The 108703-nt window shown below is 60.5% G+C and carries 119 protein-coding genes (2 of these 119 only partly in view); 47 read left to right on the top strand and 72 right to left on the bottom strand.

Annotation, left to right across the window (positions count from 1 at the left end):
* On the bottom strand, positions 1–274 hold the start of the coding sequence (locus tag ACFOOP_RS05975; protein ID WP_379879953.1) for a prolyl oligopeptidase family serine peptidase. 1832 nt of this gene lie to the left of the window's left edge; only the first 274 of its 2106 coding nucleotides appear in the window; the start codon lies at positions 272–274; its stop codon lies beyond the left edge, outside the window.
* A 201-nt stretch (positions 275–475) separates the two neighbouring features.
* Here ACFOOP_RS05975 and ACFOOP_RS05970 point away from each other — a divergent pair, with 201 nt between their 5' ends.
* Positions 476–1069, top strand: a complete 594-nt coding sequence (locus tag ACFOOP_RS05970; RefSeq protein WP_379879952.1) for a hypothetical protein — start codon at positions 476–478, stop codon at positions 1067–1069.
* A gap of 103 nt (positions 1070–1172) precedes the next feature.
* Here ACFOOP_RS05970 and ACFOOP_RS05965 read toward each other — a convergent pair whose 3' ends face one another.
* The 3 genes from ACFOOP_RS05965 to rph all read right to left on the bottom strand — a co-directional run bounded on the left by ACFOOP_RS05965 (position 1173) and on the right by rph (position 4058).
* Positions 1173–1712 (bottom strand): CC0125/CC1285 family lipoprotein, encoded by a 540-nt coding sequence (locus ACFOOP_RS05965; RefSeq protein WP_379879951.1) that lies wholly within the window; start codon positions 1710–1712, stop codon positions 1173–1175.
* Positions 1713–1817: 105 nt separating this feature from the next.
* Positions 1818–3263 (bottom strand): mechanosensitive ion channel family protein, encoded by a 1446-nt coding sequence (locus ACFOOP_RS05960; protein ID WP_379879950.1) that lies wholly within the window; start codon positions 3261–3263, stop codon positions 1818–1820.
* A gap of 84 nt (positions 3264–3347) precedes the next feature.
* Positions 3348–4058 (bottom strand): ribonuclease PH, encoded by a 711-nt coding sequence (gene rph, locus ACFOOP_RS05955; protein ID WP_379879949.1) that lies wholly within the window; start codon positions 4056–4058, stop codon positions 3348–3350.
* A gap of 177 nt (positions 4059–4235) precedes the next feature.
* On the opposite strand from rph, the gene hrcA reads away from it, so the two are divergent.
* Entirely contained in the window at positions 4236–5261 is a 1026-nt protein-coding gene (gene hrcA, locus ACFOOP_RS05950) for a heat-inducible transcriptional repressor HrcA (RefSeq protein WP_379879948.1), read from the top strand.
* Between the two features lie 58 nt (positions 5262–5319).
* Positions 5320–5955, top strand: coding sequence for a nucleotide exchange factor GrpE (gene grpE, locus ACFOOP_RS05945; RefSeq protein WP_379879947.1), 636 nt, complete (start codon positions 5320–5322; stop codon positions 5953–5955).
* On the opposite strand, the gene ACFOOP_RS05940 is transcribed toward grpE, so the two are convergent.
* The 3 genes from ACFOOP_RS05940 to ACFOOP_RS05930 form a co-directional block, all read right to left on the bottom strand.
* Positions 5952–7064, bottom strand: coding sequence for a serine hydrolase domain-containing protein (locus ACFOOP_RS05940; protein WP_379879946.1), 1113 nt, complete (start codon positions 7062–7064; stop codon positions 5952–5954). The genes grpE and ACFOOP_RS05940 overlap by 4 nt on opposite strands.
* Positions 7065–7158: 94 nt before the next feature.
* Positions 7159–7833 (bottom strand): helix-turn-helix transcriptional regulator, encoded by a 675-nt coding sequence (locus tag ACFOOP_RS05935; protein WP_379879945.1) that lies wholly within the window; start codon positions 7831–7833, stop codon positions 7159–7161.
* Positions 7834–7892: 59 nt separating this feature from the next.
* Positions 7893–9485 carry a phosphoenolpyruvate carboxykinase gene (locus ACFOOP_RS05930; protein WP_379879944.1) on the bottom strand — a complete coding sequence of 531 codons (1593 nt, stop codon included), beginning with the start codon at positions 9483–9485 and terminating at the stop codon, positions 7893–7895.
* Positions 9486–9736: 251 nt separating this feature from the next.
* Here ACFOOP_RS05930 and ACFOOP_RS05925 point away from each other — a divergent pair, with 251 nt between their 5' ends.
* Positions 9737–9988: an XrtV sorting system accessory protein gene (locus tag ACFOOP_RS05925; protein WP_379879943.1), complete on the top strand. Its 252-nt coding sequence runs from the start codon at positions 9737–9739 to the stop codon at positions 9986–9988.
* Positions 9989–10015: 27 nt separating this feature from the next.
* Here ACFOOP_RS05925 and ACFOOP_RS05920 read toward each other — a convergent pair whose 3' ends face one another.
* Positions 10016–11275 (bottom strand): 2OG-Fe(II) oxygenase, encoded by a 1260-nt coding sequence (locus tag ACFOOP_RS05920; protein ID WP_379879942.1) that lies wholly within the window; start codon positions 11273–11275, stop codon positions 10016–10018.
* Between the two features lie 79 nt (positions 11276–11354).
* Between ACFOOP_RS05920 and ACFOOP_RS05915 the strand changes: the two genes are divergently transcribed.
* A complete protein-coding gene (locus tag ACFOOP_RS05915; protein WP_379879941.1) occupies positions 11355–12236 on the top strand; it encodes a 1-acyl-sn-glycerol-3-phosphate acyltransferase in 882 nt (293 codons plus the stop codon).
* Here the strand turns inward: ACFOOP_RS05915 and ACFOOP_RS05910 are convergent.
* Together ACFOOP_RS05910 and ACFOOP_RS05905 are read right to left on the bottom strand one after the other, a co-directional pair.
* Positions 12226–14481 (bottom strand): VWA domain-containing protein, encoded by a 2256-nt coding sequence (locus tag ACFOOP_RS05910; RefSeq protein ID WP_379879940.1) that lies wholly within the window; start codon positions 14479–14481, stop codon positions 12226–12228. The two genes, ACFOOP_RS05915 and ACFOOP_RS05910, sit on opposite strands and share 11 nt — an antisense overlap.
* A gap of 92 nt (positions 14482–14573) precedes the next feature.
* Positions 14574–15524 (bottom strand): ABC transporter ATP-binding protein, encoded by a 951-nt coding sequence (locus ACFOOP_RS05905; RefSeq protein WP_379879939.1) that lies wholly within the window; start codon positions 15522–15524, stop codon positions 14574–14576.
* Between the two features lie 147 nt (positions 15525–15671).
* Between ACFOOP_RS05905 and ACFOOP_RS05900 the strand changes: the two genes are divergently transcribed.
* Positions 15672–15872 (top strand): zinc-finger domain-containing protein, encoded by a 201-nt coding sequence (locus tag ACFOOP_RS05900; RefSeq protein WP_379879938.1) that lies wholly within the window; start codon positions 15672–15674, stop codon positions 15870–15872.
* 13 nt (positions 15873–15885) lie between these two features.
* Here ACFOOP_RS05900 and ACFOOP_RS05895 read toward each other — a convergent pair whose 3' ends face one another.
* The 6 genes from ACFOOP_RS05895 to ACFOOP_RS05870 all read right to left on the bottom strand — a co-directional run bounded on the left by ACFOOP_RS05895 (position 15886) and on the right by ACFOOP_RS05870 (position 21497).
* Complete coding sequence (locus tag ACFOOP_RS05895; RefSeq protein WP_379879937.1) at positions 15886–17277, bottom strand: dicarboxylate/amino acid:cation symporter; 1392 nt, start codon at positions 17275–17277, stop codon at positions 15886–15888.
* 75 nt (positions 17278–17352) lie between these two features.
* Entirely contained in the window at positions 17353–18888 is a 1536-nt protein-coding gene (locus ACFOOP_RS05890) for an ABC transporter permease (protein ID WP_379879936.1), read from the bottom strand.
* Positions 18885–19844, bottom strand: coding sequence for an ABC transporter ATP-binding protein (locus tag ACFOOP_RS05885; protein ID WP_379879935.1), 960 nt, complete (start codon positions 19842–19844; stop codon positions 18885–18887). Before ACFOOP_RS05885 ends, ACFOOP_RS05890 begins: the two co-directional genes overlap by 4 nt.
* 78 nt (positions 19845–19922) lie before the next feature.
* On the bottom strand, positions 19923–20363 hold the full coding sequence (gene gloA, locus ACFOOP_RS05880) for a lactoylglutathione lyase (RefSeq protein WP_379879934.1): 441 nt from the start codon (positions 20361–20363) through the stop codon (positions 19923–19925).
* A 9-nt stretch (positions 20364–20372) separates the two neighbouring features.
* Complete coding sequence (locus ACFOOP_RS05875) at positions 20373–20915, bottom strand: hypothetical protein (RefSeq protein ID WP_379879933.1); 543 nt, start codon at positions 20913–20915, stop codon at positions 20373–20375.
* A gap of 36 nt (positions 20916–20951) precedes the next feature.
* Positions 20952–21497 (bottom strand): DUF2244 domain-containing protein, encoded by a 546-nt coding sequence (locus ACFOOP_RS05870; RefSeq protein ID WP_379879932.1) that lies wholly within the window; start codon positions 21495–21497, stop codon positions 20952–20954.
* A gap of 105 nt (positions 21498–21602) precedes the next feature.
* Between ACFOOP_RS05870 and nth the strand changes: the two genes are divergently transcribed.
* Together nth and pyrF are read left to right on the top strand one after the other, a co-directional pair.
* The gene (gene nth, locus ACFOOP_RS05865) at positions 21603–22361 is read left to right on the top strand and encodes an endonuclease III (RefSeq protein WP_379879931.1); all 759 of its coding nucleotides are present in this window, start codon (positions 21603–21605) and stop codon (positions 22359–22361) included.
* On the top strand, positions 22358–23053 hold the full coding sequence (gene pyrF / locus ACFOOP_RS05860; RefSeq protein ID WP_379879930.1) for an orotidine-5'-phosphate decarboxylase: 696 nt from the start codon (positions 22358–22360) through the stop codon (positions 23051–23053). The genes nth and pyrF overlap by 4 nt, the downstream gene beginning before the upstream one ends.
* 12 nt (positions 23054–23065) lie before the next feature.
* On the opposite strand, the gene ACFOOP_RS05855 is transcribed toward pyrF, so the two are convergent.
* Positions 23066–23659 carry a helix-turn-helix domain-containing protein gene (locus tag ACFOOP_RS05855; protein WP_379879929.1) on the bottom strand — a complete coding sequence of 198 codons (594 nt, stop codon included), beginning with the start codon at positions 23657–23659 and terminating at the stop codon, positions 23066–23068.
* Positions 23660–23859: 200 nt separating this feature from the next.
* Between ACFOOP_RS05855 and ACFOOP_RS05850 the strand changes: the two genes are divergently transcribed.
* From ACFOOP_RS05850 to ACFOOP_RS05835, 4 genes are all read left to right on the top strand, one after another.
* A complete protein-coding gene (locus tag ACFOOP_RS05850; protein WP_379879928.1) occupies positions 23860–24360 on the top strand; it encodes a fasciclin domain-containing protein in 501 nt (166 codons plus the stop codon).
* A 103-nt stretch (positions 24361–24463) separates the two neighbouring features.
* A complete protein-coding gene (locus ACFOOP_RS05845; protein ID WP_379879927.1) occupies positions 24464–25240 on the top strand; it encodes an outer membrane protein in 777 nt (258 codons plus the stop codon).
* 246 nt (positions 25241–25486) lie between these two features.
* Positions 25487–27256 (top strand): AMP-binding protein, encoded by a 1770-nt coding sequence (locus ACFOOP_RS05840; protein ID WP_379879926.1) that lies wholly within the window; start codon positions 25487–25489, stop codon positions 27254–27256.
* A 54-nt stretch (positions 27257–27310) separates the two neighbouring features.
* Positions 27311–28270 (top strand): hypothetical protein, encoded by a 960-nt coding sequence (locus ACFOOP_RS05835; protein WP_379879925.1) that lies wholly within the window; start codon positions 27311–27313, stop codon positions 28268–28270.
* 24 nt (positions 28271–28294) lie between these two features.
* On the opposite strand, the gene ACFOOP_RS05830 is transcribed toward ACFOOP_RS05835, so the two are convergent.
* The 4 genes from ACFOOP_RS05830 to hemC are packed head-to-tail and all read right to left on the bottom strand — an operon-like array spanning position 28295 to position 33100.
* Positions 28295–29821 carry a heme biosynthesis protein HemY gene (locus ACFOOP_RS05830; RefSeq protein WP_379879924.1) on the bottom strand — a complete coding sequence of 509 codons (1527 nt, stop codon included), beginning with the start codon at positions 29819–29821 and terminating at the stop codon, positions 28295–28297.
* A 9-nt stretch (positions 29822–29830) separates the two neighbouring features.
* Complete coding sequence (locus ACFOOP_RS05825) at positions 29831–31381, bottom strand: COG4223 family protein (protein WP_379879923.1); 1551 nt, start codon at positions 31379–31381, stop codon at positions 29831–29833.
* A 52-nt stretch (positions 31382–31433) separates the two neighbouring features.
* Entirely contained in the window at positions 31434–32153 is a 720-nt protein-coding gene (locus ACFOOP_RS05820) for a uroporphyrinogen-III synthase (RefSeq protein WP_379879922.1), read from the bottom strand.
* Entirely contained in the window at positions 32150–33100 is a 951-nt protein-coding gene (gene hemC, locus ACFOOP_RS05815; protein ID WP_379879921.1) for a hydroxymethylbilane synthase, read from the bottom strand. Before hemC ends, ACFOOP_RS05820 begins: the two co-directional genes overlap by 4 nt.
* Positions 33101–33236: 136 nt before the next feature.
* On the opposite strand from hemC, the gene tsaD reads away from it, so the two are divergent.
* On the top strand, positions 33237–34313 hold the full coding sequence (gene tsaD / locus ACFOOP_RS05810; protein WP_379879920.1) for a tRNA (adenosine(37)-N6)-threonylcarbamoyltransferase complex transferase subunit TsaD: 1077 nt from the start codon (positions 33237–33239) through the stop codon (positions 34311–34313).
* A gap of 54 nt (positions 34314–34367) precedes the next feature.
* Here tsaD and ACFOOP_RS05805 read toward each other — a convergent pair whose 3' ends face one another.
* Together ACFOOP_RS05805 and ACFOOP_RS05800 are read right to left on the bottom strand one after the other, a co-directional pair.
* The gene (locus ACFOOP_RS05805) at positions 34368–34811 is read right to left on the bottom strand and encodes an Rrf2 family transcriptional regulator (protein WP_379879919.1); all 444 of its coding nucleotides are present in this window, start codon (positions 34809–34811) and stop codon (positions 34368–34370) included.
* Positions 34812–35458: 647 nt separating this feature from the next.
* Positions 35459–36103 (bottom strand): TetR/AcrR family transcriptional regulator, encoded by a 645-nt coding sequence (locus ACFOOP_RS05800; protein ID WP_379879918.1) that lies wholly within the window; start codon positions 36101–36103, stop codon positions 35459–35461.
* Between the two features lie 67 nt (positions 36104–36170).
* On the opposite strand from ACFOOP_RS05800, the gene ACFOOP_RS05795 reads away from it, so the two are divergent.
* Together ACFOOP_RS05795 and ACFOOP_RS05790 are read left to right on the top strand one after the other, a co-directional pair.
* Complete coding sequence (locus ACFOOP_RS05795) at positions 36171–37181, top strand: NAD(P)H-dependent glycerol-3-phosphate dehydrogenase (protein ID WP_379879917.1); 1011 nt, start codon at positions 36171–36173, stop codon at positions 37179–37181.
* Between the two features lie 2 nt (positions 37182–37183).
* Entirely contained in the window at positions 37184–37477 is a 294-nt protein-coding gene (locus ACFOOP_RS05790; RefSeq protein WP_379879916.1) for a YciI family protein, read from the top strand.
* A gap of 63 nt (positions 37478–37540) precedes the next feature.
* Here the strand turns inward: ACFOOP_RS05790 and ACFOOP_RS05785 are convergent, their stop codons facing one another.
* The 3 genes from ACFOOP_RS05785 to ACFOOP_RS05775 all read right to left on the bottom strand — a co-directional run bounded on the left by ACFOOP_RS05785 (position 37541) and on the right by ACFOOP_RS05775 (position 39810).
* A complete protein-coding gene (locus tag ACFOOP_RS05785) occupies positions 37541–37927 on the bottom strand; it encodes a hypothetical protein (protein WP_379879915.1) in 387 nt (128 codons plus the stop codon).
* A 107-nt stretch (positions 37928–38034) separates the two neighbouring features.
* On the bottom strand, positions 38035–38577 hold the full coding sequence (ppa, locus tag ACFOOP_RS05780; protein WP_379879914.1) for an inorganic diphosphatase: 543 nt from the start codon (positions 38575–38577) through the stop codon (positions 38035–38037).
* A gap of 9 nt (positions 38578–38586) precedes the next feature.
* Complete coding sequence (locus ACFOOP_RS05775; protein WP_379879913.1) at positions 38587–39810, bottom strand: argininosuccinate synthase; 1224 nt, start codon at positions 39808–39810, stop codon at positions 38587–38589.
* Positions 39811–39960: 150 nt separating this feature from the next.
* On the opposite strand from ACFOOP_RS05775, the gene ACFOOP_RS05770 reads away from it, so the two are divergent.
* The 3 genes from ACFOOP_RS05770 to ACFOOP_RS05760 all read left to right on the top strand — a co-directional run bounded on the left by ACFOOP_RS05770 (position 39961) and on the right by ACFOOP_RS05760 (position 41090).
* Positions 39961–40152, top strand: a complete 192-nt coding sequence (locus tag ACFOOP_RS05770) for a hypothetical protein (RefSeq protein WP_379879912.1) — start codon at positions 39961–39963, stop codon at positions 40150–40152.
* A gap of 2 nt (positions 40153–40154) precedes the next feature.
* The gene (locus ACFOOP_RS05765) at positions 40155–40418 is read left to right on the top strand and encodes a DUF7218 family protein (protein WP_379879911.1); all 264 of its coding nucleotides are present in this window, start codon (positions 40155–40157) and stop codon (positions 40416–40418) included.
* Positions 40419–40508: 90 nt separating this feature from the next.
* A complete protein-coding gene (locus ACFOOP_RS05760) occupies positions 40509–41090 on the top strand; it encodes a hypothetical protein (RefSeq protein WP_379879910.1) in 582 nt (193 codons plus the stop codon).
* 91 nt (positions 41091–41181) lie between these two features.
* Here ACFOOP_RS05760 and ACFOOP_RS05755 read toward each other — a convergent pair whose 3' ends face one another.
* Positions 41182–41586, bottom strand: coding sequence for a hypothetical protein (locus tag ACFOOP_RS05755; protein ID WP_379879909.1), 405 nt, complete (start codon positions 41584–41586; stop codon positions 41182–41184).
* Between the two features lie 212 nt (positions 41587–41798).
* Between ACFOOP_RS05755 and ACFOOP_RS05750 the strand changes: the two genes are divergently transcribed.
* Together ACFOOP_RS05750 and ACFOOP_RS05745 are read left to right on the top strand one after the other, a co-directional pair.
* Positions 41799–42836 (top strand): GIN domain-containing protein, encoded by a 1038-nt coding sequence (locus tag ACFOOP_RS05750; protein WP_379879908.1) that lies wholly within the window; start codon positions 41799–41801, stop codon positions 42834–42836.
* Positions 42837–43132: 296 nt separating this feature from the next.
* Positions 43133–43600, top strand: a complete 468-nt coding sequence (locus tag ACFOOP_RS05745; protein WP_379879907.1) for a response regulator — start codon at positions 43133–43135, stop codon at positions 43598–43600.
* A 79-nt stretch (positions 43601–43679) separates the two neighbouring features.
* On the opposite strand, the gene ACFOOP_RS05740 is transcribed toward ACFOOP_RS05745, so the two are convergent.
* On the bottom strand, positions 43680–44990 hold the full coding sequence (locus ACFOOP_RS05740) for an amidohydrolase (protein ID WP_379879906.1): 1311 nt from the start codon (positions 44988–44990) through the stop codon (positions 43680–43682).
* A gap of 93 nt (positions 44991–45083) precedes the next feature.
* Positions 45084–46235 (bottom strand): fatty acid desaturase, encoded by a 1152-nt coding sequence (locus tag ACFOOP_RS05735; RefSeq protein WP_379879905.1) that lies wholly within the window; start codon positions 46233–46235, stop codon positions 45084–45086.
* Between the two features lie 165 nt (positions 46236–46400).
* On the opposite strand from ACFOOP_RS05735, the gene ACFOOP_RS05730 reads away from it, so the two are divergent.
* The 7 genes from ACFOOP_RS05730 to ACFOOP_RS05700 all read left to right on the top strand — a co-directional run bounded on the left by ACFOOP_RS05730 (position 46401) and on the right by ACFOOP_RS05700 (position 52705).
* Complete coding sequence (locus ACFOOP_RS05730) at positions 46401–46661, top strand: hypothetical protein (RefSeq protein WP_379879904.1); 261 nt, start codon at positions 46401–46403, stop codon at positions 46659–46661.
* Positions 46658–47167 carry a hypothetical protein gene (locus ACFOOP_RS05725; RefSeq protein ID WP_379879903.1) on the top strand — a complete coding sequence of 170 codons (510 nt, stop codon included), beginning with the start codon at positions 46658–46660 and terminating at the stop codon, positions 47165–47167. Before ACFOOP_RS05730 ends, ACFOOP_RS05725 begins: the two co-directional genes overlap by 4 nt.
* A 41-nt stretch (positions 47168–47208) precedes the next feature.
* Complete coding sequence (locus tag ACFOOP_RS05720) at positions 47209–47610, top strand: hypothetical protein (RefSeq protein ID WP_379879902.1); 402 nt, start codon at positions 47209–47211, stop codon at positions 47608–47610.
* A 72-nt stretch (positions 47611–47682) separates the two neighbouring features.
* The gene (locus ACFOOP_RS05715) at positions 47683–48141 is read left to right on the top strand and encodes an ABA4-like family protein (protein WP_379879901.1); all 459 of its coding nucleotides are present in this window, start codon (positions 47683–47685) and stop codon (positions 48139–48141) included.
* A 24-nt stretch (positions 48142–48165) separates the two neighbouring features.
* On the top strand, positions 48166–49176 hold the full coding sequence (locus ACFOOP_RS05710; RefSeq protein WP_379879900.1) for a methyltransferase: 1011 nt from the start codon (positions 48166–48168) through the stop codon (positions 49174–49176).
* Positions 49177–49288: 112 nt separating this feature from the next.
* Positions 49289–50938: a SulP family inorganic anion transporter gene (locus ACFOOP_RS05705; protein ID WP_379879899.1), complete on the top strand. Its 1650-nt coding sequence runs from the start codon at positions 49289–49291 to the stop codon at positions 50936–50938.
* A 186-nt stretch (positions 50939–51124) separates the two neighbouring features.
* A complete protein-coding gene (locus ACFOOP_RS05700) occupies positions 51125–52705 on the top strand; it encodes a phytoene desaturase family protein (protein ID WP_379879898.1) in 1581 nt (526 codons plus the stop codon).
* Positions 52706–52736: 31 nt separating this feature from the next.
* Here the strand turns inward: ACFOOP_RS05700 and ACFOOP_RS05695 are convergent, their stop codons facing one another.
* The 3 genes from ACFOOP_RS05695 to ACFOOP_RS05685 form a co-directional block, all read right to left on the bottom strand.
* Positions 52737–53408: a hypothetical protein gene (locus tag ACFOOP_RS05695; protein ID WP_379879897.1), complete on the bottom strand. Its 672-nt coding sequence runs from the start codon at positions 53406–53408 to the stop codon at positions 52737–52739.
* A 117-nt stretch (positions 53409–53525) separates the two neighbouring features.
* Positions 53526–54095, bottom strand: coding sequence for a sigma-70 family RNA polymerase sigma factor (locus tag ACFOOP_RS05690; protein ID WP_379879896.1), 570 nt, complete (start codon positions 54093–54095; stop codon positions 53526–53528).
* A gap of 20 nt (positions 54096–54115) precedes the next feature.
* Positions 54116–54382 carry a hypothetical protein gene (locus ACFOOP_RS05685; RefSeq protein WP_379879895.1) on the bottom strand — a complete coding sequence of 89 codons (267 nt, stop codon included), beginning with the start codon at positions 54380–54382 and terminating at the stop codon, positions 54116–54118.
* 126 nt (positions 54383–54508) lie between these two features.
* Here ACFOOP_RS05685 and ACFOOP_RS05680 point away from each other — a divergent pair, with 126 nt between their 5' ends.
* Positions 54509–55507 (top strand): methyltransferase, encoded by a 999-nt coding sequence (locus ACFOOP_RS05680; RefSeq protein WP_379879894.1) that lies wholly within the window; start codon positions 54509–54511, stop codon positions 55505–55507.
* A gap of 16 nt (positions 55508–55523) precedes the next feature.
* On the opposite strand, the gene trpB is transcribed toward ACFOOP_RS05680, so the two are convergent.
* The 5 genes from trpB to ACFOOP_RS05655 form a co-directional block, all read right to left on the bottom strand.
* Positions 55524–56777 (bottom strand): tryptophan synthase subunit beta, encoded by a 1254-nt coding sequence (gene trpB, locus ACFOOP_RS05675; protein ID WP_379879893.1) that lies wholly within the window; start codon positions 56775–56777, stop codon positions 55524–55526.
* Positions 56778–56873: 96 nt separating this feature from the next.
* Positions 56874–57500, bottom strand: a complete 627-nt coding sequence (locus tag ACFOOP_RS05670; protein WP_379879892.1) for a histidine phosphatase family protein — start codon at positions 57498–57500, stop codon at positions 56874–56876.
* A gap of 14 nt (positions 57501–57514) precedes the next feature.
* Positions 57515–58183: a phosphoribosylanthranilate isomerase gene (locus tag ACFOOP_RS05665; RefSeq protein WP_379879891.1), complete on the bottom strand. Its 669-nt coding sequence runs from the start codon at positions 58181–58183 to the stop codon at positions 57515–57517.
* Positions 58184–58192: 9 nt separating this feature from the next.
* The gene (locus ACFOOP_RS05660) at positions 58193–58564 is read right to left on the bottom strand and encodes a LapA family protein (protein ID WP_379879890.1); all 372 of its coding nucleotides are present in this window, start codon (positions 58562–58564) and stop codon (positions 58193–58195) included.
* 89 nt (positions 58565–58653) lie between these two features.
* Positions 58654–58827, bottom strand: a complete 174-nt coding sequence (locus ACFOOP_RS05655) for a hypothetical protein (protein WP_379881568.1) — start codon at positions 58825–58827, stop codon at positions 58654–58656.
* On the opposite strand from ACFOOP_RS05655, the gene ACFOOP_RS05650 reads away from it, so the two are divergent.
* The gene (locus ACFOOP_RS05650) at positions 58756–59364 is read left to right on the top strand and encodes a Fe2+-dependent dioxygenase (protein WP_379881518.1); all 609 of its coding nucleotides are present in this window, start codon (positions 58756–58758) and stop codon (positions 59362–59364) included. The genes ACFOOP_RS05655 and ACFOOP_RS05650 overlap by 72 nt on opposite strands.
* Before the next feature lie 11 nt (positions 59365–59375).
* On the opposite strand, the gene ACFOOP_RS05645 is transcribed toward ACFOOP_RS05650, so the two are convergent.
* On the bottom strand, positions 59376–60389 hold the full coding sequence (locus tag ACFOOP_RS05645; protein ID WP_379879889.1) for a hypothetical protein: 1014 nt from the start codon (positions 60387–60389) through the stop codon (positions 59376–59378).
* 61 nt (positions 60390–60450) lie between these two features.
* A complete protein-coding gene (locus ACFOOP_RS05640; protein WP_379879888.1) occupies positions 60451–60768 on the bottom strand; it encodes an integration host factor subunit beta in 318 nt (105 codons plus the stop codon).
* 127 nt (positions 60769–60895) lie between these two features.
* On the opposite strand from ACFOOP_RS05640, the gene ACFOOP_RS05635 reads away from it, so the two are divergent.
* Positions 60896–61675, top strand: a complete 780-nt coding sequence (locus tag ACFOOP_RS05635; protein ID WP_379879887.1) for a class I SAM-dependent methyltransferase — start codon at positions 60896–60898, stop codon at positions 61673–61675.
* On the opposite strand, the gene lepB is transcribed toward ACFOOP_RS05635, so the two are convergent.
* Positions 61672–62619: a signal peptidase I gene (lepB, locus tag ACFOOP_RS05630; protein ID WP_379879886.1), complete on the bottom strand. Its 948-nt coding sequence runs from the start codon at positions 62617–62619 to the stop codon at positions 61672–61674. The genes ACFOOP_RS05635 and lepB overlap by 4 nt on opposite strands.
* Before the next feature lie 89 nt (positions 62620–62708).
* Between lepB and ubiB the strand changes: the two genes are divergently transcribed.
* The 5 genes from ubiB (at position 62709) to ACFOOP_RS05605 (ending at position 67369) form a co-directional block, all read left to right on the top strand.
* Positions 62709–64238 carry a 2-polyprenylphenol 6-hydroxylase gene (gene ubiB, locus ACFOOP_RS05625; protein ID WP_379879885.1) on the top strand — a complete coding sequence of 510 codons (1530 nt, stop codon included), beginning with the start codon at positions 62709–62711 and terminating at the stop codon, positions 64236–64238.
* Positions 64239–64313: 75 nt separating this feature from the next.
* Positions 64314–64919, top strand: a complete 606-nt coding sequence (locus ACFOOP_RS05620) for a hypothetical protein (protein ID WP_379879884.1) — start codon at positions 64314–64316, stop codon at positions 64917–64919.
* Positions 64920–64950: 31 nt separating this feature from the next.
* A complete protein-coding gene (coaBC, locus tag ACFOOP_RS05615) occupies positions 64951–66180 on the top strand; it encodes a bifunctional phosphopantothenoylcysteine decarboxylase/phosphopantothenate--cysteine ligase CoaBC (RefSeq protein WP_379879883.1) in 1230 nt (409 codons plus the stop codon).
* A gap of 17 nt (positions 66181–66197) precedes the next feature.
* A complete protein-coding gene (gene pnuC, locus ACFOOP_RS05610) occupies positions 66198–66809 on the top strand; it encodes a nicotinamide riboside transporter PnuC (protein WP_379879882.1) in 612 nt (203 codons plus the stop codon).
* Complete coding sequence (locus ACFOOP_RS05605) at positions 66806–67369, top strand: AAA family ATPase (protein ID WP_379879881.1); 564 nt, start codon at positions 66806–66808, stop codon at positions 67367–67369. The genes pnuC and ACFOOP_RS05605 overlap by 4 nt, the downstream gene beginning before the upstream one ends.
* A gap of 449 nt (positions 67370–67818) precedes the next feature.
* On the opposite strand, the gene ACFOOP_RS05600 is transcribed toward ACFOOP_RS05605, so the two are convergent.
* The 9 genes from ACFOOP_RS05600 to obgE all read right to left on the bottom strand — a co-directional run bounded on the left by ACFOOP_RS05600 (position 67819) and on the right by obgE (position 77242).
* The gene (locus ACFOOP_RS05600) at positions 67819–68508 is read right to left on the bottom strand and encodes an RluA family pseudouridine synthase (RefSeq protein WP_379879880.1); all 690 of its coding nucleotides are present in this window, start codon (positions 68506–68508) and stop codon (positions 67819–67821) included.
* A 156-nt stretch (positions 68509–68664) separates the two neighbouring features.
* A complete protein-coding gene (locus ACFOOP_RS05595) occupies positions 68665–69174 on the bottom strand; it encodes an RNA pyrophosphohydrolase (RefSeq protein ID WP_379879879.1) in 510 nt (169 codons plus the stop codon).
* A gap of 33 nt (positions 69175–69207) precedes the next feature.
* Positions 69208–70467, bottom strand: a complete 1260-nt coding sequence (locus ACFOOP_RS05590) for a divergent polysaccharide deacetylase family protein (protein WP_379879878.1) — start codon at positions 70465–70467, stop codon at positions 69208–69210.
* A gap of 253 nt (positions 70468–70720) precedes the next feature.
* Entirely contained in the window at positions 70721–72193 is a 1473-nt protein-coding gene (locus ACFOOP_RS05585) for a S41 family peptidase (RefSeq protein WP_379879877.1), read from the bottom strand.
* A 29-nt stretch (positions 72194–72222) separates the two neighbouring features.
* Positions 72223–73443: a murein hydrolase activator EnvC family protein gene (locus tag ACFOOP_RS05580; protein WP_379879876.1), complete on the bottom strand. Its 1221-nt coding sequence runs from the start codon at positions 73441–73443 to the stop codon at positions 72223–72225.
* Entirely contained in the window at positions 73440–73922 is a 483-nt protein-coding gene (gene rlmH / locus ACFOOP_RS05575; protein ID WP_379879875.1) for a 23S rRNA (pseudouridine(1915)-N(3))-methyltransferase RlmH, read from the bottom strand. The genes ACFOOP_RS05580 and rlmH overlap by 4 nt, the downstream gene beginning before the upstream one ends.
* Positions 73923–73965: 43 nt before the next feature.
* Entirely contained in the window at positions 73966–74337 is a 372-nt protein-coding gene (gene rsfS, locus ACFOOP_RS05570) for a ribosome silencing factor (protein ID WP_379879874.1), read from the bottom strand.
* Positions 74338–74515: 178 nt separating this feature from the next.
* Positions 74516–76111 (bottom strand): L-histidine N(alpha)-methyltransferase, encoded by a 1596-nt coding sequence (gene egtD / locus ACFOOP_RS05565; protein ID WP_379879873.1) that lies wholly within the window; start codon positions 76109–76111, stop codon positions 74516–74518.
* Positions 76112–76189: 78 nt separating this feature from the next.
* A complete protein-coding gene (gene obgE / locus ACFOOP_RS05560; protein ID WP_379879872.1) occupies positions 76190–77242 on the bottom strand; it encodes a GTPase ObgE in 1053 nt (350 codons plus the stop codon).
* 133 nt (positions 77243–77375) lie between these two features.
* Between obgE and ACFOOP_RS05555 the strand changes: the two genes are divergently transcribed.
* The 5 genes from ACFOOP_RS05555 (at position 77376) to ACFOOP_RS05535 (ending at position 82108) form a co-directional block, all read left to right on the top strand.
* Positions 77376–78404: a polysaccharide pyruvyl transferase family protein gene (locus ACFOOP_RS05555; RefSeq protein WP_379879871.1), complete on the top strand. Its 1029-nt coding sequence runs from the start codon at positions 77376–77378 to the stop codon at positions 78402–78404.
* Between the two features lie 76 nt (positions 78405–78480).
* A complete protein-coding gene (locus tag ACFOOP_RS05550; protein WP_379879870.1) occupies positions 78481–79584 on the top strand; it encodes an NADH:flavin oxidoreductase in 1104 nt (367 codons plus the stop codon).
* A gap of 11 nt (positions 79585–79595) precedes the next feature.
* The gene (locus ACFOOP_RS05545; protein WP_379879869.1) at positions 79596–80267 is read left to right on the top strand and encodes a glutathione S-transferase family protein; all 672 of its coding nucleotides are present in this window, start codon (positions 79596–79598) and stop codon (positions 80265–80267) included.
* A gap of 112 nt (positions 80268–80379) precedes the next feature.
* Positions 80380–81180, top strand: a complete 801-nt coding sequence (locus tag ACFOOP_RS05540) for a LolA family protein (RefSeq protein WP_379879868.1) — start codon at positions 80380–80382, stop codon at positions 81178–81180.
* 331 nt (positions 81181–81511) lie between these two features.
* Positions 81512–82108, top strand: a complete 597-nt coding sequence (locus ACFOOP_RS05535; protein ID WP_379879867.1) for a hypothetical protein — start codon at positions 81512–81514, stop codon at positions 82106–82108.
* Here ACFOOP_RS05535 and ACFOOP_RS05530 read toward each other — a convergent pair.
* On the bottom strand, positions 82095–82865 hold the full coding sequence (locus tag ACFOOP_RS05530) for a TSUP family transporter (RefSeq protein WP_379879866.1): 771 nt from the start codon (positions 82863–82865) through the stop codon (positions 82095–82097). The genes ACFOOP_RS05535 and ACFOOP_RS05530 overlap by 14 nt on opposite strands.
* Before the next feature lie 138 nt (positions 82866–83003).
* On the opposite strand from ACFOOP_RS05530, the gene ACFOOP_RS05525 reads away from it, so the two are divergent.
* Complete coding sequence (locus ACFOOP_RS05525) at positions 83004–83807, top strand: exodeoxyribonuclease III (RefSeq protein ID WP_379879865.1); 804 nt, start codon at positions 83004–83006, stop codon at positions 83805–83807.
* On the opposite strand, the gene ACFOOP_RS05520 is transcribed toward ACFOOP_RS05525, so the two are convergent.
* The gene (locus ACFOOP_RS05520) at positions 83802–84821 is read right to left on the bottom strand and encodes an aminotransferase class V-fold PLP-dependent enzyme (RefSeq protein WP_379879864.1); all 1020 of its coding nucleotides are present in this window, start codon (positions 84819–84821) and stop codon (positions 83802–83804) included. The two genes, ACFOOP_RS05525 and ACFOOP_RS05520, sit on opposite strands and share 6 nt — an antisense overlap.
* Before the next feature lie 89 nt (positions 84822–84910).
* On the bottom strand, positions 84911–85414 hold the full coding sequence (locus ACFOOP_RS05515; protein WP_379879863.1) for a universal stress protein: 504 nt from the start codon (positions 85412–85414) through the stop codon (positions 84911–84913).
* 126 nt (positions 85415–85540) lie between these two features.
* Here ACFOOP_RS05515 and ACFOOP_RS05510 point away from each other — a divergent pair, with 126 nt between their 5' ends.
* The gene (locus ACFOOP_RS05510) at positions 85541–86065 is read left to right on the top strand and encodes an RNA methyltransferase (RefSeq protein ID WP_379879862.1); all 525 of its coding nucleotides are present in this window, start codon (positions 85541–85543) and stop codon (positions 86063–86065) included.
* An 87-nt stretch (positions 86066–86152) separates the two neighbouring features.
* Here the strand turns inward: ACFOOP_RS05510 and ACFOOP_RS05505 are convergent, their stop codons facing one another.
* Positions 86153–86710 carry a MarR family winged helix-turn-helix transcriptional regulator gene (locus ACFOOP_RS05505; RefSeq protein ID WP_379879861.1) on the bottom strand — a complete coding sequence of 186 codons (558 nt, stop codon included), beginning with the start codon at positions 86708–86710 and terminating at the stop codon, positions 86153–86155.
* A gap of 345 nt (positions 86711–87055) precedes the next feature.
* On the opposite strand from ACFOOP_RS05505, the gene ACFOOP_RS05500 reads away from it, so the two are divergent.
* Positions 87056–87589 (top strand): NUDIX hydrolase, encoded by a 534-nt coding sequence (locus ACFOOP_RS05500; protein WP_379881516.1) that lies wholly within the window; start codon positions 87056–87058, stop codon positions 87587–87589.
* On the opposite strand, the gene ACFOOP_RS05495 is transcribed toward ACFOOP_RS05500, so the two are convergent.
* From ACFOOP_RS05495 to rsmI, 12 genes are all read right to left on the bottom strand, one after another.
* The gene (locus ACFOOP_RS05495) at positions 87586–88356 is read right to left on the bottom strand and encodes an inner membrane-spanning protein YciB (RefSeq protein WP_379879860.1); all 771 of its coding nucleotides are present in this window, start codon (positions 88354–88356) and stop codon (positions 87586–87588) included. The two genes, ACFOOP_RS05500 and ACFOOP_RS05495, sit on opposite strands and share 4 nt — an antisense overlap.
* Before the next feature lie 29 nt (positions 88357–88385).
* On the bottom strand, positions 88386–89540 hold the full coding sequence (gene ftsY / locus ACFOOP_RS05490) for a signal recognition particle-docking protein FtsY (protein ID WP_379879859.1): 1155 nt from the start codon (positions 89538–89540) through the stop codon (positions 88386–88388).
* 31 nt (positions 89541–89571) lie between these two features.
* Positions 89572–90852 (bottom strand): tRNA (N(6)-L-threonylcarbamoyladenosine(37)-C(2))-methylthiotransferase MtaB, encoded by a 1281-nt coding sequence (gene mtaB, locus ACFOOP_RS05485; protein WP_379879858.1) that lies wholly within the window; start codon positions 90850–90852, stop codon positions 89572–89574.
* A 61-nt stretch (positions 90853–90913) separates the two neighbouring features.
* Positions 90914–91339 carry a flagellar biosynthesis repressor FlbT gene (locus ACFOOP_RS05480; protein WP_379879857.1) on the bottom strand — a complete coding sequence of 142 codons (426 nt, stop codon included), beginning with the start codon at positions 91337–91339 and terminating at the stop codon, positions 90914–90916.
* Between the two features lie 119 nt (positions 91340–91458).
* On the bottom strand, positions 91459–92547 hold the full coding sequence (gene lptG, locus ACFOOP_RS05475) for an LPS export ABC transporter permease LptG (protein WP_379879856.1): 1089 nt from the start codon (positions 92545–92547) through the stop codon (positions 91459–91461).
* A complete protein-coding gene (locus ACFOOP_RS05470; RefSeq protein WP_379879855.1) occupies positions 92544–93722 on the bottom strand; it encodes an LptF/LptG family permease in 1179 nt (392 codons plus the stop codon). The genes lptG and ACFOOP_RS05470 overlap by 4 nt, the downstream gene beginning before the upstream one ends.
* A 147-nt stretch (positions 93723–93869) precedes the next feature.
* Complete coding sequence (locus ACFOOP_RS05465) at positions 93870–94862, bottom strand: hypothetical protein (RefSeq protein WP_379879854.1); 993 nt, start codon at positions 94860–94862, stop codon at positions 93870–93872.
* A 26-nt stretch (positions 94863–94888) separates the two neighbouring features.
* A complete protein-coding gene (locus ACFOOP_RS05460) occupies positions 94889–96109 on the bottom strand; it encodes a glycosyltransferase family 4 protein (protein ID WP_379879853.1) in 1221 nt (406 codons plus the stop codon).
* Positions 96110–96258: 149 nt separating this feature from the next.
* Positions 96259–97203 carry a glutathione synthase gene (gshB, locus tag ACFOOP_RS05455; RefSeq protein WP_379879852.1) on the bottom strand — a complete coding sequence of 315 codons (945 nt, stop codon included), beginning with the start codon at positions 97201–97203 and terminating at the stop codon, positions 96259–96261.
* Positions 97204–97246: 43 nt separating this feature from the next.
* Positions 97247–97801, bottom strand: coding sequence for a BON domain-containing protein (locus tag ACFOOP_RS05450; RefSeq protein ID WP_379879851.1), 555 nt, complete (start codon positions 97799–97801; stop codon positions 97247–97249).
* A gap of 90 nt (positions 97802–97891) precedes the next feature.
* Positions 97892–98269 carry a YraN family protein gene (locus tag ACFOOP_RS05445; RefSeq protein WP_379879850.1) on the bottom strand — a complete coding sequence of 126 codons (378 nt, stop codon included), beginning with the start codon at positions 98267–98269 and terminating at the stop codon, positions 97892–97894.
* Positions 98266–99150, bottom strand: a complete 885-nt coding sequence (gene rsmI, locus ACFOOP_RS05440; protein WP_379879849.1) for a 16S rRNA (cytidine(1402)-2'-O)-methyltransferase — start codon at positions 99148–99150, stop codon at positions 98266–98268. Before rsmI ends, ACFOOP_RS05445 begins: the two co-directional genes overlap by 4 nt.
* A gap of 119 nt (positions 99151–99269) precedes the next feature.
* Between rsmI and ACFOOP_RS05435 the strand changes: the two genes are divergently transcribed.
* From ACFOOP_RS05435 to ACFOOP_RS05425, 3 genes are read left to right on the top strand one after another with little or no spacing between them, the layout of a single operon-like run.
* Positions 99270–100643 (top strand): penicillin-binding protein activator, encoded by a 1374-nt coding sequence (locus ACFOOP_RS05435; protein WP_379879848.1) that lies wholly within the window; start codon positions 99270–99272, stop codon positions 100641–100643.
* A 24-nt stretch (positions 100644–100667) separates the two neighbouring features.
* Positions 100668–101399: a hypothetical protein gene (locus ACFOOP_RS05430; protein WP_379879847.1), complete on the top strand. Its 732-nt coding sequence runs from the start codon at positions 100668–100670 to the stop codon at positions 101397–101399.
* 39 nt (positions 101400–101438) lie between these two features.
* Positions 101439–101639 carry a DUF2905 domain-containing protein gene (locus tag ACFOOP_RS05425; RefSeq protein ID WP_379879846.1) on the top strand — a complete coding sequence of 67 codons (201 nt, stop codon included), beginning with the start codon at positions 101439–101441 and terminating at the stop codon, positions 101637–101639.
* 252 nt (positions 101640–101891) lie between these two features.
* Here ACFOOP_RS05425 and dut read toward each other — a convergent pair whose 3' ends face one another.
* From dut to ACFOOP_RS05390, 7 genes are all read right to left on the bottom strand, one after another.
* Positions 101892–102374 (bottom strand): dUTP diphosphatase, encoded by a 483-nt coding sequence (gene dut / locus ACFOOP_RS05420; protein ID WP_379879845.1) that lies wholly within the window; start codon positions 102372–102374, stop codon positions 101892–101894.
* Positions 102375–102472: 98 nt separating this feature from the next.
* On the bottom strand, positions 102473–103156 hold the full coding sequence (locus ACFOOP_RS05415) for a DUF8453 domain-containing protein (RefSeq protein ID WP_379879844.1): 684 nt from the start codon (positions 103154–103156) through the stop codon (positions 102473–102475).
* A gap of 147 nt (positions 103157–103303) precedes the next feature.
* Positions 103304–103702 (bottom strand): F0F1 ATP synthase subunit epsilon, encoded by a 399-nt coding sequence (locus tag ACFOOP_RS05410; RefSeq protein ID WP_379879843.1) that lies wholly within the window; start codon positions 103700–103702, stop codon positions 103304–103306.
* A gap of 6 nt (positions 103703–103708) precedes the next feature.
* On the bottom strand, positions 103709–105142 hold the full coding sequence (atpD, locus tag ACFOOP_RS05405) for a F0F1 ATP synthase subunit beta (RefSeq protein ID WP_379879842.1): 1434 nt from the start codon (positions 105140–105142) through the stop codon (positions 103709–103711).
* Positions 105143–105185: 43 nt separating this feature from the next.
* Positions 105186–106067: a F0F1 ATP synthase subunit gamma gene (locus ACFOOP_RS05400; protein ID WP_379879841.1), complete on the bottom strand. Its 882-nt coding sequence runs from the start codon at positions 106065–106067 to the stop codon at positions 105186–105188.
* 22 nt (positions 106068–106089) lie between these two features.
* A complete protein-coding gene (gene atpA, locus ACFOOP_RS05395) occupies positions 106090–107619 on the bottom strand; it encodes a F0F1 ATP synthase subunit alpha (RefSeq protein WP_379879840.1) in 1530 nt (509 codons plus the stop codon).
* 5 nt (positions 107620–107624) lie between these two features.
* The gene (locus tag ACFOOP_RS05390; RefSeq protein WP_379879839.1) at positions 107625–108221 is read right to left on the bottom strand and encodes a F0F1 ATP synthase subunit delta; all 597 of its coding nucleotides are present in this window, start codon (positions 108219–108221) and stop codon (positions 107625–107627) included.
* Between the two features lie 265 nt (positions 108222–108486).
* Between ACFOOP_RS05390 and ACFOOP_RS05385 the strand changes: the two genes are divergently transcribed.
* A protein-coding gene (locus tag ACFOOP_RS05385; RefSeq protein WP_379879838.1) for an alpha/beta hydrolase family protein crosses the window boundary here: on the top strand, positions 108487–108703 show its 5' end (the start). 1778 nt of this gene lie beyond the right edge of the window; the window shows 217 of its 1995 coding nt (coding positions 1–217); it begins with the start codon at positions 108487–108489; the stop codon falls past the right edge of the window.

Below are 108703 nucleotides of genomic sequence, written 5' to 3'. Positions count from 1 at the left end.
CCTGCCAGAAATTATAGACCTGTCCCGCGTGGACCTGCCCCAGCGCCAGCCGCGCGTCAGAGGTCATCACCGACAAGGCTTCGCTGTACATGGCCTCAAACCGGGGATCGCTTTCCAGATCCTCAAGCGAGCGCTTGTTCTGCCCACGGACCCAGTCCAGGGCCTTTTCCCCCTCAACATTCTCCAGCCAGAGATAAGGGTCCGCCGCTTCGGCGGCGGCGGCCGAGCTCAAGGCAAGCAGCGCTGCGGCGGCGCAGGTGAGTTTGATCATCATGTTATGAAGCTCCACGTCCGGATGGGGAAAATCGGTCGGTTTACCATATAAGCCTCTGGCCAACCTGAAAACCGCAACGCCGACGAAGCGAGGGTTTTGCGGGATGAATAAAATTGCAGCTTACTCATTAGAAAAGGTTTTGGGGCTGGCCGCTAATTTGCAACGCGGCGGAGCAAACAGGCAATTCGGGACAACTCTACGATGTTTAAGAATGACTCACGGCGCTATCAGCGGATCAGCCTCAATCTGCCGGCGCGAATTGTAATTAACGCCACGGACGAATTTGAGGGCCGCCTCCTCAATATGTCCCCCGGCGACATGGCGCTGATTTCGGGCGCCAAAGTGGTCGTGGGCGACGCCGCCGTCATTCATATTGACGGGTTGGACGTTATTGAAAGCACGGTCGCGCGAACCTTTCCCGACGGCTTTGCAACCTCGTTCATTTTGTCCAAGCGCCGCCGCAATCTGTTGATCGAACAGCTTATGCTGAAGGCCAATCCGGAATTCGCGGACGGTCTCGGCGACCGCCGTTCGACGCTGCGCCATCGCGACAACGGCTCACGCGCCTCTTGCCGCCTTGCTGACGGCGCGTCCTTGTTTGTGACCATTGTGGATACGTCAGTGAACGGTGTGTCCGTTGAAGCCCGCCGCCGCCCGCCGATCGGGTCTTCGATTCATATCGGCCGCCGCCGCGGCGTCATTGTGCGCCATACGCCGCGCGGGTTCGTCGTTGTTTATGACGGCGTAGCAGCCGAAACGGCGGAAGAACAAAAACCCGTTCTTCGCGCCGTCTGAACCAAGCCGGCTTAGATCCGGGTATTAAAAGACCGCGCGTTTCATATGAAACGCACGGTTTTCATATTTGTCGGCGGCGGCGCCGGTTTGCCGAAAACCGGCTCTAGTTTGCAGGCCCAAGAACATAGGGGCCGAGATTATTCATGACTTCTCTTGCGCTGAACGCGTTCGGGTTATCGGCGGGTTTCTCGCCGCGATACATCACCACGAAAGCAACCGCGGAATAGCGCGTCACTTCGCGCGTATAGCTGTCATAGGGCGCGCCCCAGCCAAAGCCATAGGCGTAATAGGGAAAGCCGTAATAGGGCCGGTAGAACGGATGGCCGTAACCGTAACGGCCGTAAAACGCCGGCTCCGTTGTGGTGCGATAGCTGGTGCTGGTTTCGGTGTCGTTCTCAACCGCGATGAAATAATCATAGCCGAGATCAACGGTCAGCTCCGCCGCGCGATATAAAAGCGCGTTCTCAACGGTTTCCCGCGCCGTAACCGAATTGCCGCGGAAGGTGATGCGAAAACGATTGTCTTCAATGCGTTGGTCCGAAAATCCATAACCGCCGCCCTGCGAGGCGGGTCCGTATGGCGTTGCGGTCGCACAGGCGACAACGAGTAGCGCAAGCGCGCCCGTAGTGATCATTCGAAACATGGCGTATCTCCCGGCGTGACAGCCCAACTGGCGAGGGTCTCGCCCCCAGGAACTAATATAGTCTTTCAACAGCCATAGCCGCAACGGCGTTCCCCTGCGGCGAAATCAGTCCTCACGAGAGTTTGAGATGGCTTCCGCCTTGGTCTCCGAGGTGATTTTGAGCCCCTGTGGCGCGGATTTGATGTGAATGTCGCGCTGCGGGAAGGGCACTTCAACGCCCATTTCATGAAGCATGTCCCAGATCGCCATCATCACGTCAGAGCGCACATTGGCCGATCCGTTGGCCGGATCATTGATCCAGAAACGCAGATCGAAATTGATCGAATTATCCCCGAACTCCATGAGGTTACAGCGCGGCGAAGGGGTCTTCAGAACCCGGTCGACGGTGAGCGCGCGCTCCTCTGCGGCGCGAGCGAGCCCCCGGACATCGCGGGTGTCATAAGACACGCCGAAAGGCGCATGGAGGCGCACAACGCGGTCATCGTGAGACCAGTTGACGACGCCTTCCTCGATGAATTTGTCGTTTGGAACGAGATGCGATGTCCCGTCCCGCGTCCGCAAGGTCACATAGCGGGCGTTCATGGCCGTCACCCAGCCATAGGAATCGTCAATCTCGATCACATCGCCCGGCTTGATGGACTTGTCAGCGATCAGAGTGAAGCCGGCGAAGAAGTTCGACACCGTGCGCTGCATGCCAAGACCGATGCCGAGACCGACCGCGCCGCCAAAGATGGCGAGCGTTGCAAACGGAAATCCGACAATCTGCAACGCAGCGACCAGCGCCACGATCGGCAGCAGCACATCGAGGATTTTTGACAGAAGCGCCTTGAAGGAGACCGTCAGCTCATCAATCGCGTTGATGCGGCCCTGAATGAGGTGGTTCAAAAACCGCGCGCCCCAGAACAGAACGCCAAAAACCGCCAACGTGCGCAGCAGATCGAGCGCGGAAAAGGCTTGCTCGACGCCGTTTTCATCCGAACCGATGGGAATGGAAAAGGCTTCGAGCTGGCGCACGACATCGTCGAGCACGCCGAACGCATCCAGCGCCATGACCGGCCAGATCACATAAAAAGCGACCCGCGACCAGAAAGGCGAGCGAATGACGAGCGTCACCAGCCGCACCACGATCCACGCGGTGAGGAGGCTGACGGCGGCCGAGATCAGTCCCGTGGAGCTGTTCGCGGTCTGAAGCGCGATCACGGCGATCTGCAAAACCACATAAAGCGCAATCGGCGTCGCAAGATGAGCGAAGGCATTGGCCGCCCGCCGCAAGATGCCGTAAGGCGCGCGCGGCGCGATCTGGGTCTGGATCAGCTTCCTGAGGCGCGGGCCGAAAAACGCCGCGGGCACGACCGCCGCCAACAGGATCGCCGCTTCGATTGCGACGCCTACGGTCAGCATGTTGCTTTGAAGCCCGTCCCAAAAATCCGAGAGCCGCTCACGGATAGTGTCGACGCCGCCTTCGATCACGGACTCATCTGCTGGCGCGTCTTGCGGCGGCTCAGGCGGCGGTTGCGCGGCGGCTTCCTCTACCGGTTGCGGATCTTGCATCGTCTCTTTCGGAAAAAGGAACGGGAGGTCGAAGAGAGTCTATCAGCTTCGAATGGCCGCGCAACTGCGCGGCCAGCCGAGAACCTAAGCGGCGATCTCCGCTTGTTTCGCTGAAAGCTCCGCACAACCGGCCTTCGCAAGCGCGAGCAGCGCCGCAAACTGGTCGTCCGTAAACGGATCGCCTTCCGCAGTCGCCTGCAGTTCAACAAGGCCGCCGGACCCGGTGATCACGAAATTGGCGTCCGCCTGTGCGGTTGAATCTTCGTCATAATCAAGATCAAGCGCGGGCGCCCCGGCGACAAGCCCGCAGGAAATCGCCGCCACGCGGTCGCGGATCGGACTGGATTTGATAATCCCCTGACTGACGGCCCATTCACAGGCCTGATTCATGGCGATCCAGGCGCCGGTGATCGAGGCCGTGCGGGTGCCGCCGTCGGCCTGAATGACGTCGCAGTCAATCAGGATCTGGCGTTCGCCCAGCGCCTTCAGATCGACGACAGCGCGCAAGCTGCGTCCGATGAGGCGCTGAATTTCCTGCGTGCGGCCTGACTGTCCGTTCTTCGCTTCGCGGCGCATGCGCTCACCCGTGGAGCGCGGCAGCATGCCGTATTCCGCCGTCACCCAGCCGCGACCGCCGCCGCGAAGCCAAGGCGGCGTGGTTTCATCCCAGCTTGCGGTGCAAAGCACATGAGTGTCCCCGAATTTGACCAGACAGGAGCCTTCGGCGTGTTTTCCAACACCGGTTTCGAGGGAGACGGCGCGAAGCTCGTTAAAGGCGCGGCCTGAAGGTCTCATGAAAGTCTCCGTTACTGGACTGTTACTCGGGCGAGACTTCCTAGCCCCCGGACCTGACGCTGTCGACCCGCCTGTGCTGGCGCCGGACAGACCGTCAAAAAACGGCGCCCCTTGCCCTTATGGCCGGGCGGCTTATTTTCCCCTGTCCGGTCCCGGGAGAAGCAGAGCCGAGGTCCTATGTCCGTTCTGAACGATATTGATGCGCGCTCACGCGAAATTTTCCGCCGGCTGGTGGAAACCTATCTCGCCACCGGCGAGCCCGTGGGCTCGCGCGTCCTGAGCCATAATAGCGAGATCGCCGTGTCGGCGGCGACGGTGCGTAACGTCATGGCGGACCTGACCGATATGGGCCTCCTCCATGCGCCGCATATTTCCGCCGGACGCCTGCCGACCGACCTTGGCCTGAGGCTGTTTGTCGACGGGCTGATGCAGGTGGGCGACCTGACCCCGGAGGAGCGCCGCGCCATCGAATCCGAAGCTCGCGCCGACACGCCCGAAAGCCCGCTCGAAGCCGCCGCCGCGCGTCTCGCCGGGCTCACCCAGTCGGCGAGCCTGATTGTCACGCAAAAGGCCGACGCGCCCTTGCGTCAGATCGAGTTCGTGCGCACCGGCCCCGGCAAGGCGCTGGTTGTGATGGTGTTTGAGGACGGGCGGGTGGAAAACCGCGTCATCAACGCCCCTGACGATCTGCCGGCGTCGGCGCTGGTCGCAGCGGGCAACTATCTGAATGCGCGCCTTCGCGGCCGCAGCCTGGGCGAGACCCGGTCGAGCATCCTGTCCGAGATCGAATCCAACCGCGCCGAGCTGGACCAGCTCACATCGCGGCTGGTGCGCGACGGCGTCGCCGATATCGCCGGCGAGGACAATTGGCAGCTTATCGTGCGCGGGCGCGGACATCTTCTCGACGAGGCGGCGCAGGACATTGAGCGCGTGCGCATGCTCCTCGACGATCTTGAGAAAAAGCGCGATGTGATCGAGCTCCTCACCGCCGCCCGGGACGGCGAAGGCGTGAAAGTCTTCATCGGCTCGGAAAACCGGCTCTTCTCGCTGTCAGGGTCTTCGGTCATCACCGCCCCCTATCGCGACGAAAACCGCAAAATCGTTGGGATTCTGGGGGTGATCGGCCCTACCCGGCTGAATTACGCCCGGGTCGTCCCGATTGTGGACTATACGGCGGAAGTCCTCTCCCGGATGTTGAAATAACCGCCCCGCGCGCGTACATCCCGCAGCGAATGATTTCCCGCAGCTTTAAAGCAGACCCATGAGTGACGAACACGAAAACCCGCCGCCGCCCTTCCCCCATGACGCGGAAGGCATGCTGGACGACCCGGAAATGCTGGGCGAGGAAGATCTCGCCGATGATGACGTGAGCCTTGACGCCGCCAAAAAAGAAATTGGCGAGTTGAGCGACAAGGTGCTGCGTCTGGCAGCCGAACTTGAAAACACCCGCCGCCGGGCGCAGCGAGAAAAAGCCGACGCCGGGCGTTACGCGATCGCCAATTTCGCCCGCGACCTGATCGGGGTTTCCGACAATTTCGAACGCGCCCTGCGCGTCGCCAGTGAAAACGCGCCGGCGGAAGGCATGAGCGATGTCGCCAAAGGGCTTATCGACGGCCTCAAAATGACCGAGAAGGAATTGCTGTCGGTGCTTGAGCGTCATGGCGTCCGACGCCTCGCCGCGGAGCGCGAAAAGTTTGATCCGAATATGCATCAGGCGGTCGCGCAAGTTCCGCATGCGGAGATTCCGTCAGGCCATGTGGTCGATGTCGCCCAGCAGGGCTTCACCATTGGCGACCGCGTCTTGCGCGCCGCCATGGTGACGGTCTCTTCAGGCCCCAGCGCAGGAAATCCCGGGCAATCGGGTGAGCCTGGCGAACGGCTCGACACCAAAGTCTAGTCGGCGGCGAATAACACCGCCTCAATCGCTTCCGTCAATTCATTGCGGAACATCGGCTCGCCTGTTTCCTCGGCGGGGCCGCGGCTTGTGACGACAGCAACGATCACATTCTTGTCGAGATAGTGGTGCATGGCGGCGTTGTCGCCCCAATCCTCGGAGCCGAGCGCGCGCAAACGCCGTCCGGCCAGGCCCGCATCCGTCAAAAACGCGCCGAAGGTTGCGGGGCCGATACGCGTATCACCGCGCGGGGCAAGCATTTCCTGACGCGAATCCGCATTGATGATGCTCCCGTTCGATAAGGCTTTCTCAAAACGGGCGAGATCAGCCACCGAAATTAGAAGCCCAGCCGAGGCCAGCATCCCATAATTGCGCGGCCGCAATGTTTCGGGAAAAGGCGTTAAAGGTTGAGCGACGATATGCGGGTTTGTGAGATCAACAAGCGACCAGTGGCTCGCATGGGTAAGACAGGCCTTCGCAAAAATCTTCTCTTGCAACAGCGTTTCGTAAGTCTGGCCATAGACGCGCTCCAGCAACACGCCCAAGAGGTCGTAGCCGTCATTTGAATAACGAAAGCCGCCCACTTTCTCTTCATCGATTTCGGTTTTGTCGATAGCGGCAAGCGCTGCATCGCCATCCGTTGTTTCCTCGGCGACATAAGTCGAACCGAGACCTGATTGATGCGACAGAAGATCGAAATAAGTCACGCCGCGCGCCGCCAGTCTTGTGTCAGGCGCCAGCACGGCAATAGAGTCGTTAAGAGAGAACTTTCCTTCCTCAGCCGCCTTCATCACCAGCACCGCGGTAAAATATTTTGTGACCGAGGCGACTTCAAAAAGCGTCTCCTCTGTCACCGGAATATCTTCCGACAGTGATGCGCTGCCAGCGGTGCGGGAATAGACGAGAACGCCGTCGCGCATAACCGCGACGCCGCCTGCGAACCCCCGCGCAACGGCGCTATCCACCAGCGTATCAATGGCGGCGGAAAGCGCCGGGTCGGCCGCTTCCGCGTGGATAGCGCAATCGGTCTGCGCCGCCTTTGGCGTATTGCCCGTACAAGCTGAAACGCACAGCACTAAGCCCGAGGCCAGCGACAGGATGATCTTTTTCATAGTCTAGCTCCGACTCATCAAACCAGCAGGCGGAGCTTGCCGCATTTCGGGGCGCCGCGTCTTGAACTCAGTTGCAGGTTTGAGCCGGACCGGATCAGTCGCAGGCGAAACGTTGAAAAGCCGCGGGCGCCATGCCGGTCGCGCGCTTAACTTCCCGGGAGAGGTGGCTTTGATCAGAGAACCCGCACTCAACTGCGATATCCGCCAGAACGCAGCCCTCCGCGAGCAGCGCCAATGCGCGGCGAAGGCGCCATTCACGCCGCCAGGCGCTGGGCGTAAGGCCATATCGCTGCTGAAAGCGTCTCGTCAGTTGATAGGGCTCGAGACCGTTGGAAGCGGCGAGCGCATGCAGGGAGCTATGCCGGGCGACGCCCGCCTCCTCCCAATTCCCGTCCGGGGAGCCATCATCCTCAACGAGCAGGGAAAGAACGCCATCACCGCCGCTTTTTGCGTGCAATAGCGCACGCTGATCGCGCGACTTGAAATCGAGCCGTCCGCGCATGCCGCGCCAGCCATGACGGCGCACATAGTCGAGCCAGTATTTGCGGGAGACCGACAGCCTTAAAAACGAAGACCGCGCGCCCGACGGCGCATTGGCATGAGCGCAAAAAGGCGGGCGAAACAGGATTTCCCCCTTGCGAAAGACCCTCTTTCCGGAAAGGTCGCTCTCGTGAACTTCTCCTTCGAGAACAACAATGATGCGCGCATCTTCATGACGATGAAGCGGAAGACACGCTTCCGCTTCATTGGTGACGACGTATGCAGTCATTGGCGGCGGCTCTTCCTTCGGACTTCAGGTCCGAGTCTGCCGCAGCCTTTCCCGCCGGGTCAATTCGCTTTGGGGCCCGCCGCCTTCACTTCGTCGCTTACATAAGACTCGAAGATCTTGAAGTTCTCGACGAACATCTTTGCGAGTTTTTGCGCCTGCGCATCGAAGGCTGAAGCGTCATCCCAGGTGCTGCGCGGATTGAGGATCGCCTTATCGACGCCGGGAACCTCGGTCGGAACCTCGAAGCCGAAAATCTCGTCCTTGCGCATGGGGGCGGCGCTCAGAGAGCCGTTAAGGGCGGCGGTGAGCAGCGCGCGGGTTTCCTTGATCGGCATGCGCTTTCCTTGCCCATGCGGGCCGCCGGTCCAGCCGGTGGAGACCAGCCAGCAATCGACATCGTGCTTGTCGATCAGCTTGCCCAGAAGCGCGCCATATTCCGACGGGTGGCGCGGCATGAAGGGCGCGCCGAAACAGGTGGAGAAAGTCGCTTCCGGGTCTTTGCCAAGGCCTTTTTCAGTGCCGGCGACTTTCGCGGTGTAGCCCGACAGAAACATATACATGGCCTGCGCCGGGGAGAGCCGCGCGATTGGCGGCATCACGCCAAAGGCGTCACAAGTCAGCATGATGATGTTTTGGGGATAGGTGGTGACGCCGGTCAGGCTGGCGTTCGGAATAAAGTCGATCGGATAGGCGCCGCGGGAGTTTTCGGCGAGCGTTGCGTCATCAAGATCAAGCTCGCGAGTCCCGGGATCCATCACCACATTTTCGAGGACCGTGCCGAAGCGTTTTGTCGTCGCGTAAATTTCCGGCTCGGCGGAAGGCGACAGGCGGATCATCTTGGCGTAGCAGCCGCCTTCGAAATTGAAGAGACCGTTTGGCCCCCAGCCATGTTCGTCATCGCCGATCAGTGTGCGATTGGGGTCGGCGGAAAGCGTCGTCTTGCCGGTGCCGGAAAGCCCGAAGAAAATCGCCGGGTCTTCACCCTCGCCCACATTGACCGAGCAATGCATCGGCATGATGTCCTGCTCGGGCAGGAGATAATTGAGGATCGTGAAAACCGATTTCTTCATCTCACCGGCGTAAGACGTGCCGCCGATCAGGATGAGGCGGCGCACGAAATCCACCGCGATCACGGTTTTGGAGCCACAGCCATGCACGGCCGGATCGGCGACAAAGCCCGGAAGATCGACAATGGTAAAGTCGGGATCGCCGCCACGCTCATCCATGGGCGGGCGCACGAGGAGATGCTGGATGAAAAGGCTGTGCCAGGCGTATTCGGTGAAAACGCGGACCTTGATGCCATAAGTCTTGTCGGCGCCGCCGGCGAGATCCTGCATAATCAGCTCGCGCGAGGACGCATAATCGAGCATGTCCGCATGCAGGCGGTCGAACTGCTCCGGGCTCATGGGCTTGTTCGCGTCCCACCAGATCTTGTTCTCGATTTCCGGATGGCGGACGATGAATTTATCCTGAGCCGACCGGCCGGTATGCTCGCCGGTCTTGACGACCAGCGGTCCGCCCTTGGCGATTTCGCCTTCGCCGCGGGCCACAGCCAGTTCATAGAGGGCCGCCGCCGTCAAATTCGCCAATTCGCGCGGCGCGCGATCTTCAAAGCTGCGCGCCCCTTGCGTCGCGGTTACGGATAAACTCATCAAATGTCTCCCTGGACCTCAAATAGCCGGGCGATCCAGCCGCGCCCGGCGCATTGAACATGCACCTGTCATGCCGTCAGCAAATTCCGCTCTTAGCGGCAAAATCCGGTCATGGCCACAAGACGAAGGGCGGATTCCGGCCCTAATTCCTGATCTTTTCCCCTGAGAGCCCAACTTCCTTCCCGTTAACCAACCGGACTAACAGGCTGTTAAGGCCGTTGCGGGACATTCTGGGCCGGGAGAATGAGCTTATGGAAAGCATTTTCGACGCATTTTCAATCATGCTTTTTTTGGCGACGACAGGACTTTTCATCCTCCGTCAGCGCCATGAAAGCCCCCCTTTAGCGCCGTATCTCGTCATTGCCCTGGTCTGCGTCGTCGGCAACTGGCTTGGCAATAATGGCGGCGGCGTCGCGGCCGTGGGCCTGTTGGTGGCGGCGGCTTTTCTAACGCTGCACCTCGCGAGCGAGCCTTATCGCGAAGATCCCGAAGAACAGAACTGAAGGCCATCGCGACAGCCTCAATGCGCGCTAGTCCCAGAACCAGAAGCGCCGCTCCCTGCACCAAAGGGACAACAGCCATTTCTCGCCCTTGATCACCGGCGCGCCGGCATGGAGCGTTTCAGGATAGGGGACGCCCGACGCCGTCGTGTTCTCGAAAACAAACGCGTCGCCCGTGCGGCCCTTATGCTCGATCTTCAGCTCCGGAAAAACGGTCGCGCCGCCGGCGTAAGCGTCATTGAGCGCAACCAGCAGGGTCCGGGCGCGCTGCCCCGTCCGACGCACTTCGGAATAGTCATTCTCGTCTTCCGGCAGATAGTCCCGGTGCGGCTTGTATTCCTGACCGGCCCGATAGCGCAGAACGCCGATCAGTTCGCAATTTCCCCAGTCGACCTCGGCGGCGGCGGCAAGGCGGCGATAGATCGCGATCAGCATCAGGTCGAGATCGAGAAGACCGATCAGCGCGCCATCGGAAGTGCGGTACTGCGCATGGTCAGCGGCGCTTTTTTCCGGATCGACAACCAGCGAAGGCGTCAATAGCGGCGCCGACGCGCAGATCACATAATCGCATTCATCGCGAGAAAGGAGCGCCGGAATGCGATAGAGCAAAGGCGCCTCATGCAGGATGTCTTTTTTCGGGGGCTCGGCTGGCGACGCCTTTGCTGCGGAGACGAGATCTTCGATCTCGATATCGGGGCGCGCCGTGCGATCTTCCGTCAGCGGATCAAGCGAGATGAAATCGACGCCGCGTTTTCTGAGACTGGCGCGCGTCATCGCCGCCTCGCTTTCGCTCATCAATCCCGGGCGGCGCGCAGCATAGGCAAGCGCAATCCAGTCGCCCTTGCGCGCAGCGGCCGCAAGCAGTTTGGCGCCCGCCCATCGCCGTCCGGAAATGCTCTCCGCCAGCAGCGCAAGCTCGCGCATGGCGGCTGGGTGGCCGGCCTCGACAGCCTCCCCCAACAACGCGACCGCGCCGGCCCAGTCCTGCTTCACGCCAAGGCCAAGGGCCGTCAGAACAGCGAGAAGACGCATCGCGGCCCCGCCGCCTGACTGGCGCGCGCGGGTGAGAAGGGCGACAGCCTCATCGACCCGCATCTCCTCGGGACGCGCCGCCAAAAGCTCGCAGGCGATGGTGTAAAGCGCGCCGGGATGACCGGCGTCAGCGGCTTTTTGCGTCCATTCGCGGGCCGCATCCCTTTGGCCAGAACGCTCCAGCAGCGCCGCCAGCCGGTATTGGCTCGCCGCATCTCCGCCGCGCGCAAGCGCTTCGATTTCTTCGAGATTTTCCATGCCTGCCCCTATTTGATCTTTGATAGCATGAGCCAAGCAAGGTAAAAACCGGCTCTGATCAAACCGGGTGTGACACTTTATGGACGCGACGCCGTCCTCTTTTGCTGGTGACGATGACGACAATGACGGGCGGCACATTGTCGATGTGCTGATTGAGGAGCGTGCGCACCGCCTGCGCGCCTCGCCCTTATGGCCGGTTTACAAATCGCTTCTCTATCCTCTTTTGCTCTACAAGCCCGCCGTGAAGATGGCCGACGAGATCGCCGCCAAACCGGCGCGCGGCGTCTTCGATTACATCAGCGATCTGTTGTCGCTCGACGTGAAAGTTTCCGGCCTAGAGCACCTGCCGCAGGATGGCCGCGTCCTCATCGCCTCAACCCATCCGACCGGCATTCCCGACGGTGTCGCCATGTTCGACGCCATCAAACAGCGCCGCCCGGACATGACCTTCTTCGCCAACCGCGATGCGCTTCGCGCCGCGCCCGGCCTTGAAGACATGATCATTCCGGTGGAATGGGTGCAGGCCAAACGCACGGCGGCGCGCTCGCGCGAAACACTGGAGAGCGCGATTAAGGCGTTTCAGGACGAAAAATGCGTCGTCCTGTTTCCCTCGGGACGTCTCGCCTTCATGGATGACGGCAAGAAACTCACCGAACAGGAATGGCTGACATCCATCGCGATTTTTGCACGCAAATATGATTGCCCGGTCGTGCCCGCCCATATCGAAATGCGCAATTCTGCGCTCTATTACTGGTTCTGGAAGCTCAACACCGAGCTGCGCGACATCACCTTGTTCCACGAGCTTTTGAACAAGAAAGACAAGACCTATCGCATCACCTTCGGGCCGAAGATTGAACCTGCGGCCCTGAAAGGCGATGCGAAAAACGTCACCGACGCGCTGCGCCGTCACGCCATGGCGTTAGGCGGCGCGCCTCAGGACTGGCGCCCTCTTATGGCGTGACCGTAATCGGACGGCGCGCCAGCACTTTCTTGTTCCCCTGAATATAACGTAGCTCGTACTCGCCCGGCTCTTTCGGCATGCGAAGTTTCGCGGGACTGCCGCCGCGGACATAGACATAGGTCAGATATTTCACGTCCGGCTGATCGAGCTGCGATAGAGCAATGTAATCGCCCTGCCCCACGGGCGGTCCTGTAAAGGTCACATCGGCGACGCTGTCCGCCTTGGCCGAGGCCGGCGCATCAAGCGTCGCTGTCGCCGCCGTCACACTTATCGGCCTGCGCGCGAGCACTTTCTTGTTGGCCTGAACAAAGCGGAGTTCATACTCCCCTGCATCCAGCGGCATGCGGATTTCCGCAGGGCTGCCGGCCCGCGTGTATTCATAGTCCGTATATTTGTTATCCGGCGCGTCAGGCTCAATCACCGTGACCCAATCGCCCTGGCCCGGCGCCGGCCCGGTGAACTCAACGCTCACCGTTTCGCCGGCGATGGCCGTATCTTTTGCAGAAAGGGTCGCCGTAGCCTCGGTAACCGTGATCGGCTGGCGGGCGATGATTTTCGAATTCCCCTGCACGAACCGCAACTCATATTCGCCCGCTTCAAGCGGCATACGGACGGTCCCGGGGCTGCCGTTCCGTGTGTAGTGATAGTCGTTATATTTGTTGGCCGGGGCGTCCGGCGCCGTCACCGTGATCCAGTCGCCCGAGCTTGCTTCCGGTCCTGTAAACTTGATCTCCACTTCTTCGCCCGCAATGGCGGTTTCAGGGCCCTTGATTGTCGCCAGCGCCGCCGTCACCGTGATCGGTTTGCGCGCCAAAACCTTCTTGTTGTTTTGCACGAAACGAAGCTCGTATTCGCCCGCCTCAAGCGGCATGCGGATCGTCGCGGGACTGCCGTTCCGCGTGTAATGGTAATCGTTATATTTGTTGTCATCGGCGTCCGGTTTCACGACCGTCACCCAGTCGCCGGACCCTGCCGGCGGACCGGTGAATTCAACATCGACTTCCTCGCCAGCAATCGCCGTCTCCGGCGCCGTCAATGTCGCCGTCGCCGGCGTCACCTTGATATCGACGCTCGCCAGCACCCGGATCGGCCGACCGAGCATGTAGCGAATTTCATAATCGCCAGGCTCCACAGGCAAGCGCAATTCCGCCGGGTTGCCTTGCGAGGTGTAGCGATAGGAAATGTAACTTCCCTTGTCGGCGCCTTTCTCGGCAATGGCGATATAATCGCCACGGCGGTCAGGCCCGGTCCAGTGAGCTTTGACATTCACGCCCGCCACACCCTCTCCGGCGGGCTCGGCGCGCACCGTCGCCTCGACCGGGAAGGTGAGCGCGATCGTCACCGTCTTCCAGGTGTTCTCAGCGACCTTGAATGCTTTCTGTTCGCCTTTGAGCCCGTCAGAAGGGCGTATAACCGCGATGTCATAGGTTCCTGGCTCGACCTCAATATCGACGCTGCCGGCGCCGTCCTCAGTAAAGACAGCATCGCCGCCGCCCGCAGGCGTCACTGTCCATGTGAGACCTTCCTCAATGACGAGGCCGCCTTCGAGCTCTGTTGCGCGCAGGCGCACTTTCGTCGCCGTCACGGCTTCGGGCTCCGCGACAACGGTTTCTTCAAGCGCTTGCGTCAACTCGCCTGCATTGGACGCCGACACGAACTGGCCGCCCGTATTGTCGGCGATGCAGCGCAATTGCGCCTGTGCGTTTTCCTCGGTGACGTCAAACCCCACCACATGCACCGTGAAGTCGGCGCCCGCAGCCTCCAGCGCGGCGGCGACGCCGCAAGGATCGGGCGCGCAAGTTTCAATGCCGTCGCTGACAAGAATGACCGTCGCCTTGTTCTCGGTGTATTTCAGTTTATCCGCTGCAAGCTTGATCGAATCCGCCATGGGCGTCTTGCCCTTGGGATTGAGCTTTTGCACCGCGCTGGAGATCGCGCCGCGATCAGCGCCAATGGCCGCCAGCTCTTCGATGTCAGTGCAATCGCCGGTGCGCCGGTGCCCGTAAGTGATGAGGCCAAGGCGCCGCTCGACCGGAAGATCGTTCAGAAGATCGCCGAGAACGCGCTTTGCAATCGTGATTTTCGCTTCCCCCTCGATCTGGCCCCACATGGAGCCGGAGGCGTCAAGCACAAGAATCGAATCGCCGCCGCCCTGTGGCGTCGAGGCGTCCTGCGCCGCAGCCGGCAAGGCGGCGACCATAAAAACGATAGCGGAAAAAACAGACAAAATTGCGCGGATAGCCATGGAACTCCCCTTCTCAATGGCGAAGAGGCATGTTTACCGTTCGTCACCCGGAAACGAAAGCTTTACCGGCGCCCTAATCGCGCGCCCGCGCCTTACCCTTTGTTATGATAGGTAAGTTCCAGGAAGACATCCTCGAGATCGGCCTCGACCGTGGTGATGTCCTTCACCGAAACCCCGGCGCTGTTGAGCCGCGCCAGAATATCCGCAACCTGGCTTTTGCTCGGCTGATAGGAGATGGCGAGACTTCCGTCATCTTTCAGGTCGACGTCGAAATCGCCCAGATCAGGCTTCACCGAAACATTTTCATTGGGCGTCACCATCAGCATTTTGCGGTCGAGCGATGAAATCAGCTTTTCCGTCGGCTCACAGGCGACCACCTCGCCATGATTGATGATGGCGATCTCCTTGCAAAGCTCCTGCGCCTCTTCGAGATAGTGCGTGGTCAGAACAATTGTCACGCCTTGTTCGTGGAGCTTCAGGACATATTCCCAGAGTTGCTTCCTGAGTTCGATATCGACGCCGGCGGTCGGCTCATCGAGAATCAGAATTGGCGGCGAATGCACCATGGCCTTGGCGACAAGAAGACGCCGCTTCATGCCGCCGGACAGCATCCGCACATAGGCGTTGGCTTTGTCTTCAAGGCCGAGCGCGGTCAAAATCTCCATGGAGCGGCGCTGCGATTTCGGCACGCCATAAAGCCCCGCCTGAATCTCCATGCCTTCAAGCGGCGTGAAGAACACCTCCATGTTGATTTCCTGGGGCACGATGCCGAGTGCGGCGCGCGCCTGGCGCGGATTGCGGTCGATATCAAAACCCCAGACCGAAACCTCGCCCGCGCTCTTTCTTACCAGCCCGGCCAGAATATTGATGAAGGTCGACTTGCCCGCGCCATTCGGTCCCAGGAGACCGAAAATCGTGCCGCGTTTGACGAAAATATCGACCCCTTTCAGGGCCTCTTTCGCTGGCGATTTGCCATTGCCGCCATAGGTCTTGCGCACCCCGCGCGCAGCGATGGCGTAGTCAGCGTTAGAATTGAAATCCATGGAATGATCATCCGGCATGTTCAACAGCGCTTATCGCGCTGCACACAGGGCGGGTCAACCACAAGGCGCCAGATCACAAAGACTTGACGAACAGGGCCGGCGACGGCAATCCATAGCTATACAAGCCATTAGAAAATCTCCCGACCTATGAACGACCAACAAGCCCCGGCGAAACCCGCCACTCCCGATCCGGAAGTCATCTATACGGACAAGCGCCGCGTTTCCTGCAATGGCGGCGGCGGCGCGCTCGGCCATCCTGTCGTGTGGTACTCGCTCGAAGACGGCGAAGCCGAATGCGGCTATTGCGACCGCAAGTTTATCTACAAATCAGACGGCGCGACGCACTAGCACAAAAGCATCGTCATGGCGTTGCTTGCTGAGGCTGTTGCTCTTGCGACGGCGCATCGTTCGGTTTTTGCGCCTCCGGCGCCGGCGTTTCCGTCTCTATTCCCGACAGCAACCGGCAGGCCACAAGATCGCCGGTGACGTTGACGGCCGTGCGCGCCATGTCGAGGAGCCGGTCAACGCCGAGCACCAGCGCAAGGCCGTTCAACGGGATGCCAAAACTGGTCGCTGTCGCCGAAAGAACCGCGATGGAGGCGCCCGGCGCCGCGGGCGCGCCGATCGAGGCGCCGGTAAGCGTGATCATGACAAAGGCGAGATCACCCGGCGATAAAGTCACGCCCGCAATATTCGCCAGAAACACAATCGCCGCCGACTGATAGAGCGCCGTCCCCGCCATGTTCACCGTCGACGCAAGCGGAATGACCGCGCCCGCGAGAGACGGCGCAACGCCGAGTTTTTCAACCGCCGTTTTCATGGTCAGCGGCATCACTGCCGCCGAACTGGAGGTGGAAAACGCCAGCAATTGCACCGGAGCGACGGCGCGCAAAAACGCCCATGGCGCCATGCCGCCGATGAGCGCGATGATCGTCAGATAAACCAGGAGCAGCAGGAACAGTCCGCCGATGACGACGCCGCAATAAACCGCGAGATCGATCAGCGTGTTGAGGCCGTTGACCGCCGTTGTTTCCGCCATCAGGCCGAACACCGCCAGCGGCGCAAAGCGCATCGCCGTGCGGATCACTGTCATGCAGACTTCCAGCACGGCGCCAGCGAGCGCCACCAGCGGTTTGGTCAGTTCGCGCTTGTCGCTCGTCACCGTCGCGACGCCAATGAACAGCGCAAAGACGACAATCGCCAGCATATCCTGATCGAGAATAGCGGCGGAGACATTTTGCGGGATCAGATTCGAAATCATCGACGGCAATTCGCGGCTTATGGTTTCAATCGGCGAAGAGACCGGCTCAATCGTCGCCGGGTCCGGTTTCAAATGCGGCGTCGGCGGCGCGCTGAGCATCACTTCCTTGCCGGCGGAAACGACCCGGGCGAGACCGCCGCCAATGGAGGCGCCAATCAAGGTGGTGACGAGCACGAACGCCGTCAGCCGTAGGCCGATGCGGCGCAAATCCGCGCCGGCGCCCGCCGCGGCGATTCCCATGACAATGGAGCTGACCACCAGCGGGATGATCACCATACGGATCAGCGCCAGAAATAATCGCCCCGGCAGCGCGAGCCAGTCCCCTGTCGTCTGCGCGACCTGCCGCGAAACAAGCGCAAGGTCGGGGCCCAGCAGCGCGCCCACCGCAACGCCGAGTGCAATGGCGATCAGCACCTGAAGCCATAACCGCCCGCGCACGAGAATATCGAGGCGGTGATTGAGGCGGTTATATCTAAATCGGGATCGGGGCATGGCGTTGTTTTAGCGGGCCGCCGAACAAACGCCACTGCGCCAATCGGCGCGGTGACTATAATGCGCCTGATGCGCCTAGGCCGCGTCCTGCCGCGCCAGTCGCCAGACCTCACGCGCCTTCGGCGGCGAGGATTGCAGGATCGCATTACGGAAAATCCGGCCCAGAAAGCGCACCAGCACAGTTGCAAAGGCGAGCATAAGCGCGGTCGCGCCAACAATTTCCCACAAGGGCGGATCGGCGGCGGCGCGCATCATCACCGCATAGGGCGTGTAAATGGGAATCCAGGTCAGCAGCGACGCGATGAAACCATTGGGATTTTCAAACACCATGATCATGAAGGGCAGCGGCGCGAAAACGAGCAACATCACCGGGCCCATATAGGACTGCGCGTCCTGCAGCGAATTCGAGACCGCGCCGATGGCGAGAAAAATCATCGCGAAAATCGCATAGGCGCAGAAGAAATAGAAAAGATAGATCAGCAACAGCGGCGAGGTGAACAGCGAGGCGAAAACAGAGCCCATGACATTGGCGCCGCCGACGCCCAGCGCCGCCGAGCCCGCCAGCCCGCCGAAAAGGAAAATCGCCGGCATGGTCAGCCCCACCGCCGCAATGCCGATCAGCTTGCCCAGCATCAACTGACCCGCCGTCACCGAGGACAAAAGGATTTCAACGATCTTGTTGGAGCGTTCTTCAATCGTATTCGTCAGCAGCAGATTGCCGACGCCGAAAATAATCACCAGCAGCATATAGGTGAGCGCCGCCGGCATCAGCGTTTCGATCCGGTCCTGCATATCGAGCTGGGCTTCTTCGGCTTCGCGGTCGGGGCGGTAAGCCTCAAATGGCGCAGCGATGGCGGCGACGTCGTCAAGCGCGGCGCGCGGCAGACCCAAGGCCTCCGCCGCTTCGCGTTTCAAGGCCGCATCGAGCGCATTGCCGACAAGGTCTTCAAGCGCCGTGTCGGTCAGATTGCGGCTCCAATATTGCGCGGATGGCGCCTCGGCGCCAGTGAACGCGGGCGCGCCGAACCCTTGCGGTATCAGCACCGCTGCAAAAAGCGGCGCGGTCTCGCCGTCGGCGCGAATGATGCTGCGTTCATCGAGCAGATAGGGGCGCAAGATCGCTTCCGCCTCCTCCACCGACCTTGCCACCGCCAGCGCCACCGGCCCCGCGACTCGCTCGAATTGCTGGCGCGGGGGTGTAAATGCCGGAGCGCCTGGCCGCAGAATTTCCGCAACGGCCGCCTCCGCCGCGGCGTAGCCGCCAGCCTCCTCGATCTCCTTCACCCGTGCGTCGCTCACCCCATCCGGCGCGAAAGGCGCAGGCAGGGCTTCCACCGCGGCCACGGGCGCAAAGGCGGCGAGATAAACATTCCACGCATTCAGCGTCGCCAGCGCATGACGGCGCGCAATCTCCCGGTCGATCTCGTCTGCATACTGACCGGTCTCATCATAGACGACAAAGACGCGCGACGGCTTGCTCCGTTCGGCAAAACCCATGGCGGCGGTCAGGCCCCCAAGCCCCAGGGGGAACATCACAAGAAAAATCAGGAAGCCGCGCGAGAGGACATATTGCTTGTATTCGCGCCAGGCGATGAGAAGCACCTGTTTCATTCAGCCGCCTCCGCCCGCGCGCCCGAAAGCGGGGCCAGCGCCTCATCACCGGCGAGCGCCACGAAGATGTCATGGAGCGTCGCGCCGGCCTGTTCGAAACGGGTCAGGACAATTCCGGCGGCGACCGCCTGATGCAAAAACCCTTGCGGATCGGCGTTTTCGCCGAGTTCGATGTCATAATCGTTCTCATCGCCGCCGCCCCGTTCAAGCCGAACGGAAAGAACCTCGGAAAACGCCTCAAAGGCGGCGGCCGGCGCCGGCGAACGCACATGGATATGACGCCCAAAACCGGCGCGCGCTTCGGACAAGGTTCCCTCAAACCGTTTTTGCCCCTTGGCGATGATCAGGAAGCGATCGCAGAGCCGCTCCGCATGCTGCATCACATGGGTAGAGAAAATAATCGTGCGTCCTCCCGCGCGCTGTTCGGCGATCAGATCTTCCAGCGTTTGCTGATTGATCGGATCAAGGCCGGAAAACGGTTCGTCAAGAATGAGAAGCTCCGGCTCATGGGCGATGGTGGCGAGCAATTGAACTTTTTGCGCCATGCCCTTCGACAGCGCTTCGCATTTCGAGCGCGCAAAGTCGCCAAGGCCGAATTGCTCCAGCAACGCATAAGCGCGTTTCTTCGCCGCCGCGCCGGAAAGCCCGCGCAGGCGCGCGAAATAGGCGATCGAGTCCGCGGCTTTCATCTTGCGGTATAGCCCGCGTTCCTCCGGCAGATAGCCGATGCGCCGGCGCACGGAGATCGCGGAGTTCGATCCAAGGACCGAAATGCGCCCCTCCGTCGGCTGCACAATGTCGAGCAGCATGCGGAGCGTCGTTGTCTTGCCCGCGCCATTGGGCCCCAGAAAACCGTAAATTTCGCCCTGTCCGACCGCGAAGGAAAGATCGTCCACCGCCGTGAAGGGGCCGTATCGCTTGGTGACATTTTCAAGCTGAACGGGAAGGTCCGTCATCGGCAAACTTTCTAATGGGGGCGCTTTGGGCGGGCGCCTTAATGTCGACTTGCGGGCGTTAAGGAAAGCCTAAGCTTCTTACCAGTTTCCGGTGTTTTCCATAGAGGCCCAGGGCTCGGCAGGGGCGAGCCTCTCGCCTTTTTGAAGAAGCTCAATGGAAATATTATCGGGCGAGCGCACAAACGCCATGTGACCGTCGCGAGGCGGCCGGTTGATGACGACGCCCGCGTCTTTCAATTTTTGGCAGGCAGCGTAAATATCGTCCACCAGATAGGCGAGATGGCCGAAATTGCGCCCGCCGTCATAATCTTCCGTGTCCCAATTATAGGTCAGTTCGACGAGCGGCGCTTTTTTCTCTTTCGCCGCTTCGGCGTCTTCTGGCGCGGCGAGAAAGACCAGCGTAAATCGGCCCTTTTCGTTCTCCATGCGATGAACCTCAACGAGGCCGAGCTTGTTGCAGTAGAAATCGAGCGACTGGTCGAGGTCTTTGACCCGCACCATGGTGTGCAAATAACGCATGTCTTCTCCCTATCCTTTTGCGCGGATCAGCTCATCGCGCAGATAGCCCGGTCGGCGGGCATGAAACCGGCGCATGAAAAACCAGACGATGACGAGCCAGACGACCATCACGCCGAAAAAATAATAAAACCCCGCGACGTCGCGAATATAATAAAGCGCAGCCTCGGGCGGCGTATCCTTGAAGATCACGAGCTTGCCGTCTTCGACAAAAACACGGTCGGCGACATCAACCGGCTCCGGAATAAGACCGGCGGCGCCGGCAAGCCAGAGCCCCACATTCAGCATCGCAAATGTCACGGGCAAGGAGACGAAAAACGACGCAATCGCACCGAGCGCATATTTCGGAAAACGCGGCGTGTGCACCAGCGCATACACCTCGCGAAACTTCTCCTCGGTGATGCCTTCGAGAAATTCCGGCTCATTCTTCCGGATCAGCGCCCATTCGATGGCGGCGCCCTCTACGACCTCCTCGGCGATCTTTGTCCGCCAGCGCCAATAGAGACCGCCCGCCAAAGCGAGCAGCGCAAACACAACAAGGAAAAAGCCGAGCATCTGGGTCCTGTTCGTTTAAAAGAGGCCCCGTGTAGCCTATTGGCGCGCTTTGCCCAAGGCGTTCGACAGGGCTTCGGCGAACCGGCCCCGCTCGTCGGGGGACAGGAACGATCCGAGGATCAGGGTCTGCCCCCGGGAGGTGACCCGCACCTGGCTTTCATGGCCGATGGGCCGCTCGATGAAGACCCGGGTCCAGAAGGGCTGGAGCCGCCAACGGGTCTCATGCCCGGAGGGGAGCACCCGCGCCACCCACATCTCGTCCTCGGTGACGCGCACCCGCTCGCGCAACCGGCCCTGACGGTAGCTCAGCTTGAAGGCGAGCCAGACCGCGAAAACATCAAGCCCGCAAAAGCCCACCACCGGCCAGGCGCCTTTGAGGAAAAAATACGTCCCGAAGGCGAGGTTGGACAGGATGACAATCGTCATCACCGCCGCAAAGCCGGCATTGGGCAGCGAGCGGTTCGGCGAGAGCACAGCGTCAAAAAGGCTCCGCCCGTCGGCGACGTCATCCAGCCCGGAGGCGCTGGAGGCGCGCCCCTTTTGCACCGGGGCCATGGTTTCATAATGACGGTTGCGCGGCATGGGGAAAATATAAGTCGGCCGCCCGGTTTCGGCAATTCACGAAGGGCGGAACTTTACCTCGCAGAAGCGCGCGTTATGGTCGCGCCAATCATTCCAAGAGACCACATGCCAAAAATGACACGCAACACGGCGCGGAAGATTTTCGAGCGCCTCTCCGAAGCGAGCCCCGAACCGCAGACCGAGCTTTATTTCAAAAACCCGTTCACCCTTGTCGTCGCCGTGGCGCTGTCCGCCCAAGCGACGGATGTGGGCGTCAACAAGGCGACGAAGACATTGTTCGAGATCGCCGACACACCGCAGAAAATGGCGGCGCTGGGCGAGAAAAAACTGGGCGACTATATCAAGACCATCGGCCTGTGGCGGGGCAAGGCGAAAAACGTCATCGCGCTGTCCCAGAAGATCATCGACGATTTCGGCGGCGAAGTTCCGCAGACGCGCGAAGATCTGGAAACCCTGCCCGGCGTCGGCCGCAAGACCGCCAATGTGGTCATGAATGTCGCCTTCGGCCAGCCGACCATCGCCGTCGACACCCATATTTTCCGGGTCGGCAACCGCACCGGCCTCGCCCCCGGCAAAAACCCGCTGGAAGTCGAGCTTGGCCTTGAGAAAATCATCCCCGATGAATTCATGCAGCACGCCCACCACTGGCTGATCCTGCATGGGCGCTATATCTGCAAGGCGCGAAAACCCGAATGCTGGCGCTGCCCCATTGTCGATCTTTGCGGCTTCAAGGAAAAGGTGACGTCGCCGGATAAGCCAAAACCGGCGGCGAAAAAGACGGCGCCCAAGAAAAAAACCGCGCCGAAAAAGAAGCTGGCCGGGAAGCCGAAATTGAGAGCGACAAAAAGGAAAGCCGCATCATGAACGCCAGAGACCGCCTGATCATCGCCCTCGATCTTCCGTCTGCGGAGGAAGCGCAGACCGCCATCGACGCCATTGGCGAGGCGGGAACATTTTACAAAATCGGCTATCAGCTGATGCCCATCGGCGGGCTAGACCTTGCGAAGCGGCTTTCCGACAACGGCAAAAAGGTTTTTCTCGATTTCAAATTTCACGATATCGGCGCGACCGTGGAGCGCGGCGTCAAAAGCGTCGCGACATTTGGCGGGGATTTTTTGACCGTGCACGCCGAGCCCGATGTGCTGAAAGGCGCCGTCGACGGCAGGGGTGATGACAAGCGCCTCAAAATTCTTGGCGTCACCGTTTTGACAAGCCTCAATCAGGACAGCCTGACGCGGATGGGAATCGATATCGCCCTGCCCGATCTTGTTCTAAAACGCGCGGAATTCGCCGCCGAGGCGGGCGCGGACGGCGTTGTCGCCTCCGCCAAAGAAGCCGCCGCCATCAAGGCGCGGTTCGGCGACGCATTGAAAATCGTCACCCCCGGCGTTCGGCCCACGGGCGCCGACGCCAATGATCAGAAACGGGTGGTCACGCCCGCTGACGCCATCGCCGCCGGCGCCGATCATCTGGTGGTCGGCCGGCCGATCATCGCCGCGAAAGACCCAGCCGTCAGCGCCAGCGCCATTCAAGACGAGATCGCCAGAGCGTTGTAAGCGAGGGTGACGTCACTCGCCGTCAGCGGTCACAACGATCAGCGCCGAACATGCCGATTTGCCGGCTCTGCGGTAACTGTGCGGCGTGCGGCTATCAAAATAGATGGCGTCGCCTTCATCAAGGATTTGTTCATCGCCGTCGATCTCGATCGCGAGCTGCCCCTTCACTATGTAAATCAACTCAACCCCGTCATGGCTATGCGGTTCTGACGGCTCCGACTTCATGGAAAACTCTGCGAGGAAACCGTTGAGCTTTCTGTCCGTAGCCGGAAAGTTCAGACTTTCGAAAAAATAGGTTTCGCCTTTAGCCCCTTGCCGTTCGGGAAAGCGCATTCGCTCTTTCTTATGCGTCACGGCGATCAGGGGGCGGTCGTTATCGTCGGTGAAGAAATGATCGAGGCCGACGCCGTAGACCATCGCGATGCGCAACAAAGTCGGCAATGTCGGAATGATCTGGCCACGCTCGATTTTCGACAGCATGCCGACCGAAAGGCCCGAATGCTCGCCTAATTGCGCCAGCGCCATGCCTTTATCGAGGCGCAAGGCCCGGACCTTCGATCCGATTTCATATTCTTCGAGGCCTTTTGAGAGCGTTTCTGAAAGCATCTGACGTCCATTTTTTCCTTAGACAAAAAATAGCTCTATCTATTTTTCTTTACAAGAAAACTCTGTCTATCCTCACGAAACTTTTATTATCAATCAAATTTATTTTCTTTATATGAAAATCACCGAAGGCGTCTGTCAGGCGCCTTTCGCCCGCTCCAGCCCCCGCCGAGCGGAATGTGCAGCAAAGGGAGAAGACCCATATGAAGATGAATTTTACGAAGACGCTTTTCGCCGCCGTCGCCGCGTTCGCGGCCGCCTTCGGCGTTGCCAACGCCGATCATCACGGCAAAGCCAAGAAAGACATTGTCGACACCGCAGTTGCGGCAGGCGAGTTCAACACGCTGGCCGCCGCGCTGGAAGCAGCCGGCCTGGTTGAGACGTTGAAAGGTGAAGGTCCCTTCACCGTTTTCGCACCAACCGACGCAGCATTTGCAAAGCTGCCCGCCGGCACTGTCGAGACATTGTTGAAGCCGGAAAACAAGGACCAGTTAATCGCCATTCTGACCTATCACGTCCTTCCCGGCAAAGTGATGTCAGCCGACATCGCCGGTCAAAAATTCGACGTTGAAACCGTTCAGGGCTCGACAATTTCCGTGGACGCCACCGACGGCGTGAAGGTCGATGACGCATCCGTCACGACGGCTGACATCAAAGCGTCCAATGGCGTCATTCACGTCATCGACGCCGTAGTGATGCCGTAACCCCGCAATAATGGCGGGCGGCGCGTATCGCCGCCCGCCCATTAGTTGAGTTCCGTGAAACATGCTGATGAAAAATCAGCCTGCAGATTTAGGGAATGAAATCATGAACGCAAAAAAAGCTATTTCCACCGCTCTTATTGCAGCCGCTGCGATTTCAGGAACAGCATATGCGGACGACTATTACGCCTCGGTTTCCGGCGGCGTTTCGCTGCTCAGTAACTCTACAAATGACGGCGTTTTTGATGGCGCATTCACAACCGGTGAAGGAACGACCATTCCGGCGGGGACAGTGCTGCCCGATCAGGCGCCAGTAGCATGGGAGACGGACTTTGACGCCGGATTCGCCGTCGCAGGCGCGCTCGGCAAACGCTACGGCGCCTTTCGCGGCGAGATTGAAGTCGCCTATCAGTCAAACGGTGTCGGTTCTCACGCCGGCGTCACCGCCGCTGGCGTTGCTCTCAATACCGAAGACGCCGGCGTGCTGATCACCGGATCGCCCAATATAGGCATAAGCGTTGGCGATCTTGTCGCCGATGGTCAGGGCGATGTGTCGAACTTATTCGTCATGGCCAACGTCTTTTACGACTTCAATACCGGCGGATCGCTAAAACCCTATATCGGCGCCGGAATCGGCGTCGGGTTTGCGGATGTGGACTTCTCGCCATCCGGCGTCGACATCATTCAGGATAAGGCGACTGAATTCGCTTATCAGGGCGTTGCAGGCGTCGCGTATGAAGTCTCTCCCTCTATCGATCTTACGGTCGCCTATCGCTACCGCGCCACGACAGACGTTTCCGTAGAGGCGGATCTTTTCTCCGCAGACTTCGACATCGAAAATCGCGCCTCCATCGTCGAGGCAGGCCTCCGATTTAATTTCTAACCCCTCGGGCGCTTACTCTCCCCCCACACGACCCAAGCGCCCCGACTGGCCGCCGCCATTCCCTTCTATGGCGGCGGCTTTTTTGCGCCCCTATCGTTTTCTTTGCGGAAAGCCCAGCGCCATCTAGGCCAAATCCGGCGATAGAGCTCTGCTTTTTCTGGATATTCGGCACCGCCTCCCCTAAATTGGAAAATCAGGGGAATGCACAGGGACAATAATCCTCGGGGTGGAAGGCGGACTTGAGCCATGAGTGATCCGGTCAAGCGGATCGAACGCCGGTCACGGCGTGCGATCTTTCAGGCTTATCTCGACAATGCGCGGCGCGAGAAAAACGACAAAGTCGTCATCACCGATGGCGACGGTCGCAAGCTGACCCATAAAGACATCACACAGGGCGCCTTTGCCTTGGGCGGCGCGCTGGCGCGGCTGACGGCGAACCATGAACGCGTCGGCGTTTTGTTGCCTACAAGCGCGGGCGCCATTATCGGCCTCTTCGCTCTTTTATCGCGCGGGCGCGTGCCGGCGATGCTCAATTTCACCTCAGGGTCGAAAAACCTCCTCGCCGCCTGCAAGGCCGCGGAAGTGACGAAAATCATATCCTCCAAAAAATTCGTTGAGCTTGCCGGGCTTGAAAAGCTTATTGGCGAGCTTTCCGCCGTAGTTGAGGTCATCTACCTCGAAGATGTGCGCGAACAGATCAAGCCGCGCGACAAGGCGCTGGCGCTGCTGGGCCCTGTTTTTCCTTCGGTGCTGGCGGCGACGCCGAACCCCGAAGACCCGGGCGTTATTCTCTTCACATCGGGCACAGAAGGCGCGCCCAAGGGCGTCGTTCTTTCGCACCAGAACATCATCGCCAATATCGAACAGATATCCGCGCATGTGGAGCTTCTGCCTACGGATATTTTCTTCAACCCGCTGCCGACCTTTCACTGTTACGGCCTGACGGCGGGCGCGTTGTGGCCGATCCTCAATGGCTATCCAGTAGTGTTCCACCCGTCGCCCCTGCAGACGAAAATCATTCCCAAGCGGATTTTCGAAACCGGATCAACCGTTCTGTTCGCGACCGACACCTTCCTGTCGCAATATATGCGCGCGAGCCCCGATGGCGGCATGTCGTCGCTGCGGATCGCCGTTTGCGGCGCCGAGCGTGTGCGCGACGAGACCCGGCAGGCGGCGGAAAAACGCTTTGGTTTCGAGGTGTTAGAGGGCTATGGCGTCACCGAAGGCTCGCCGGTTCTGGCCGCGAACCAGCCCGGCGACATTCGCTCCGGCACGGTCGGCCAGCTCCTGCCAGGGATAGAACACCGGCTGGAACCGGTTGAGGGCCTTGAAGGCGCAGGGCGGCTTTTCGTCCGTGGCCTGAACATCATGAAAGGTTATCTCTCGCCGGAAGATCCGGGCGTCATTACGCCGCTCGCCGATGGCTGGCACGATACGGGCGACATCGTTTCGTTCGACGCGCAAGGCTACATGTCGATCCGCGGGCGTCTGAAGCGCTTCGCCAAGATCGGCGGCGAGATGGTGTCGCTCGCGGTTGTCGAGAACTGCGCGTCGGCCGTCTGGCCGGACAATCTCCACGCGGCGGCGATCATGCCCGATGCGAAAAAAGGCGAGCAGGTGATCCTTGTCACCGACCGCGCCGACGCGCAGCGCCCGCTCCTCCTCGCCTGGGCGCAATCGCACGGCGTGCCTGAAATCGCCGTGCCGAAAAAGATCGTCTCCGTCGACGAAATCCCCGTGCTCGGCACCGGCAAGATCGATTTCCTCAAAGTCAAAACCCTCGCCGAAGAGGCGCTGGAGGCGGCGGAAGCGGCGAAGGAAGAACCGCCCATGACCGCCTTTGACAGGAAAGAGCTCAAAAAGCGGGAAGCGGCGGAAAAAGCCGAGAAAAAGCGCCTCGAAAAAGAAGCGAAAGCCGCCGAAAAGGCCGCCGCGAAAGAGGCCAGGGAAGCAGAGCAGCCGACGGACACCGCAGCAAACGACGATGACATCGAAAAGAAAGACGCTGCGGAGTAAATAGAGTTTTTCTGGCGCGTGATGCGCCGTCTACTGACAAATAAGGGGGACATCTTGAAATCATTTATCCCGCAGCTGACCGCTGCGCTATTCGTCATCGCTATAGCAGGGTGCGGCGACAAAACCGCAACAGGCGCCGACACTCCGGCGGGCGATCAAAGCGAAACCGCCAGCCAAAACCTACTCGAGCTCGATGTCGCCGGCATGCTGTTTGAAGGCCCCGATGAAATTGCGTCGGGCTGGACCACGATCCGTCTCAACAACATGTCCGGCATGACGCATTTCGCGCTCGTCTATCGCCTTCCCGACGGCGTAACCGCAGAACAGGTCAGGGATGAAGCCGCCAACCTTTTCCAGGCCGTGCTAACCGCGCAACTCGAAGGGGACGACGAAAAAGTTGCGGCTCTGGTGCAGCAATTCCCCGCCTGGACCGCAGATATCGTCTATCTCGGCGGGCCCGGCTTCGTCGCCGGCGCCACCACCACCGAGGCAACCATGTATCTTGAGCCCGGCGATTACATGATCGAATGCTATGTGAAGACCAACGGCTTTTTGCATAATTACAATCCGACTCCCGGAGAATTCGGGATGATGCATCCGCTGACCGTGACCGAAACGGACAGCGGCGCTGTGGAACCAGATGCAAACGTCACCATCGCTGTTTCCAGCAACGGCTACGAGACGACATCCGGCGCATTTCGCGCAGGGCCGAACACGGTTCGCGTCGAATTTGCCGATCAGATGGCGTATGGCCTGGTTGGCCATGACGCACACATTTTCCGCCTGGAAGACGACACCGACACAGACGCCGTTGCGACCTGGATGGACTTCATGCTTCCCCATGGTCAGGAAACCCCTGCGCCTGCGAAATTCGTGGGCGGCGTTCATGACATGCCGGCGGGAAGCGTCGGCTATTTCACAGCCGACCTCGCCCCGGGCGAGTATGGCATGCTTGCGGAAATTCCTGATCCTAAGAGCAAAGGTCTTTTCACGACCATAACGGTGAGCGAATAGCGCAAGTGAAGGACGCGAACCCGGTCAGGACACATTCCTGGCTGCGTTGGCCGCGCGCTCTGCCTCTTCGTCGTCATGGATGTGATCGTCGCCTTCCGGGTCGTCGTAAAGCGAGCCGTCCTTGTCAGCAGGAGCCGTTTTTTCAGCCGGCGCCGCCAATGGCACCTCTGACTCGTCTGAGGCGCTTTCATCAACCGGCGCCGCCTCTGGTTCTTCAATAACCGGCGGCGCGAGCAGTAGCCGCACTTCTTCGGGCGCGAGACCGGCTGTCGCCTCTTCAATCGGCGGCGGCGAAAGCCGGGCGAAGTCCATATATTCGCGGATCAGGCGCGCCCATCCTTCGCGCGTCAGATGAAACGCGCCGTCGGCGCCGGGGCGCGGATCGCGCGGCGCGGAGGCCGCATGTTCGTACCACACTTGCGCCGCCGCCTCGCCGCGAAGGCCCGCCGCCGCTTTCGCCATCAGGGAGAAAGCCGCAGGGCTCGCCGTCTTCGACACATGCGCTTCCAACGCGTCGACGGCGCCCTGCCAGTCCTCGGTGAGCGTCGCTGCGCGCGCTTTTAACAGCGCCGCCTCATCGGAGGCCGGATTTTTCTCGGCCAGCTTGGTCAGCCTGGCGGCGCGTTTTTCCGGCGCATCGTCCTTGCAAAGACGATCATAGAGCTTGATCAGCGCGGGATGGGCGCTCGCCGTGAAACCGGCCTCCAAAATCTTCGCCGCCTTGGCGGTTTTGCCTTCATCCATGGCGATGCGCGCCGCAAGAGCCGACGCCGGGGTGAAATCCGGCGCGAGCTTCAAAGCCGCCTCAGCCTCACTCATGGCCGCCGCCGGATCGCTTTCCGCATGAGCGTCAGCTGTCAACAAGGCTGCGCGGGCGCGGTCGGCGCGGGCGCTTTCGATCACCTTGTTCTTTTGCGCGTTGATCACCGCCGCGCGGGTTTCGTTCCACGCGCCGCGCTCCAGTCCCAGATCGAACACCGACTGGAACGCCCAGGCGGCGTTGGGACGCAAGCGGAAAGCGCGCTCCGCATAGCCCTTGGCGGCGTCATGTTCGCCCGCCGCCATCGCCTGCGCATAAAGACCTTTGAGGCCGATAAATTCCGTTTCGGGCGCCGCGAGCATGGCCGAAAAGCTTTCCTTCGCCGCCGCCGCGTCGCCGGAAAGCTGCGCCGCCTGCGCCGTCAGGAGACGCGTCAGCGCAACATCTTCCAGATTGCGGCGCGCAACACGCGCATGATGGGCCGCGTCCTCGCCATCGCCGGCCGCCGCCGCTTCAAGCCCACGCGTCAGGGCGGCGATGCCGCGCTCACGTTTTGTCTGGGCGTCCTTGGCTTTGATCTTCGCCGGGATCGCCAAGATGTCCTTGATCTTGTGGGTCAGATAGATCGCCGCAAGAAAAAGCACCATCAGCCCACCCATGATCAGGCCCGAGGGTCCGTCGAAATGATAGCCGAACGCCTCGCCGGTGATGCGGCTATCGAGACTTGCAAAATAAGTAATGACAAAGGCGAAAAAGACAGCGCCCAGCAAAAACATCAGAATGCGGATCATAACGCCCCCTTATTCCGCGTCGCCGGAAAGCTGCACCGTGAGCCTCGCGATCGCCGCCTGCGCTTCCGCGCGTGCGCGCGCATTCGCGATCCACCCGGCCATAGCTTCTTGCGCAGGCAATGGCAGATCTTCAAGCTGAAGCAGCGCAAAGCCAATTTCACCCTGTTCCAGCGCATTTTCCGCCCGTGACAGGATCGCGCCGGGATCGTCTCCATCCATGGGTACGGCAGGGCGCACGCTGATGAGGCTTTTCGCCCGCGCCATAATGCCGGACAAGCCGCCGCCCGCCTCCGCCTGGCCTGCGGCGGCTAGCGCGCGGCGCGCCGCAGCATCGAAGTTTTCGCGCAATTGAACGTCGCTTTTGACCCCGGTTTGCGCATGCGTCTCGAGCGCAGCCGTTGCAGAGGGCTCAAACTCGGCGAGCACAGCAAGCTCCTCCGTGAAAGGCGCGCCCTGATCAACCGCACGAGAGAGAGCGGCGAGCGCATAGGAGGCTTTCATATGCTGTCTGGAGAGCGTCGCGCCTTCCCTGCGCAGCTTTTCCATCTCGCTGCGCATAGTTGCGATTTCCTGTTTCAGCGCTTCTTCGCGCGCATTGGCGAGTTGAAGCGTCTCCAGCATATCCTGAAGCTCATCATTCTGATCCGTGTTGATCCGCCGCGCGCTTTCCAGCGCGGCGGCCAGTTCCGCACGCTCCTCTTCAAAGGCCGCGCGCATGGATTCCATCTCCGACTGCATGGCGACCGCTTCGTCCTCGGCTGACGTTTCGGGCGATACAGCAACTTCCGTATCAGCATCAGTTTCAGCCTCGTGCGCTACGTCTTCAGAAGGCTCGCTTACAGGCGCGACAGAGAGATCTTCCTGCGCCTCGTCACCAGCGACCTCTGCGTCATCGGTGGCGACAGCCTCCGCTGCTTCATCCGTAGGCGGATTTTTATCCTGCACCGCTTCAGCCTCGCCGAATTGGCGCATGGCCTCCTTTGCGCCTTCTTCAACGCTATTGGAGATTTTTGAGCCGCCCGCCTCCGTCACCGGCGGCAAAAACCCACCGCTTTGCTCGCCGGTTTCGCCTGCGGCTTCTTCAAAGGGCTCTGGCGCCAGATCATCGGCGGCGAGATTTTCGATTTTCTGCTGCGGCGTTTCAGGCGTATCAGCCTCAGGCGCAGCTTCTGACTCCGTTTCCGGCTCAGACGCGACCGTAGAATCATCCTGCGCTTCAGAAATTGCAGGCGCCGTTTCTTCCACGGGCGGCGCAGTCACCGCGGCGCCGTCACTGACGGGTTTCATCTGAACGCGCCAGACCGCGAAGGCGATCAACGCCACGACGACAAACGCCAGAAACAACATGACCCCGGGGGTCAGGGTTGATTTGCGCTTTCCCCCGTTGTCGCCGTCTCCATCTCCCGGATTGCTTTCATGCGCATCCGGCGGCGCCTGATCCGCCGGCGCGTCATCTTCAAACGCGTCCTCAACCGGCGGCGTCTTACTGACAAGTTCCGCCTCCACCTCAGGGAGGCTGTCCTCATCCTTCTTATCCTGTGCGTCGCCATTCTGCGTCACGTTTCATCCTCAACTGCCCGCCTTTTGTAGATAAGGCCCGGCTGGGTTGCGCTCAAGCGCGTGGGCCCCCGCCCGTGATGGTTTCGAGCATGCCTTGCGCCGTCAGGTCAGAGGCTACCACGGTCTCGCCCCAAATGACGGCGGACGCCGCCTGCGCCACCGCCGCACTGAGGCAGAGGGCGCGCGCCTGTGCGAGCTGCGAGGTCAGCCCCGCTTTTTCGGCCAGCGCCAGAAACAGCGTCGCGGTGCGTGGTGAAAAAAGCGTGACCCAGAGACCGGGCTCGCCCTTCAGCGCCGCCACCGCCTCGGCGGAAAGCATGTCTTCGGCCTTAGCATGGTAAAGGGTCTGGCGGCGGGCGGCGACGCTGCGCTCGCCGAGCATGGCGACGAGGTCTCCCGCCCGATCGGCCCCTGCGATATGCAATATGGCTTTACCCAAAAGAGCGCTTTCGGCGGCGATATGATTGGTCAGGGTGTGAACATCGCCGCCCGCGACACCGATTTGCTGAAAGCCCGCCGCTGTCGCCGCCGCCGCCGTAACCGGCCCCACTGCAAAAACCGGCAGGGACCGCTCCGGCGAATTCGCCGCAAAGGCGCGCACCCCATTGACCGAGGTGAAGGCGAGAGCGCCGACATCGGAGAGGTCCGGCTCCGTCTTTTCAATCTCAATGCGCATCACCGGAGAGATGACAGGATCAAGCCCCCGCAACCGGCATTCAGCGGCGAATTCCGACGCATCGGGCTCAGCGCGGGTAATCAGGACTGACGTCACCCCATCAGCCTTTTGAAGAAATCGGGGCCAGCCTTTTCCCTCAGCTCCAGCGCCGCCTCGGCGCCGGTCCGGGCCGCCGCCATGGCGCAATCATCCGTATACGGAAGACGTCTGTTGGTGACATACCGCTCCCTGCCGTCGAGCGACAATAATTCGCCGCGGAACCGGACCTCACCATCCTGCACAATTGCAAGCCCGCCAATGGGGGTGCGGCAGGACCCGTCGAGCCCGGTCAGAAAAGCCCGCTCCATAATAACGCAAACGCTTGTTTGCGCGCAGTTGAACGACGCCGCGATCTCGCGCGCCTCGACATCATCCTCGCGCGTCTGGACACAAAGCGCGCCCTGGCCCACCGCCGGGAGCATTTCATCGATCGCCATGATCGCGGTCGCATGCCCCTCAAGCTCAAGCCGATTGAGACCAGCAAGCGCCAGGAAGGTCGCCGCCGCCTCTCCCCGCTCAAGCTTGTCGAGTCGGGTGCCCACATTGCCGCGCAAGGGAACAGTCTCCACATCGGGCCGCCGGGAAAGCAATTGCGCCGCGCGCCGCACCGAGGCCGTCCCCACTTTCGCGCCTTCAGGCAAATCCCATGGGGTTTGCGCTATGTAAGAAATGAAAACATCGCGCGGGTCTTCGCGAGCGGGGATCGCGGCCGTGACGAGGCCGGGCGGGCTTTCCGCCGGCATGTCCTTCATGGAATGGACCGCGAAACGCGCGGCGCCGGACAACAGCGCCTCCTCAATCTCTTTGGTGAAAAGCCCTTTGCCCCCTATATCGGCGAGCGACCCCTGAAGATTGCGGTCGCCGGAAGAGACATATTCCTGAAGCGGCGCGGCTTCCGGCGAAATGCCGGCGGCCTTTACGATCATCGCCTGGATTTGGCGCGCCTGCGCCAGCGCAAGCGGTGAGCGCCGGCTGGCAATGGCGAAAGTCTTTTCCTTGCTCACTCGTTTCGCTTTCGCAAGTGTGGCGGGCGGCAAACTCTGGGCGAGGCCTTGCGTCGCGGCAAGCTTTGCTGTCCATGCGGTTTCTTTATTGCGGGGCTTAACGCAGTCCTCAAGGCTGAGGCAAGAAGACAGTCTGATGCTGGTTTTAGGAATTGAGACAAGTTGCGACGACACCGCCGCCGCGATCGTGCGCCGGGAGGATGACGGCGCATGCGTCATTCTCTCCAACGAGGTCTGGGCGCAGCATGACGATCACGCCGCTTTTGGCGGGGTCGTGCCGGAGATCGCTGCGCGCTCCCATGTGGAGCGCCTCGATGGGACGATCGAGCGGGCGGTCAAAAAAGCCGGAGTCAGTTTCGCCGATCTCGACGCCGTCGCCGCCACCGCCGGCCCCGGCCTTGTGGGTGGGGTGATGGTCGGGCTGACCACCGCGAAAGCGGTCGCCATGGCCCATGGCCTCCGGCTTGTTCCCCTCAACCATCTCGAAGGCCATGCGCTGTCAGCGCGGATGACCGAAGACGCGCCCTTCCCCTATCTCCTGCTCCTGATTTCCGGCGGCCATACCCAGCTGATCCGGGTCACGGGCGTCGGCAAGTATGACCGGCTCGGGACCACGATCGACGACGCCGCCGGAGAGAGTTTTGACAAGACCGCCAAGCTGTTGGGGCTTGGCGCGCCGGGCGGACCGAAGGTTGAAGCCGCCGCAGCGACCGGTAGGGCCGACCGGTTCAACCTGCCAAGACCGCTGTTGAAACATGAAGGCTGTGACTTTTCTTTCTCCGGCCTCAAGACCGCCGTGCGCGAAGCGGCGCAAAGCCTCGAAAACCCCGCGCCGCAGGACGTCGCCGATCTCGCCGCATCATTTCAGGAGGCCGCCGCCCGCCATCTTGCCCAGCGCACGGAAAAGGCCATGGCGCTGATGCCGGAATCCGGGCGTCTGGTGGTCGCCGGGGGCGTCGCCGCCAATAGCGCCATCAAGAAAATGCTGCAGCAATTATGCGCAGCAAGTTCATGGACGCTGATCACCCCGCCGCCGCAATATTGCACCGATAACGGGGCGATGATCGCCTGGGCGGGGGCGGAGCGTCTGGCCGCCGGCCTTGCGCCGCAGCAAGACGACGCCATGGCATTGGCGCCGCGCGCGCGCTGGCCCCTTGCAGACCCGCCTGACGGCGGCCGCCTCGGCTCCGGCCGCAAGGGCCCAAAGGCTTGATATCATTTATTTTGCTGCAGCGTTCTGCTGCAGCATAACATCCCGGATCAGGATTTATGCTGCACTTTTTGCTGCAGCATTATCTGCAGCAATTTCTTTCACGAACTGCTTCAGGGTTAACGCCTCAAGCGAGGCCAGAAAGGCGGATTCCGCGGCATCGCCCACCGCCGTGAGGGCTGGGGAGATATTGCGGCCGACGAGGCAGGAAGGGTCCGCGGCGCCGCGCGGCAGAGCAACGAGGCCGGGACTTTCCACCGCGCGATAGATGTCGGCGAGGGTGATTTTCTTCGGGCCTTTGGCGAGGCGAGCGCCGCCGCCTTTGCCGAGATCCGAGAGAGTGAGACCCGATTTCGCGAGGGCGCCCAACAGGCGGCGAACCACCGCCGGGTTGGTGCCAAGGCTCGCCGCCAGCGTCTCCGACGTTTGCGGACTTTCGCGATGCAGCGCCAGCAGGCTCATGATGTGGGTCGCGGCGGCGAAACGGGTGGAACCGGGCATGGCGCCCTCCCTAAAAGGTTCGCGCCGAGTCTTATCCGACAATCTTAGGATTGTGTAACGCACACAGTTTCATTTTGCGCATCAGCCTCCATCCGGATTTCAGGCAAAAAGAAAGCGCGGAAGCCGGGGCAGGCTTCCGCGCCAGGGGTGCTGCTTCTGAGGGAGGGTTGTCTCTTAAGGGGATAAGGGACGGAAGCAGCAGGGTCCTTTTAAGTCTTCTGTTAGCCGGTGATGACGCCGCGGGTGGCGTAATCAGCGACATTGAACAAGATAGCGCCAAGGGCGCTGGTCAGGGTCAGGGTGACGGTCGCCTGGACGGCGAAATTGCGAAGCATGTTCATGGATTTCTCTTTTCTTTGTCAGTTCGTTTCTTGATCTTGGCGCCATGACGGCGCGTCGGTCTTTTGTTGGTTTTTTACGCCGTTGAGGCGCATTTCCGATGACGGCTCCCGCCAGCGGCAGGCGGGACTTATGCGTCCTTTGAAGACTTGTCAATGAACGAATTCATAAATATTCATTGTTTAATCGTAATTTTTCTAAAAAGGTGAATAGCCTCATATATTTCAATGGCTTATGGGAATTCACGAAGAGGCGAGCGCCCCTCCGTTAACAATTTCAGGTGATCTTTTGAACTAATCTACTGCAGATCAGGCGTGTTTGCGCTTTTCAATGGCGGCGCGCCTGGCCGCCCGATAGGAGAACCCGTCAAGGATCAGATCAATCACCCCGTTTAGCTCCGCCGCCAGCTCATCGAAGTCGCCTTCGTGAAACACCGCAGGGCTGGTGAAGCGATATCCGGCATCCTGAAGGATCTTGGCGGTCTCCGCCGGGTTCTCCACCGCGAAGGCGCCGCTGGCGTCTCCCTCGATCAGGATTTCCGCCAGCACCCGTCCTTCCGCGTTCTCCCATTCGATCCCCACCTTGGGGCGGGATGTCAGAAGCTCACTGGAAAGTTCATAGGCCTTGGGTTTGTCGTGGAAACGCTCATAGGCGAGCTTAAACTTTCGGAGGAAAAACGATCTTAGCTTGTCCGCCGGGTTCAGGGTCTGATCATCGGCGACGGCGCGAAGCCTCGCCACCTGCTCCCGGCGCAGCACGCGCACGAACATTTCCGCGATATCAAGCTTCGACGGGAAGTAGCGATAGAGATTGCCGGTGGACATGTTGCAGTCCTGGGCGATCTCCGACATGGTCGTTTTTCCATAGCCATAGTGCAGGAAGCGCCGGCTTGCGGCGTCGAGAATCTGCTTAGCGGTGTCGTCGAGATTTTCGATAGGCATTGGGGTCCGCATGTTTATGTTGACATCTTTATAAACCGTTCAGTCGTCATTCGGCAATGAAACAAGTGAATCGCCTCCTATGAATTCCGGCGCCCCCTTTCAGTCAGTCGGTGTTATTGGCGGCGGCGCCTGGGGCACTGCGCTCGCCTCGCTCTGTGCGGCGAACGGGGTTGAGACGACCCTGTGGGCGCGCGAAGACGCGGTCATACGCGCCATCAACGAGCGTCACGAGAACACTGAATTCCTCCCGGGCGTTCCTTTGCCAGCGGGCCTCAAAGCCGCACAAACACTGGGTATGGCCGCGACTTCTGAGGCCATACTTTTCGTCGTTCCGGCGCAATACGCCCGCCCCGTCTTCGCAGACCTGCGGGACGCCACCCATGGCGCCGCAACGCCGGTAGCGCTCTGCTCCAAAGGCATCGAGCAGTCGACCGGCATGATGATGACCGAGGTTCTGGGCGCGGTATGGCCGGAGGCGCAGCCCGCTGTTTTGTCCGGACCGAGCTTTGCCCGGGACGTCGCCATGGGCTTGCCGACGGCCGTCACGCTCGCCGCCGCCGACCCCGGTCTTGGCGCGCGCTGGATGGCGACCATCGGGGCGCCGCATTTCCGGCCCTATCTTTCCGACGATCTGACCGGTGCGGAGCTCGGCGGAGCTGTGAAGAATGTCCTCGCCATCGCCGCCGGCGTGGTTCAGGGCCGCGGCCTCGGCGAAAGCGCCCGGGCCGCCCTGATCGCGCGGGGATTCGCTGAGTTTCAGCGGCTCGGTGTGGCGCTCGGCGCCAAAAAGGAGACCATGGCCGGGCTTTCGGGCCTTGGCGACCTCATCCTCACAGCCTCTTCGCCGCAATCGCGCAATATGTCCCTCGGAATCGAACTCGGCAAAGGCCGCACGCTCAGCGACATTCTCGGTGAGCGCAAAACCGTGAGCGAAGGCGTCGCCACCGCCGGCGCCATCCACGCCCTCGCCGAGAAGGCCGGGGTAGAAGCCCCGGTCTGCGAAGCTGTGGCCGCCCTCGTCTCGGGCGCCAAGTCTGTTGACGAAATCATCGCCGCCCTGATGGCGCGGCCCTTAAAATCGGAAACGTAACGATGCCCCAATTTGTTTTACTTTGCCGGGACAAACCGGATTCTCTCGAGCTGCGCATGGCGACCCGCCCGGCGCATCTCGAATATTTTCAATCTTATGGAAATAAGCTTCTTCTCGGAGGACCCATGCTCGACGGCAAGGGCGATCCCATCGGCTCCATGATGGTCATCGAGGCCGCTGACGAAGCGCAGGCGCGCGCCATCGCCGACGAAGACCCCTATAACAAGGCGGGCCTTTTCGCTGATGTTGGGGTCGTTCCCTTCAAGACCGTGATTGAGAATTATTCGGCGAAATAGCGGATTGCGGCAACGGGACCGGAATGCGAAATCCGCTCCTTGCAGTCCTTTACAAGGCTTGAATTAGCGGCGGCGCTTGTAGGAGCGGCAGCTCGCCTCGTAAGGTCGGCCGGAAAGGCGCGCATTCCAGCCTGCGGTCCAGGCGTCGCCCGCATCCACGCCGCCCCGGGCCCGGCATTGCTGAAAACCGGTGCGGTATTCGGGCGAGAGCACATTGGCCTGGGACGCCAGCGAAAATGCGGCGTCATAGCACTCACAGACCAGATCCTGACCGGATGCGGCCGAGATGGTCGGCGCAGGAGCGCCGGAGGAATAAGTCACCTGGGTGGCCGCAGGCGCGGTCTCGCCGCCTGACCCTGAACTGAAAGAGGTGTTCATCACCGCATAGAGGGCGACTCCCAGCACAACCAGCGCCAGGACGCCCCCAAAAATGGCTTCAATATTACGCATCTCCACCCCTCGCTCTCGCCGCCCCTCGCCCCGTACTTCTTCAATACGGGGCAAATGTCCTGATCGGACAGGGGGATGCTAACCCAAAAGCCGTGGTTAAAAAAGGGTTAAGACTTGGCCGTGCGGGCCTGTTCGGCTTTGAGGCCTTCCATGATCAGCCTTTCGGCCTCCTCCGCGCCGCGCCAGCCAACGATCTTGACCCATTTGTCGGGCTCGAGATCCTTGTAATGCTCGAAGAAATGGCTGATCCGCTCGATCATGATGTCGGGCAGATCTTCATAGGTTCTGATCTTTGCGTAGTAGCGGGTCAGACGCTCCGACGGCACCGCCAGGATTTTTTCATCAAGCCCCGCCTCGTCCTCCATCAGGAGAACCCCAACCGGACGGCCGGCGACCACCGCGCCCGGCACCAGCGGCCGGTTGCCCATCACCATCACATCCACCGGATCGCCGTCATCGGCGAGAGTTTGAGGAATGAACCCGTAATTGCAAGGGTACCGCATCGACGTATAGAGAAAACGATCGACGAACATCGCGCCGGACGCCTTGTCGATTTCATATTTGATGGGCTCGCCGCCAAGCGGAACCTCGACAACGACATTGATGTCCTTGGGCGGATTCACGCCGGGCGTAATTTTTGAAAGGTCCATTACTCTCTTCTACTCTGCATTCATGTTGCGGCGCGCGAGCAGCTTAAGCCGCAACGCGTTCAGTTTTATGAAGCCTTCAGCGTCTTTCTGGTCATAGACCATGTCTTCTTCGAAGGTGACGTGGGCTTCGGAATAGATCGTGTTGGGCGATGACCGGCCAATGACATTGGCGGAGCCTTTATAGAGCTTCACCATTACCGTTCCGGACACCCGCTCCTGACTCTTGTCGATGGCCGCCTGCAGCATCTCGCGCTCGGGCGCGAACCAGAAGCCGTTATAAATCAGCTCCGCATAGCGCGGCATCAATTCGTCTTTCAGGTGGCCTGCGCCGCGATCGAGGGTGATCTGTTCGATGCCGCGATGGGCGGCGAGCAGGATCGTCCCGCCCGGCGTTTCGTAAATGCCGCGCGATTTCATACCGACAAAACGGTTCTCCACGAGATCGAGCCGGCCAATGCCATGCTTGCGGCCATATTCGTTAAGTTCGGTGAGGAGCGTCGCCGGCGACAATGGTTTGCCATTGATGGAGATCGCGTCGCCGCGGTCGAAACCGATCTCGATCACTTCCGGTTTGTCCGGCGCATCTTCCGGATCGACCGTGCGCTGATAGACATAATCGGGCGCAGGGACAGCCGGGTCTTCAAGCACCTTGCCTTCGGAAGAGGTGTGCAGAAGGTTTGCGTCCACCGAAAACGGCGCTTCGCCGCGCTTGTCTTTCGGGATTTCGATCTGGTGCTTTTCCGCCCAGTCGATCAGTTTTTCGCGGCTGTTCAGATTCCATTCGCGCCATGGCGCAATAACGTGGATGTCGGGGTTCAGGGCGTAGGCGTTCAGTTCGAACCGCACCTGATCATTGCCCTTGCCGGTCGCGCCATGCGCAATTGCGTCAGCGCCGGTTTCGGCTGCGATCTCAACCAGGCGTTTGGCGATCAGCGGACGCGCAATCGACGTGCCGAGGAGATAGAGCCCCTCATAAACGGCGTTGGCCCGGAACATGGGGAAAACGAAGTCGCGCACGAATTCCTCGCGCACATCCTCGATGTAAATCTCCTTGATCCCGGCGCGCTCGGCCTTGCGGCGCGCGGGCTCCAGCTCCTCGCCCTGACCGAGATCAGCCGTAAAGGTCACAACCTCGCAATCATATTCCACCTGAAGCCATTTCAGGATGACGGAGGTGTCCAGCCCACCGGAATAGGCGAGCACCACTTTCTTGATGTCTTTTTTTGCGGTCATGGACGTCCCCATTAGTAACTTGCGCGGCGCGCTATACCGCACCTGCGAAGGAAGCGCCAGCCGCGATTGCGGAACATGCGCCCGATCTTCGTGTTCGTTTCATACCAGCAACCCACGCCGCGCTGACTTATGCGGATAAAAGGAGAGCTTATGACCCGGCCGAAAACCCGTCAGGAATCCCTTGAAGAAAAAGAATATCTTGGGGAGCCGGGCGCGCCCTCTCAGGGCGGCGTTTCCGGCGGCGACCTTCAGGAAAAGATTGGCAAGAAAGATGAGGAAAAGCGCGCGAGCGAACGCCCCGCCGGCGTGACGCGCGTGCGCAAGAGCGACGAAAAGGAATAAGCATGCCCCAGAACCACGGCCCCAGCATCAAGGACGATGAAACCTATCAGGCCCTGCGCGACGACGGCGCGAGCAAGGAAAAAGCCGCGCGCATCGCCAACGCGCAAGCGAACAAGAACCAGCACCCTTCGGAAAAAGGCGGCGCCGCCAAGCCCTATGAGGAGTGGGCCAAGGACGATCTTTACACCCGCGCGAAAGAGATCGGCATTAACGGCCGCTCCAACATGACCAAACCCGAATTGATCAGCGCACTGCGCAATCACTGAAACAGCGCCTTAAGCCGCCGCAACTGAGGGTTGCCCCTCACTCGACACTACGCCATCCTTTCGCGGGGTAAAGGCGGATGAGGGGGCTTCGTGGTCATCACAAAGAACAATTGGCGTCTGGCTGCGGCGGTCAGCGCTATTATGGTTGTCGCAACACCAGGAACGCATGCCAACGCCGCGGGAAAACCGTCTTGCGAAAGTGAGCGCGGCGTCGCCGGATGGCTGGTGAATGCGAGTCTGGCGCCCGATGATTCCGGCGACTTCATCGTCAGCACCTGGAGCGCCGAGCGGGATTACAGCGCTCATTTCGGCATCCGGTTAGCGTACGACACCAGTCAGGGCGCCGAGCCAAGACTGAAGATCTGGCATAATTACAAGAGCGGCCACTTCACCATGCACCTGCATGACGGGCGCTCCTTCACCGTGCCGGTCAGTGCGAATTTCGCCGTCACACAAGCCAACACGCCGCCGGATATCATGGCCGATCTTCGCGCGGCGCCGGTGCGCATCGAATACACGACCGCAGGCGGCAAATGGTCAAAATACCAAACCGACGGCCTGCCCCATGCGATCATCGCCGCGGAAGAAGACCTGGCGGCCTTGAAAGAAAAGCGCGACACGAATGAATGCGCAACAGATCAAAGATGGTGGCGGCGTTTTACTGGAGAGTGATGACTGCATCCTCTTTGCTGCGCTCTACCAAAACGGAGATATGAAAACGGCGCCCATGGGGCGCCGTTTTATGTTTTGGTTCGCGAACGCTTTAGCCGCGAATATAAATCTTCCGGCCCTCGGCGTAGCGGTAATACATGCCGATGCGGCGATCATATTTCACGGGCGGACGCGCCTCATGACCCCAGGCGTAACCGCGGCCGCGATTATTGGCGCGGCGTAATTCCCGCCGGTCGGGCTGATAATAAAAGGCGCGGCTCGGACAGACGGTGATCGCTTCGTCACGGCGGTTTTCGCGCCGGTCGTGACGATCTTCACGCCGGTCGCGGCGGCCATAATCGGTTCGGTAGTCGCGGCGATCCTCAATGCGATCATAGCGGTCTTCGACAAGGTCCGGACAGGCGCGCGGATTGAACTTCCATTCCCCCGCGAAAGCCTGCGCTCCGAATAATACAAGCCCCGCGCCAAGAGCGCCCGACACAACTTTCTTCATCATGATCTCAACTCCTACTCCCAGAGACTGGAGAGCCCCAAGCCCGGGCCGTCTCATGACAGATAAACGCCCGAGGGCGCTGTCGCCGTCGGAAGAGGCGGGGGTCTTTCCGGGGTCTTTTTGCGGCTGGAATAAGGCGGGTTTGCCCAGCACGGGCCGGACGGATAGACTTCCTCCGGACGGGCGGCTCCAACCCAGCGAGGGGGAAAAAGACAATGCGTATCTTCCTTTTTACGGCGGCGTTCTGCGCGCCTTTTTTCGCATCGGCGATGGCGGAGACAACGACGCATCAGAGCATCAGGGAACTCGATGTTGAGAATTTCATCGGCACGGTGAAGGTCGAGACAACAAGTGGCGGCGGCGTCAGCCTGGAGCGTATCGACGGCAAGGATTCGAGCTATCCTGTTCATGTCACGACGCGCGACGGCGTTCTGGTGATTTCAAGCGACGAAGACCCTGACGACATCCGCTGGCAGGATGACGTCAACTGGCGCAAATATCATGACGACGCCTTCCGGGTTTTTCTTGAAGACTATCCGACGCTCACCTTGCGCGTTCCTGTCGGAACCGCGCTCGACTTCGACAGCGCCGTCATCATGCTGTCTGTCGGCGACACACGCGGCGCGCTTTCCATCAGCGAAGGGCATATTGTGGGCGTCGTCGGCGATCTCGCCACGGCGGATATCTCAATTCACGGATCCGGCGATCTGAAAGCTGGCGATATTGAGGGCGAGTTCAGGACTGCGATCTATGGCTCCGGCGACCTCACCGCAAAATCAGCCGGCGCGCTTAAAGCGAAAATCCACGGCTCCGGCGATATCTCCATTGGCGACATCGGGGGGGCCGCCTCGCTCGACATTCACGGTTCCGGCGACATCATGCTGGGCCGCGTCGACGGCGCGCTTGACCTTTCCATCAAGGGCAGCGGCGATGTGAAGACCGGCGATGTCGAGGACGGCGCCGTGATCAGCATTCACGGCTCCGGCGATGTCGCGCTTGCAAGCCTTCGCGGCAAGGCCGGCGCCGAAATCAACGGCAGCGGCGATATAGAGATCAATGGCGGGCGCGCGGAAAATCTGCTGGTCGATATTCGCGGCTCAGGCGAATTTGAGTTTGACGGCGTCGCCGTCAATCCGACGGTCTATGCCGGGCGCAGCGGAACGGTGCACATCGCCCGTTATGAAGGCGAGATCCGCGCACGCGGCGACGGCGATATCGAAATCAGCGGCGTGCAGTATGGAGATGACGACTAGATCAAGTCCTACGCGCCGCCGCCACAATCTCGCCCTCTTTGTTACGGGCGCATCAAGAACTGTTTGCAATCTGGCGGCGGCCGTTAACCTTGCGCAAAAGCGCGCGGCTATGCGGCCGCGCCCAAATAGCTGAAAACGAAAAACTTTTCGCCGGACATAGCCCAGCCGGACACCGCCGGCGCGGGCTGCAAGGTTAAAGCCCGCCCTCAAAATTTATCCAAAGTTTTGCAGTCTTTTTAGGCTCGACGGGCAAAGTTCACGCCGTCGCCCGCTTTAACAGCCAGGGGAATATCCTGATGTCCGATGTTAATATTCCGGCCGCTGACCAATCCTCGCAGGGCGATCCCGCCAAAGCGCCAACGATCCTCATCGCTGAGGATAATGACGTGAATCTGAAAGTGCTTGAGCACTATCTCGCGAATTTCGAGTGCCGGGCGATTGTCGCCAAAAACGGCAAGGACGCTGTCAGGCTTTTCTATCGAAACGATGTCGATCTCGTGCTGATGGATATCATGATGCCGATCATGGACGGGCTCGAAGCGACGCGAAAAATCAGAACCCTTGAAAGAAAGCGCGGCGGCAAGCAAACGCCCATCGTCGCCATCACCGCGCATATCAGGCCCGCCGACCAGCATGTGTGTATCGACGCCGGCATGAATGATTACCTTTCAAAGCCGCTGAAGAAAAACGACCTGACCCACCGCATGAAAATCTGGGCGCCGCATCTTCATGAAAACACGCCCCGCCAACCCGCTTCCGCCTGACCTTTGCTTCGGCTGATCCCCCGGAGCGGTTTGACTGGTCTTCTGTTCCGTCAAACCGCTCTATATGCTGAAAACGTCCCTAGTTCTGATTAAACAAAGCGAGGGCCGACAGGGTCATCGCCTCCACCGCCGTCTTGATCGCGGGTTCCGGCTGGATGATGAAAAACGGCGAATGATGCGAGGGCGCATTGTCCACGTCCTTTTCAGGAGTGCCGCCGACATCGAAATAAACGCCTTTCACGCCGGTCTCGGGCGTGACGAAATAGGCGAAGTCTTCCGCCCCCATGCCGGTCCGCGGCTGTTCATAAAGAACGTCATCGCCCATCCCCGCGGCGATCGCGTCGCGTACGATTTGCGCGGTCGCGGCGTCATTGATCGTCGGCGGCGTCGTTTCGGTTTTCGAGCGGATCACCTCAGGCATCAATTTCTTCGGCACACCAAGGGAAATCGCGACGCCTTCCGCGACACGGTCAATGGCGTCGAGTAATTGCATGCGCACTTCCGGATCGTCGGAGCGGACTGTCAGCTGCATATGCACCTCATCGCCGATTATGTTGTGCTTGGTCCCGCCATGGATTGAACCGACCGTAATCACGCCGGGGTCCAGCGGCGCGATGGAACGCGAAACGACCGATTGCAGCGACACGACAATCTGCGAGGCGACCAGCACCGGATCGACGCCCTTATGGGGCGAGGCGCCATGCGCGCCGACGCCATGCACGATAATGTCGACGCTGTCGGAGCTTGATCCGGTGATGCCAAGCGGCGCTTCAATCCGGCCGGCGGGCGTGCCGGACGAGACATGAAAAGCCAGCGCATAATCTGGTTTCGGGAAACGCTTGTAGAGCCCGTCTTCCATCATCATGCGGGCGCCGGAAATGCGTTCTTCCGCCGGCTGGCCGATCAGCACCAGCGTGCCTGACCACTGATCCTTGCGGGCCGCCATCTGGCGCGCGGTCCCGACAAGGCCCGTCACATGGGTGTCGTGGCCGCAGGCATGCATCACCGGCTTGACGATCCCGTCGATGTCTTCCTGCGTCGCTGTGGATTTGTAGGGAAGGTCGTTGTCTTCCTTGACCGGCAAGCCGTCCATGTCAGCGCGGATCATCACTGTCGGCCCGTCGCCATTTTCCATCACCGCGACAACGCCGGTGCCGCCGACGCCTTCGGTCACGTCAAACCCTAGCGCGCGGATCTCATCGGCGAGGCGCTTCGCGGTTTTGAACTCGCGATGGGAAAGCTCCGGGTTTTCGTGAAACCACTGGAACAGCGCCTCAAGATTGGCGTCATAGTCAGCGGCGACATCGGTTGTAAGGTCCGATTGCGCGGCGGCGGGCATGGCGATGAGAAGCGCAGCAAAGGCGGCGCAGGCCGAAAGGCGGTGTTTCATGAATGGCTCCCGTTATGGTCAGGGGAGCAGTAAACACGAATTGGCGCCCGATGTCAGACCGAACAGGAAAGTTAGGACAGATGGGCGGGAAGGTTAGGCCGCTGAGAAGCTCACCATCTTGCGGCGCTCGGTGCACCACAGCGCCAGACGGGCGCAGTGAATGGAATCGCGAATGGTCATCACCGGCAGCGCCAGCAGATCCTCACTCGCGCGGTAGCATTCCATCAGCCGGTAATTGGGGATGCGGGACGCCAGATGGTGGATATGGTGCAGGCCGATATTGCCTGAAAACCAGCGCAGCGGCGTCGGCAGTTTGTAGTGAGAAGAGCCGAAAATCGCCGCCTCCGCATAATTCCATTCCGGACGGCTCGCCCAGTAGGTGTCTTCATATTGATGCTGGACGAAGAACAGCCATGTCCCCGCCCAGGCCGCGATAGAGACCACCGGCAGCACGACCAGCGCGACCGTTCCCAGCCCCAGCCAGAAGGCGAGCGCGCCATAAACCAAGACGAGGGCCAGGTTGAGCGTCGCCACCGAGCGCCAGATCTGACGCAGCTTCATGCCGTGATAGATTTCCGCAAACGGCATCGGCCCGGCCAGGGGAAAGCGTTGCAGGATGAAGAAATACAGCGGCGCGCCGATGACAATCATCACGACCGGATGGCGATAGACCCGGTACATGATCCGCTTCCCGGGGCTCAAGGCGCGATATTCCTCAACCGTCAGCGTATCGACGCCGCCGACGCCGCGCCGGTCGAGATCGCCCGAGCTGGCGTGATGACGATTATGGGCGTCGCGCCAGAAACCGTAGGGCGTAAAGGTCAGGATGCTGATCAGAAAACCGAGCGCATGATTGGCCCGCTTGTTCTTGAAATAGCTGCCATGGCCACAATCATGCTGGATCGTGAAAAGCTTGACGAGCAGCAGTCCCGCGACCGGCGACGCCAAAAGCGCCAGCGGCCAGTTGCCGGTTTTGACCAGCGCAAACAGCCCCGCCATCAGGCCAAAATAAAGCGCCAGCGACAAGGCCGCCTGACCGATGGAGCGGCGCAGGTCGACCGTCTGGAACTGGGCGCAATGGGAGACGATACGGCGCAGAATTTCGGCCCGGACATCCGCAGCGGCGTGAGCAGCCCCTTGCGAGAGATTGTGGGCCGCGTGATCGGCAGCCTCCTGAAGTTTTGCGAAATTTCGGGAGACGGCGGCAGGAAGTGTATTTGGCATGAAACGCAGAGTACTCGTCATTTACGCCGGTTCTGTAAATCCGGCTGGCGGGTTTCCAATTCGATTTTTAGGCCCTGCTTAACCAGTTTCTCCGGCAAAGGGAAATCGCGACGTGTCACAAAGGCGGCGCCGGGCGGCCGCCCGCCAGGCTTGCGTACAAATAGGTACCATGGTACCAATTCAAAAATGACCGAGACCCGCAAAATCGTCACCCGTGTTCAGACCGGGGTGCGCATTGAAAAACGCATCCTGAAAACCCTGAAAATCATCGCCGCCCACAAGGAGTTAAGCCTCGGCGATCTCCTTGAAGGGATCGTGCTGCACGCCTTTGAGGGCAAGCCGGCCTTTGGCGACGAAACCCTGAAGCTGATCGCCGAGGCGAAAAAATCCACCGGCCTCGATCTGACCGCCGATGACAGCCATTTGCTCGATGAGAAAACGCCATGACCGCATCCCCTATCGCCTCCACAGTTGCTGTTGAAAAACCCTACCGCAGCAAACGCACCGCCAACTTTGAGATCGCCGCCGCACCAGACGCCGTCTTCGCCATGATGTGTCCAGTGCGCGAATATGAATGGGCGCCGGGCTGGACCACCAATCTCATCCTCTCCGCATCGGGCCTGGTGGAACAAGACTGCATCTTCACGACGCCCGCCGGCGCCTCCATTGCCAGTAATAACGACAGCGCCGAGGCGATCTGGGTGACGCCGTTTCACGATCCGGAAACGCGCCGCCTCACCATGATCAAGGTGACCCCGAAAGAATGCGTGACCCGCCTCGACATCGCCGTAGACGAAACGAATGGCGGCGCGACAGTGACAGCGAGCTATGAGCATACGGCGCTGTCGCCAAAGGGACGCGTCATTGTCGATGGGCATACGGAGCAATCCTACGCCGCCACGATGGCGGAGTGGCGCAATGCGCTGTCGTCACAGCTTGACGCGGCCGCCTAAAGAGCTCATGCGGCGTGGGCGAAACCGAAGAGGCAAAGCTCATGCCTGATGCACACACTGCCCTCGCCCGCCGTCTTCAATACGCCATCGCCGCCGTCTTTATCATTCTCGGCGGGTGGTGTCTGGCGGCGCCGACAAGCGTTATCGCGATGACGGTGCGGCCCGATTTCCACACCGAAGCGTCGCTCGCCGTTGTCGCGCTAGGCGCGTTCGGGGCGCAAGCCATGCTGGCGGGCCTTTTCGCCGGGTTTTCAATCTTCACGCGCTGGACATTCTTCGCTTACGGAATCGCGCTCCTGCCCTTTTTCGTCTTCGACTGGTGGTTCTTTTTCGTGACGCCCATGTTCAACGAATTCATTCTCCTCGACGCCGCAGGCAATGTCGTCATGCTTTGTCTTTGTGCTTACGGCTACACTTTGCTGTCAAAAACACAGGCCGCCTGAGCGTCAACCTAGACGCAACCCGGAAAAAGACCGATCCTTCCCGCCGCAAGGTTTTGCGACAGGGAGGTTTTTATGACCATGAGCGCAGACGATTGGGCGAGGGCCTATCAACTCATCAACGCAGCAGTCGTGCCGGGCTGGGCGCTGCTGATCTTCCTCCCGCGCTCAAAACTCACATCCGCGCTGGTTCACTCGATGCTGTATCCGGCGTTGATGGGGTCGATTTATGTGGCCGGACTTGGCGCCGGGATTTTCCTCGGCCAGTCGGCGGAAGGCGCCGGCTTTTCCTCCATCGACGGCGTCGCAGCGATCTTCGATCACCCGAACGGGATCATCATCGGCTGGACGCATTATCTCGTTTTCGATCTGTTTGTGGGCGCATGGATTGGCCGCGACGCCATTCGCCGCAATCTCCCGCATCTCACCGTGATCCCCTGTCTGTTGGGTACCTTCATGTTCGGCCCCGTGGGACTTTTGCTGTATCTTTTGCTGCGCTTATTGTTGCGCAAAAAATTCTCGCTGCAGGAATGATGACGTGAAAAGGGGGACCCTCTCATGGCCAAAACACTTGGCGCGCTATTGGACGATTTCGGCGAGTTTCATACCTGGCTCGTTCAGTCGCAAAACGCCTTATGGGTCCTGCACGCAGTCTCGCGCGCCCGTGTGCTCGATCATCTGGGCGATGAGCCCATGGCCATGGAGGCCCTCGCCGATAAAGCGGGCCTAAAAACAGACATGTTGCGGCGGGTGATGACTTTTCTCGCCTCGCAGGAGGTCGTCAAGATCGACGGCGAGGACCGCGTCAGCCACACCGCCCGCTCACGCGCCTTTCAGGCGCGCCAGGAAGCGGTGCGCTGGCTCAATGTCAATTTTCCGGCCGGCCTCAAGCTCGATGAAGCCCTGCGCACCGGCGTCGCCGCATTCGAACATCATTACGGCCAGCCGCTCTTCGACTATCTGAGCGAGCGGCCCGTGATCGCCGACGAATTCGGCCGGCTGATGTCGAGCATCACCAGCGGCATCGAGGCTTTTATCTTCTCCAATCACGCCTTCAAACCTTTCACGCGGGCGGTAGACATTGGCGGCAGCCACGGCCAGTTGATGTCGCGCCTGTTGACAGAATATCCCTCGGCGATGGGCGTCATCTTCGACCTGCCGGGCACGGCGGCGCAGGCTGAGAAAAACCTCGCGGCCTCGCCGCTGAAAGAGCGGATCGAAATCATTGGCGGCGACTTTTTCAAGGCCGTGCCCGCAGGCGGCGATCTCTATCTGATGAAACAGATCCTGCACGATTGGGGCGACGAGGAATGCGTGACAATCCTGAAAAACATCCGCGCCGCCATCGCGCAAGGCGGTCGCCTCGCCATCATCGACTTTATCCTGCCCGAAACCCCGACTCCTCATCCCGGCTATGCGCTCGACATTAACATGCTATGCCTGTTGGCCGGCGGGCGTGAACGCCGCCTCTCGGAGTTCGAGGAGATATTTTCCAAAGCCGGCTTCGCGCTCGACAGGGTAACGGAAAATCCGAACGGCCAGAGTCTCCTCGAAGCGGTTGCGGTCTGAGATCACGGCTAACCGCCCGCCCTTCCTCGAATGAGAGATGTTGCATTGCAGCATGAATAGTCTATGGAGAGCCTCGCCTTCCTTTCTCCCTCACACTGCACAGGGCCCATCCGTGACGAAAACAACCTTCGCTGCGTTCGCTGAACGTTTGACCTTTGCCGACTGGACGGCGCCCGATCTCAAAAAATTCACTCCGGGCCTGATGAAAACGGAAGTGCTGTCCGGACTCACCGTCGCCCTGGCGCTGGTGCCCGAAGCGGTTGCCTTTGCTTTTGTTGCGGGCGTGCATCCGCTGGTGGGTCTTTATGCGGCGTTCATCGTCGGTCTGATCACCGCGCTCGCGGGCGGCCGGCCGGGCATGATCTCCGGCGCCACTGGCGCGCTCGCCGTCGTCATGGTGGCGCTGGTCGCCGATCATGGCGTTGAATATCTGTTCGCGACCGTCGTTTTGATGGGCGTCATACAGATTCTCGCAGGGCTGTTTCGCCTCGGAAAGTTTATCCGCCTGGTGCCACATCCGGTTATGCTCGGTTTCGTCAACGGGCTCGCCATCGTTATCTTCCTCGCGCAGCTCAGCCAGTTCCAGGTTCCGGGCAGCGCCGCGGCTGGCGCCGGCGAAGGGCACGCCATGGGCGTCACCGGCGAATGGATGACCGGGGCGCCGCTGGTCATCATGCTGGCGCTGACCGCGCTGACCATGGCCGTCATCTGGGCGACGCCGAAACTCACCAAAGCGATTCCGGCGCCGCTGGCCGGTATCGCGCTCACCACCGCCATCGTTCTCGCGCTCGGCCTCGATGCGCCGCGCGTTGGCGACCTCGCCTCGATCAAGGGCGGCCTGCCGGCGCTCCACCTGCCGATGGTGCCGCTCAATCTGGAAACGCTGGAAATCATATTTCCCTATGCGCTGATCCTCGCCGCCATCGGCCTTATCGAAAGCCTCCTGACATTGAATCTCGTCGGAGAGATTACTCATCAGCGCGGCGGCGCCTCGCGCGAATGCGTAGCGCAAGGGACGGCCAATCTCGTCACCGGATTTTTCGGCGGCATGGGCGGCTGCGCGATGATCGGCCAGTCCATGATCAATGTGAAATCGGGCGGACGTACGCGCCTGTCCGGCATTTCGGCGGCCTTGTTCCTGCTCGCCTTCATCCTGTTTGCATCGCAGCTCATCGAGCAAATTCCGCTCGCAGCGCTGGTGGGCGTGATGTTCATGGTGGTGATCGGCACCTTCGCCTGGCAAAGCTTGCGGATCATGCGGCGCATTCCCCTGACCGACGCTTTTGTCATTGTGCTCGTCACTGCCGTCACCGTGATGCACGACCTCGCCGTCGCCGTTGTTGTCGGCGTCATCGTTTCGGCGCTCGCTTACGCCTGGAACAATGCAAGGCGCATCCACGCCGTCACCCGCGAAAGCCACACAGAAGCAGGCGCCAAAGTCTATGAGATCGACGGGCCGCTGTTCTTCGGCTCCACCGACGGTTTTGCCGAACTGTTCACGCCGGACGCCGACCCCGATGTGGTCATCGTCGACTTCCTGCGCTCACGCGTGGTGGACCAGTCGGCGCTGCAGGCGATTGAGGATCTGGCCTACAAATATGAAGCGCGCGGCAAGACTGTGCGCCTGCGCCATCTGACCCGAGATTGTCACAAGCTCCTCAATCACGCCGGACAATTGCTGGTCGATTCAGATGACGATCCCGAATATGCGCTGGCCGTGGATTACTCCGTACGCACCGGAATTTTCGGCGGCGGGCATTAGGCGGCCGACCATCGAGAAAAGTAATTTTGCAACATTCCCCTCTCCCATCGGCTTTTTCGATTTACTGAACGCTCATTGAGTTGCGGGTGCATGCTGCGTATTTGACGACGATCAATGCATTTGTCTCCTTCGCCTGAATACTGACCATTCAGAATTTGCATCGGCCAAGCGATAAGGGGAGACGAAATGAGCAACCCTAAGCGCGATCAATTCGCAAAAACCTGGGATGTCATTGTTATCGGGTCAGGCATGGGAGGCATGGCGGCCGCAAGCGCGCTTTCCCAAACCGGTCACAAGGTGCTGCTTCTCGAACAATATGACACGCTCGGCGGTCAGACCCATAGTTTCTCACGAAACGGGTTCAGCTGGGACGCGGGCATTCATTATTTGAGCGGTTTCGCCCCCGGAGAACCTGACCGCAAGGCGCTGGATTGGCTTTGCGATACGCCGGTCGACCTCACGCCGTTGGGGGCGATCTATGACTATCTCCATTTGGGCGACGCAGAACCGTTGGCCCTTTCGCGGCCTTACGAAGCCCATGCGCTCGATTTGAAGGAGCGGTTCCCGGACGACGCCAAAGCAATCGACGCCTGGTTTGACGCTGTGCACAAAGGCCGCGAGGCGGCCTACGCAGTCTTTCAGACACGAGCAATACCGCAGCCTTTCGGCGAGATCATTGAATGGTGGAAAAGCGGCGCCATTAAAAAATGGTGTGGACGGACAATTGCCGAGGTCGCTGCGGAAGTTTCTGATAATCCGCAGCTAAGGAATGCGCTTGTTGCTCAGTGGGGAGATCACGGTGGACGCCCAAGCCTTGCGAGCTTCGCAGTTCACGCGCTCGTCGCGCATTCCTATCTTGAATGCGGCGCATGGTATCCGGTAGGCGGCGCCGCCGTCATTGCCGAACACATGCTGCCCGTCATCACCAAAGCAGGCGGCGAAGCGCGCGAGGGCGTCCGGGTCGAGCAACTCTTGATGGAAGAGGGGCGCGTCATCGGCGTGCGGACAGATGGCGGCGAAGACATTTTCGCTGACGCGGTCATTTCCAATATCGGCGCCCGGGAGACGGTGGATCGGCTCCTGCCTGACGGCCATGGCCAAGATGAATGGGTGCGCGAAATTCGCTCCTTCGGCCCGAGCCTTTGCCATTTCTCCTTATTTCTCGGGTTCGAAGGCGACATCGAGGAGGCCGGCGCCACGAAAGCCAATCACTGGCTCTATCCGACAGGTGAGACTGACGTCATCTGGACCGATGCGCCCAACGGGACGCCGCCGGGCATGTTTGCGTCTTTTGCATCCCTGAAAGACCCTTCGCATGAACCCGGTCCGAAGCAGCAGCACTCGGGGGAATTGATCGCCTGGACGGATTGGTCAGTTGTTGAGCGTTGGGCGGATAGCCTGCCCGGAGAGCGCGAAGAAAGTTACGCGACGTTCAAGGCGCAGGTTGAAGAAAAACTGTTCGAACAGTTCACCGCCTATTTTCCGGAACTTGCTAAACTGGTCGTCCTCAAGGAGCTTTCGACGCCGCTGGCGACCGCCGCGATTACGGGCCATCGTCAGGGCGCCTTTTATGGCGTCGAGGCGACGCCAGCGCGAATGCTCTCAGATGCGCTGCGCATGAAAACGCCCGTGAAGGGCCTCTATCTTTCCGGTCAGGATGTGGTCTCGCCCGGCGTGCCCGGAGCCATGTGGGGCGGTATTCTTTGCGCATCGTGCATCGACCCCAAAGTCATGATCCGCCGCGCACAAGCGGAAAAGAAAAACTGACGGCGGCAATTCCCGTCAGCAACGCTCGCTCCTAAAGACACCCCTCCACATACTGAATCGCGGGGCCGCCGGCCTGTATGCTCTCGACTGCGCCATCGCTTCCGATGACATAGCGAATGCCGCGCGCGGCCTCATCCTGCACATAGTCGGGACCCGTCTGACCGGTCTTCCAGACGGTGATATATTCCGCCGGCGCCTCAACATATTTGTGCGGCGTGACGATAGCGTCACCGTCATAAGCATCCTTCACCGCATCAGCGTCATCGCCGAGACCGAGTCCCGCATCCGTCTTCACATCGGCGTCGCGCATCAGTTTGATCCGCGCGAGCTTTTCATTGACGAGCATGACGAGAAATCCGTCCGGCGCATTTTCCGGCCGGTATTCATCGCAGCTTTCAGGGTCCGGCCCGCCGACCGCATCCGGATTGGCGTCGGGACCGTAGGCCGCCGTAATCTCTTCGCGCGTCATGCCGATGCGCAGGCCTTTCCAGCCATCGGCGGTCAGCGTATCCGAAGACGCCGCCGGCGCCGGATCGTCCGCGGCCTCTTCAGCCTGCTCTGCCATGGAACGGGGCGTCGGCGCAGGCGCCGGCTGAGGCGCGAGCCGCTCCGCATCGGTTACGTAGTCGTCTTGCTCGTCTCTGTCGCCGCCGCACCCGGCAAGCGCGGCGAGCATGGCGGCGAAAACTGCTGTTCTGATCATGGAAACCTCCGGCCTAGCGTCATTCAGGCATAGAGAGGCAACAGAAGGGCGGGAGAATGGTTCTCTTGCGGCGGGGCGATTGTCGTTTAGCGTTCGCCCGTCAGCACCAGCGAAAGCTTAGGCTGCGGCGGCGGCCGCGTCAGCGCGCTCTTTTGCGGCTGCGGCCTCGGCCTCTTCAGCGATGGCGTCGAGATCAACGTCATCGCTGGAGCTCTCTGCATCCGCCGCTTCATCGGCGCTGTCGGCGGCGTCATCGATGAGGTCCTTCACCGCTTCTTTTCCGTCGAGTTCAAGAGCGGCGACATCTTTCTTCGCATCATCCTGATTGGCGTCTTCAACCGCATCGGCGAGAGCGGATTCCGCTTTCAGGAGGCCGTTTAATTTATAGGCCTCCGAGACAATCTGACTGGCGTTGCCGCTTTCGAGCGCCGCGGCGAACGCGCCTTCGCTTTCGCCAAGCTCCGTCGCAATTTCGATCTGTTTGTCGAGAAGGGATTCATTGCGCTTGATCTTGAAGAGGTCATAGCCCTCCGGCTCGCGCTTGACGCCGCCGGAGACATCGACAATCAGCGCCGGCGGATTGGCGCCGACGGCCGCATTGGCGCGCCCGACCGGCGCGGTCGCCATGGCGGCGCGCGTCTGGCTTATCAGGGCCGAGGCAATATTCGCGCTTTGAATGCCGATCATGTCGCGCTCATCCAGCGTTTTCAGACGAGGCCAAGGCTAGGCGATCTTGGTTTCCGCGCGCTGAACCGGATAGGTCGGATTTTATGGATGTGGCGCAAGCTGTCGCGATAGCGCCCCACCGCCCACGCCCCTTCGTGGTGATCAGGCATGGCTGGCAGATCATGGGTCAGCTCGACCCGCCTTCGGTCAAGCAGCTCAGCCCCCGGCCCGATTGTGACCAGCTCGGCGGAATTGCCACGCTCGGCGACGCCGACGGTTGTGGACGGCTTCGCATTCTTCTTCGGCATGCCCTACCCTCCCAAAAATTAGATCGCCGATATTACGCGCCGCACGGAGAAATCCATCACCGTGGGGATATCCTTGTCGCCGACAGAGTCTCGGCTTAAAGTTTGACGGTTAGGGGAGAACAACACATGTCGGAGCAGGCTTCGCCTCAGGACCAGATTCTAGGCATCGTTAACAATTACTGGCAAGGCTGCGCCGTCGGCGCAGCGGCGGAATTGGAAATCGCTGATCACCTTGCCGACGGCCCGCTTGACATCGCCGCTCTTGCTGAGCGCACCAAAACCCATGCGTCCAGTCTTTACCGCATGTTGCGCGCGCTCGAATCTACCGGAATTTTCACGCAAGTCTCGTCCGGCGCATTCGCCAATACGCCAGCGAGCGAATGCCTGCGCCGGAGAGCGCCGAATTCGTCATGGGCATGGCTTCGCGTCACATTGAGCTCCAACGGCATGGTCAATAATGGCTGGCGCGGCCTGATGGTCTCACTCAAAGAGGGCAAACCCGGTTTTGAAGAACTGAACGGCTGTACAGGTTGGGAATACATGCAGGCTAATCCCGAGCAAGGCGCCGTTTTCAATGAAGCGATGCGCGATCTCGCCGCCGCCATCACGCCCGCGGTGACAGGCTCTTATGACTGGGGCCGTTTCCCAGTGATCGCCGATCTTGGCGGTGGGGTCGGGTCTCAGCTTATAGACATTCTAGATGCGCATCCTGATTGTCGCGGCGTTCTTTTCGATCAGCCGCAAGTGATCACTCAGGCGCCCGAACATCGGCGAATGGAACCTCTGGGCGGCGATTTCTTTTCGAACATTCCCCAAGCCGACGCTTATCTCTTGCGCTGGATTCTTCACGATTGGGATGACGCGCAGGCGCGGGCGATTTTGAAGAATGTGCATGCAGCCGCGAAGCCTGGCGCCGCCCTGATGATCGTGGAGTCGGTGATCCCTGAAAGCGCCGAATTCGACATGGGCAAATGGATGGATCTGAACATGATGGTGATGGCGGGCGGTCGCGAGCGGACCGCCAACGAATTCAGGGTGCTATTCGATCAAGCCGGTTTCGATTTCGAAGAGATTGTCGAGACGCCTTCGCCGCTCAGCATTGTGGTTGGCAAAGCACGGGATTAAGGCGTGGGCTGCGCGTTCAACTCGCCCCGCCCAGCAAATCCATCACTGTGAAGATGTCCTTGTCGCCGCGGCCGCACATATTCATCAGCAGAATCTGATCGCGGTCCATCTCCATGGCCTTGTCGACGGCGCGGGCGAGCGCATGGGCGGGTTCTAGCGCCGGGATGATGCCTTCGAGTTTCGCGCAGAGCTGAAACGCGTCGAGCGCTTCGCTGTCGGTCGCGGAAATATATTTCACCCGGCCGGTTTCATGGAGCCAGGAATGCTCAGGCCCGATGCCTGGATAATCGAGCCCGGCCGAGATGGAATGGGCGTCCTGTATCTGGCCATCCTCATCCTGCAGCAGGTATGTCCGGTTGCCGTGCAACACGCCGGGCCTACCGCCGGTAAGACTGGCCGCATGTTTGTCCGTATCGACGCCGAGGCCCGCCGCCTCGACCCCGATGATCTCCACATCCTTGTCGTCGAGGAAGGGGTGGAAAAGCCCGATGGCGTTCGAGCCGCCGCCGATGCAGGCCATGATGACGTCGGGGAGGCGCCCCTCCATCTCCTTCATCTGTTCTTTCGCCTCCACGCCGATTACCGACTGAAAATCGCGCACCAACTCCGGATAGGGATGCGGGCCCGCCGCCGTGCCGATGATGTAGAATGTTGAGTCCACATTCGTGACCCAATCGCGAAGCGCGTCGTTCATGGCGTCTTTCAAGGTCGCGGTGCCTGACGTCACCGGCACTACCTCCGCGCCCAGAAGCTTCATGCGGAAGACGTTTGGTTTCTGACGCTCCACATCGGTCGCGCCCATATAGACGATGCAGGGCAGCCCGAAGCGCGCGCAGACGGTGGCCGTCGCGACGCCATGCTGCCCGGCGCCGGTCTCGGCGATGATCCGGGTCTTGCCCATGCGCCGGGCGAGGAGAATCTGGCCCATGCAGTTGTTGATCTTGTGGGCGCCGGTGTGGTTCAGCTCGTCGCGCTTGAAGTAAATTTTCGCGCCTTTTTTCCCGGCGCTACCCGACTTTTCGTCAGCCATACCGCGGACATACTTGGTTAACCGCTCGGCGTAATACATCGGGCTTGGCCGGCCCACATAGTGCTTCAGGTAGTACTCAAGCTCCGACCGGAAGGAGGGGTCGTTCTTCGCCGAATTGTATTCCTTCTCCAAAGCGAGGACGAGCGGCATCAGGGTCTCGGCGACGAAGCGCCCGCCATAAATGCCGAAGCGGCCTTCGCTATCGGGTCCGGTGCGGTAGGAGTTGAGTTGCTGGGTCACGTCTTGGTATCCGTCAAAAAGTCAGCGCCGTCATAACACCCTGACGCGCGAATGCACTGCACAAATTCAGGAATGTCGGTGAAGTCGGCCCCCGCCTTACTCCACCGCTGGGCTGACCTTCGGATAGCGCACCAGAAGATCGACACGCGCAATCGCCTGCCAGTCGCCGGGATGGACGAGCCAGATGACGCCTGAGGGAACCTCGTCCTCGCCGCGCCGCACCGTGGCGCCATAGAGCGGCGCAATGTTGGAGTGGCTCGAGAGGATGATGTTGGTTCCGGGGTTCGCCGCGAGTTCTTTCGCCACCTTGGCCTTCATGGCGGCGACGTCAACCGCTTTCTCGCTGATCTGCGAAGGGTGCGGCTCAACCGGCGCGCCGGCGGCTGAAAGCGCCGCCGTATCCCAGGACCGGCACATGGGGCTGGTATAGGCCTTGGCGATTTTGACGCCGTTTTGCTTCAGGATTTCGCCCATGGCGCGAGCCTGAAAGAAGCCTTCGGCGTCTAGGCCGCGGCCCGGCGCGAGCTTGCAGCCCTCGGAAAGCCCGACCGCCCCCACCTGTCCGCCCGGCGAGTTCGCATGGCGCATAACGATGACATAGCCGCCGCGCTTCAAGGCCTCAAAAGCGACAGAGGCGGCCGCCTCGTTCTCGCGAACGACCGGGCCAGTGGCGCAGGAGGCCAAAAATGCTGCAGCGAATGCTGCGCACAAAAACCGCAACATATGGCTTTCCCTTCTTATGATTTCGCTGCCGAGATGAAGGCTTTGATGAGGTCCGCGTCCTTCTTGCCCGGCGCGGTTTCAACCCCTGAGGAGACATCGACGCCGAGGAAGCTTTCGCGCCCGCCCTGCCCCTTCACTGCGTCGGCGACATTGTCTGGCGTCAGCCCGCCAGCGACCAGATAAGGGGTTTCCGCGTCATAGGCGTTGAGCAGCGCCCAGTCGAAGGTCGCGCCATTGCCGCCGGGGCGTGCGCCCGGGGGCGGCTTGGCGTCGAACAAAAGAATATCCGCCGCGCCTTCGTAACCCTTGGCCTCAGCGATGTCGGACGCATCGGTCACGGGGATCGCCTTGATCACCTCTATGCCGAATTCCTCGCCAAGCTCGCGGCAGCGCTCCGGGCTTTCATGGCCGTGAAACTGGAAATGGGTGAGAAGGGGCGCCGCCTCCGACAGCTCCTTCTCTCCCGCATCCACAAACAGGCCGACAATGCGCGGCATGTTAAAGCCCTCGTCAAAGGCCGCCTGTTTGAGATCGAGAATGATCTCTCCGGCGGCTTCCGGCGTGACGAAGCGCGGGGATTTCCGGAAAAAGACGAAGCCAAGATAGTCGGCGCCCGCCCGGGCCGCCGCAATGGCGTGATCTGCGTCCTTGAGGCCGCAGATTTTAACGTTAGGTCCGCTCATGGAATGTCATCAGATGCTGGTTGCTTCGAGTTTGGGGGGATCGGCAGGATCGGAGGCGGCGCTGTCTGAACGATTAGTCTGTTCCCGCGCCGCGAAAGCCGCCAGTTCCTTTTTCGCCGCACGCAGCTCACGCCGATTGTCTCTCGCCTGGGCCCGGGTCTCGCGCCCTGACAGCCACTGGCCGGCGGCGCCGAGGGCGACGCCCAGAAACAGCATGCCCATCAGCCAGAACCACAGCGGCAGGGCCGGCGTCGACAGCGCCGGATTGTCGGGGCGAAAAGGATCGAGGCTGATCGGAACCAGGGTGCGGTTCGCCACCAGGAACAGAACCGCCACGATCAGGATCGGGATCCAGATTATGCGAAACAGCCATTTGCTCATTGCCCGGCATTTTCTCACATTCTCAAGGGTGTAGGCAACGCCGATTACGGATTGATTGCCGTAGGGATTGGAGGTTTTCCTGCACTGCGCTATCTCGGCATCACGAAAACGCAGAAAAGCCGCGGGAGGCCGCCATTTTTATCGAGATCGAAAACCTGCTGACCGATCAGGAGCTGGCCCGGCTCGACCAGATCTTCGCCACCGGCAAATTCGCCGACGGGCGCGTCTCCAACCCGCACAACCAGACCAAGTATAATCTGCAAATCGACATGACGACCGATTTCTACCGGGAATCGAGCAATATACTCGGCCAGTGTCTGTTGCGCTCGGAGGAAGTTCGCAACTTCGCCTTCATCAACCGCATGGCGCCGCCTTTGATGGTGCGCTACCGGCCGGACATGAAATACGGCAAGCACCCGGACAATGCGTTTTTGCCGATGCAGCCGACGGCGCTGCGCTCCGACATCTCCTGCACCATCTTTATCGCCGATCCGTCGACCTATGATGGCGGCGAGCTGACCATCCATCTCGGCTCCAAGCCTATTTCGATCAAAGGCAAGCGCGGCTCGGCGGTGCTCTATCCGTCGACGACGATCCATGAAGTGCTGCCGGTGACGCGCGGCGAGCGGCTCGCTGCGATCACTTTCATGGAAAGCCAGATCTGCGACGAGAAAAAACGAGACCTGCTTTATACGCTGAACGAAGTCGCTGCGCTCGAAGGTCTCAAGATGGAATGGGACAACCGGGTTCGGCTTGAACATGTGCGCCAGTCGCTGCACCGGATGTGGTCAACGGACTGAAGAACAGTCAATCAGGCCCAGTGGTCGAGGACGGTTTTCACCGAGGCTTCGCGCGCGCCGAGCCGGTTCAGCCAGTCGAGGCCTTTTTGAATTTCAGCGCCATGATCGAGGCGCGCCTTGGCGATCACCTCACTGCGCAGCGCCGCGTCATAATCATGTTCCGGCGCTTTCGAATAGCGCTTCATGATCGGGCTCGACGCCGCAGCGGCGATCCGGTCCGGCGGCGCGCTAACGCCGAGCGCCGCCGCGACAGCGCTTAGCGTCTCTTCGGGCGACCTCAGCACCGCGTCGAAATCGAACACCGGCAGATCCGCGCGCGCCGCCGCCTCCATTTCCGCAAGCCAGCCAAGCGCTGCAAGCTCGCCGCTGGAAAATTTCGCCAGCGGCGTCAGGGATATCTGCGCATTGAGCCTGCGCCAGCGCAATTGCGCAAAGGCGCGCAAATCATTGACCGCATTGCGTCCCGCAAGCAGGACGGCGAGATGAATGTCGGGGCGCTGCGAGACATAGACCGCCTTGCGGTCCGGCGGCAAAAGATCAGCGGCGAGGCCGGTGCAGATGCTGGTCGCCTTCACCACCGCTGCGGATGCGCCGCGCGCCCATAATTTTTCAAGCAACGAAAGCCTCGCCCGCGCCATATCGGGGGCCAGCATCGCAGCCCCGCCCTCCGCCGCATCGAACGCGAAGGCGCGCAGCGGCAAAGGCTCACGCAACGCAATCGCCTCGCTCGCCGCGCCGAGAAGGCGCGAAACAAGCGTCGACCCGCAATGCCCGGAATGAAAGATGTAACTGACAGGCGGCGCCGGCAGCGCAGCGGCGGCCGCGGCGACCTGATCCGCAGGGACCCAGATCCCTTGCGTCTCGCGCGTCATGATGCGCTCGTCGAGAAAGCTCGCCTCTCGCAAGGTCGCAACCGGCAACCGCGCCAGCAGCATCTGGTCCATCACCGGCACATATTGATGGGGAAAAACGCCCGGATCGCCGCCAAGCGCCGAGAGAAACTGGTTCGCCAGATTGGTGTTCATGAACCTTCCGCCGGCGGCGGCCTCAACGCGGGGTCAGACAGCGCGGGATCGCTCAGCGCAATTATTCTGCGGGTCCGCGCGCCGCGCCCGAAAAACGCCCTTCGCCATTGAGGCGATCACGAAGCTCCTTGCCCGCCTTGAAGAAAGGCGACCATTTTTCTTCGATATGCACCGCCTCGCCGCTGCGGGGATTGCGGCCCGTGCGCTCCGGACGGTGTTTCACCGAAAAGGCGCCGAAACCGCGAAGCTCCACCCGGTCGCCGCGCGCCAAGGCGTCGGAGATTTCCTGATACACGATGGAGACAATGCGCTCGATATCCCGGTGGAACAGGTTCGGGTTTTCATCAGCGAGCTTTTGAACGAGTTCGGACTTGATCATGGCGGGTCCCCTTGCCATTAGCGGCGGCGCCAAAAACACCGCGAAATTCAATTGCTTAACACTGTCAAAAGGCGGATGCGGCGTCAAGGCGCTTTTGTTAGGCGGGTCAAGGGATTAAGCCCTTTTCATGGCTGAACCCCGCGACGATGAAACATCCTTTGGCTTTCGCACCGTGAAAACGGGCGAGAAGGCGCGCCTCGTGCGCTCTGTCTTTGACAGCGTCGCGTCGAAATACGACCTGATGAACGACCTCATGTCGGGCGGGGTCCACCGGGTCTGGAAATCGGTCTTCCTCGACCGCATCGGGCCGCAGCCGGGAGAACAGCTCATCGATGTGGCGGGCGGCACCGGGGACATCGCCGCCGGGTTTTTGAAACGCGCAGACGAACGCCCCTCAGCTGAGCGCAAAGCACCCGCGAAAGCCGTCATTTGCGACATCAATTACGAAATGCTCAAAGCCGGCGAAACGCGGCCCGACATGATCGCCCTCGGCGAGCGCCTGACCCGCGTCACCGGCGACGCGGAAAACCTTCCGTTCCCGGACAAATCGTTCGACACCTATACAATCGCCTTCGGCATTCGCAACGTAACCGATATGGACGCAGCGCTCAGCAACGCCTATCGCGTGTTGAAACCGGGCGGGCGGTTCTTCTGTCTTGAGTTCTCTCATCCGATTACTGAAGGCCTGCAAAAGGCCTATGACGCCTATTCTTTCAGCGTCATCCCCTGGCTCGGCGAGAAAGTCGCGGACGACCGCGACAGCTATCAGTATCTTGTTGAATCGATCCGCAAATTCCCGGCGCAGGAAGCCTTCGCCGCCCGCATCAATAAGGCCGGGTTCGCGCAGGTGAAATATGAAAACCTAAGCGCCGGCGTCGCCGCCATTCATTCCGGCTGGCGGGTTTAATCATCTAACCGATTGCCGATGCGGCTTAAATCGCTGAGCGAAAAACCAATATAGAGGGCTTCTCCAATCACATTGCCTTCCGGAACATAGCCGACCATGGAAATCACCCGGCTGTCCTGTGACCGGTCGCGATTGTCGCCGAGCATGAAATAGTGCCCGTCAGGAATCTCATAAACCGAGGTGTTATCAAGGGGGCCGTTCCCAGGCGCTGCATCAAGAATTGAATAAGAATGCTCACCAATCTGCTCACGAAGTTGAAGCAGCTTTTCTTTAGCGCCCCCGTACTGAATGATTTCCTTCAGCCCTTCTGATGTCTGCGGGAGGGAAACGCCATCGATCTCGACTACTCCATCGGTAAGCCTGACAGACTGCCCACCGACAGCCACCAGCCTTTTCACATATTCGTGCGGACGACCGAGTTCGTCGGTGTCTTTGTTATTCTTGAAGATAACAACAGCTCCGGGCTCTAGGGAAACGTTGTGATGCTTTGCATTTATGCGTTTGGCGATGACAATATCGCCTGGGACAAGACTTGGCGCCATCGAGCCCGCCGGAATATGGTAAAAACGATAATTAGCAAGCGGCTTCATCGTGAGCGCCCAGAGATAGCCGAGAATAACAGCGGCGATCACCCAGATCACGTAATGCCAGCGCTTCGGTTGCCGTTCCGCAGGGATCGTTCGGTTGCCTGCTATAACGGCAATCGGCCCGAAATAGAGAACAGCCATCAAGATGATGACAATTGCGACCGCAGAGTATGCGCCCGCTAAGTATAGCCCGAGGAAATGCATTGCCGCAAAAGGCAGCGCTAGCGCCAGCATCCATATCGCGACGCCAAACCGCGGACGCCCAACATAGAAATAACCCAGCCCCACACCGAGCAAACCCAAAAGGGCTGCCACCCAATAGTGGCGTTTCACGGTCTCATCCGATGCTTCCGTCATTGCTTTCGCCCCCGCGACTACAAGGCGCTATCCCTCGCCCCAACTTAACGATAGGAAAAAGCTGAGTTTTTGTCGCTAGTTGATTGCTGATGTTTTCCGCCTTCGCAGATTATGCCCGCCTTCTCCGCGCCGGCTGGACCCTGTCCCGCCGGGATGCGCTGATCCCCCATGAATATGCGCATCTGACGCCGGCGGCCCTGCGCGCCTTCGGGGCGCTGTCGCGCCTTGGCGCCAACCGCCAGGGCCGCCCGGGAGAGCGCCTCGCCCACGCCTTCGAACGCCTCGGCCCTGCCTATGTAAAGCTCGGCCAGTTCATGGCGACGCGGCCCGACATTATCGGCTTTGAACTCGCCGGCGATCTCGGCCGGTTGCAGGACAAGATGCCGCCTTTCCCCGAGGCGCAGGCCCGCAAGGAGATAGAGGCCGCCTTCGGACAGCCGGTGGACGCGCTGTTTGACGATTTCTCTGCGCCCATCGCCGCGGCGTCGATCGCCCAGGCGCATCAGGCGAAGCTGAAAGACGGCCGCAAGGTCGCCGTCAAGATCCTCCGCCCACGGATTGAACAAAAAGCCGGCGAAGAGTTTCGCGCCTTCGGACGCGCGGCGCGCAACCTTGAAGCCGTTTCCAAAACCGTGCGGCGCATGGAGCCGGTGAAATTTGTCGAAACCCTGAAGGCCGCCGCCGCAATTGAACTTGACCTCCGGATGGAAGCCGGCGCCGCATCGGAACTCGCCGAAGACCTTGCTGGCGAAGACGGCGTGCGCGTGCCCGAAGTCATCTGGCCCCTGACGGCGCGGCGCATTCTGACCGTTGAATGGATCGACGGCACGCCCATGGGCGACCTCGCTGGTCTCGATGCGCGCGGGATCGATCGCAAGGCGCTGGCGAAGCTTGTCATTCATATTTTTCTGAAACAGGCGCTCCATATGGGGTTCTTCCACGCCGACATGCATCAGGGAAACATGATCGTCGACAAGGAAGACCGCCTCGCCCTGATCGATTTCGGCATTATGGGCCGCCTCGATGAGGAAGCGCGCACCACCTTCGCCGAGATCATCTACGGCTTCATCACCCGCGACTACGCCCGCACGGCGGAGGTCCACTTCGCCGCCGGCTATGTGCCGCCGGGCCATTCCATGGAGGCCTTTGCGCAGGCCCTGCGCGCTGTCGGCGAACCCCTGCAAGGGCGAAACGCCGCGCAGGTCGATATGTCCCGCGTGTTGCAACAGTTGTTTGACGTCACCGCTTTGTTCGACATGCATTTGCGGCCCGAGCTTGTTCTCCTGCAGCGCACCATGGTGACGGTCGAGGGGGTCGCGCGTTCGCTTGATCCCGAAATCGACATGTGGGCGGCGGCGACGCCGGTTGTGAAGGACTATGTGAACAAGGCCATCGGTCCCATGGCGCAAGCCGAAAAGCTGAAATCCGCGACGGTGAAGGCGCTCGAAGTGGCGCCGAAGCTGCCCCATTATGTTGAGGCCATTGGCAAGGCGGCGGAAATCTATGCGGCGCAGGGACCGGCGCAACAACCGGCGCGCAATGACAGGCCCGCGCGCCTCGCGCTGTGGGCGCTGGCGGCGGCCGTCACACTGCTCGCCGCCATCATCTTCAGTCGATAAAATTGTATCTATCCGCCTAACCGTTTTTTCGCAGTCCTATCCGATAGGTAACGTTCACGAACGGGAGGGCGACATATGTTCGGCTTAAAGTTCGGGGGAGCGAGAAAACAGGACACGGCGCCCGATGGCGAATTCATCATCGCGCGCCTTAACGCCAAGGTTCAACCGATTGACCGCGGCGATTATTATGAAGACCCGCTGACGGAAACGCTCGCGGCGCGTCATCTCGGCGAGGTCACCGGCGGCGGCACACAGCTGTCCGACGAGCCTTGCGGAATCGAATTCTGCGATTTGGAAATTTGCGTTCATGAGTCGGGCGAGGAAACCGTCGCCGCCATCATCGAACGGCTGGAAGCGCTGGGCGCGCCCAAGGGCTCGCGCCTGATTATCGAAGCGACCGACCGGCAAATTCCCTTTGGCGTCACCGAAGGGATCGCCGTCTATCTCAACGGGACGGAGCTTGCGGACGAAGTCTATCGCGATTGCGACGTCAATCATGTGATCGACGAGTTCGATCGGCTGCTGAAAGGCAAGGGCGCCTTTCGCGGCCACTGGCAGGGCGACCGCGAAACCGCGCTTTTCTGCTATGGCGCGTCCTTTGCTGAGATGAAGGCTGCTCTGGAGCCGTTCCTCAGCGAATACCCCCTTTGCGAACGCGCGCGGGTCGAGCAGATCGCGTGACTTTGGCGGACCAAAGCCCTATTTAGGGGTCATGGACGCCAAACGCATTCTTCTCATCATCGGCGGCGGGATCGCCGCCTATAAAAGTCTTGAACTGATCCGCGAGCTTTCCCGCCGCGGGATCAAAACCCGCGCGATCCTGACCCGCGCCGGGGCCGAGTTCATTACGCCCTTATCCGTCGCCTCGCTGACCGGTGAAAAATGTTTCACCGATCTTTTCGACCTGACCGACGAGGCGGAGATGGGTCATATCGAATTGTCGCGCTCGGCGGATCTTGTGGTGGTCGCGCCGGCGACGGCGGATCTGATGGCCAAGGCCGCAAACGGGCTCGCCAATGATCTCGCCTCGACCGCGCTGCTCGCCACCGACAAGCCAGTGATGATGGCGCCGGCGATGAATGTCCGCATGTGGGAACATGCAGCGACACAGCGCAATCTTGAAACGCTGAAAGGCGACGGCGCGATGATTGTCGGCCCGGACAAGGGCGACATGGCCTGCGGCGAATACGGATTTGGACGCATGGCCGAGCCGGTGCAGATCGCCGACGAAATCGAGGCGCATTTCCTGAAAAATGCGCACGGGCCCTTGAAAGGCCGGCGTATTCTCGTCACGGCGGGCCCGACGGTGGAGCCCATCGACCCGGTGCGCTTCATCGCCAACCGGTCGTCGGGCAAGCAGGGTTACGCGATTGCAGAGGCGCTGCGCAATCACGGCGCCGAGGTGATCCTTGTCACCGGCCCGACCCATGAAAAAATCCCGGCTGGCATCGAAGTCAAACAGGTGCAGAGCGCGCGCGAGATGATGGAGGCGTCGAACGCCGCCCTGCCGCTCGATTGCGCTGTGTGCTGCGCCGCCGTCGCCGACTATCGCCCGGAGATCGAGACCACGCACAAGATCAAGAAAGAGCGCGGCGGCCTCACCAATATTCCGCTCACGGAAAATCCGGACATTCTGAAGACGCTGTCGCAAATGAAAGAGGGCCGCCCACGCCTCGTTGTGGGCTTTGCGGCGGAAACCGATGACGTCCTCGGCCACGCGGAAGCCAAGCGCAATCGCAAGGGCTGCGACTGGATCGTCGCCAATGACGTCTCCCCCGGCGAACATTGCGCCATGGGCGGCGACCGCAACTCCATTATCCTCATCACCGACAAGGGCGATGAAGCCTGGCCGGAAATGTCGAAGGCGGATGTTGCGCGCAAACTCGCCGACAGTATCGCCGAGGCCCTGCGCGGCCCGACGCTCGTCAAAGCGGCTGAATAGGCGGCTTTAACGGGGCGATGGGGGAGGTTCTTGAGTTTCTGACAGGGATGATCGGCGCGCGACCGGTGGAGATCATCGCTTTCTTCCTTGGGATCGCCAACATCACGCTCCTCGTGCGGCGGTCGATCTGGAACTATCCCTTCGGCATCGCCATGGTCACGCTCTATGCGTGGATCTTTTATGGCGCGAAGCTTTATTCCGACGCGCTTCTGCAAATCTTTTTCTTCGTGGTGCAGGCCTATGGCTGGGCGCACTGGCTGACAAGACGCGATGAGCAAGGTCTTGTCATTGTCGCGCGCATCACGCCGCGCGCCGCCGTCGCCTCCGCCCTCGCCGCGCTCGCCGGAACCGCCGCGCTGGGCGGCGCTATGGCCACATGGACCGACGCCAGCTTTCCTTTTTGGGATGCGTCAGTCGCGGTGCTTTCCGTCATCGCACAGGTGATGCTCGCCCGGCGCCTTCTTGAAAACTGGCTTGTCTGGGTCGCGGTCGACATCGTCGCCATCGGGCTTTATTGGACCAAGGGTCTTTATCCCACTGCGGTGCTTTACCTGATGTTTCTTGTGATTTCGGCGATCGGCTATGTGAATTGGCGCCGCGCCTACAGCCGCGGCGAGGCTGTGACGTGAGCGAGCGCGCGCAAAAACGCCTGACTCTTCTCGGGCCTGAAAGCGTCGGCAAAACCATTCTGGGCGAGCGCCTCGCCAAGCGGTTCGACACGAGACTGGTGCGCGAATATGGCCGCACCTTCGATGAGAAAATCATGCAGCCGCGCTATAAACACGGCAAAGGCTGGCGCGAGGACGACCTGATCAACATCGCCGAGACCCACACCGCCATGCGCGCGGCGCTCTCGCCGCTCGCCGGACCGTTGCTGATCGAGGACACCGACGCGCTGATGACGGCGGTATGGGCGGAATATCTGTTGAATGCACCGTCGGTAAAGATTGAGGCCATGGCGCGCAGATCGCTCGCCGATCATTATCTTTTGCTGACGCCGGAAACACCGTGGACGGATGATGGCGTTCGTTACGCCGGCAAACAGGAAGAGCGCGAGTGGTTTTTCAACGCCGCGAAAAAACGCCTCGACGCGTGGAAGGCGTCCTACACCATCATCTCCGGCGCCGACTGGGATGACCGCGAACGCCAGGCGGTGAGTGTGGCCGAGCGGATGGTCAAGCAATTTTGATGCACCCCCTTCCCCCGGTTACGGGGGAAGCACCCGCGAAGCGGGGGATGGGGGCTTAACAACGCCCCCTCCGTCTCGCTCCGCTCGACACCTCCCTCGCAAGCGGGGGAGGAGAAACTCAACCTTCCACTCCCCACCCCAATAACGCGAGAAACACTCCAAAATGGCGAAAAAGGCCTGTTTTTTGAGGTTTGGTGAAGACTTATCCACCACCTCATGGACGGGCTTATAGTGCCCATTCGCGAGTGTTTGGCGTCCCTGCGGCTTGACTGCGGGGACCAGCGCTCAGGTCAATGAAGCGGCATCCGCGAAGAAAAGGTTCGGGACGCGCGCGGCGGCGCCATGCGCCGGAGAAAAGGCTGGAAAATCGCAATGAGCAGGAAATTCCAAATGGCGCCAGACTCACCTGCAGCCCAGGAAATCCGCGGGGCAAAACTGGCGGGCGCGGCTCAGACGTCGCCGCCGAGCCTTCGCACCATCTCCGCCATCGCCTCCGGCGGCGGCGCCTCGACGACGACCGGCTCCTTGTTTTTGGAAATGGGAATCACAAGCCGGCGGGCGTGGAGCATCATCGGATGGGCGCGCTCCGCTGCCGAAAGCTCCCCATACTGAGGATCGCCGAGGATCGGCGCGCCGAGGCTTTCAAGATGCACGCGAATCTGGTGCGTGCGCCCGGTTTTCGGCTTCGCCTCGATAAAGGCGAGCCCGTCTTTTTGCGCCAGCGTGCGATAGGTGGTGACGGCGCGCTGGCCGTCATCCGCGATGACGACGCGCCAGCCGGAGCCGCGTGTCTCTTTTTTGAGGGGCGCCTCGATCGTCCCCGACAGCTTTTCTGGCACGCCTTTTGTGACGGCCCAGTAGGTCTTTTCGACCCTGCCGTCGGAGAAGAGTTTGCCGAGCTTTCTCAAGGCTTTGGGGTGGCGCCCAAGCGCCAGGCACCCGGATGTGTCGCGGTCGAGCCGGTGCGCCAGCGCTGGCAGGCGCGGCAGGCCAAACCGCAACGCGTCGAAATAATTTTCAAGATTATCGCCGCCGCCGGGACCGCCATGCACCGGCAGCCCCGCCGGTTTGTCGATCACCAGCATCAAGCCGTCGCGATAAAGCAGGCGGTCGAGGAGGAAATCCGGTGCGTACGCCATTCAGCCCTGATGCTTCGTCCTTCGAGACGCAAAAAATCCTTCATCCTGAGGGGCCCGCCCTTCGAAGCCGCCTTCGGCTTCGTTCAGAATGAAGAGGGCCGTCTCGAAGGACATGAAGGATTTTTTGCTCCTCAGGATGAAGCACTCCCTATTCATCTATGCTTGCGCGCGCAGAAAGTCGCGCAACGGCCGGAAGCCCTCAACAATATCGTCATAGACATGACGCTTGAACGGCACGATCAGCGACGGCGCCTCTTCCAACTCGCCCCAGCGCCAGTCATCGAACTCCTGATGATCGTCCGCCTCCAGATCGATTTCGCTATCCTCGCCCGTGAAGATCATGGCCGCCCATTTCTGGCGCTGACCTTTCCAGTTTTTCTTTTTGTAGTCGGCGGGAAATTCATAGGCGAGCCAGCCGGGCGTCACGCACAAAAGCGTCGCCGAGGAAACGCCGGTTTCCTCTTTCAACTCGCGAAAGGCGGCGGCGGCGATATCTTCGTCCGGATCGACGCCGCCCTGTGGCATTTGCCAGCGATAAAGATCAGGCTTCTCGCCCAGACCGGAAAAATCACCGACGCGGCGGCCATACCAGACCTGTCCCTGTGCGTTGAACAGGACGACGCCCACATTGGGGCGAAAGCGTTTCAGGAGGTCTTTCTGGCTCATGGGAACTCTGGTGGCGGCGCGTCGACCAAGCCCTTACCGGGTTGCGGCGCTTGTCCGCAAGAGCGCAGAGGCAGGCGCCTGAGCGATGCCTTTTTGTTCGAGCCCGCGCGCCCAGACGGCGATTTCGTCAATCGTGGCGGCGTAGGCGTAGGTCTTACCCAGCGCAAAGCCGTCGCGTTTGGCCGCATTTTCAAGGGCCGCAAGCTCCCGCTTCACATCGCGAAGATCGGCGTCATCCGCTGCGGCGGGGATCATGCGGGTGACGGTGGCGATGGGAAGCCCGCCGGCGCTGCGCGAAGCGGCGCCCGTGTCATCGATATAACCAACGCCGGAATTTTTCAGCCGGTCGAGCACGGGACCGAGCGCATCGGCGTCGGCGGAGAATTTGGCGCCCATATAATTCGTGGCGGCGAAATAGCCGCCAAAACGCGCCATCAGCCAATCAAGGCGCTGAAGGTTTTCCTCTGGCGCGCGGGAGGTGAGAAGCCCCGCGGCGCCCAGCGCCTGCGCATTGACGCCATAGCCTTCCATGGGAAGTTCGATCAGAACTTCATGGCCGGCGTCGCGGGCTTTCTTGGTCCAGAAATCGAGATTTTTGGCGTAAGGCGCAAAAGACAGCGAAACCTCCGGCGGAAGATCGTCAATGGCGCGCTCGGTCACGGCGGCGTTGAGGCCGAGCCCGCCGACAATCACCGCGACGCGCGGCTTTGACCGCGAGCCTTCATAGGGGCGGGCGTAGTAACTGACCGGGCGGCGGCCGTCGGCGGCGACGCGCGGGGTGTTGCCGAGCGCCGTAACGCGCAGCATGGCGCTGTCAGGGTCGGGAATGGGCCTGATCGAAGGCCCTAGGGAAGCGGCGGCGACTGGCGTCGCCTTCTTCGCGCCGGGGATGGTGATGATGACGTCATCGGCGCTGTAGCGAACGTCGTCGGACTCATCATCCAAATAGTCATCTTCATAAAGCAGATCGTCTTCATCATCCGTACGAAGATCATCACCGCCTGGATAGATCAGAACCAGACCGTCTTCGGAATCTTCACCGGGAGCCGTTTGCGCGAGCTTTATTTCACCCGCCGGCGGCTGCCGCAGGACCGGCGCCTCGATGCGTTCTTCCGATCCGGGGGCCGGCGGCGCATTGCGCGCGAAAATTTCGATGCGATCCACGGGCAGCGCAATGCGGCCCGGACCTTCGCCTGTCCGCGCGGAATAGACCATGACGCCGGCGGCTCCCGCAAACAGCGCGAGCGAGCCGAGCCAGGCCCATGTCAGGCGGCTCAAAACCGGCGGTTTCATACGTCTGCGGCGAGGCATAAATCTTCAGACGACCTTCGACACGCGCTAACGGCGCCGCGCCCGGCATGGGGCGGCGTCCTGCGCCCCCACCCTAGGGAAAATAGGGTTAACCAAACGAAAACGGGGCCCATTATCCGCGCGGGATCAGAAAAAGTGGAAGCCGGTTTTTCGCCCGATCCCGCGCCCATAATACAAATGGGCGGCGCAAGCGCCGCCCATTGGACCGTTTCTTCTGTAAAATCAGGAGTTCCCTTTAATGCGCCGAAGCATGCTCCTCGGTGCGCGCTGCGCCCGCATCGGCGAGGGCCTGATTATAGGCTGTGGCGTCAGCGAGAATTTCAAGCGCACGGTTGAGCTGGCAGTCGACCGGGGTCTCCCCGTCTTCCTCGAAGGAGCAGAGGAACGGCTCGACTTTCGGCTTGCCATCCTCACCTTCTGCGGCCGCAACCTCCTCGGTTTCGGCTTCTGCATCCGTCTCTTCATCGGCGACGTCGAGCGCGTTTGGCAGGTCTTTTTCGCCGGGGCGTTCAACCAGTTCGTCCTGGCCCGGATAGATCACCGGCATCGCGATATCCGGTTCAATGCCCATGGCCTGAATGGAGCGGCCGGACGGTGTGTAATAACGCTGCGTCGTGAGGCGCAGGGCGCCCTGAAGCCCGTTCTGAAGCGGGATCACTGTCTGCACCGAACCCTTGCCGAATGATTTCGTGCCCAGCAGCAGGGCGCGATTGCGGTCCTGCAAGGCGCCGGCGACGATCTCGGATGCTGACGCCGAGCCGCCATTGATAAGAACCACAACAGGCTTGCCGTTCAGCCGGTCGCCGGGCGTGCCCATTTCGCGCATGGTGTCGCGTGGACGGCGACCGCGGGTGGAGACGATCTCACCACCGCTGAGGAACGTGTCGGAAACCGCCACCGCCTGATCCAGAAGCCCGCCCGGATTGGAGCGCAGATCAAGGACAAGGCCTTTAGGCCCGCCGGGAATGTCTTTTTCAAAGCTCTTGATCGCCTTCATCAGGCCGTCGCGGGTCTGCTCACTGAAATTGGTGATGCGCACATAACCGAACTGGTCGTTCTCGACGCGCGAGATCACCGAGGGAACATTGACGATGTCGCGCACCAGCGTCAGGTCGAACGGCTCTTTCTCGCGGTCGCGCACGACGCCAATATCGATCTTGGTGCCTTTCTCGCCCTTGAGCTTGGAAATGGCTTCGTCGAGAGACATGCCGAAAACATCTTCGCCGTCGATTTCAACGATCAAATCATCGGTCTTCATGCCGGCCCGGGCCGCAGGCGTATCGTCAATCGGGCTGACGACCTTCACATAGCCTTTGTCGGGGCCTTCATTGTCCATTTGCACGGTGATGCCGAGACCGGCGAAAGAGCCGCGCGTCTGCTCCTGCATGGTCTGGTAATCTTCGGCGGTGAGATAGCTCGAATGGGGATCGAGCGTGTCGAGCATGCCGTCGATGGCGCCTTTGATAAGATCGGCGTCTTCCGGGTCGGCGACATAATTCTCGTGCACCTGCTCAAAGACCTCACCGAAGAGATCGAGCTGGCGGAATGTGTCCGCGGAAATCGACGGTCGCGCAAAGACAGCGCTCGACAGGACGCCAAAGACCAGCGCGCCGCCGCAAGCGGCCGCGATCAGGGCGCCGCTGGAATAGCGCTTGCCGCGCGAATGAACTGTCGAAGAGCGGAGAGCGTTTTTAGGGCTTTTGACCATTGATAATCTACACCTTGCTTGGGCCTCCATCATTGGAGGCTTTCCATAGTCTTACGGGAGAGCCACAACGCCGGGTTAACGGGCTCTCCATTTTTGCGGATCTCGAAATCCAGCGCGCCCCCGCCGGACATCTCCGCCACCGGTTCCCCGGCCGTGATGCGCTGGTTCTCCTCCACCAGGAAACGACCAACGCCCATAAACAATATATGGTAGCCATCGCCAACGTCCAGCAGGATGAGATTGCCAACTTCAGGCCAGCTTTGAGCAAATTTGACCCTTCCCTCGAACGGAGAGGTCACAATGGCTTGATCGCGCACGGAAAATCGGAGGCCTTCGAAAATCCCGCCTTCCGGACGGGACTTGCCGTAATCTCCTGTTAACCGTCCTGCGACCGGCGCGCGCAGGGCGCCGCGCGCCTCTCCAAAGGCTTTGGCGGTGATAACCGGCTCCGGCGCGGTGCGTTTGATGCTCGGCAGGTTCGGGGTTGAGGACGGCTCCGGCAGGGCCTCTTTGGGTGCCGGGGGCTTCAGCCGCGGGGTGATCAGATGGGCGAGCCGGGACAGGCGGTCGATCAGCTCCCGCAAGGTTGAGGCCTGCGCGGCGATCCGCGCCGTCTCGCGCTGGGCGGAGGCGGCGAGCGCCTCGGCCACATTATGCTCCTGCTCTTTCTTCGTTAGTAGCTCAGCCAAGACATCGCGGCGCGCCGCGAGGGCGCCGCTTTCCTTGGTGAAATTTGCGCGGTCCCGATCCAGATCCCGGGCGAGGGCGGCGAGACGTTCAATAGCGCCGCGAAGGCGCGCGGCGCGGGCTTCGACTTCCGGCGCGGCGTCAGACAGAAGCATCGCCGCACGCGCCGCTTTGTTGGCGTCTTCCGGGTTAACGAGCAGCGCCGGCGGGCGCGACATTTCCAGCGACTGAAGCGCGGCAAGCACATCGGAAAGATTCTCGCTTTCCTTTTTCAGCGCCGCCTCGGCTTCGATCTTTTCCGCTTCGAGTTCGTCGATGGATTGTTCAAGCCCGGCGACCTTGCGCTCCGATTCCTGAATGGAATTCGCCGTTTCGATCAGGCTGTTGCGCAGCGCCGAGACCTCGCGCTGCTTGGCGGCGGCTTCGTTTTTCAGGCGCTTTTCTTCTTCCGCGCGTTCCTTGAGCTGTTGCTCCACCGCCTTGAGCTCATCGGAATCGACCTGCGCGCGCGCATGCAGCGGCGTGAGAAAAGCAAGCGCGAAAAGGAAAAGCCGCAGCGTCATGAACGATGATAAGGGTGGCCGGAGAGTATGGTCATGGACCGGTATAGTTGCTCCGCCAGCATCGCCCTGACAAGCATATGCGGCCAGGTTGCTTTTCCAAAAGAGATGAGATGATCGGCCTTCTCACGCAGCGGCGCATCATGTCCGTCGGCGCCGCCAATGAAAAACGCCGCCTCCGGCGCGCCGTCATCGCGCATTCGCTCAAGCAGGGCGGCTAGTTTTTCGCTGGAAATATTTTCCCCAGCTTCATCGAGAACGAAGAGTTTGGCGCCGTCAGGCGCGGCGGCGAGGAGAAGTTCGCCTTCGCGTTTTTTAAGCGCCGGGCCCGACAGCGCCCTCGGCGCCTCGAATTCCTTTAAGGCGACGTCGGAAAATCCGATGCGGCGCCCGAAGCCGCACGCCCGGTCGAGATAGTCTTCGACGAGCGTTGCCTCGGCGCGCCCGCGCATTTTGCCGATGGCGGCGATCATGAGCCGCATGGGCGGGACTTCCTTGTGTGTGCGGCTTGTGTGTGGCCGGTTCTCAGGCGTCGGATTTCGCAGGAATGTGCGCCGCTTCCGACCAGGCGCGTTCAAGATTGTAAAAATCACGCACTTCAGGGCGGAAGAGATGAACGATCACATCCTCAGCGTCGATCAGGACCCAGTCGCAGGCGCCTGCGCCTTCGATCCGCGCCCGGCCCATGCCGGCGGCCTTGAGCTGTCGCATGACCTTGTCAGCCATGGCGCTCACATGGCGCTGCGAACGGCCCGATGCAATCACCATGGCGTCGGCGATATCGGACTTTCCCGCCAGCGGGATGGTGACGACATTCTCGGCTTTATCGTCATCAAGCTCTTGAAGAATGAGGGATAAAATTGCCTGGCTGCGTTCTTCGGGAGTGAGGTTCGCCAATGCGCCCTCAGTCTCCTGCCCCAGATGGGACTGGTTTGCAGCCAGTCCTATTGCGGCCTTACCGGCGGCCGCGGCGCCATGCTGTGCGTTCAGCTCCGCTCTCCATACGCTGCGCGGGAACGTTCCCGCATGACAGATATAGTGCCGTTTCCGGCCCGCTCCAACCGGAACGGCCAAATTAGCTGTTGCTCAAAAGGCACGCGCCGAACCAGGCCTTTTCGTCAGTCCATGATTTTTCAAGGCGCCAGGGGGTTTGGTTAACCAAAGCCTTAAGCTTTTCGAGCGTGAATTTATGCGAGTTTTCCGTATGCAGCGTCTCGCCGGGAACAAAGCCATAGGGCTCGCCATCGACCTCAATCACCGTGGCGCGCTTGGCGCGCAAGTGCATTTCGATGCGGTCCTCAATGTCATTGTAAAAGGCGTAATGTTCGAAATCATCGATATTGAGCTTGGCGCCCAATTCCGACTTCATCCGTGCAAGGAGGTTCATGTTGAACGCCGCCGTCACGCCGCGCGCATCATTATAGGCGGCTTCAAGCACAGCTTTATCCTTGACGAGATCGACGCCAATCAGGAATTGCGCGCCGGGCCCGAGCGTCGCCGAGGCCCGCTCCAGAAAACTCTTCGCCGCCGACAGGGTCATATTGCCAAGGGTCGAGCCCGGAAAATAGCCGAGCCAGTGATCGGCGGGCGGAAGAACGCTTTTCGGGAGCTCAATAGGCGAATGAAAATCGGCGCAGATCGCCGCGACAGGGATCGGCAGCACCTCCGCAATAGCTGATGCGTTTTCAAGCAGATGATCGCGGGAAATATCCATCGCCACATAAGCGGCCGGCTCTTTCAATCCGTTCACGAGCCATTCGATTTTTTCGCTGGAGCCGGAGCCATATTCAAAAATCGCCGCGCGCGGCCCGATCGCAGCGGTGATCTCAGCAGCGTTTTCCAGAAAGACCTTTTTCTCGGTGCGGGTCGGATAATATTCATCAAGCCCGGTGATCTGATCGAACAGCTTGGAGCCCGCGTCGTCATAGAAATATTTCGGTGAAATGGTTTTCTGCGGCAGCGACAGCCCTTCGATCACATCGGCGCGGAAATCGCCGAGATCAGGATGAAGATCGAGAAAAAAGGCGAGCGCGCCACAAGGGGCGATAAGGTCATCGGGACGGTCTATGGTTAGGGAATGGCTGATTTTTCTGCTCCTGATGGCGGTTGAGGAAAGCGGATTTTCCGTATCCGCAAAGAACACCCATACGGGCGGGTCGGTTTCACTTAGCGACATGGCGTCTTCAGGGTCGATGCGAAAAACGCCGAGCTCTTTTGCAGCTTCGCTCACGAGTGCGTCATTGCTGTGACCGGGGCGGTTAAAAACCGCGATCGGCACGGTTTCGGCGATATGGCGCCAGTCTTTCCAGCGATGAAAATTCGCGAGCCCGTCGGCGCCCATGAGCCAGACAAAGGCGGCGTTCGGATTGATCGCCTGCAGCGCGTCGAGGGTTTCAGCGGTATATTGCAAACCGCGGCGGCGCTCAAAGTCGCTGACGACGATATCGGGATGATTGGCGACGACCCGCGCCAACCTCAGGCGGTCTTCATAGGCCGCGTAAATCTTGGGATCTTTGAGCGGATTGCCCGGCGTCACCAGCCACCACACGGCGTCGAGCCCCATCCGCTCCAGCGCGGCAAGTGAAATCTCGCGATGGCCCTGATGCGGCGGATTGAACGAGCCGCCCAGCAGCCCGATACGACGGCGCTCTGTCTTCTGACTTGACGGCAAGGACCACCCCCGGCTGCGGCGGGCCCTACTTAAGGGGGCCGAGAGGAGAATCCAACCGGCGCGGCGATCAAACAGCCGTTACGGCGTCCACTGCTCGTCTTCCGGCTCGTCAATCTCGACCGGTTTTATCTGTTCACCGCGCGCAGCGGCGGCCAGCGCCATGAGCTTGTGCAACAAGGGCTGAATGCCCTTGCCGGTCGCCCCTGAAATGATTTCCACATCAACGCCGGACGCATCTGAGAGGGCGACCTTGCGCGCCTCGATCTCTTCCGGCGTCAGCGCGTCGATCTTGTTGAGCGCGACGATTTCCTGTTTTTTCGCGAGGTCCTGGCTATACGCCTCAAGCTCGCCGCGCACAGTGCGCCAGGCGCCCACGACATCTTCCTGCGTGCCGTCCACGAGATGAAGCAAGGCCGCGCAGCGCTCCACATGACCGAGAAAGCGGTCACCGATCCCCGCGCCTTCATGGGCGCCTTCGATCAGGCCGGGAATATCAGCGAGGACGAAACTTTGCCCCTCGCCGACGCGCACGACACCGAGATTGGGGTGAAGCGTCGTAAACGGATAGTCCGCGATTTTTGGTTTCGCAGCGGAAACCGCCGCCAGAAAGGTCGACTTCCCCGCATTGGGAAGACCCACAAGGCCAATATCGGCGATCAGTTTCAGACGCAGCCAGATCGTGCGCTGCTCTCCCGGCTGGCCGGGATTGGCGCGCCGCGGCGCCTGGTTCGTGGACGACTTGAACCGCGCATTGCCGAAACCGCCGTTGCCGCCCTTGGCGAGCAACACGCGCTCGCCCGGCGTATCGAGATCAGCGATCAGCGTTTCTTCGTCTTCTTCGAATATCTGCGTGCCAACCGGCACCTTGATCACAAGATCCTCGGCCGAAGCGCCGGTACGGTTCGATCCCTCGCCGGGACGCCCGCCCTTGGCTTTGAAATGCTGCTGGTAGCGATAGTCGATGAGCGTATTGAGATTTTCAACGGCCTCGGCCCAGACATGGCCGCCCGCGCCGCCGTCGCCGCCATTGGGGCCGCCGAATTCGATAAACTTCTCCCGCCGGAATGACAGACAGCCATTACCGCCGGCGCCGCTTTGGACATAGATTTTCGCGCGATCAAGGAATTTCATGGTCGGGTTCTACCGAGAGAAGACGCCGCAGGCCATGGGCGATCGGGCCCTACGGAAACTTTAATTGCAAGGCGCGGCGACTTGGACGACTTTCGCCGCCCTTTCAAGACTTTAATAAGGCGATTGGGGCCAAATGCCCCGGTCCGTCCCTGCGAGCCTCATGAACCAGCATGCGCCCCATACCGGCTTTTTGAAGTCACGCCTCAGCGCGCTGAAAAGGCTCGTCCCAGAAGGCGCGCCTGTCGTTCATTTCGATTACGCCGTTTACCACAATGTCGGCGACATCCTGATTTCCTACGCGACGGAGGCGTTTTTCAGGGATAACGGCAACCGGGTCATCGACAGCTATTGCATCCAGAATTACCGCAAGGCGCTGTCAAAACAGTTTTCGCCGGACACGGTCTTCGTGTTTCAGGGCGGCGGCAATTTCGGCGATGTGCACAAGGCGCATCAGCGGCTGCGCGAAGATGTCATGCGGGCGCATCCGGCGCAGCAGGCCGTCATCTTTCCACAAACAGTGTTTTTCAAAGACCCGAAATCGCTGGAAAGCACCGCCGCGCTTTTCGCCCGCTTCGAAAATCTCACGATATGCGGGCGCGACCAGATAACCGTCGCCATGTTGCAGCAACACTTTCACAACAACATCGAAGCCTTGCCGGACATCGCGCACTATCTCGATGGCGCTATCGCGCAGCACGGGCAGACCCCGTCCGCAGGAACGCTGTATTTTGTCCGGCAGGATCACCCGGGATTTGCAAACGCCGACATCGACGCCATCGCCGGCGCGCCGCAGGACAGCCTCCTCGACTGGCCGGGTTTCCTGTCTGCACATGACTGGCGGATGATGAAGGCCGGACATTACCTGCACCGCCTCGACGAAAAGACCCTGCACACACCGTTGCCGCTAGCGCTGTGGCGCGCCTGGCGCACAGGACTCGTAATCCGCGCCTTTCGCCTTTTTCAGGAACATGAAGAGGTGGTGACCAACCGCCTGCACGGCCTGATTCTCGCCATGCTGTGCGCAAAACCGGTTCGCGCCTTCGAGACAGGTCATGGAAAACTGACAACTTACTACCAGTCCTGGTTGCGCGATGATCCTTCTGTCAGCATTGACGAACAGTGCGAAAAATCCAGCCTGATGGCGGCCCTCGCCAATCAGTGACCGGCTGAGGCTGCGTTGCAGTCTTGTATGCACGGGCTCCTTCCCGCACATAAGCGAGGTTCAAAAGGAGCCCTTCATGTCCGCGACGACCGATATTCTGTTCACGCCGTTCACATCAGAAAATCTCAACCTTAAAAACCGTATTGTCATGGCGCCCATGACCCGCAGCTTTTCGCCGGACAATATTCCGGGCGAGGATGTCGCCGCCTATTACCGTCGCCGCGCCGAGGGAGATGTCGGACTTATTCTCACCGAAGGCGTCTCGACCAATCAAACGACCGCGAGCGGCACACCGAATGTGCCCAATATCGTCACGGACGCCGCAAAAGCAGGCTGGAAAAAAGTCGTCGACGGCGTCCATGGCGCGGGCGGCAAGATCGGCGTCCAGCTCTGGCATGAAGGGCCTTACCGCAACCCTGAAAAAACGGCCCATCCCGATATTCCGTCCTGGTCGGCCTCCGGGGTGAAGGTTCCGGGCAAGGCGATTTGGGAGCCGATGTCGGAAGCCGAAATAGAAACCGCCATCACCGAGTTTGTCGACGCCGCCGTCGCCGCAAAAGAGCTCGGCTTTGACGCTGTCGAATTTCACGGCGCGCATTCCTATCTCCTCGACAGCTTCTTCTGGGATCAGACCAATCTGCGCGACGACAAATGGGGCGGCGACTGGAAAGGCCGCACCCATTTCGCCTGTGAGATCATTCGCCGGACACGGGAAAAAGTCGGCGCGAACTATCCGCTGATCATCCGGCTGTCGCAATGGAAGCAACAGGATTTCAGCGCCAAGACGGCGGCGACGCCGCAGGAAATGGAGCAATGGCTGGCGCCGCTAGTCGAGGCCGGCATTGATATTTTCCATATGTCGCAGCGCCGTTTCTGGGAGCCGTCCTTCGAAGGCTCAGCGCTCAATGACGCCGGCTGGGCGAAGAAAGTCACCGGCAAACCGGCGATTTCAGTTGGCTCTGTGGGACTGTCCGGTGAGTTTATCGCCGCCTATGGCGGTGAGGCATCAGAGCCCGCCAGCCTTGACCGCCTGGTTGAAATGATGGACCGCGAAGAGTTCGATCTGATCGCCGTCGGCCGGGCCTTGTTGCAGGATCCGGAATGGGTTGTGAAAATTCGCGACGGCCGCAACGGCGATCTGCAGAATTTCACCAAAGACGCACTTGGGAAACTTTATTAGGAAACCTCTTTATGCTGACAGTTCATCACCTGGAAAACTCCCGGTCGCAACGCATTCTCTGGCTCCTGGAAGAGCTTGGCGCACCTTACGAAGTCAAGCGATATGAGCGAAACAAACAGACCAATCTCGCGCCGCCGGAACTGATGAACGTGCATCCGCTCGGCAAGTCGCCAGTGATCGACGACAACGGAAAAATCTTCGCCGAGACGGGCGCGATGATCGAGCATATTCTTGACGCCTATGGCCACGGCAAGTTTCGCCCCGCCCCGGGAACCCCGGCCTTCGATCAATACCGCTACTGGATGTATGCGGCGGAAGGAACCTACATGCCGCCGCTTGTGTTCACGCTGTTCGTGAACCGGATTGAAACGGCACCGATGCCGTTTTTCGCCAAACCAATCGCAAAGAAAATCGCCAACTCCATACGCGAAGGCTATCTCAACCACACGATGAAAGCGCAATATGATTTCCTTGAAGCGACGCTGAGCAACACGCCATGGCTCGCCGGAGACGACATCACCGCAGCGGACATCATCATGAGCTTTCCCGTGGAGGCATTCTCTGCACGCGGCGCTGGCGGCGACGCCTACCCCAATATCGCGGCCTACCGGATGCGGTTTCAGGCGCGGCCCGCCTATGCCCGCGCGCTGGAGCGCGGCGGCCCTTACGCGCTGATGGGGTAAGTCACAATTTCGTGTGGGATTTGTGCAAGGGAGCCATTTCCACGCCATAATCGCGACTTCCTTTGGACACCGGCCTTTCCTAGATAAAGCTCAAGACAACAGGAGACGACCCATGAGCCTTGCGCTTTTGTCTGCTATTTCCCTGATGTGCGTTGACGGCGCCATGGCCGCGCGACCAGCAGCGCATGAGCCTGCGCAACCGATTATTCTGGCGCAGGCGGAAACGCCCGCAGCAACGCAGCCCCAACCACAACCGGAAGAGATCGCCGTTGAAGACGTTAGCGCGGCGGCGGTGAACACAGCAGAACCCGGCGCCGACGCCGTGAGCGCTGACTTGCGCGATGACTATGACGGCCCCCTCGCCTTTGAAGATGAAAACGACGAGGCGGTCGTTGAAAAACTGATCGGCTGGCTTGAAGGGCTCGATACGTTGCAAGGCGACTTCACCCAGATCGCACCGTCCGGCGCTATCTCGGAAGGCAAGTTTTACCTGCGGCGCCCGGGTCTTTTGCGTTTTGAATATGATCCGCCTGCCCCGCTTTTGATCGTCGCCAATGGCGGCATGGTCTATGTGCGCGATGAAGAACTTGAGACAACGGACTCTTATCCCGCCGGCAAAACGCCGTTGAAATTTCTGTTACAGAAAAAGATCGATCGCGATGACGCGCGCGTTGTCTCCGTCGACCGCGGCGTCGACACCGTCGCCATCACCTTTGCGTCCGAGGACGAAGAAACCGAAGGCGAACTCACCATCATCGCCGATGCGCCCGATCTGAAACTGCGCCGCTGGATTGTGCGCGACCTTCAGGGCGGGATCACCGTCGTCACCCTCGACAAGGTGGTTTATGGCGAGCGCCTCGCCAACAGCCTTTTCCGGGCGCCTGATGCGGGTGGCCGGTTCCTGGACAGGTAGGTCATTCTGGTCCACCGAATGCTTGCCATTTTGTAACAGTGTCACACGCAAGTTTTTTTTCGTCTTCCTATTGAAAAAACGCCCCCTGATGCGTTAATGTAACACTACGCGATAGGCAATGATGTTGGGCCGGCGTTGCCCCCCCGCTTGCAGGCCTGATATGCCAACCGCGTCGCCGGAATATCCCCTCCCGGCGTAGGCGCAACAGCGCAGCTTGGCGTCCGATCTTCGTGATCGGACGCCTTTTTTCTTTGGCGCCGCGAGCCTATGTCTGACGCAGCCTCGCACTCGCGGGCGCCCGCCGAACCGTCGATTCCGGAAGGACCCTTTCATGGACGAAACCGATCTCGAAGACCTGGAACGAGAGCTGCCGGGCCTTGCCCGTCTGTCGCGCTTCGCCCGCTCCCTCGACCGCATTCCGTGGTTCGCCAATATCGGCGAGGCGCTGACCCCCGGCGCGAAAGCGGCGGCGGAGGATTATTGCGCGGGGCTTGGCTTTCCGGACGCCGAGATCGCCATGCTGATGGACTGGGAGGATGCGGCCTCAGTCGCCGAGAGCCTCGACTGGCAGAGCGCCGCCTGGGAAGCCGAAGAATCCCTACGCGCGGACCTGACGGGCCGGGCCCTCGATCTTCTTTCCGAGGACGCCTTGCGGATCGGCATGGCGCTGATCGCCGAGAAAGTATCCGAACCCGCCAAGGACGCCGTCGAGGAGCTCTCCTATCTCAGCGACCTCGACGACGAACAGATCAAGACGCTCTGCGTCGGCGCGGCTGTGCAGGCCGCCAACGGCGCGGCGCTCGCTCTGATCGCGGCGGCGGATAGTGATTTCGACGCCGAAAATCACCCGCTGGCGGCCAAGTTTCGCCTGTTTGAATTCGGCCGTTGGCCGGTTTGCATCACCGGCTCGTCCTTCAACCTGTTCTGATTTCCAGAAGCGCCGCGGCGAGCAGATAAACCGCGACTGCCGTCAGGATAAAGCGAAACCCCTTGCGGAAAGTCTCCTCCGGCATGGCCCGCAGATAATGGGTGCCCATATAGGTGCCGGCGAAACCGGAGATCAGGATCGCTCCCAAAAGCCACGCCCATTCCCCATAGGCGAAGCCGAGCAGGCCAAAGGCCGTGATTTTCATGATGTGCTGGATCACCATGGCCGCCGCATGGGTCGCGACGATATTGAGCCGGCCGAGCGCAGTCGCCGACAGCATCGCCGCCACAATCGGGCCTGTGGCGCTGAAAAACATGGTGAGAAACCCGGTCACGACCCCCACAGTGAAATAGGTCGCCTTGCCGGGGGCGAAGCCTTTCAGTTTCGGCCCCCAAAGGCTCCAGATGACAAAAGCGCCCACACCCCCGCGCAACAGCCAGACCGGCGTCTCCACCGCAAGGCGGCCGCCGAACCCGGCGCCGATCAGCCCGCCAAGGCTGAACCACAGGACAATCGGCCAGACCACTTCCCTGCGCTGGAGATAGAACCGCCCGGCGTTGGCCCCGGCCTGAGCCGCCCCGTGAACCGGCACCACCGCGGCGGCGGGAAACACCGCGCTCATCACGGCCAGCAGCGCCAGCCCGCCCCCAAGCCCGAAGGCCGCCGTGATCGCGCCTGTGAAAAAGCTTGAAAAAACGACCAGTATGGCGGCCCACAAGGGGATCGCATCCGGCAAAAATTGCGCGAGGCTCTCCATCGACCGCCGCTCCTACGCCGCGCCGGCCCATCCGGCAATTGCGCAGAGCGTCTGGGGGGCCGCTTGCGTCTTGACGCTCCCGCGCCCGCCCCCTATCCGGGGCCATACTCCCGCCCCCCATGAGAGCCCGCCCGCCCCATGAAAATCACCACCTGGAACATCAATTCCGTCCGCCTACGGATCGATCACGTCACCCGTTTCCTCAAGGAAGAAGCGCCGGATGTGTTGTGTCTTCAGGAAATAAAATGTCTGAACGATAATTTCCCGGCAAAGGCGCTGAGCGCCGCGGGCTATGAACATCAGGCGGTGTCGGGACAGGCCGGTTATCACGGCGTCGCTATCATTTCGAAACTGCCGCTGAAAAATGTTGAAATCCGCGGCTTCTGCGACAAGGGCGATTGCCGCCATATCGCGGCGAGCGTCGCGGGCGGCATCCGCATCCACAATTTTTACGTGCCCGCGGGCGGCGACGAACCGGACCCAAAGAAGAACGAGAAATTCGCGCACAAGCTCGATTTCCTTGACGAGATGCGCGACTGGTTCGGTGAGCTGGGCCCGCGCTCGAAAGCGGTGCTGGTGGGCGATCTCAACGTGGCGCCGACGGAAAACGATGTCTGGTCCCACAAACAGCTTTTGAAAGTCGTCTCGCACACGCCTATCGAAGTTGAAAAACTGAACGCCGTCATCGCGTCTCACGGCTGGGTCGATGTGGCGCGCGAACTGATCCCCGAGCCGGAAAAGCTGTATACTTGGTGGTCCTATCGCGCGAAGGACTGGCGCGCATCTAATCGCGGCCGCCGTCTCGATCATATCTGGGTCAGCCCGGCCCTGAAAAAACCGGCGCTGGCGCTGGGCCGCGACGCCTATCGCATTCATGACGACGCGCGCGACTGGGAGAAACCGTCGGATCATGCGCCGGTGTCGCTGAAATTCGATCTATAGCTGCGGCTCGATCGCCGCGATAAACGCGTCGATGTCGTTTTCTTCATTATAAAGATGAACCGAAATGCGCACCGCGCCGAGGCGTGTGTCATGGCCGACGCCCGCTTTCGCCAGCGCTTGCGCGGCCGCCTCATAATCGCGAACTTTTATCAAGGCGGCGGAGCCGCGCGCGCCTTCGTTCGTAGATGAGATAAATGCATCGCGCGGCAGCGCATTGATGAGGCGCGACAACAGGCGCTGGTTATGCGCATAGATCGCATCAACTCCGTGCGCGTTGATAATCTCATGCGCCGCAGCCGCCCCGGCGAAAGGCGCGACCGACGGCGTGCCGCCAGTGAAGCGCGCAGCGCCCTGCGCATAATCGAAATGATGAATATCGAACTCGAATGGATCTTCATGCGAGAACCAGCCCACATCAAGCGGCCTGCATTGCTTCGCAGTGTCCGGATTGGCCCAAAGCCAGGCGGCGCCAGCCCCGCCGCACAGATATTTAAGCGAAGTGCCCACAGCGAAATCCGGCCGCCAGTCATTGAGCTTCAAAGGAACCGCGCCTGCCGCCTGGGCCGCATCCACCAGCGAGAAAACGCCCGCCGCGCGGGCCCGTTTTGCAATCTCTTCAATCGGGGCCAGCACCGACGAATTCGAATAGACCTGCATGGGAACGACCATTTGCACGTCATCGGCAAAGGCGCGGGCCCAGGCATCCGGGTCGGCGAGACGGTCGCCCCCGGGGATAAACTCAAGCTCGTAGTCGTGGCGCGCGCCCTGCGCCAGCGCGAAACCGACGGTGGGAAAAGCGTCTTCGGTCAGCACAATTTTTGTACGGCCTTTTCGTTCCGGCAGGGAGAAAAGGATTTTTGACACGCCCCCAGAAACATTCGCCTGCGGACAAATATCGCCCGGCGCCGCGCCGATGATCGGCGCCAGCCCGGCTTTGAAACGCTCTAGCGTCTCAAACCACGGGCCCCAGACATGGAACCCTTCGGTGCGCCAGGGATCCGCATAGCCGGCCATGACCGCCCTTTCCCAGGACTTTGGCTGGGCCCCGACCGAATGGGACAGGAAATAATGCTTTCCCGGCAGATGAAACCTGTCCGCGTCCATCAGCCTGCAAGCCGTCGCAATTCATCGCGCGTCATCTCTCCCGGCACCACCGTCACCGGAATGCGCCGCGCGCCGAGATAAGCCGGATTTTTGGCAAGCGCCGACACGAGCGGACCCGGCCCGGAGCTTTCCGTCGAAGCGCCAAGCACGAGGATCGACATCGCCGGGTCCTCGTCGATGAGTTTTCGGATTTCGTCCACCATCACTCCCTCACGCACAATCTCTTCCGGGTCCTCGCCCGATTGCGCTTTCACCTCGGCGGCGAATTCGCGAAGGATGCCTTCGGCCTTTTCATGGGCTTCGGCCCGCATGGTCTCCGCGACCGTGGCCCAATGACCGAATTCCGGCGGTTCGACAATCGCAAGCAACGCCACACGCGCATTGGAGCGTCGGGCGCGCCGGCCTGCAAAAAACGCGGCGAGGCGCGCTTCCGGCGCGGCGGAGGCAATCACCAGAAATTTGATGCGATCGTCGTCGCCGTTTTCGTTGCTGGCTTCACTCATAGACCCAGCATGCCCTGAAACGGGCTTGAAGGTCCATGTGGGCGCCCACCCGAACATAATAAAGAAAGCCCGGCTTGACCCCATGCGCCCCACCCGGTAGGCGCGACCAGGGCGAAGGGGCATCTCATGCGCGGTTATTTCGGCATCGGTTCAGAACGCATTTCAAAGGCGATGAATCTGGGCGCGGTCTTGAGGACCGCCCACGCCTTTAACGCGAGCTTCGCCTTCAGCATCAAGGCCCATTACAAGGCGCGAGAGGTCAATCTCGCCGATACGTCGAAATCGGACACACATCTGCCGCTTTACGAATGGGCGACGCTTGACGACATGCGCCTACCCAAGGGCTGCGTTCTGGTCGGGGTCGAGCTTGATGATCGCGCGGTCGACCTGCCAAGCTTTCGTCATCCCTTGAACGCGGCCTATCTCCTGGGCCCGGAAAAGGGCAGCCTGTCGCCCGAAGCCAGCGCGCTGTGCACGCACCTTGTGAAAATTCCAACGCGGTTTTGCGTCAATCTTTCGATCGCCGCAGCTGTGGTCATGTATGACCGCATGATCTCCATGGGCGGCTATCCGCCGCGCCCGGTAAGCTCAAGCAACAGCATTGGCGGCCCGCCTCCGACAGCTGAATGGCGCGCGCCGCGAAGGCGCTAAACGCTGTAAAAAAGAAAACGCCGCTCTTTTGGAGCGGCGTTTGCCTGTCATCAAAATCCCGTGAGACTTGATCTGTTGTAAAAGGCTCTAGCGACGCTTCGTCCGGCGCTTTTTCGTGGTCTTGCGCTTCGCGGTCGTTTTACGCTTGGCGGGCGCCTTTTTCTTGGCGGCCTTGCGCGTGGTTTTCTTTTTCGCCGGGGCGGCGGCGCCTTCGGCCATCTTGTCGAGAGCCTCGGCATAAGTGCGCAGCGATTTCATGAACGCGGCCTGCTGGGTTTTCGGCAGAACGGCGAGCGCAGCATTTTCAGCCTTGGCGACTTTCGCATTGGCGGCGGTCAGCATGCGTTTGCCAGCCGGCGTTATCGATACGGCGTTGGCGCGCGCATCTTCCTTGGTGCGTTTGCGCGACAAAAGGCCCTTTTTCATCATCCGCGCGATCATGTCAGCGAGAGTGGAGCGGTCGATGCCCGTCTGCTGCACCAGATCGGTCTGGCTAAGACCGGCATTCTGGGCGACGACGTGAAGGACCTCATATTGACGCGGGGTCGGACCACTGGCGCCAACTTCGGTGGAATAAAGGTCATGGGCGTATTGCTGCGCGCGGCGCAACAGATGGCCTGGCGAGTTCTTCAGTGAGTAAGCCATATTATTCTCCGTTTTTGGCTACTAAAAGGCGAATAGAACGTAAAAAAGCGATTTTGAGCTATCTTAGATCACCAACACTCCGGTCACGGCGGAAATTCCAAACGCATTCCGGCATAACGGTTTTTTATTCATGATCTCCACTCTTGATCTTTTGCAACGCCGCCCGGGTGCGGCGCCGCGTAAGCGTGTCTATACGCCTTTGAAAATACGCCCGATGCGGACGGTTTTGACTGTCTGTCTTGTGGGGTAGCATATCGCGCGCCATATGCGAAAATGCAATACCTACGTATGCGGAAAATATCCGATTTGAACGGATCGTCCGTATGCCTCTTCCGGGTGGAGACGATGCAGAAAACGCCACAACATGAACCCGAATTCATCCGCAAGGTTCCGGATGGCGATTCGATGGAGCGCGACGTCTGCGCGACTTGCGGGTTTGTTGACTATAAAAATCCGAAAATCGTCGTCGGCTCTGTCGTTACCTGGGGAGAAAAGATTCTCCTGTGCAAGCGCGCCATCGAACCGCGCATCGGCTACTGGACGCTGCCGGCCGGCTATCTGGAATTGCACGAAACCGCCGAAGACGGCGCCGCGCGCGAGGCCCGGGAAGAAGCGTGCGCGGATATTGAAATTGAACGCTTGCTTGCGGTCTATTCGATCCCCCGGATTTCGCAGGTGCAACTCATGTTCCGGGCGAAGCTGAAACATCCCGATATCGCCACCGGCCCCGAAAGCGAAGCGGTCGGACTTTATGACTGGGCGGACATCCCCTGGGCCGATCTTGCTTTTCCATCAGTCGGCTGGGCCTTGCGGCATTATTTCGAGACGAAAGACCGCAGCGACTTTGCGCCCTTCTCCAATCCTGTGGACGGACTTTAAGACGACGGCGTGTCGTCTTCGGTTTCATTCTCTTCGGGCATGTGCTTGGCGATGAAGGGGGCCTGCACCGCCGTGAAGATCAGGCTGACAAGCGTGAAGCCGAACACCTTGAGCTTCACCCAATTAGCCTCGCCCGCGCATTTAGCGACCTGTTCGACGCCGCACTCAGTCAGAAGCCAGGCCCAGCCGCCCGCCTCGGACGCCGCAGGAAGCGCAGGCTCCGGCGGGCATCCGGCGGTCAGCCAGCGCCAGGCGATTTCATTGGCCACGGCGAGCGCCGCGAAAAAGAGCGCATAGCGGATGGTCAGGGTGCGCCAGGCGTCGTCAGGCAGATGCAGGGCGCCGTCAAAAAGAGTGCGCAGGAAATTACGCTCTGTTCGCAGCCCGGCGTAAAGCAGCGCCGCAAAAAGCGCGTAGACGATTGTCGGCTTCATGTAGAAAAACGTCTTGTTATGTAAAACAAGCGTCAGGGTGCCGAGAACGCCGATAATGACGCCGCTGACAAGCAGCATTGGGGCGATGCGTTTTTCTTTCCAGACGCTATAGGCGAAGGCGAGCGCGAAAGACGGCATAAAAGCCGCGACGGCGAGATACATTTCCGAGCCTTCACGCAGACACCATTCATGCCCGGTGACAGCGCCCGCAAGCGAGACCAGGCGGCCTCCGAAAAAATAGGAAATCATGAAGATGGCGAGCGGGCCCATCTCCACCGCGAACTTGGCGCCGCCGGTCAGTTTCTGACCCTTCACTTGCACGTCTGAACTCATCGGAAATCCCTGAATTTTACTTTGCGGCGTTACGCGGCGAGGCCCGCCAACGCCTTGGAGAAGGCATCGGCGTTAAAGCTTTGCAAATCCTCAACGCCTTCGCCGACGCCGATGAAGTGAATGGGCAGTTTGAACTGATCCGCAAGCGCGACAAGGACGCCGCCGCGCGCCGTGCCGTCCAGCTTGGTCATGACGAGGCCTGTAACGCCGGCGATTTCCGTGAAGACCTTCGCCTGGCTGAGCGCGTTCTGGCCCACCGTGGCGTCGAGGGTCAAAATCACGTCATGGGGCGCGGTTTCATCGAGCTTTTTGATCACACGCACGATCTTGGCGAGTTCGTCCATCAATTCCTTGCGGTTTTGAAGCCGCCCCGCCGTATCGATCATCAAAATATCGACGCCTTTTTCCTGCGCCTCTTTCACCGCATCAAAAGCGAGCCCCGCAGCGTCGGCCCCGACCTTGCGGGCGACCACCGGCGCACCCGTCCGGTCGCCCCAGACCTGAAGCTGTTCAATCGCCGCCGCACGGAACGTGTCGCCGGCGGCGAGCATGACGGATTTTCCGTCATCGGCGAATTTTTTCGCCAGCTTGCCGATCGTGGTGGTCTTCCCGGCGCCGTTGACCCCCACCATCAGAAGAATATGGGGCTTTCTCGCGCTATCGATCTGAAGCGGCTTTTCATGCGGAGCGAGCGTCGCGGCGACTTCGAGCGCAAGCGCGCTGCGCACATCCTCGTCTGTGATGTCTTTGTCGAACTTGTCTTTGGCAAGCGCCGTGGTGATGCGCGTCGCGGCGGGAACGCCGAGATCCGCCGTGATGAGAAGGTCCGTCAGCTCGTCAATCGTATCGTCATCGAGCTTGCGCTTGGTGAAGATGGCGGTGACGCCTTCGGTGAGCTTGTCCGACGATTTCGAAAGCCCGTCGCGAAGGCGCGACAGCCAGCCTTTTTTCTTCTCAGGCGGCGGCGCGGCGTCAGCGGCGGCAGACACCGGGACCGGGTCAGAGGCAGGGGCAGGGGCGCTCGTGGAGATATCCGCTTCCGGAATCGCCTCCCCTGCCAGATCGCCGGAAGGCTCTGTCTCAATGTCTTTCATTTCAGCGGCGGGCGCAGAATCTTCCGCAGGTGCGTCCTCGCTCTCACGCTTTTTCTTGCCAAACATGCCGGAGAAGAAATTACCTGCCAAAGGGGGCCCTCACCTTTCCTGAACTTGAACTTTACGCCGCTTCGCCGAGAAGGGCACCATCATCGCGCCCGGTAATCCTGATACGGACGATATCGCCGATGCGCCCCGGCGCTTCAATCCGCGCCACGGCGAAATTGCCGAGTCGTGCGCGACCGCCGCTCTCGAGAATGGCGTCTTCGGTCCGCCCGACCAGACTGTCGAGAAACGCCGTCGCCGCCGCATCGCCTTTGGCGCGCAGACGCCCCGCGCGGTCTTTAACCGTCGCGCGCGGCAATTGCGGCATGCGGGCCGCCGGGGTTCCCTCCCGCGGCGAGAACGGAAAAACATGCAACCAGGACAGCCCCGCCTCGTCGACAATGTCGAGACTGTTTTGAAACATCTCTTCGTTTTCCGTCGGGAACCCGGCGATGATGTCAGCGCCGAAAGCGATGTCGGGACGGCGCTTTCGTATGCTTGCGCATAACTCAATCGCGTCTTCGCGGCTGTGTCGGCGCTTCATGCGCTTCAAGATCATATTGTCGCCAGCCTGAAGCGAGAGATGAAGATGCGGCGCCACGCGCGCATCGCCCGAAACCCGCTCAAACAGCTCGTCATCAATTTCCGCGCCGTCGATGGAGGAAAGCCGCAGGCGGTAAAGGTCAGGCGCACCGTCAAGAATGGCGGCGATCAGCGCGCCAAGCTTTGGCGCCCCGTCAAGATCGGCGCCCCAGGAGGTGATGTCGACACCCGTGAGCACCAGCTCGCGATGGCCCGCACCCACAAGCTTTTTCGCCTGTTCGACCACCTGCGCGACAGGCGCTGAACGTGAATTGCCGCGGCCATAAGGAATGATGCAGAAAGTGCAGCGGTGATCGCAGCCATTTTGAATTTGCAGAAAAGCGCGGGCGCGGTCGCCATAACCGTCGATCATATGCCCGGCGGTTTCGCGCGCCGACATGATGTCATTGACGCTGATAATCTCGTCCGCTTCCTGCGCCGGTTCCTGGCCTAAAGCCTGCCCCAGCGTTTCCCACTGCGCGGCGTCGAGTTTTTCCTGATTGCCGATAACCGCGGCGACTTCCGGCATGGCGGCGAAAGCGCCGGGTTCTGTTTGCGCCGCGCAGCCGGTGACGATGATGCGCGCATCGGGGCGTTCGCGTTTCGCACGGCGAATGCGCTGGCGCGCTGTGCGCACGGCCTCATTGGTGACCGCGCAAGTGTTCAACACCACCGCATCGGCAAGCCCGGCGCCAGCCGCAAGCCGGCGCATGGTTTCGCTTTCAGCGGCGTTGAGCCGGCAGCCAAAGGTGATGATGTCGGTGGGTTCCGCCATGGCGGGCTATTTGGGGCATATGGCGCGCGCGCACAAGGCGCGGCGCAGTTTTGACTGGCAGCTAGATAGCGGCGGCGGCCCGGCCGGACGGGCTTGCGCCTTCGTCTTCATCAGGGGCCCGGTCGGCGAAAGCCAATCCCCGCAAGGATCGCATCACCTGATAAAAATCATGCCGGGCGACACAGGCGCCAAGATCGGTCTCGACATCCAGGTCAGGGGAGAGTTCCGAGGCGTTTTCCAGCGCTTCGGTCAGGATCGCTCCCGCCTCAACGCCGGACAACTGTCCGGCCACAGCGAGCTGGGCGATGTAATAAGCCCGCTTCAGAGGGGTTGTCGCCTCTTCCGGCTTCAGCGCATCTTTGAGGCGAAGGATATGCGCGCCTTCGGTCTTCACTCTGAGCCGTGCGTTGCGCTCGCCATTTTCAACAAGCACGCCGTTGATCATCAGCTCTTCATGAGGACGCAGTTTCAGGATCAACCCGCTCATAAGCCCCTCGCCTATTCTAGCTCAGCCCGCATCTGGCCGTTGCGAATACTGCAACTATAGATTGCACTATATACAACTATACCGAGAACATTGACAAGCTGTTAAGCAAGAAGAATCGATCAGTTTTCCATTGAAAGAATAATCGAGAACCCGACGACCATAAAAATGGCGAGCGGGAAAAAAGCGCCGATAATCGCCGGCACCACCCCGAGAGAGCCGAAGGCGAGGGCGAGGTTTTCCGCCACGAAATAGCCAAAACCAAGCGCGGCGCCGGTCACGGCCCGGGCGAGCAGAACACCCTGACGATGGACGCCGAACCCCGCGATGGCGCCGAGAAGCGGCATCACCAGCGTCGCCATGGGTTTGGAAAAGCGCGACAGAAACGCCGTCATGGGCGCGCGCGTATCGGCGCGGTCATTATTGAGCTGTTCGATTTTGGCGGAGAGCTCCACAAGACTGGTCTGCTCCGGCTCAAGCGTCATCGCGAATAACAGCTCGGGATCGAGGCTGTTTGTCCAGATCACTTCATCGGCCTGCGACACGGTCTGGTCGAGCGCATTGAGATTGCGCACGCCGTAAAGGCGCCAAGCGCCGTCGGCATAGCGCGCCGAGCGCGCCTCAATAGCCTCCACGAACAGGCCGTCATTCATATCGTCAATATTCACGCCGGTCAGCACCACCGCGTCGCCGTAGCGCGCGGCGCTTTCCGCGGAGATGAACTCACCGTCGTAATTGATGCGAATATCCGTGCGCGTATCACTTTCGGGTGGCAGATCAACCGCGTAGTCATTCACTTCCCAGTAATCGAGCAGCTCTGAGGTTCGCACCGTCACCGTTTCATGAAAGATGAAGTGCGCGAGCGTAATCAGTCCACAAACGAAACCGAGCGGAAACAGAACGCGGTTCACCGACATGCCCGCGGCGCGCATCACAGTAATCTCGCTGGTATGGGACAAACCGGCGAGCGTCAGGACAACGCCTAGCAGCGCGGCAAAGGGCGTAAACTGGCTGATGATCTGAGGCGTACGCAATGAGATATAGCGCAGCAGTGACGGCCAGCCCGACCCTTCGGCCAACAAAATGTCGCTTGAGCGATTCAACAGATCGAGCATCTGAAGGATGATCACAAAAAAGATCAGGAGCCCAATAAAGCGGACAAAAAACATCCGCCCCACATAATTGGTGAGAATGTTGCGCGCGTATTTCATTCTGCCGCATCCGCCGTCGGCGCCGCAATCCGCACCGGCTCGCTCGCCCGCCGCGACATGACTTTCGTCTTGCGCGCCTGATCGATCGCGCCGCTATAGAGATAGGCCGAGAGCAACGCGAAAATAAAGAAGATGCCCCACATGCTGATGAACGGGGAAAGCTGGCCCTTGGCGGCGATCACCTTGCCCCATTCCTCCACCACTTCGTGATAGACGATCAGGATGGCGACGCCGATTACAGGCTTCAGGTTTGAAGCGCGGCGGCGGCCCGTCACGCCCATGGCGACCCCGAGGATCGGCAGGACAAGAAACGTCAGCGGATGCAGGATGCGCCACTGAAGGCCGGCGTAATAGTCGCCGTAAAGCTCCGCGTTTTTCGGCTGCGTGCGTAAATAGCGAATGACTTCATTGATCGTCGCCTCCCGCTCGTCGCCGCCGCGGTCACGGAAAACGCCGATGGCCGGCAGATCGACCTCAAGATCGAAACTTTCAAAATCCAGCGACTGAATCCGGTCGCCCAGCGCGTTGATGATCACCTGACGCCCGCTCTGTAATTTCAACAGCAGCGACGTGATTTCAGGCGTCGTCGAAATAGATCCGTAACGCGCGGTAATCACTGTCCGGCCCCCGTCGCGCGTTTTGCGCTCAAGAAAAATATCGCGCGCATCGCGGGTCTCCGCATTGATCTCGCCAAGACGAATGGTGACGCCGTCGCTGATCTCGATGAATTCGCCAGCCGGAATTTTGATGCCGAGCGCGCCGGACGTCACATCGAAACGGATTTGCTGATATTTGTATCGCGCGAAAGGCTGAATGTAGGAGACAAGAAGAAAGTCGAACAGCATCAGAACAAGGATGAGCATGTAAACGGGGCGCATCAGCCGTCCGAAAGACGCGCCCGACGAGTTCAGCGCGTCAAGTTCCGACGACATGGACAGATTGCGGAAAGCGAGCATTACCCCGAGAAAGGCGCCCAGCGGCAGCGCCAGCCCCAGATAATGGGGCACCAGATTGGCGAGCATGCGCCAGACGACATCCACCGGCCCCTGTTCGGCCAGCACGAAATCGAACAACCGCAACATGTGCTCCATCAGGAGCAACATGCCCGCCACCGTCAGCGCCAGAATAAGCGGCGTCGAAACAGAGCGCAGAATGTAACGATCTATGAGCTGCATGGGCGGGAGCGCACCTGCCGAAAAACAAAACTGGCGGCGCCCGGCCGGGCTCCGCCGGCCCGGCAACGCCTGGGACAACGGTCTCTAGCGAATTCCGGACCGTTTCGAAAGCCAGCAACCCAAAAACCGCAGGTTTTCAAGTCGATTTTAGGACACCGCCCCGGCCGGCAACGGCTTATTCCGATTTTGAGCGCCGATCTCGGTTCGGGCTATATGGGCGGTCGCAAAAAACATGGCGATATTGAAGACTTGGGAAAGCCCGGCCTCAGCCACCAGCATCCCCGCCACCGCCGCCTCCGGGGCGCCCACAATCGGGGCGAGGCTGAGCGCAGCCCCCAGATAGACGATGTCCTGATTGGGCAGAAACGGGACGCGGCTGAGGACAAGCTGCATGGTGATGAACATGATCCAGGCCATAACAGGCGCCCCCGGAAGGGCCGATGCGTACATCGCTGCATGAAGCAGGATAATCAGCGCCTGCCGCCCGCCATGGACGCTGATGAGGCGGGGCATCACCCCCTTGGGCAGCGCCATCAGCTTATCGCGGAAAACCATCACCAGCACCGACAGCGTGCCGGCGGACAGGAACGCCAGCGCAAATAGCCAGCGCGCGCCCGGAAACGCCTCCAGCCCGGCTTTGAGCCCGCCGGTCGCCGCGAGCGTCACCAGCAGGACGACAGTGGCCGCGTTGGAGGCGAAAGCCGAGAGAAGGTTGTTGTCCTTTACGCCGACAAGGATGGTCTTGTGCGGCAACGATAGACAGCGACGCGCCCAGATCGTCAGGAACGCCTCGCCGGAATAGCCCATCACGGCGAAATTATAGACGCGCTTTCGAATGAAAACGAAGAAATGGCGCACCAGCGGCCGCGACCAGACAATTTCGTAAAGCGCCAGCTCCGAGACCGGCAACGCGAAAAACCGCAAACCAAAGAAAAGATAGAACCACGGGCTTTCCGGCAGCGATCCGATCACGTCGCGCCAGCCCATATGGGTCAGCTTGTAAAGGAGATAGACGATGATCGCCGCCAGAAGGCTGTATTGAAGAACTTTCAGACCCTTCTGCACCTCTTCGCGCTCGCGCAAGACAGACCAGCGGCGCGCCGCGCCATTGGCGGCGGACTTGATCAGGGGAACGATCATTGGCGTCTGTCAGGCATCGGTGTGGGTCAGGCCGCGCGCTTGCGCGCAGATGCTTCGGGCCGTGGACGCGCATGACGGCGGCTGGGCTGAAACTGGTCGAGGGCCTCGTAATAATGGCCGACAAGTTCTGCGAGCACCGCATCCCAACTGAAGCGCGCCGAGTGTTCACGCGCCGCCCTGCCGAACCGCCGCCTTAAAGGCGCGTCATTGGCGAGCATCGCCAGCTTTTCCGCAAAGCCCGCCGCATTGGGTTCAGCAACATAGCCGGTGACGCCGTCTTCAATAAGCGAACGCGATCCGGCCGCAGACGCGCCTACGGAGGGAAGCCCCGACGCCATGGCTTCGAGCGTCACATTGCCGAAGGTTTCGGTAATCGACGGATTGAAGAAAATATCCGCGCTGGCATAGGCGCGGGCGAGATCCTCGCCCTGCAAATAGCCCGCAAATACTGCGCCGGGAAGGAGATTGGCGAAGGTTTCGCGCTCCGGCCCGTCCCCCACGACCAGCGCCTTCAGGTTCGGCGCATTCAGTTTGGCGCGGTTGAACGCGTCGACAAAAATGTCGATGCCTTTTTCAAGCACCAGCCGCCCGACAAAGGCGACGACCACGTCGTCCGTATGGAAACCGTTGGCCTCACGCCAGGCCATGTCGCGCCGCGCAGGATTGAAAATATCGCCATCGACGCCGCGGGCCCACAAGCGGATATCGCGGCCGATCCCGTCGCGTTTCAATTCATCAGCCATGGAATGGGACGGCGGATATACATGCTCACAGCGGTTGAAGAAGTAACGCATATAGTCAGTGACGTATTTCTCAAGCCAGCGGAGATTGTAATAGCGCGGATAGGTGTCGAAACGCGTATGGAAAGACGCCACCGCCGGAACGCCGAATTTGCGCGCATAATTGAGCGCGCCGTAACCGGTGTAATCGGGCGCGGCGATATGAACGATGTCCGGACGGAAACTGTCGAGCGCGCGCTTCGCCTTGCCGTGAAGGCCGAGGCCCAGACGATATTCGCTGCGCCGGCCCGGCAGCGGCACAGACGGAATGGAGATCAGTTTTCCGGCGTGATCGAACGCCGGCGTTGATGTCGTCGGCGCGAACACCAGCACCTCATGACCTTCGCGTTCAAGATAGGCGACAAGCGTGTTGAGCGCGCGCACCGGTCCGTCCATGACGTAATTATAATTGCCGGAGAAAATCGCTACGCGCAGCTTTCTGTGGGATGGCGTCAAAGGCGCGTTCATTTAAATACTCTTGGTCGCTTGCCGGGCCAGCCGCTCCGGCGCAAAGGATCAGGGCGCCCGGGGCCGTCATTCACAGCCGCATTAAAGGGGCGAAGCAAGCATTATATGGGGGATATATCAACTCCCTGTGACGGTGCGCCAGTCTCGCGTCACTCCTCTCGCTGACCCTCGGTCCAGTCCCAGAACAAGGCCGAGATGTCGGCGCCGCCAAAGCGCCGGACTTCCTGCACCCCGGTCGGAGAAGTCACATTAATTTCAGTGAGATAGTCGCCGATGACGTCGATGCCGACAAAGATCAGGCCGCGCTCGGAAAGGACCGGACCGATGCGGTCGCAAATCTCCTGATCGCGCTCGCTCATTTCCACCGCTTCAGCGCGCCCGCCCACATGCATGTTGGACCGGGTCTCCCCCGCGGCCGGGATGCGGTTGATCGCCCCCACCGCCTCGCCATCGACCAAGATGATCCGTTTGTCGCCTTTGGTGACAGCGGGAAGGTATTTCTGGATGATTGAAGGCTCGGCATAGGCTTCCGAGAATAATTCGAGCAGCGCGTTGAAATTGGAATCGTCGCTGGCCAGCTTGAACACGCCGGCGCCGCCATTGCCGTAGAGCGGTTTGATGATGACATCGCCATGGACCGCGCGGAAGTCGCGCATCGCCTCGATATCGCGGGTGATCAGGGTCGGCGGCGTTAAATCCTTGAAGTCGGTGACAAACAGCTTTTCCGGCGCATCGCGAATGGAGCGCGGATTGTTGAGCACCAGCACCTCGGGCATGAGGCGCTCCAGAATCTGCGCCGCCGTGATGTATGCCATGTTGAAGGGCGGGTCCTGACGCACAAGCACCACATCAACATCATGAAGATCGATCACCGCCGGCGCGGCGAGCGTGACATGGCTTCCCTGCTCGCGCTTGAGCTGTTCGACCTTGCGCGCGCGCGCCCTGACGACGCCAGAATCGAGTTGCAGCATTTGCGGCTGATAGATCCAGATCTGGTGGCCGCGGCCAAACGCTTCGAGCGCGAGGTCAAACGAGGTGTCCGCGTTCACATTGACCGCCTCAATGGGGTCCATCTGGATGGCGATCTTCAACATGAGTCTTGGTCTCCGGGGGCCTTAAGCGTTATGCGCCCCCAATCTACTGAACCAGCGGCCCGCGCAAGGCAACGTGGCTCACGACCTTTTCAACCCCGGCGACGGTCCGGGCAAGCTCCACAGCCCGCTCCAGCTCGGCCTGGCTGCGGGCGACGCCCAAAAGATAGACCACAGCGCCCGAGACGGCGATCTTGTAGTCGCCGCTGACGACGTCCTTGTCGCCAATGAGCCGGGCGCGCAACACCTGATCGATGCGGGCGTCCTCGACCCCCTGGCCAAAGCCGGTGCCGTCGCCGACGAAAATCTCGTCGATGACTTCCTTGACGCCATCAGCCTTCCAGGCGTTCTGGATCAGTTTCGTGCGGCCATCCTCCGACTTCATGGTGCCGGTGAGCATCAGGCGGCCTTCATAAAGGGTGATGTCGACATCGCCGTAATCGTGAGTGCGGTCTGAGAAAAGCACGCCTTTGAGTTCGGCGTTGCTCGACATGTCGGTGAAAGCCTGATCGAGATTGCGGCTCGAGGCGCAAGCGCCGAGCGCGAGAAAGGCGCCAAGACCGGCGGCGGCGAGAATGGTGCGTGATGTGCGGGTGGTCATGGGTGAAACTCCCTCAACTCGGTGAATGATCCGGAACACCCCATTGCATGGGCCGGTTCGCGAATAATGAAAACCGGAAACGCCCCGGCGTTATTCTCCGTCGCGCCAGGCGTCCGGCAGATGTTTGAGCCGCCAGCCTGCGACGGCGATGATATCGTAACGCATGGCGCAATCCGCAAGGTCCCGCCGACGCGACAGAAAAAGTCCGGCGGCGGCGGCGATCCGCCGCCGTGCGCCATAGGTCACCGCCTCGATCGCAGCGTCATGATGCGCCCGCGCCTTCACTTCCACGAAAGCCACTAGACGTCCGCGCCTCGCCACAAGATCGATTTCCCCAAGCGGGGTTTTGTGCCGGCTGGCGAGAATCGAAAATCCCTTGAGACGCAACAGCATCGCCGCCAGCATTTCAGCGCGCCGCCCGCCACGCTCCGCCGACTGGCGCGACCTTCTTGTCGGCGCCGCGCTCACCCGGCGCCTTTCAGTTGCAAAGCGCGCGCGTAAGCTTCCTTGCGCGGGATTGAGAATGTTTCCGCCGCCGCCGCCGCGGCTTCCCTGACGCTGCTTTCATCAAGCGCGGCCTTCAAAAATGCGTCTATATCGCTCGCATCGGCGGCTTTTTCCTCCGGCGGGAAAACAATAATAACAATCTCGCCCTTTGGCTGCGCGGCGTCATAAACGCCCGCAAGCTCTGACAAGGTTCCTGTGCGGAATTCTTCATGCAGTTTTGTCAGCTCACGCGCGACCACGGCCTTGCGGTCGCCAAGAACAGCTTTCATCGCGGAAAGCGCATCGCCAAGACGCGGCGCGGTTTCGTAAAAGATCAGCGTTGCATCCACATGCGCGATCTTTTCAAGGGCCTTCCCCCGCGCGCCCTGTTTCGCCGGCAAAAATCCCGCAAACAAAAACTGATCACTCGGCGCGCCCGCGGCCGACAGGGCGGCGATGGCGGCGCTTGGCCCCGGCAGCGGAAACACCGCGACGCCAGCCTCGCGCGCATCGCGCACCAGCTTATAGCCCGGATCTGAAATCAGCGGCGTGCCTGCATCGGAGACGAGACAGATCACGGCGCCGTCTTGCAGCTTTTTAATGATCTCCGGACGCACCCGCGCCGCATTGTGATCGTGATAGGGCGCACGATGCGTATCCACCCCGTAAGCGGCGCACAATTTCGCTGTCTGGCGCGTATCCTCACACAAGATGAGGTCGGCTTTCTTGAGGATTTCCACAGCGCGATAGGTGATATCGGCGAGATTGCCGATCGGCGTCGCGGTCACATAAAGGCCCGGTTCCGGGTGTAAATCTTTCATCGCCATGAAATAAGGGATGACCGGCGCGGGGCGTGAAGACAAGCCCTCGGGATAAGCCGCCAGCTCAGCAGTCTGGCCGTTTACGCGGGGGCCGGGCCCGGCTAGTCTCGCGCCCGCTGACAAGGCCCCGAAAGCGGGCGGAAATTAAGGGATTCACGGGGATGCGGTTCAGTCTCACCAAGATCACCAGGGCAGGCGTCAAATCGGGCGCCGCGGCCGCGCTGCTGGCGCTGATGGCAGCCTGCAGCTCCACCGGCACGACGACACGCCCATCCGGCCCGGTGATCGCACGGCCCGACGAGCCAGTTCCAGATCAGGAAACTATCTACGATGAAGGCGGCCTGTTCGCCGAGGCGGAGCGTTACGACCGCCGCAATTTCATGCGCCCGCCGCATATGGATGGCGATGAGCCGGTGCGGGTCGGCTTGCTGTTGCCCTTCTCCTCAGACAATGAGGCTGCGCGCCGCATCGCCGCCGCCATGTTCGACGCCGCGCAACTCGCGGTCTTTGACGCCGGTGAAAAGAATTTCCTCCTGATCCCGAAAGACACGCGCGGCGACGCCGAAGGCGCAGCCGCCGCAGCGCGCTCAGCGCTGGCGGATGGCGCCGAAATTATTCTCGGACCATTGTTTTCAGAATCCGTCGACGCCGCAGCAATTGTCACCCGCGCCGCATCGACGCCGATGATTGCGTTTTCGTCCGATCTCAAGGCGGCGGGCGACGGCGTTTTCCTTCTCTCTTTCCCGCCCGAGCTTGAAATCTCTCGCGTCACTGAATTCGCCATGAATCAGGAAATGGTGCGGTTTGGCGTGCTTGCGCCCATGACCGCCTATGGCGACCGCGTTTCCGGCGCCTTCGCAGAGGAAGTGTTCGCGCGCGGCGGCGTCATCGTGCATGAGGAACGCTATGTTCAAGAGCCCGATGAAATGCTCGCGCCGGCGAAACGCCTCGCGCAATATTCGAAAGAGATTATCCCGCTTGAAATGCGTCACGGCTATGAGGGCGACCGCAAACCGATCGCGGAAAACGCCAGCGCCGAAGCCGGCTACACGCAAGGCTATCAGGCCGTCCTGATGCCCGAACAGGGAACGCTGTTGCGCGCGCTCGCGCCGCTGCTTCCCTATTACAATGTTGACATCAACCGGGTGAAAATCCTCGGCGTTTCCTCCTGGAACAATCCGCGCCTGACGCGTGAACCCGCGCTTCGCGGCGGCTGGTTCGCCGCCCCGGACCCAACCATTACAGAAGCGTTTGAAAAACATTATTCGGACGCGTTCGGCGCCAAACCACCCCGCCTCGCCTCGATCGCCTATGACGCAACCTTGCTGTCGGCGCGGCTCGCCGCGAATGGCCGCCGCCGCGACCGTTTCGCGGAAGACGCCATCGCCGATCCCAACGGATATTTCGGCGCGGACGGTCTTTTCCGTCTCAACGCCGACGGCACCGTAGAACGCGGCCTTGCAATCCTCGAGATTCAGCCCGGCGGCATTCAGGTGATCGATCCTGCGCCGCGGAGTTTCTCCCCTGGCTACTAAGCCCATCTTGGTACGGAGTAAAAATTGAGCGTCTTTCTTTCCCGCCTCGCCGCCGGCGCCTGCGCGGCAGCGCTTTTCTTCTCGCCCGCCAACGCCGAGACCGCGCCAGCGTCAGCGAGCACCGCATTGTTGGCGCAGGCGGCGCAAAAGGCCAGGGACTTCGCTGACTATCGTTACGCCTATACGGTCGAGCACCTGACCCGCACCGGCGAAAAGGAAGTCGCGATCACGCTGCGTTTCGATCCGCGCCTTGAGGGCGATGCGCGCTGGCAAGTCCTGTCGCCTGCTGAAGATGCTCTCGACAAACCGCAGGCGAAAGCGCTGAAACAATTGCGAAAGGGCGAGATGGAAGACAGCCCCATTCTCTATGACAGCCTTGATGAAATGATCGACGACGTCGAACTTGCTTCCGAAAACGAGACCGAAGCCGTCTATGTCGCGCAGCTGGATGACGATGACGCGCCAAAAGACGCGCTTGAAGTTTTCATCACGCTCAACAAGCCGGACGCCTATATTTCTTCGATCGAACTCAAGTCGAAAAAGCCTTTCAAACCGGCGCCCGTCGCCAAGGTGATGAAGCTTGTCCAGACCCAGCGTTTCGCAGCGCCCGAAGGCAACGGCCCTGCCCTGATCGTCTCCAGCGAAGCCCATATTGAGGGCGAAGCGATGTTCAAATCCTTTTCCACCGACACGCGGCAGATCTTTTCCGAGATCGAACAGGTGGAAGTCCCGGCGGAAGAAAGCGACGAAGGCTAGGCGCTGTTTAAGGCGCGCTAAAAAGCCTATAATCAGGCCATGCAGAAATTCCTGATCACCGCCGGGATCATTCTCCTCGTCGCTGGACTGTTATGGCCGGTGATTTCCAAGCTCGGACTGGGTCGCCTGCCCGGCGACATCCGCATCGAGCGCGAGGGTTTTGCGTTTTATTTTCCGCTGACGACGATGATCATCGTCTCGGTCGTTCTGACGGTGATTTTCCGGTTTTTCGGAAAATAGTCTGCTATTTTGGCTTAGAAAACTTCGAAAAAATCAGTGCGATCAGCGGAACAACGGGTGCGACAATGATCGGCACAATCAAAATGATTAGCAACTGCTGAACCAAATACTCTCTCGTCTCTTGAGTTATGGGCTCTAGTCCAGCCAATAAATTAAGCAAAACAATTATCAGAAAAAACACTACGCTAACTAATAAGATTACACGCAGCGCCAAGAGGTAAAAGTGCGCGCACACTTTTAAGAACGCTTTCATTACACGCCCGTCGAGCCGAACCCGCCGCTTCCGCGCGCGGTGTCATCAAGTTCATCGACTTCCTCGAACGCCGCCTGATAGACGGGTGCGAAAACCATCTGGCCGATGCGGTCGCCGCGATTGATCGTGAAATCCTCCGCGCCGTGATTGATCAGGATGACTTTCAACTCGCCGCGATAGTCGGCGTCGATCGTGCCCGGCGCGTTGACGCAGGAGATGCCGTGCTTCGCGGCAAGGCCTGAGCGCGGGCGCATCTGCGCCTCCCAGCCCGGCGGCACGGCGATGGCGATGCCGGTCGGGACCATGAAGCGCTCACCCGGTTTCAGGGTCAGCGGCTCCGTCACCGCGGCGCGCACATCGCACCCCGCCGCCAGCTCGGTTTCATAGCGCGGCAGCTCCAGCCCTTGGGCGTGCGGCAAACGCTTGATGCGCACATTCAAGGCGGCGGTTTCGGGTTGCGGTTTCAATGCAGTCGCGGACATGCGGGGCTCCTTACTCATTCGCCGTCACTATCGCCTGACTCGTCCCGACTTTATTCCCCAATTTATCCCCGTCATTTTCACCACCGTAAAAAGGCGCGCTAAAATTGAACGCCTGTGGGCTGAGGCTTGCACGCAGGCACAACTTCCGGGTCGCCATAGCGGGTTGTATCAAAAAGCCAGCAATCATCGAAAACAGAGCAGTAACAGATATTCATCCGCACCCGGCCCTCGGAGATCGCGCCGCGCAGGCTCGCCAGCACCTCGCTATAATCCTTGGCCTCGCCCCCGGTCACCGGCAAAGCGGTTTGATCGAGCCGCATGATTTCAATCTCTTCGCCGGCGGCCAGCACCTTGCCATAGATATCGGCGTTGGAGATGAGAATGGCGTCGCCATCGCTCTCCACAAGGGAGCCAAGAAGCGCCCACCAATTTGAAACCGGTTCATCATCAAGGAGAACTTCAACGCTTCTGATGCGGGCGGGACCGATTCCCTTGTTGGAAACGGCGATCATTGTGAACTCATTATCGACAACATTGTTGTTGCTGACGGCAATCTCCAGATGCGGCCAGACCGAGGCCTGCTGTTGTTTCCTGACGGCGTCGGCCTCATTGAGCGCGGCGTAAAGGGCGATCAGGCCAACCAGAAAACCGACAACCGCCAGCACTGTCTGCGCAAGGGACATGCGCATTGCGATGCGGTCGGAACGGGTGAGTTCAACCTTTTTTTCTGGCGCCTGAGCCGGAGCCGCCGCCGGGTCTGGCTTGTGTTCAGATTCGGACATGGCCCCTCGCTAATCACCGGACAGCCGCTTTCGTCTTCGAATAAGCGCAGCCCTATTTCCCCAATTTATCCCCGGACTTTTCCAGAATCCGTGCAAAAGAAAAAGGGCGCCGAAGCGCCCTCACATTCTTTTCCACACCTAATGAAGCTAAAGCGCGACCTGAAGCTCTTTCAGCTGCTTAAGCTCCATTTCGGCGTGCCGGCGTGTTTCCGGCAGTGTGTCCGTGTCGGAAAGGTCTTCTTCGCAATTCTTGATGCGGCGGGCGAGCCCGTCGGCGTCGAGATCCTTCACCATCACAGCCTCTTCAGCGAGAACGGTGAGACCTGCCGGCGAGATCTCGGCGAAGCCGCCGCGCACGAAGATGCGCGTTTCTTCCGACCCGTCCTTCACCCGGACGACGCCGGGGGCGAGGATGGTCATCACCGGGGAATGCTTCGGCAACACGCCCAGCATGCCTTCGGCGCCCGGAATGTCGACCTGGTCCACTTCCGTGGACATCAGTTCGCGCTCCGGCGAGACGAGATTGAAGTGAAGCTTGTCCGCCATGGCTGGTTACGCCGCTTCCGCTGCGAGACGTTCGGCCTTCTCGAGCGCTTCGTCGATAGAGCCGACCATGTAGAACGCCGCTTCCGGCAGGTGGTCGTAATCGCCAGCAACGAGACCTTTGAAGCCTTTGATCGTGTCTTCGATGGAGACGAGCTTGCCCGGCGAACCGGTGAAGACTTCTGCGACGTGGAAAGGCTGCGACAGGAAGCGCTCAACCTTACGCGCGCGCGCAACGACGAGTTTGTCTTCTTCCGACAGCTCGTCCATGCCGAGGATCGCGATGATGTCCTGCAGCGACTTGTAGCGCTGGAGAATGCCCTGAACCGAACGGGCGACATCGTAATGTTCCTGGCCGATGACGCGCGGGTCGAGAATGCGCGAGGTCGAATCGAGCGGGTCAACGGCCGGATAGATGCCCTTTTCCGCGATGGCGCGGTTCAAAACCGTCGTCGCATCAAGGTGCGAGAACGAGGTCGCCGGCGCCGGGTCGGTGAGGTCGTCGGCGGGGACATAAATCGCCTGCACCGAGGTGATCGAGCCTTTGGTGGTCGTCGTAATGCGTTCCTGCATCATGCCCATGTCGGTGGCGAGCGTCGGCTGATAGCCCACCGCCGAAGGAATGCGGCCGAGAAGCGCGGACACTTCCGAACCGGCCTGCGTGAAGCGGAAGATGTTGTCGACGAAGAACAGAACGTCCTGGCCCTGGTCACGGAAATGTTCCGCAACCGTAAGACCTGTCAGCGCAACACGCGCGCGGGCCCCCGGAGGCTCGTTCATCTGGCCATAGACGAGCGCGGCCTTGGAGCCTTCCATCTTGCCGCCAGTTTCTTTCGGGTTCACGTTCACTTTGGATTCGATCATCTCCCAGTAAAGGTCATTGCCTTCCCGGGTGCGCTCGCCGACGCCGGCGAACACGGAGTAGCCGCCATGCGCCTTGGCGATATTGTTGATGAGCTCCATGATGAGAACGGTCTTGCCGACGCCCGCGCCGCCGAACAGGCCGATCTTGCCGCCTTTTGCGTAAGGGCAGAGCAGATCGACAACCTTGATGCCGGTGACGAGAACTTCCGACTCCGTCGACTGCTCGACGAAAGGCGGGGCCTCCTGGTGGATGCCGCGTTTGGTTTCGTGCGGGATCGGGCCCTGCTCATCCACCGGCTCGCCGATGACGTTCATGATGCGGCCAAGCGTGCCGTCGCCCACGGGCACCGAGATCGATGCGCCGGTGTCGGTCACCTTGGCGCCGCGCACGAGGCCTTCGGTGGAGTCCATGGCAATGGTGCGCACGGCGTTTTCACCGAGATGCTGCGCCACCTCAAGAACGAGCCGCTGCCCGTTATTTTCAGTTTCCAGCGCGTTCAAGATCGCCGGCAACCCGTCGTCGAAAACGACGTCCACGACAGCGCCGATAACCTGACTGATGCGGCCTACGTTGGTCATGACTTCTTCCTTCAGCTATGCGTCTATCGTCCGGGCTTGGCCTTTAAAGGGCTTCGGCGCCGGCGATGATTTCAATCAATTCGGTGGTGATCTGCGCCTGGCGGGCGCGGTTATATCTCAAATTCAGCTTGTCGATCATTTCGCCCGCATTGCGCGTCGCATTGTCCATGGCCGACATGGAGGCGGCCTGTTCGGACGCCACGTTCTCGAGCAGCGCGCGGAAAACCTGCACCGCCACATAGCGCGGCAACAGCGCGGTCAGAATGTCCTGTTCGTCCGGTTCATATTCATAGATCGCACCGCCGAGATCGGGCGCGACAACGCCTTCAGGCGCCACGGCCGGAATAATCTGTTGCGCGGTCGGGATCTGGGTGACGACATTTTTGAACTTGCCGTAGAACAATGTCGCGACGTCGAATTCGCCAGCCTCGAACATCGAGAGAACTTTGTCGGCGATCTCGCGCGCTTCGCCAAAGCCGATCTGCTTCACATCGACGAAATTCGCCTTCCAGACGATCAGCTCGTTATAAAGGCGCTTCAACTGGTCGTTGCCCTTGCGGCCGACGGTGATGATTTTCACCTTCTTGCCTTCGCCCTGAAGCTTGGCAATGCGTTCGCGCGCAAGACGAACGATGGACGAGTTGAAGCCGCCGCACAGACCTTTGTCCGCCGTCGCCACGATCAGGAGATGCGTCTCGTCCTTGCCGGTTCCGGCAAGCAGTTTCGGCGCGTTCGGATTGCCTTTGGCGCCGGCTGACAGATTGGCGAGCACCGCCTCCATCCGCTCCGTATAGGGACGGGCTTCGGTGGCGCGCTCTTCGGCCCGGCGCAGTTTCGCCGCGGCGACCATCTGCTTCGCCTTGGTGATCTTCTGCGTCGACTTGACCGACGAGATCCGGTTTTTGAGGTCCTTAAGAGACGGCATTGCGTCGCCTTTTCGTCCTTATCTACGCGAAGTTTTTCGAAAACGTGTCGAGGGCAGCTTTCAGCTTGTCCTCGACATCTTTCTCAAGCTTGCCGGTCTCGCGGATCGACTTGAGAATGTCGCCATGATCGGCGTGCAGTTTGCGGAGGAGTTCCGCTTCAAATTCCTGCACTTTGTTCTTGGCGATCTTGTCGAGATAGCCTTGCGTGCCCGCAAAGATAACACAGACCTGTTCTTCGACCTGCAACGGCGAGAACTGGCCCTGCTTCATCAGCTCGGTCAGGCGGTCGCCGCGGTTCAGAATGCGCTGGGTCGTCGCGTCGAGGTCGGAGCCGAACTGCGCGAAGGCCGCAAGCTCGCGATACTGCGCAAGCTCGCCCTTAATTTTACCCGCGACCTGCTTCATCGCCTTGATCTGGGCCGAGGAGCCCACACGCGACACAGACAGACCAACGTTCACCGCAGGACGGATGCCCTGGAAGAAGAGATCTGTTTCAAGGAAGATCTGACCGTCGGTGATCGAGATCACGTTGGTCGGAATATAGGCCGACACGTCGTTCGCCTGCGTCTCGATAATCGGCAGCGCCGTCATGGAGCCAAGGCCATTGTCTTCGTTGAGCTTCGCGGCGCGCTCAAGCAGGCGCGAGTGCAGATAGAAGACGTCGCCCGGATAAGCTTCGCGGCCCGGCGGACGGCGAAGCAAGAGCGACATCTGGCGGTAGGACACAGCCTGTTTCGACAGATCGTCATAGATGATCAGCGAGTGCATTCCGTTGTCGCGGAAATATTCGCCCATGGCGCAGCCGGAGAACGGCGCGAGGAACTGCAGCGGCGCAGGTTCTGACGCGGTCGCGGCGACGACGATGGAATATTCCATGGCGCCGTTATCTTCGAGCGTCTTCACGATCTGCGCAACGGTGGAACGCTTCTGACCAATGGCGACATAGACGCAATAGAGTTTTTTCGACTCGTCATCGCCCTGGTTCGCCGTTTTCTGATTGAGCATGGCGTCGACGCAGATGGCGGTCTTGCCGGTCTGGCGGTCGCCAATGACAAGCTCGCGCTGGCCGCGGCCAACCGGGATCATGGCGTCGATGGCCTTGATGCCTGTCTGCACCGGCTCATGCACGGATTTGCGCGGCAGGATGCCGGGCGCTTTCACATCCACCAGACGGCGCTCGGTCGCTTCAATCGGGCCCTTGCCGTCAATCGGATTGCCGAGCGGGTCGACGACGCGGCCGAGAAGGCCCTTGCCGACCGGCACATCCACGATGGCCTTGGTGCGTTTGACGGTGTCGCCTTCGCCGATGGCGCGGTCGTCGCCGAAGATCACGACGCCGACATTGTCGGCTTCGAGGTTCAGCGCCATGCCTTTTACGCCATTGGCGAATTCGACCATCTCACCGGCCTGGACATTGTCGAGGCCGTAGACGCGCGCGATGCCGTCGCCAACCGACAGCACTTGGCCGATTTCAGAGACTTCGGCGTCTTTGCCGAAATCCTTGATCTGTTGTTTCAGAATGGAGGAGATTTCCGCCGCATTGAGTTCCATGTCGCTCAGGCCTTTTTCATTACGGTCTTCAAACGATTAAGTTTGGTCTTCAAGGATGCGTCGACCATTTGAGAGCCGATCTTGACGACAAGACCGCCCAGCAAATCCGGGTCGACACGGGTTTCAAGGTTGACCGCCTTGCCAACCATGCGCTCGATCTCAAGGCGAAGCGCCTTGACCTGATCTTCAGTCATGGGGGCGGCGGTCGCGGCCTCGGCGCTTACCTCGCCGCGGTGATCGGCGGCGTGGGCGCGGAAGGCGCGGATCATATCGGGGAGTGCAAACAGGCGCCGGTTCTTGGCGATAAGCTTCAGAAAGTTAGTCACCAGGGCGCTGAAGCCCGCTTTTTCCGCAAGGGCGCCCATGACTGAGAGCTGATCGTCGCGGTCATAGACCGGGCTCTTCAAAAACGCCTTCAAGTCGGGCGATCCGTCGATCGCGCCTTGCAGGGTTGTGAGCTCGCCCTCGACGGCCTCAAGCGCGCCAGCGTCGAGCGCAAGCTCAAAAAGCGCTGAGGCGTAACGGCCTGCGACTCCGGAAACGGGGGCGAGATTGGCTGACGCGGTGCTGGTCGACACTGGCGCTGTTCGCTCCTGATACATGGACGCCGCCGATGGGGGCGCCTAAGTTTTTGAAATTACATACGAAAAGAAGACGTCGTCCGGTGACAGCCGCGCCTTCCCTGTGAGAACGCGCGTGGGCGTAGCATGGGCCCCGCCGCGACGCAACAATGACCGGTGCGGCGGAATGGCGATCCTTTTGCGCCATTGCCACCAACCCATGGTTGCACTGCCTGGAAAAGTATCGAAAGCTTGGGGCAGAGGGGCGGCGAACGCTCAATGGTTCATTGTCTGGAGGGGCTCCATCATGTCGTATCAACCGCGCCATTCGCGCGCCGTCATCTCTTTTTTTCTGGGACTCACCGTGTCCATGGCGGGCGCAGCGCCTTCAATGGCGCAAAAGGCTGACCCGACTGTTTATGGAGCGCTTCCAAGCGTGTCAGAGGCCGCCATCTCACCGGACGGAAAAACCATCGCCGTTCTCCAGAACGCCGGCGACGCCACCGGCCTCATGTTTTACGATC

The sequence above is a fragment of the Hyphococcus aureus genome (genome assembly GCF_042643165.1).
Taxonomy (GTDB): Bacteria; Pseudomonadota; Alphaproteobacteria; order Caulobacterales; family Parvularculaceae; genus Hyphococcus; species Hyphococcus aureus.
The sequence above is the reverse complement of the archived record's forward strand: the minus strand, read 5'-3'. Positions and strand labels throughout refer to the sequence as shown.

What these genes read in the sequence shown, in the direction of transcription:
- rlmH (WP_379879875.1), bottom strand. Translation starts at nt 73,922, where the DNA reads ATGCGGCTCATGATCGCCGCCATCGGCAAAATGCGCGGGCGCGCCGAG.
- lptG (WP_379879856.1), bottom strand. Translation starts at nt 92,547, where the DNA reads ATGAAATACGCGCGCAACATTCTCACCAATTATGTGGGGCGGATGTTT.
- ACFOOP_RS05415 (WP_379879844.1), bottom strand. Translation starts at nt 103,156, where the DNA reads ATGTCCGAATCTGAACACAAGCCAGACCCGGCGGCGGCTCCGGCTCAG.
- pnuC (WP_379879882.1), top strand. Translation starts at nt 66,198, where the DNA reads ATGGGGGAGGTTCTTGAGTTTCTGACAGGGATGATCGGCGCGCGACCG.
- ACFOOP_RS05840 (WP_379879926.1), top strand. Translation starts at nt 25,487, where the DNA reads ATGAGTGATCCGGTCAAGCGGATCGAACGCCGGTCACGGCGTGCGATC.
- ACFOOP_RS05595 (WP_379879879.1), bottom strand. Translation starts at nt 69,174, where the DNA reads ATGAGCCAGAAAGACCTCCTGAAACGCTTTCGCCCCAATGTGGGCGTC.
- ppa (WP_379879914.1), bottom strand. Translation starts at nt 38,577, where the DNA reads ATGGACCTTTCAAAAATTACGCCCGGCGTGAATCCGCCCAAGGACATC.
- ACFOOP_RS05690 (WP_379879896.1), bottom strand. Translation starts at nt 54,095, where the DNA reads ATGATCGGCATTCAAAGCGCGAATATTGCCTCGGCCCTGATAAGCCAG.
- ACFOOP_RS05390 (WP_379879839.1), bottom strand. Translation starts at nt 108,221, where the DNA reads ATGTATCAGGAGCGAACAGCGCCAGTGTCGACCAGCACCGCGTCAGCC.
- ACFOOP_RS05495 (WP_379879860.1), bottom strand. Translation starts at nt 88,356, where the DNA reads ATGAGTTCAGACGTGCAAGTGAAGGGTCAGAAACTGACCGGCGGCGCC.
- ACFOOP_RS05915 (WP_379879941.1), top strand. Translation starts at nt 11,355, where the DNA reads ATGGACGCGACGCCGTCCTCTTTTGCTGGTGACGATGACGACAATGAC.
- ACFOOP_RS05665 (WP_379879891.1), bottom strand. Translation starts at nt 58,183, where the DNA reads ATGAGCGGACCTAACGTTAAAATCTGCGGCCTCAAGGACGCAGATCAC.
- ACFOOP_RS05960 (WP_379879950.1), bottom strand. Translation starts at nt 3,263, where the DNA reads ATGCAAGATCCGCAACCGGTAGAGGAAGCCGCCGCGCAACCGCCGCCT.
- ACFOOP_RS05530 (WP_379879866.1), bottom strand. Translation starts at nt 82,865, where the DNA reads ATGGAGAGCCTCGCGCAATTTTTGCCGGATGCGATCCCCTTGTGGGCC.
- ACFOOP_RS05710 (WP_379879900.1), top strand. Translation starts at nt 48,166, where the DNA reads ATGGCCAAAACACTTGGCGCGCTATTGGACGATTTCGGCGAGTTTCAT.
- ACFOOP_RS05770 (WP_379879912.1), top strand. Translation starts at nt 39,961, where the DNA reads ATGACCCGGCCGAAAACCCGTCAGGAATCCCTTGAAGAAAAAGAATAT.
- ACFOOP_RS05730 (WP_379879904.1), top strand. Translation starts at nt 46,401, where the DNA reads ATGACCGAGACCCGCAAAATCGTCACCCGTGTTCAGACCGGGGTGCGC.
- ACFOOP_RS05540 (WP_379879868.1), top strand. Translation starts at nt 80,380, where the DNA reads ATGAGCCTTGCGCTTTTGTCTGCTATTTCCCTGATGTGCGTTGACGGC.
- ACFOOP_RS05505 (WP_379879861.1), bottom strand. Translation starts at nt 86,710, where the DNA reads ATGGCTTACTCACTGAAGAACTCGCCAGGCCATCTGTTGCGCCGCGCG.
- ACFOOP_RS05510 (WP_379879862.1), top strand. Translation starts at nt 85,541, where the DNA reads ATGCGCGGTTATTTCGGCATCGGTTCAGAACGCATTTCAAAGGCGATG.
- ACFOOP_RS05740 (WP_379879906.1), bottom strand. Translation starts at nt 44,990, where the DNA reads ATGAAACACCGCCTTTCGGCCTGCGCCGCCTTTGCTGCGCTTCTCATC.
- ACFOOP_RS05620 (WP_379879884.1), top strand. Translation starts at nt 64,314, where the DNA reads ATGTTCGGCTTAAAGTTCGGGGGAGCGAGAAAACAGGACACGGCGCCC.
- obgE (WP_379879872.1), bottom strand. Translation starts at nt 77,242, where the DNA reads ATGAAATTCCTTGATCGCGCGAAAATCTATGTCCAAAGCGGCGCCGGC.
- ACFOOP_RS05720 (WP_379879902.1), top strand. Translation starts at nt 47,209, where the DNA reads ATGCCTGATGCACACACTGCCCTCGCCCGCCGTCTTCAATACGCCATC.
- ACFOOP_RS05640 (WP_379879888.1), bottom strand. Translation starts at nt 60,768, where the DNA reads ATGATCAAGTCCGAACTCGTTCAAAAGCTCGCTGATGAAAACCCGAAC.
- ACFOOP_RS05590 (WP_379879878.1), bottom strand. Translation starts at nt 70,467, where the DNA reads ATGAAACCGCCGGTTTTGAGCCGCCTGACATGGGCCTGGCTCGGCTCG.
- ACFOOP_RS05695 (WP_379879897.1), bottom strand. Translation starts at nt 53,408, where the DNA reads ATGATCAGAACAGCAGTTTTCGCCGCCATGCTCGCCGCGCTTGCCGGG.
- rph (WP_379879949.1), bottom strand. Translation starts at nt 4,058, where the DNA reads ATGAGACCTTCAGGCCGCGCCTTTAACGAGCTTCGCGCCGTCTCCCTC.
- ACFOOP_RS05765 (WP_379879911.1), top strand. Translation starts at nt 40,155, where the DNA reads ATGCCCCAGAACCACGGCCCCAGCATCAAGGACGATGAAACCTATCAG.
- ACFOOP_RS05940 (WP_379879946.1), bottom strand. Translation starts at nt 7,064, where the DNA reads ATGAAAAAGATCATCCTGTCGCTGGCCTCGGGCTTAGTGCTGTGCGTT.
- mtaB (WP_379879858.1), bottom strand. Translation starts at nt 90,852, where the DNA reads ATGGCGGAACCCACCGACATCATCACCTTTGGCTGCCGGCTCAACGCC.
- ACFOOP_RS05750 (WP_379879908.1), top strand. Translation starts at nt 41,799, where the DNA reads ATGCGTATCTTCCTTTTTACGGCGGCGTTCTGCGCGCCTTTTTTCGCA.
- gloA (WP_379879934.1), bottom strand. Translation starts at nt 20,363, where the DNA reads ATGCGTTATTTGCACACCATGGTGCGGGTCAAAGACCTCGACCAGTCG.
- ACFOOP_RS05480 (WP_379879857.1), bottom strand. Translation starts at nt 91,339, where the DNA reads ATGAGCGGGTTGATCCTGAAACTGCGTCCTCATGAAGAGCTGATGATC.
- ACFOOP_RS05890 (WP_379879936.1), bottom strand. Translation starts at nt 18,888, where the DNA reads ATGAAACAGGTGCTTCTCATCGCCTGGCGCGAATACAAGCAATATGTC.
- lepB (WP_379879886.1), bottom strand. Translation starts at nt 62,619, where the DNA reads ATGACGGAAGCATCGGATGAGACCGTGAAACGCCACTATTGGGTGGCA.
- ACFOOP_RS05930 (WP_379879944.1), bottom strand. Translation starts at nt 9,485, where the DNA reads ATGAGTTTATCCGTAACCGCGACGCAAGGGGCGCGCAGCTTTGAAGAT.
- ACFOOP_RS05855 (WP_379879929.1), bottom strand. Translation starts at nt 23,659, where the DNA reads ATGCTTTCAGAAACGCTCTCAAAAGGCCTCGAAGAATATGAAATCGGA.
- ACFOOP_RS05900 (WP_379879938.1), top strand. Translation starts at nt 15,672, where the DNA reads ATGAACGACCAACAAGCCCCGGCGAAACCCGCCACTCCCGATCCGGAA.
- atpD (WP_379879842.1), bottom strand. Translation starts at nt 105,142, where the DNA reads ATGACCAACGTAGGCCGCATCAGTCAGGTTATCGGCGCTGTCGTGGAC.
- nth (WP_379879931.1), top strand. Translation starts at nt 21,603, where the DNA reads ATGCCAAAAATGACACGCAACACGGCGCGGAAGATTTTCGAGCGCCTC.
- ACFOOP_RS05410 (WP_379879843.1), bottom strand. Translation starts at nt 103,702, where the DNA reads ATGGCGGACAAGCTTCACTTCAATCTCGTCTCGCCGGAGCGCGAACTG.
- ACFOOP_RS05700 (WP_379879898.1), top strand. Translation starts at nt 51,125, where the DNA reads ATGAGCAACCCTAAGCGCGATCAATTCGCAAAAACCTGGGATGTCATT.
- ACFOOP_RS05925 (WP_379879943.1), top strand. Translation starts at nt 9,737, where the DNA reads ATGGAAAGCATTTTCGACGCATTTTCAATCATGCTTTTTTTGGCGACG.
- ACFOOP_RS05465 (WP_379879854.1), bottom strand. Translation starts at nt 94,862, where the DNA reads ATGATCGTTCCCCTGATCAAGTCCGCCGCCAATGGCGCGGCGCGCCGC.
- tsaD (WP_379879920.1), top strand. Translation starts at nt 33,237, where the DNA reads ATGCTGGTTTTAGGAATTGAGACAAGTTGCGACGACACCGCCGCCGCG.
- ACFOOP_RS05755 (WP_379879909.1), bottom strand. Translation starts at nt 41,586, where the DNA reads ATGATGAAGAAAGTTGTGTCGGGCGCTCTTGGCGCGGGGCTTGTATTA.
- coaBC (WP_379879883.1), top strand. Translation starts at nt 64,951, where the DNA reads ATGGACGCCAAACGCATTCTTCTCATCATCGGCGGCGGGATCGCCGCC.
- ACFOOP_RS05500 (WP_379881516.1), top strand. Translation starts at nt 87,056, where the DNA reads ATGCAGAAAACGCCACAACATGAACCCGAATTCATCCGCAAGGTTCCG.
- ACFOOP_RS05550 (WP_379879870.1), top strand. Translation starts at nt 78,481, where the DNA reads ATGTCCGCGACGACCGATATTCTGTTCACGCCGTTCACATCAGAAAAT.
- ACFOOP_RS05435 (WP_379879848.1), top strand. Translation starts at nt 99,270, where the DNA reads ATGCGGTTCAGTCTCACCAAGATCACCAGGGCAGGCGTCAAATCGGGC.
- ACFOOP_RS05670 (WP_379879892.1), bottom strand. Translation starts at nt 57,500, where the DNA reads ATGTTGCGGTTTTTGTGCGCAGCATTCGCTGCAGCATTTTTGGCCTCC.
- ACFOOP_RS05555 (WP_379879871.1), top strand. Translation starts at nt 77,376, where the DNA reads ATGCCCCGGTCCGTCCCTGCGAGCCTCATGAACCAGCATGCGCCCCAT.
- atpA (WP_379879840.1), bottom strand. Translation starts at nt 107,619, where the DNA reads ATGGAACTCAATGCGGCGGAAATCTCCTCCATTCTGAAACAACAGATC.
- ACFOOP_RS05745 (WP_379879907.1), top strand. Translation starts at nt 43,133, where the DNA reads ATGTCCGATGTTAATATTCCGGCCGCTGACCAATCCTCGCAGGGCGAT.
- ACFOOP_RS05470 (WP_379879855.1), bottom strand. Translation starts at nt 93,722, where the DNA reads ATGCAGCTCATAGATCGTTACATTCTGCGCTCTGTTTCGACGCCGCTT.
- ACFOOP_RS05680 (WP_379879894.1), top strand. Translation starts at nt 54,509, where the DNA reads ATGTCGGAGCAGGCTTCGCCTCAGGACCAGATTCTAGGCATCGTTAAC.
- ACFOOP_RS05545 (WP_379879869.1), top strand. Translation starts at nt 79,596, where the DNA reads ATGCTGACAGTTCATCACCTGGAAAACTCCCGGTCGCAACGCATTCTC.
- ACFOOP_RS05920 (WP_379879942.1), bottom strand. Translation starts at nt 11,275, where the DNA reads ATGGAAAATCTCGAAGAAATCGAAGCGCTTGCGCGCGGCGGAGATGCG.
- ubiB (WP_379879885.1), top strand. Translation starts at nt 62,709, where the DNA reads ATGTTTTCCGCCTTCGCAGATTATGCCCGCCTTCTCCGCGCCGGCTGG.
- ACFOOP_RS05460 (WP_379879853.1), bottom strand. Translation starts at nt 96,109, where the DNA reads ATGAACGCGCCTTTGACGCCATCCCACAGAAAGCTGCGCGTAGCGATT.
- ACFOOP_RS05450 (WP_379879851.1), bottom strand. Translation starts at nt 97,801, where the DNA reads ATGACCACCCGCACATCACGCACCATTCTCGCCGCCGCCGGTCTTGGC.
- ACFOOP_RS05525 (WP_379879865.1), top strand. Translation starts at nt 83,004, where the DNA reads ATGAAAATCACCACCTGGAACATCAATTCCGTCCGCCTACGGATCGAT.
- ACFOOP_RS05970 (WP_379879952.1), top strand. Translation starts at nt 476, where the DNA reads ATGTTTAAGAATGACTCACGGCGCTATCAGCGGATCAGCCTCAATCTG.
- ACFOOP_RS05785 (WP_379879915.1), bottom strand. Translation starts at nt 37,927, where the DNA reads ATGCGTAATATTGAAGCCATTTTTGGGGGCGTCCTGGCGCTGGTTGTG.
- gshB (WP_379879852.1), bottom strand. Translation starts at nt 97,203, where the DNA reads ATGTTGAAGATCGCCATCCAGATGGACCCCATTGAGGCGGTCAATGTG.
- ACFOOP_RS05585 (WP_379879877.1), bottom strand. Translation starts at nt 72,193, where the DNA reads ATGGTCAAAAGCCCTAAAAACGCTCTCCGCTCTTCGACAGTTCATTCG.
- ACFOOP_RS05645 (WP_379879889.1), bottom strand. Translation starts at nt 60,389, where the DNA reads ATGAACACCAATCTGGCGAACCAGTTTCTCTCGGCGCTTGGCGGCGAT.
- ACFOOP_RS05425 (WP_379879846.1), top strand. Translation starts at nt 101,439, where the DNA reads ATGCAGAAATTCCTGATCACCGCCGGGATCATTCTCCTCGTCGCTGGA.
- dut (WP_379879845.1), bottom strand. Translation starts at nt 102,374, where the DNA reads ATGTCCGCGACTGCATTGAAACCGCAACCCGAAACCGCCGCCTTGAAT.
- ACFOOP_RS05580 (WP_379879876.1), bottom strand. Translation starts at nt 73,443, where the DNA reads ATGACGCTGCGGCTTTTCCTTTTCGCGCTTGCTTTTCTCACGCCGCTG.
- ACFOOP_RS05800 (WP_379879918.1), bottom strand. Translation starts at nt 36,103, where the DNA reads ATGCGGACCCCAATGCCTATCGAAAATCTCGACGACACCGCTAAGCAG.
- ACFOOP_RS05875 (WP_379879933.1), bottom strand. Translation starts at nt 20,915, where the DNA reads ATGCTCGGCTTTTTCCTTGTTGTGTTTGCGCTGCTCGCTTTGGCGGGC.
- ACFOOP_RS05870 (WP_379879932.1), bottom strand. Translation starts at nt 21,497, where the DNA reads ATGCCGCGCAACCGTCATTATGAAACCATGGCCCCGGTGCAAAAGGGG.
- ACFOOP_RS05805 (WP_379879919.1), bottom strand. Translation starts at nt 34,811, where the DNA reads ATGCCCGGTTCCACCCGTTTCGCCGCCGCGACCCACATCATGAGCCTG.
- ACFOOP_RS05600 (WP_379879880.1), bottom strand. Translation starts at nt 68,508, where the DNA reads ATGGCGTACGCACCGGATTTCCTCCTCGACCGCCTGCTTTATCGCGAC.
- ACFOOP_RS05725 (WP_379879903.1), top strand. Translation starts at nt 46,658, where the DNA reads ATGACCGCATCCCCTATCGCCTCCACAGTTGCTGTTGAAAAACCCTAC.
- ACFOOP_RS05535 (WP_379879867.1), top strand. Translation starts at nt 81,512, where the DNA reads ATGGACGAAACCGATCTCGAAGACCTGGAACGAGAGCTGCCGGGCCTT.
- ACFOOP_RS05400 (WP_379879841.1), bottom strand. Translation starts at nt 106,067, where the DNA reads ATGCCGTCTCTTAAGGACCTCAAAAACCGGATCTCGTCGGTCAAGTCG.
- grpE (WP_379879947.1), top strand. Translation starts at nt 5,320, where the DNA reads ATGAGTGACGAACACGAAAACCCGCCGCCGCCCTTCCCCCATGACGCG.
- ACFOOP_RS05905 (WP_379879939.1), bottom strand. Translation starts at nt 15,524, where the DNA reads ATGGATTTCAATTCTAACGCTGACTACGCCATCGCTGCGCGCGGGGTG.
- ACFOOP_RS05885 (WP_379879935.1), bottom strand. Translation starts at nt 19,844, where the DNA reads ATGACGGACCTTCCCGTTCAGCTTGAAAATGTCACCAAGCGATACGGC.
- pyrF (WP_379879930.1), top strand. Translation starts at nt 22,358, where the DNA reads ATGAACGCCAGAGACCGCCTGATCATCGCCCTCGATCTTCCGTCTGCG.
- ACFOOP_RS05635 (WP_379879887.1), top strand. Translation starts at nt 60,896, where the DNA reads ATGGCTGAACCCCGCGACGATGAAACATCCTTTGGCTTTCGCACCGTG.
- ACFOOP_RS05715 (WP_379879901.1), top strand. Translation starts at nt 47,683, where the DNA reads ATGACCATGAGCGCAGACGATTGGGCGAGGGCCTATCAACTCATCAAC.
- ACFOOP_RS05515 (WP_379879863.1), bottom strand. Translation starts at nt 85,414, where the DNA reads ATGAGTGAAGCCAGCAACGAAAACGGCGACGACGATCGCATCAAATTT.
- ACFOOP_RS05850 (WP_379879928.1), top strand. Translation starts at nt 23,860, where the DNA reads ATGAAGATGAATTTTACGAAGACGCTTTTCGCCGCCGTCGCCGCGTTC.
- ACFOOP_RS05685 (WP_379879895.1), bottom strand. Translation starts at nt 54,382, where the DNA reads ATGCCGAAGAAGAATGCGAAGCCGTCCACAACCGTCGGCGTCGCCGAG.
- ACFOOP_RS05660 (WP_379879890.1), bottom strand. Translation starts at nt 58,564, where the DNA reads ATGAGCAAATGGCTGTTTCGCATAATCTGGATCCCGATCCTGATCGTG.
- ACFOOP_RS05910 (WP_379879940.1), bottom strand. Translation starts at nt 14,481, where the DNA reads ATGGCTATCCGCGCAATTTTGTCTGTTTTTTCCGCTATCGTTTTTATG.
- ACFOOP_RS05520 (WP_379879864.1), bottom strand. Translation starts at nt 84,821, where the DNA reads ATGGCCGGCTATGCGGATCCCTGGCGCACCGAAGGGTTCCATGTCTGG.
- ACFOOP_RS05845 (WP_379879927.1), top strand. Translation starts at nt 24,464, where the DNA reads ATGAACGCAAAAAAAGCTATTTCCACCGCTCTTATTGCAGCCGCTGCG.
- ACFOOP_RS05795 (WP_379879917.1), top strand. Translation starts at nt 36,171, where the DNA reads ATGAATTCCGGCGCCCCCTTTCAGTCAGTCGGTGTTATTGGCGGCGGC.
- ACFOOP_RS05830 (WP_379879924.1), bottom strand. Translation starts at nt 29,821, where the DNA reads ATGATCCGCATTCTGATGTTTTTGCTGGGCGCTGTCTTTTTCGCCTTT.
- ACFOOP_RS05735 (WP_379879905.1), bottom strand. Translation starts at nt 46,235, where the DNA reads ATGACGAGTACTCTGCGTTTCATGCCAAATACACTTCCTGCCGCCGTC.
- ACFOOP_RS05965 (WP_379879951.1), bottom strand. Translation starts at nt 1,712, where the DNA reads ATGTTTCGAATGATCACTACGGGCGCGCTTGCGCTACTCGTTGTCGCC.
- hrcA (WP_379879948.1), top strand. Translation starts at nt 4,236, where the DNA reads ATGTCCGTTCTGAACGATATTGATGCGCGCTCACGCGAAATTTTCCGC.
- ACFOOP_RS05895 (WP_379879937.1), bottom strand. Translation starts at nt 17,277, where the DNA reads ATGCCCCGATCCCGATTTAGATATAACCGCCTCAATCACCGCCTCGAT.
- ACFOOP_RS05775 (WP_379879913.1), bottom strand. Translation starts at nt 39,810, where the DNA reads ATGACCGCAAAAAAAGACATCAAGAAAGTGGTGCTCGCCTATTCCGGT.
- ACFOOP_RS05790 (WP_379879916.1), top strand. Translation starts at nt 37,184, where the DNA reads ATGCCCCAATTTGTTTTACTTTGCCGGGACAAACCGGATTCTCTCGAG.
- ACFOOP_RS05935 (WP_379879945.1), bottom strand. Translation starts at nt 7,833, where the DNA reads ATGACTGCATACGTCGTCACCAATGAAGCGGAAGCGTGTCTTCCGCTT.